The following is a 115,343-nucleotide window of genomic DNA, read 5'->3' as shown; positions in this document are numbered from 1 at the left end:
GAAATACGGAGCGGGCGGGAAGGTTGGGCTGTTCCTTAGTGCCGAAAAACTGCGTGTAACCCTCCATGAAACCCTTGAAGTCCATCTTTGCTTCCTTGGATGGATCTCCGACGAGGAAAACCTGCATTTTGACCACGTCGTTCATTTTGAGGTTCATTCCAGCGAGCGTTTTCTCGATGGATTTGAGTGCGGAGACGGTTTGAGTCTTTGTATCTCCGTATGCTTCAATTGAACCCTTAGGTGCTTTTTCATCGGCAACCGAAGCGAGTGCGCCACTGACATAGACCGTCGTCATTCCAGCTGGAACTTCAACGGCCTGCGCGATTGGAAAATCCGAATTCGGGATTTTGTGGCGCACAACCTCTGCTGCGGAGGCTCCGACTGAAGTCGCCATCAATGCTGAGAAGAGAATCGCGCCCGTAACAAGTTTCATAGTCTATGCTCCATTTATTGCAACACTTCTGGCCGGGATTAAGACCAGAAATGTCCGTTTCACTTGTTCTTCCATTCTTATGGCAATCAATGCCGGGATTCCGACACCAATGATATGTCTACCGATCCGGAGATCCAGATGTCCTTAACGGGCATCTTTGACATCTTCTGCCGTCGCTGCATCCTTGTAATCGTTGCCGAAGTTGGTCCGGATATAGTTCACCACGGCGGCGACCTGATCGTCCGACATCATTTCTCCGATCGGCGGCATGCCCTTCTGGCCATGCAGAATGACATAGATCGGATAGCCTGCGGATTCGAGGTTTTCATTCTTGGTGAGCGCTGGATATTTTCCTGCGCCGACGGCTCCCTGACCCTTTGACATGTGGCATGCCTGGCAAACATTTGCATAAAGCTCCTCCCCGGTTTTCTCCGTGAAAGTGTTGCCTTGGCTGAGTGTGGCTCCTGCGGAATCGGCAAGTGCCGTAGAGGTAGAAAAGCCGGCAAATGAAAGAGCGAAGGCTGCCGCGAGACTCCAAGTGTGTTTTTTATGACTGGACATAACAAAATCCCTCACTGGATTTTTGAGGTTCAATGGATCCGATGCTCTTCATCCCTGTATCACGCGCTTGTGCAGGCGCTCGATGGCATCGATCGACGACAGGATCGCGCCTTCCTGCCACGCAGGAATATAGGAGGCGTGTTCGCCAGCAAGCACGATGCGTCCATCGATCTGGCAAAGATTGTCGTAATGTTCCTTACGTGCCTCGTCCGTCCAGTCACCAGCGCAGCCAAGCGTGAACGGCGACCGATGCCACGCCCAGGAAATCCCATTTTCAAATTCGTCTTTGTATTGCGGATGGATGAGTGCTCCTTGTTCGACAGCCTTCTTGACCCGGTCTTGCGGTTCCATTGCCGTGAACTCGTAGGAAGCAGGGCCGTTCCACGTATAACAACCCAGCAGAACACCTTTCCCACCCCTGTTAAAGTCCGTGCTCGGATAAGAAATGTTGGTGATCGGAAGGTCTGTATAACTGACGCCGCCAAATATCAGCTCGTCTTCCTCCCCGAGGATGCGTACGGCACGGCACCGATGGCCGCCTTCATCCTGTCAGAGACCTGGATGTCAATCTGACTGAGGATGGTGAGCGGTATCGTACATACACACCAATCGGCTGCTTCCGTGTGTGTTTCTCCCGATTTGCCGGTATCTTCATATGTTACCGTAACACCCTTGTCGCCCTGTTCGATCTTGACCACCTTGGCATTGAAAGTGATGAGATCCTTGACCTCCTTGGCAAAGGCGTCACCGATCCGACCCATTCCGCCAACCGGCTGGAACATAGTTGTTTGAAACTCATAGAGCGAGAAATTGGCCAGCGCTCCCCAAAGTCCGGAGCTCAGAAGGTCCTTGAAAGCAAGTGGCTCGCCAGGAACAGGCGCTGCTCCCAAACCGCCACCGGGGTCTTTCGCATATCCACGAAATTCGGCCGAAATGGCGCCCTTGACATATTGATAGCCCTTGTCGAGGGCACCCCAGGATCGAAGTGCTTGCAGGAGCATTTCTTGATCTTCCTTGCCGATGCCTTCTTCGAGCTTCCCCTTTTGAGTAGCCTTGGCCAAAAGCTCCGAAACGTGCCCCTGGAAATCGATCTTCACATCACGAATGCGCTGCGGTTTTCCGCCGAAGCCCTTCGTTGAGTGAAGCATTGCGTTGTGATTGATCTGTTGGAACGGCTCCAGTTGCACACCAAGTCGCCGGCAATAAGCCAGCAAACCGTTGTGGTGGTAAGGAATGCGCCACGGTCCGGGATTGATATAGAGCCCTTCGTCGAATTCGCATTTCTGCGTAAAGCCGCCAAGTTCCGTAACCGTGTCGCCGCCGCGTATTGTCCAGTTTCGGCCACCGGCGCGGTTGTTAAATTCCAGAACCTTGACCTTGTAGCCAGCCTGACGCATTTCCAGCGCCGCCAGCATCCCCGCTAGTCCCGCTCCGAGGATCAAAATTGTGGCGCCCTTTGGGTCGCCCTCCAGGTTCACGGGCCCCTTATAACCAGACTCTGCCGCGAGCCCCAGGGTGGTCATCGCCTGGTACATTGCGGCGGTCCCGGCTGTAAGACCAATCATTTGCAATAGCTTGCGCCGGCTCATGCCGACATATGGCTGCTCACTCATCATCTCCCACCTCCTTAAGATGCGGTCAGGTCTCTGGATTGTCTGCTTAGTTCTTGGAAAAAGTTTTCAGATAAGCGATGACGTTAGCGATATCGTCATCCGACTTCAGACCGGCGAATGCCATCTTGGTCTTGGGAACCACGTCTTTGGGCTTGCGCAAATATTTGCTTAATGTGTCATCGTTCCAGACAAGGCCACCGGCTCCTGCCTCTTTCATTGCGTTGGAGTAACTATAGCCGGCATACGTGCCTGCGGTCCGTCCGATAACGCCTTTTAGCGAAGGACCAACCCGATTGGTGTCCTGGTCGGCAACATGGCAAGCCTGGCACTTGTGGAATATCTGTGCACCTTTGTCCGCGTCTTGAGCCCTCGCTCCAAGGACATTAAAGGAAATACAGCTTACTGAAATGAAAGCAGCGATTATCTGCGTTCTTAACATTTACTCCCCCCTCACGTGCCGCCAAATGAAAGTAATTCCAGCATTTGTTAGTGATAACTTACCTTCCCAAGTTTATGGAACAGAAAATTGTTCACAAAATTTGTATATCTTGACATTTTCTCTCATTAAATATTTGAGGGGTTGCAATCCCCCACTGCATTTTGAACTCAACGGATTGTGGAATCTTTGCGATCTCTTCACGTCCAGGTCCGCTTGCGACGCTTTTAAGTGGTGGTGTGCACTGATCAACAAAGCTCTGCTGCCATCTTGGAAGCTAACAATTGGCAATCCATCTGCGGCCACATTTGGCAAAACGCCATCGAGGCACGATCATAGTCGGCGTCTCAATCCTACCGCGACGCACGTATGGCATTCAGGATCATGGCGATGTCGATCACTTCCAGGGGGAACGCGCCTGCTACCGGTGGCAGAAGCCCAAAGGCTGCGATAATCATCGCAACTATCGATAGCCCGAGACCGACCAGGGCTTTGGCAATGACGTGACCCGATGCTTGATCGAGGAACGCAGCGAGGCGAAGCACGTCTTGTGCTTCTCAGCCGTTCGTCACCCTCATGTCGATCACACGCGCTAGGCCGAACGTCAGCGTGCCGGTCTTGTCCAGAACGGCTGTCGTAACCTTGGCCAACGCTTCCATTGCGCCGCCACTCTTGATCAATACGCCGAGATTAGCAGAGCGAGACATACCGGAAATTATGGCAACCGGTAGTGCAAGTATGAGCGGGCAGGGTGTAGCAACGACGAGGACTGCAAGTGCTCGGATGCGATCGCCAGACAGCCACCAGGCGAGCCCGGCGATCAATAGGGTGAGTAGCAGGAACCACACTGCAAAGCGATCTGCAATGCGTACGCTGGGTGCTTTGCTTTCCTGCGCCTGATGGACGAGCCGCACGATATTGGCATAAGTACTCTCAGCAGCCGGTCTGGTCGCGACGAGATCAAAGGCATCGCCTAGATTGGTTGAGCTGCTTAGCGGTGGCACGGTGTTTCCGTGATCAAAGGAAAAAGAAAGCGGCCCGGTAAAGGTTTAAACGTACGACGTCGGACACCTGTGAAATTGGAATGCTCGAGAGCGCTTGACTTCAACGCGCCGAAAAATAGAGAAGTTCCATAATAGAACTTACGCGATTTTTTCTAACATATTGTTTTTATTATCTAATATTATCCTGCGAGCCAACCTTGTGGATCCTACTCAGAATGATGATGCACGTCTGGCTCGCGCGACTTTACCTGTTTCCGCCGGACAGCGATTGCAACAATCAGCTTCTCACGACCGTTGAAAAAGCGCTGGCGGCGATCAGTGAAACGATGACCATGTAGCCAGCCAGAAAAATGGCGAGATCACGCGCTGGGAAAGATGTGCCTATTGGTTTTCGCCAGAGTTCGAACCGTATTTTCTGTTTTAAAACAGCAAGGAAAGCTGCATCGCCCCGATTAAACATAAATTCCGGTCAGGGTCCAGAAACTGCCGACCAGTGAGGCGCTGAAATGGCTGTCGGCCTTGTGTTGCCGGTTGGAAAACGATCCTGCCAGATAGTGCTGAAACTGTGATTTTCCACCGGCAGCGCTCCCCCGACTCATGACACTTGCATTACCGTATCGACTGGTGGAGCAGGGAAATATTTCTGCCATGCCCTTTGGCGGTGTAAAGCGCCTCATCAGCCTGCGCTATCAGTTGCAAGAATGTTTCCTCGCTTGTCACAATATCGGCTGAAGCTCCAACGCTGACCGTTACGGCCATACCATCTCTACCGGCCAAAGGATGACGTATCGACAATGCCTCGACCGCCTGCCGAATTTCCTCTGCAAATGTTCGGATAGATGCGGCGGGAGCCACTCCCGGCCGCAGAATTAAAAATTCCTCTCCTCCAAACCGGCAGGCCAAATCATCATCCGATACGAGCTTTTTCAAAGCATCGGCGACTAGTTTGAGACATTCGTCGCCCGCCAGATGACCGAAACGGTCATTGTATTCCTTGAAATGATCTATATCGAGAAGCAAAACCGTCACCGGAACCCCGGTGCTGTTCGAGGCCGCAGTCAAGCGATGTATTTCGGCATCCAGGCTACGACGGTTGGTCAAACCTGTCAGGGGATCCGACTGTGATACCAGTTCGAGTTCACCATGCTGCTTGAGCAATTGCCCATGCAGGCGGTCCAGATCCTTGTTCTGCAGATAGAGCCGGACCGCTTCAGTAGAGAATCTATAATTTGCGATTAACGTCAGAACGACTGTCGGTACCCCCACAGCCAGATGGAAAAGCACGTAGTCGGTCGTCGCATCTGGCAGAAACCATATAGTTGTATAGACACTCGCCGTTACGACTGCAGACGCTGCCACGCCATATTCCAGGGGTGGTGTCAGAACAATCGTGACCACCATCTGGAAAACGAGTGCTGCATAAAAATAGTTCAGCACGACCGGACTTGCCGTTCCGCCAATTGCCACACACCAGACAACCGTGGCAATACATACTACCAAAACACTGGCGCCTTCTTTCAGACGAATCGAAACAGGTTGCCGATAAAATCGCAGAAGCAATATCGTCAAAGGACCGATAATCGAGAAGCGAAGGATGAACGTCCGCCACGCGATATCCGGCAGAAACCAGGCGTCCACTGCCGTGTAGGAGAAGTAAAACAGCGCAAGAAGCAGCGTGATTGTACGCAGGACTGGCAGACGCGCATCGTGTCTCTCCCTGTCATACTCCGCGCGAATGGTTGCGGGCAGCCGCCTCCGCGATATTTCCTGTATATACTTCATGCCCCAAGACCACCATTAGCGTGATTGCCATGGCCCGATTTCGCGCTCAGTTTACGTGAGCTTTTTTGACAACGATATAGGTTCGCTGATCGTCAAGCACTACTCAGCAGCCACGAGCGCATGACAGTACATCATTGAAATGGGCGATTGAAAGACCGTTTAAAAAAAGCCCGTCTCGGAAAACCGGACGGGCAATGTGGCGTCACGACACGAAAGTGATGAATCTGTCCGACTTTTGAGAACATATGGTGATCATGCAGCAAGGATGGATGTTTCGCGCCGTAACGGCCTGAGATCGAGGCCGTCCGTCGGGGTCCAGATGTAATCGCCGGTGAGACTGACGTGCTGCCACCCGAGCGGGGTGATGTGCTTAATCACGTCGGGCGGCGTGGCGATGCCTACCCGGTTGAGTTCGGCGAAGGCCGGTTCGAGATAGAGCGTGTTCCAGTAGACGATGGCATTAATCAGAAGGTTCAGCCCGGACGCCCGATAGAACTGGCTCTCGAAGGTCCTGTCCCGCAATTCTCCGAGACGATTGAAGAACAGCGCACGGGCCAGGGTGTTCTGGGATTCGCTCTTGTTGAGTCCGGCAGTCGCGTTCCTGCGCATCTCGGGGTTCTGCCACCATTGGGACAGGAAGATGGACCGATTGATACGCCCGAGATCTCGTAGAGCGAGGGCCAGCCCGTTCTGACGCGGGAATGCGGACAGCTTCGCCAGCAGGGTCGACGGGCGAACCTGGCCCGAGCGGATCGTCGTGACGAGGCGCAGGATGTCATTCCAGTTTGCCTTGATTCGCTCGACGTTGATTGATTCGCCAACGAGCGGTGCAAGGTTTTCGGGAGGCGTGTCGCCCGGAAAGAGATAAAGCCTGCGATCCTTGAGACCTCGCAGCCGGGGTACGAGCTGGAAGCCGACCAGATGGCAGAGGGCGAAGCTCATATCGCTGACCCCGCCGGTATCGACATAGTGCGTTTCGATAGCGAGATCACTCCCATGATAAAGCAAGCCGTCGAGGACATAGATGGCCTCGCTTGCATTGGCGTTCATGGCGATAATGTAGAAAGCACCGTACTGATCGGAGGTGAACCTATAGAACTTGGCGCCAGGATTGGGACCATAGCGGGCATTGAGATCGCCGATCGCCTCGGCGTGCCCTCCTGCCGGAAAATACTGGCCGTCAGAGGAAGAGGTTGTTCCGTCGCCCCACAAACTTGCGAGAGGCAATTGCCTCTGGGCGTTGACGAGAATGGCGTGCGCGGCGGTGTAACCTTCCTCCCGGATATGCCAGTCATGCGCCCAGGCAAGCTGGCGCATCGTTATTTCAGGGGAAACATCCGCCATTCTGGTGAGTCCGAGATTGATGCCGTCCGCCAGGATGGCGGTGAGCAGCGCAAGCTTGTTGTCGGCCGTCCGACCGCTGCGCAGATGAGTGAAGGCGTTGGAAAACCCCGTGCGAGCGTCCACCTCCAGCAACAGGTCGGTGATGCGGATCGCAGGCAGGCGCCTTTCCACTTGTCGCTTCATCGATTTGGCGATGTCCGGAAACATGGCCTTGTGCGGCGTGACGCTGAAACCCGCCCCGGTCAATTCGACATCGTCGAGTTCGCCGGCGACCGCCAGACGGGAGAGGTCAGCCAATCCATCGTTCAGAATCTGCCGTTGCTGGCTGAGGTAAGTTTCCACATCGGTATCGACCGCGACCGGAAGCGGGCCTTCCTCATGCATCAGTTCGAATGTCGGCGTGGGAATGAGGAAGCTCTCAAAGGACTGGAAGCGTTTGGCTCCCTCCACCCAGACATCACCTGCATCAAGCCGACGCTTCAATTCGCTGAACAGGCATAGTTCGTAGGCCCTTCGATCGATTTTCCCATCCTGCAGAATGAGCGGCAGCCAGCCTTTCGGCGCGAAGGAGATCGGAGCCGTGTCTGGTATTGCCCTTTTGCCGGTACGATAGAGATCGGCGACCACGGCAAGCGCCCGCAAGAGGTTTGCCGCCACGGCATGACCGCGGAACACGAGCGTCGAAAGGAATTGCGGCGCGAGTTTCCGGATTGTCGGATAGCGCTGAAGCATTTCGACCTTGCCGTCGATGACATCCGGGGCGATCAGCGTGTCGATCGCGGCCACACTGATCGTGAAGGCCGGCCACTGTATGGCGCGTTCTATAGCTTTGGCGATGTCCTCGCCTTTCTCTCTGGCCTCGATGATCGCGTGGCAGACTTTCGAAACATCCTTCAGCGGTTTCTGCACGTCCCGGATTGACCGGGTAACGCGGGCGGCTGCCTGATTGTCGGCCCGCCGCGTCAGGATGCCCATCAGTTTCTTGAACATGTCGATAGTGCAGTCGGTCAGGTGGCGGGAGAGATGTAACGCCGTCGCGGCCAACACGGCGTGTCGGCGTTCGGGGTTGAGATCGCGCAGATGCTGCGCGCTCATCCGCATGCCCTCCGCGGCGAATTCATCAAAGACCTTGGCCGGAATGCGCTCCATCAACATCGTCGGCAGATTCAACGACCGCACAAAGCGAATGCGCTCGGCAATTCTGTCGAGGTTGACGGCGGCTGGTGACAAGGCCGGTGTTCTTGCCCAGGCAAGGACCGTCACGCTCGTCCCATCACGCGGGTCGAGGAGTTCATCCAGTTCGAGCTTCTGTCTCTCCGACAACCCGTCAGCCAAAGCGCGGTGCGCGATACGAACGCCGCGCCGGATCGCCACATGGATGATGGCTTCGAGCGCCGGGCGCGCTGGCAGGAGAATTCGCCGACGTCTCAACTCCTCCACCACCATGTTCGCCAATTTGTCGGCCTGGCGCAACGTTTGGGCGGCAGGTGTCAGCCAGCCGGTTAGTGCCCGCACGTCCGAAGGCGCAAACGGACGCATCTTCATTCGATCGAAAAGCAGAGCGAGGTGCTCGCGTCGTGTCTGCGGACGCTCGAAGTAACCATCGATCTCGCGGTGATCGACGCCGATCTGCCGCGCGAGAAACCGCAGGACGCCAGACGGTAGGACTTCGCCATCCGCAAGCGGTCGGCCCGGATATCTCAATAAGGCCAGAACACAGGTAAGGCCGAGCCGGTTCGGAGCCTTGTTCTGCCGCATGATCAGGTCGAGATCCGCTCGGTCCAGTGTGTAGTGCTTGGCGATCTCCCTTTCATCATCCGGGATGGTTGTCGCCTGTTGCCACCATGCGCTACTTAAAAGAGTTCGTCGTGCCATTGCCAATCCGGACTGTTTTCCTTGCAATCGTCTGCAGGAGCCCGGAATCGGCTATCCGGCCCGTCGGCAGCTCTATGATCTGGCTACCGAAAAGCTCCATCCGATTTCTTGAACCTGGTGAACCTCAGGATCATGGAACCTTGCAGCAACAGTGCTCTATCGAGGCCTCGCAATATGGGTGTGCTTTTCCGCATCCACTACGCATCAGGCAGCGGTTTCAGGGGCTATAGATTCGAAGGTTAAGGCAAGCCTTACGATCAACGGCCAGCAGCCGCGATAATTGACACTTCGAAAGTCGCGCCTCCCGGTAACGAGCTCACCCCGATGGCAGCCCTGCTTGATACGCCGCCTTTGGCATGTTCTTCCAGGAACATTGAAGCAAAATCAGCAACCCGGCTGTGAAGCGTATAGCCTGCGGGTGCGTTGACGTAGACAGTCAGGCTGAGTACAGCGAGTATCTGTTCTCCGCTGACCAGTTGGGTTTTCGCCGCCGTCAGAGCATTTTCCGCCGCGAGTTCGACCGCTATCCGGTATGTTTCAACCGGCGTTTCCGGCACCACTTGCCCCACATGAAGAAGTTTTCCGTTTTCTCTCGGAGTCATTCCCGAGACAAAAATCAGATCACCATGCCGTTTTGCGGGAACGTAGTGTCCCTGTGGTTGAGGCGCACTTCGGTCAGTCATCTGTCCTAACTCCGATAACGGTTCGCCATCTCAACGATGCGCATTCCAGCCTCGACAGTAGCCGAATGATCCTGGGAGAAGTTCAGGCGGACGCTATTGGGGTGAGGCCCGAATTCGGTTCCGGGCGTGACAATGACACTGGCTTGATGCCGAAGTAGCCGGACGAAATCCTGAAGGCTGACCGAGAGCGCGGGGAGTGTCGGAAACAAATAGCTTCCGGCTTGCGGCGTCCGGGTCTCAAGACCACCACTACGGAATACTTTGAGCAGGTCGTCCCTGATCACCTGATGCAGCCGGACGCGCTCATCCATCCATCCCTCCGGCTCATTGAACCAGGTCCTGAATACCGCCTGGTTGTAGCCTGCCGCACGCAGCGAAACGATGGCCTGCAGCTTCTCCATTCTCCCGATGATCGTCGGAGAGCCAAATGCCGCTCCGAGACGATAGCCGCTGAGCGACTCCGTTTTCGACGGCCCCATAATGGTCAGCACTTGTTCCGCCGGTAGATCACGAGCCCGTATGTGAGTGTACGATTCCCCGTCATACCGCAGCCGGGAATAGAGCTGGTCGGCAATGACGATGACGCCGAATTCCCCAGCCAGTTCGACGATCTGGTCGATCTCGGCTTCGGAGTAGACGGCTCCGGTCGGGTTGTTCGGGTTAGAAAACAGGAAAGTCTTGGCCCCAGCCTCGAATGCGGCACGCAGCTGAGAAAGATCCAGGCCAGCCTCAGCCGTCGCGTTCATATAATTCATCGTAACCGGCATCACCTGCCCGCCGAAGAACTGGACCAGTTTGCGATTTGCAAAATAGTCCGGCTGCACGATCGCGACTTTGTCGCCGTCGGCGACAGTTGAGGCAACCGCTAGAAACAAAGCGCCTTGCGTCCCCGGGGTGAGGATAATGCCCTCGTCAGCAGAAACCGGTGCACCGGTGAAAGCTTCGAGCCGCTGCGCCAGTTCGGCGCGGATGTCGGACGAACCGCGATATTCGGTATAGGCCTGACGACCGCCGGCCTCGACCGCCTCCGAAAACTGCCCGAACGAGCCTGGCGTCGGAGTGAAGGCATCGACGTCCCCGTGCGAAAAATCGACCAAGCGGTCAGACATTTTCTCGCCGCGCATCAGGTCGCGAATATTGCCTGTGCTTTGCCTAACTTCCTGCCCCGGCGCATTGTCGGTGGCGAGGGTGGCGAATTTTTCAATGATGGAAACCATTTTAACCTCGTAGATAAAGATTTATCGCGAAAGCGACGATGTATGGTCGGCGTCGAGAGCTTGTTTGAAAACCGCCGGTTCGACGTTGCCGCCTGAAACAATCACGATGACGTTCTTGCCGCGAAGGGACGGCGGATCGTTCAACAGCGCTGCCAGCGCAATGACGCCGCCCGGCTCGGTGACCAACCGCAGTTCCTCGAAAGCATACCGGATCGCGAGCAAGACCTCATGGTCGGACGCGACCAGCACCTTCGACAGGCCTTGGCGGTTGATCGAAAACGGGAGTTCCGCAGGTGTCGGCGCCAGAAGCGCATCGCAGATGGAGCCATTAAGGGCCGGATTCACTTCACGGTTTCTGCTCAACAACGAGCGTCTTGTATCGTCGAAATTCTTCGGTTCGACGGCCCAGATCTCCGCATGAGATTTTGACGCTCTTGCGGCCAGACACGTTCCCGCCGAAAGACCGCCGCCGCCGCAGGGAACCATGATGGCGTCGATCTCGACGTTTCCGGCCTGTTCGAGGGCTTCCGAAGCGACAGTTCCTTGACCCGCGATGATAAATGGGTTGTCGCCAGGCGGTATGATTGCGACTGGTGACTTCTCGGCAATTTCAGCGGCTATCTGCTCGCGCGATTGGGTCTGGCGGTCATAGAGCACGACCGCCGCGCCATTCTCGCGCGCCTTGCTGATTTTGATCGCGGGGGCATCGCTCGGCATCACGATGGTTGCAGCTATGCCGAGCATCCGGCCAACCGTTGCGATCGCCTGGCCATGATTGCCGGTGGAATAGGCAACAACGCCACCCGGATGGGCCGTGCGATCCAGACGGGAAAGGCAGTTATATGCCCCCCTGAACTTGAAAGCACCGGTGCGCTGAAGGTTTTCGCATTTGATGAAGATCCTGGCGCCGGTCACCTTATCGAGCTTTTCGGATCGCAGCAGCGGCGTCCGGACTGCGACTCCATCAAGCGTCCGGCGCGCCTCGAGAATGTCGTCGACTGTGGGAGGAATCAAACCGTTCATATCAGTGTGCCAGAATACGAGAGAGGAAAAGGCGAGCGCGCTCAGAACTCGGAGCGGCAAAGAAGCGTTCGGTTTCTGCTTCCTCGATAATCGACCCTTTATCCATGAAGACCATTCGGTCCGCGGCAGCTTTTGCAAAGCCCATCTCATGGGTGACGACGATCATGGTCATGCCTTCCTGCGCAAGTTCGGTCATGACGGCGAGCACTTCGCCAATCATCTCGGGGTCGAGAGCAGACGTCGGTTCATCGAAGAGCATAGCGATGGGATCCATAGCCAGGGCTCTCACAATGGCGATACGCTGTTGTTGCCCACCGGAAAGCTGGGCGGGATAGGACTGTTGTTTGTCGAGCAATCCGACGCGCTGGAGAAGACCCTGAGCCTTGCTCACTGCTTCGTCGCGGCTTCGTTTGAGAACATGGACCTGCGCGAGGCAAATATTGTCGAGGACCGACAGGTGCGGGTAGAGTTCAAAATGCTGGAAAACCATTCCGACGAGCGCGCGAAGCTTGGCCGCCTCTCTGCCCTTCGTGGCAAGAGCTTGGCCGTCGATCGTCACCCTCCCGGACTGAACGGGCTCGATCCCGTTGATGCATTTCACGAAGGTGCTCTTGCCAGACCCGGACGGCCCGCAGACGACGACAACCTCTCCGCGCTGGACGGTCAGGCTGCAGTCGTTCAAGACCTGCAAATGGCCGTAGCTTTTGGACAGATGTTCAACCCTGATCATTTCACGCGAAGACATTTAGATATCCAGTCGTAGGTGAGAGATCCGCCAAGCCTGCCAATATCTCAGACGGAAGTGCGGTTTGGTTTCAACCGCTCGGCAAGCCCACTGCCAAGCGTACACAGAATGAAGTAGACGATCGCTGCAAACACATACATCTCGACCATGCGGTTCTGCGTATTCGCAACAATGCTTGCTGAGGTCATGAAATCGTGCAGGGAAACGACGTAAACCAGTGACGTATCCTGAAAGAGGATGACGCCTTGGGTTACCATCAGCGGTGCCATCTTTCTCAAGGCCTGGGGCAACACGACCAGTCTGACGGTTTGCAAATAGCTCAAGCCGCTCGCCTTTGCCGCCTGCCATTGCCCGGGGCGGATGCTCTGCATGCCGGCCCTGAGAATTTCCGAATAGTAGGCTCCCTCGAACATGATGAAGGCGATGATGACCGAATGGAGAGCACCGACCGGGCGCCCGACCACAAGCGGAACCAGGAAATAGAACCAGAAGATCACCAGGATCAGCGGGACCGCGCGGAAGCCGTTGACATAAAGTGCGGCAATCGTGCTGACAAAGCGTAGATTCGACAGTCTCAAAATGGCGAGGATGAGACCGAGGATGAGACCACCCGCCATGGCTATTCCCGTCAACATGAAGCTCATAGCCAAGCCACTGGCGAGAGAAGGCAGGGAGTTGACTATGACAGAGAAATCGAATCCCGACATGGTTCAGTTCCTTCAAATGGTTCCAGGTATGGCCGTACGGCGCTCGACCTGGCGCATCAACATCGTGACGATGAGCGCTATCGATATGTATATGACCGTGGCCGCGGTGAAGGTTTCAAATCCTTGATAAGTGAAGCTTTCGATTTGCTGGGTCTGCGCCGTCAGTTCAAACACACCAATGGTCATGGCGATCGACGAGTTCTTAAAGATCGTCAGGAATTCAGACGTCAGAGGCGGCACAATGAGGCGGAAAGCCTGGGGAAGCAGCACGAAGCGATAGGCTTGCGCCGTTGAGAAGCCGGCCGCTTTTGACGCCATGCGTTGACCGGGCGGAAGAGCGAGAATGCCTGCACTGACCTGCACGGCGATGCGGGAAGCGGTAAACAGTCCCAAAGCGAGAATGGCTGTAACAACTTCCGAATGCGGCAGGTCACGTTTCAGCCACGTGCCTATCGCATCCGGAAGCAGTTCCGGAACAACGAAGAACCAGAGGAACATCTGCAGCAAGAGCGGAATATTCCGGAAGAGGCTTATGTAGATGCTCGTAAAGAGCCTGATCCTGGAGTTCCCTGTGCTGTGAAGGACACCGACAACGGTTCCGATCGTGAGCGCTATCGCCAATGAGACGAGCGAGATCACGATTGTCATCAAGGCGCCCCAACCCAGCCACTGCAAGTAGGGGTCCGAGATCAGAACTGACCAGTTCCATGAATAATTCATCCTTGCGTCCCTCTCTGCGCTAATGCGAGTTCAGTTCCAGCGCCTTATTCGGGGATGGCAATGACGTGGAAGATGGTCGCAAGATCTGGCGAAAGCGGGATGCCCATCGGGTCGAACCATTTGGCGTAGAGCTTCTCGAGCTCTCCATCGCGCGACAGACGCGCCAGTGTTGCATTCACGAGGGTAAGGAAGACAGTGCTGTTCTTCTGCACCAGAAAGCCATAGCTGTCGTAAGACAACGGCTTGCCCACGACTTCATATTCCGAAGGATTCGCCGCCTTGTTTCGAAGCCCGAACAGGAGAATGTCATCTGTCGAGAATGCGTCCGCACGCCCCGTTTGCAGCGCAAGAAAGCCCTCGGAATTGTCCTTGACCGGGACGATGCGGATATTGAGCTTGTCCCTCTCGATCAGAGCCTTGATCAAGCGTTCGGGCACGGAGTTGATCGAAAGTGCGATCGACTTGCCGTTGAGGTCGCTGAGTTCCGAGATCCCCGAACCCGTTTTCACCAGGAATCGGGTGTGGGAGATGAAAAACGAGCTGGAAAAATCAACCTGCGACTGTCGGCCGACCGTGTTTACAGCCGACTCGCAAGAGATATCGACAGTCCCATTTGCCACGAGCGGGATTCGGTTTTGAAGGTTGACCGGCACCCACTCGATTTTCAGATCGGGAAGGTTCAGCGCTTTCTTTACTGTCTCGGCCACCTGAATGCAGATATCGGTTGAGTAGCCGGTCGGCTGTCCCTTCTCGTCGAGATACGAGAAAGGAATCGAGGCTTCGCGATAACCAATCGAAAGCGACTTCTTTTCCTTGATGCGGTCGATAATCCCATCGGTCGACTGCGCCAGCGCCCAAGGCGATGCAAGCAGCGATATTGCGAGTGTCGCGATGGTTCCTAAAGCTCGAATTTTCATGTCGTTCCCCTTTTCGTTGTTTCAGCTTCATCAGCCGATTGCTTTAAGCAATTCGGCCAAGCTTTCGACAGTAAGATCGGGCCGCGCTTCAGCGGCTCCCTCGCCAGAAAGACCGAGCAACCGTTGCGGACGGTTAATCCATGCACTTTTCAGACCGAGCTTGTTCGCGGGGGTAATGTCCGCCCGCAGACTCTGGCCGACATGAAGGATGCGCTCGCGCGGGATACCCATGCCTTCCAGCTCGGCAATGGCGGCATTGAAATGTTCCCAACTCGGCTTGTAAGCGCCGACGCGTTCGGCGGTGACGACGATATCGAACTCGATATCCATGTTCTTGCAGGACGAGGCGAGTGAGGCGTTGTCGATGTTTGAGAGAGCGCCGATTCTCGCGCGCGCTTGCAGCGCTTTCAGTCCGGCCGAGGTATCGGAATAGGCAGGCCACTGATGCGGCGTCTTGGAAAACGCTTCCCGGCGCGCAGCATCGACAGCTACACCGAACTCGCCGGAAATACGGTCGAAACAGCGGCGAAGCACCTCCGGATAGAGGTGAGCAGGGCGCTCCTTCTGGATTTCTGCCCTGGCGCGGTCAAATGACATGATCAGGTCTTCACCGCTTGCCTTCACGCCGACCTCGCCGGCCCATTCTGACAAAAATGCAACAATGGAAGGTTCCCAGTCGATAAGGGTCCCATACACATCAAAGGTGACGGCGTCGAAATCGGAGAGTCGCAGCATTAGAAAAACCCACATGGCTGTTGTTAACTAAAATTAGCGATAATCGCTAATATGAGAGATGTCAATCATACAGTTTTCCTTCCGCGCGGAAGTGACGCCTGCGGGAAAGATCAAAACAAGCCATTGAATATCCTTGACTTTATAGATGGTTTGTAGGAAGAAAAGGAAAATCGCGCGATAGCCGTAATCGAAAAATTATCGCTAGTTTATGCACAAGGGATCCATCTCGTGAATTATCCTGACACCACAAAGCAAGGAAATCACAGCAGTAGCCGCTCAGCGGCGGCAGTCGTTATCGATGAATTGCGGGCGGCCATACTGCACAATCGCATCAGTGGCGGCGAACGATTGCGCCAGGATGCGATCGCGACCCAGTATGGCGTCAGTCAGATGATTGTTAGGGAAGCATTCAAGCAACTCACCGCCGAAGGGTTCTTGAAAGCCGAACCGAGACGTGGGGTGAGTGTAGCAATCTTGAGCGCCGAGGAAGCGTGGGAGGTATCGCAACTCCGCGCCCTCATGGAGTGTCAGGCATTGCGGTGGGCCATTCCGAATATGTTGCGAGGCGATTTTGTTCAATGCGAGCAAGTATTGGATGAACTTGATGCATCCGGTTCAGTCGACGGGAAGATCTTGCTCAATGCCCGCTTCCACGCACTCCTGTATGCACCAGCTAAGAGGACGCGAACGCTGGAAATAATAGATAATTTAAGGATGAATTTCGAACGGTATCTAAGGTTCACGTGGGAAGAGACCCATCATCTCGAGCAGTCTCAAGCCGAGCATCGAACAATCTTGGAACTGTGCAAAATGCGCGACACTGAACGGGCGTGCGATGCGCTCCGAAAGCACATTCTTGCAACTGGCGATTTGCTTGTTGACAGCCTGAACGACTCGCAACGCGCTTAGTACATGCTGTTTCAATAGATCCAATACGATGTGTTTATAGATATTGGCCAACGGGCCGTCCGGTGCGTGCCGAGCAATTCACGTTTGGTTTTGCCAGTCCGGAAAACGACCGTTTCGTGGCTTTCACAGATTTTGTCCGTAAACCTTGCCAACCGATGGCAAATCGGACATTGTCCGAATTCAACGGGAAAACGGACAAATCACACCTCATGACCTCTATCGGCTACGCGAGAGTCTCCACCGGAGATCAGGATACGGCGCTGCAACTCGACGCCTTGCGCAAGGCCGGCTGCGAGAAGCTGTTCGAAGACAAGGCGTCAGGCGTGAAGACCGATCGTCCGGGGCTAGCCGAAGCTATTCGCTATGTGCGTGACGGCGATACGCTCACGGTCTGGAAACTCGACCGGCTCGGCCGATCGATGAAGCACCTCATTGAGATCATCTCGGAGTTGGAAGCCAAGGGTGTAGGTTTCCGGTCAATCACCGAGAATATCGACACTACGACATCTGGCGGCCGTCTGGTCTTTCACCTTTTCGGGGCGTTGGCACAGTTTGAGCGCGATCTCATCCGCGAAAGAACCCGCGCCGGTCTGCAAGCGGCAGAGGAACGGGGCCGACGCGGTGGTCGTCAAGCGGTGGTGACTCCGGAGAAGCTAGCAAAAGCCCGCCAGCATCTGGCGGCCGGTCTCAATGTTCGCGAAGCTGCCGCACGCGTGAAAGTCGGTAAGACCGCGCTCTACCAGGCACTCAAAGCCGAGGAACCAGCCGCATCAAAGGTCATTCAGACGTAAGTTCCGCATACGTTCTTAAAAGCCGGACAGACTCACAACTTTCGTGTCATGACGCCAATGTGTGGCTGCGTTGCTCCTGATAGCGAACGACGAGCCGCTCGGCTCTGAACGGCTTTACCACGCCCTGAAAGGGGATTGGGCCGACCATCGCGAATGTCGTATCAGCGGCGATTTCCTCTTGGTATATCACGTCAAAGGCAACAGCGTGATTTTCGTGCGCGCTGGCACCCCACACCGAACTGTTTGAGTGATTGAGGCTTCCTCTAGTACTCAAAGCCTCATCGCCTCAAGCCTGCCCCGGCCGTCCCTTTGGCCACCTGTGACAAGAGCGGGACGGCCGGAGGCTAGCTGTTGTTCACTGTGCAGGCGCTGACACGGTAATCGTACACCTCTGATCTTTCTTTGCGTTGACAGCTGCCCGGGAGCACACATCAAGCGCCTGCCGGTTGGCTTGTACAAGTTCACTCGCTTCGACAATGCTACGCCACCCTTCGGGACTTGCCGATTCCATGAGGGCTATCCCGGCTTTCCAACGGTCATTGTTCATGACCACGGAGGCAACGGCCATATCAACCGTTCCAGACAGTAAACGTGGCACAAATAACATTGCCAGGACACCAGTGATGATACCGAACCCCACCGCGCCAAAGACCCACTTGTTTTGATTATCGCGCACGCGCGCGCCCGAGACGCGTGCTGAAAGATTACGACTGACGCGTTCAAGGTCGAAGGCATGTCGTTCGAGCTGCTGCGCGGCGTTCCTTACCAGAGCCTCGCCGCTGCGTTCGAGAACCCCTGCATAGTGCTGCGCGCCCTGTCGAAGAATGGGTGACTGCTCGACGCCGTGCAAACGCTCTGCAATATTGTCGAGCGCCTGTACAAGTTGTGCGAGCTGGGGCTTGTAATCGGCTTGAGGCTCGATCTTCTCGAGCTGGTCGAAAGCAGCTTCGATGCCGCGACGCATCACGGTCATTTCCGCCCCAATTTGTGCACCCTGCGTTTCGATCGTGCGTCGAAGCGCATCGAAGGCTGCCGCCGGATCGCCTGAATCTTCTTCACGCGTCGCGAGCCCAATGCCGTCTCTGTTGTCGTCGAGTTCCGTCATGTTCTCCCTGCCTTACATTTCTATGCCAGAGCCCCGATCAATCTGCTGGCCGCGTGTTACCTGCCTCTGCAGCAGACGGGCAATGCTTTGATCGCGATCAAGCTCCTGCCCGATTCCAAGCTCCTTGCTGCGATGACGCACGATGGATTCCGCCTGAGGATCGCGTTCAAGGTTCTTGGCGAGGCTGCTCATCTGGCTTTCGACCTTGCCCCGCGCCTCGTCGTGCTGCCAGCCGCGAAGCGTCTGGTGCTGACCGTCCAGCTCCTGCCAGCGGTTCACGAACCGCTCGGCCCTGACATTGGGGTCTTGCAGGGCGGCGTTTTCACGCTTCATGCCCTTGATGACATGGGCGACACGCTCCCGACCGGTAAGCTCGGTAATGGCGCGCGCCGTCTGCGGATCATGTTGCAGTGTCGAAACCATCAATTCTTCTGTCCCCGCGCGCACCTGGTCGAGCTGCTGGCCGGCCGCGTGCATCTCCTGCCGCTGCATGTCAAGAACCGGCAGGCCATCACGTTGGTGCTGATCGAGCGACTGATATGCCCGCACATAGCGGTCAACGGCTGCCTCAAGCGGCGACTGACGTCGCGACCGCTCGGCCAATCTGTCAGTATCGGGACGGTCTTGTACTGGCACCGACTGCAAGCTCTTCTCCCTTCCCGGCAGTTCTTCCCGCTGCTTGGACGGCCCAGAACGCGCATTGAGCCTGAGGTCAGAGAACATACCACCGCGCTGTTTCTCGGCTTGCTGCGGCCGTTTCTGCTCGACCGGCGAGCCACTCTCACCGGTGCGATCCTGCTGCAACCGCTCGGCCGCCGCGCCGCGCCCGAGTTTCAGGCCCTCGAACGAATTGCGGCGCTGTTGTCGATCACCGACGTTATCCGCGGCCGTTGATTCCCGCTCCGCACGTAGCCCGGCGCGCTCCGCCGGGATCTCTATCTCGCTTACGATCCCCATTTGCTCTGCGATCCCCCGCCGCTCGGCAAATTGGCGCGCGGCAAAGTCGCGGGTATAGTCGAGTGTCGTTTCCTTCACGCCCTCCCGTGACAGCTGATTTTTAAGCTGCTCATAAGCAAGATCGCCCGCATCTTGAACCTTCCAAGCGTTCCGATGCGTCTCCGTTCCGTCTGGAAGGCGAACCGGCTCCGAACCGACATGTTGCAGACCGATCCTGTCCCCAATCTGCGGTGCCTGTTTCGAAGCCTTCATGGCGCGCTCAAGATCTACGCCCCATAGCGTACGCTGCTCACCTTTATCGTTTTCAAGTGTCACGAAATAGCTCTGACTATTGCCTTCCTTGTGGTTGAACGGTGCGCGCCCTTGGTCGACCAGACGACCCGCAGCCAACGTTTGACTTACCTGTCGGCCAGGTTCCGATTTGCTGAACTCGTCCAGGCTCCCGTAGAGCTGCACTCCGTCGCGATGCCGGGTCATAGCGACGTAGGTTAGATGCCGGTCCATCGTTCTCGACGCCAGCACATAGGCACGATCCACGGTTGCGCCCTGATTTTTGTGAATTGTCGTCGCATAGCCGTGGTCGACCGCCTGATAGTCGTCCATCGGCACGCTGACGCTGCGCCCTTCCGCACCGCTCGGCCCGTCAAGCTGCGCGACGATCCTGGGGCCAACACCCGGTTGGCCGACCTCGACATGCTCGACGGTGCCCAACATCCCGTTTTTCACGCCAATATCCCGATTGTTCTCAAGAAATACGATTCGGTCGCCCGGGGCGAACTCGCGTTTGCCGTCGTTGGTCTGGAAGACCAGCCCCTCCCCGAGGGCGCCACGCGCCAGCTCGCCCTCGGACAGCCCCCGGCTGTCGCCGGGCACGTTGTCCCGGGCCCGTAGCTCAGCTCTGATCGCGTCATTGATGGCGCGAACATCGGCCCGGCGATACGCCATCGCAATCCGGGTGCCGTCCGGACGCACTTGCGCGTCGGCAAGGTAATCACGCACGATCTGACCGCGCGCATCCTCGCCCGTCTCGGCAAAGCTGATATTGCCGCGATCCCGATAGGCGCTCAGACCCTCAGCCGTTCGGTGCGTGGCGAAGGCAACCGACGCGTCCCGCTGCCAGTCAATACGCTGCCTGCGTATCTGGGAAAGCTCGGCATGACCGATTTCCTCGGTGATCGCCCGGAATGGTGCGCCGGCCCCGATTGCCTGTAGCTGCTCATGATCGCCGACAAGGACGATCTTCGCACCGCGCGCCTCGGCCTCGCCAACGAACCAGGCGAGCTGTCGACTTCCCACCATTCCTGCCTCATCGATCACAAACACGTCGCCGCGATTGAGCGTGCTACGGTCGTTCTGCCAACTCATGTCCCACGACGCCAGGGTGCGGCTCTGAATACCAGAACTCTCCTCCAAGCCCTCCGCTGCCTTGCCCGACAAGGCCGCACCGTGAACCCTATAGCCTTCGGCCTCCCATGCCTCACGAGCCGCCGCTAGCATCGTGCTCTTGCCAGCACCCGCATAACCGACAACCGCAGCAATGCGCTCCCGCCCAGTGATATGCTCAATCGCCCGCCGCTGTTCATCGGAAAGACGCGCCGCGTTGATAAGCCGATCGCGCTCTCCGCGATCTAACTCACCCAGCTCGACCTTGTCAGCGGTATCGCTGGAAACGCTTGTTCGGATCGCAGCATCCTGACGCCCGATCGCTTGTTCGACATGCTTGCGATCGACACCATGATGATCGCTCAGCCCGTGGCTGTGCGACGCGTGCATCCGCTGCGCGCATTCGATCATACCGGATTCGATCTCGACCATTCCGCGCGTCGAATAACGCGCTAACTCGAGTTCACCCGTCACCGGATCATGGCTTTCCGCCTGTAGTTCAACAAGGGCCGATGACGCCATCACCTTGGCAAAAGCGCTCTGGAACTCTCCAATGTCATCGTTGATGTAGCGATGCAGCGCTCGCGCAACGTCACGCCGGTCAAAGACGCTTTTCTCTCCCGTGATGATTTCAAGAACCTGTTCCGGCTTCTCGCGGATCAGCTCCGAATTGCGCCGCGCAGTATCTTCATCCAGCCGCGACCGCGACACGACGAGACCACGCCGCTCCATCTGCGTCGCATGAACCCCCATATGCTCCGTCGGCGCAATCTCAAGACCCCGCTCCAGATGCGAACGATGATCAATGCGAATATCATGTCCGGCCCGCGCAAGGCTTTCATTCGCAATCCCCTCCCATCGCATGCGAAGATCACGAAGCTGCATATCCGTGGTTGGCTGATCCGCAGACAGAAGCCATTTGTTTTCACGCTCGAGAAGGTTCTTGTCAGCGAGACCATCCCCTCTCACCTGCCGTGTTGTCATCATTATATGCGCATGGTGGTTTCGAATGTCGCTGTCGTCTTGCGGCGCATGAATGGCGAAGTCGATTGCTGTACCATAACGATCGGCAAGCTCATGGGCGAAGATCCGCGTTGCCTCAAGCCGTTGATCCGCAGTCAGTTCATGCGGCAATGCAATTTCAAACTCGCGTGCGACACGTGCATCCTTGCGCTTTTCGCAAAGCTCGGCTGCATTCCATAAGGCTGAACGATCCCGCGCCCATTCCGCATCGACACCTTCCGGTAAGACGATCTCGGCATGTTCCACGCCGCTTTTGTTGGTGTAATCATGCGTAATTCCATCACGCTCATTCGTCAGCTTTGACGCCGAGCGATAGGCGCTGGCAGCAACAGCACTTCGTCCCCTGGATCGGGAAATCGGCTTCATACTCAGATGATAGATCGCCACACAACTATCCTCAGCCCCAAACAAATAAATCTGTCCATGAAATGAGCTTAAACCGCTCTGAGTTGCGAAGCAACTCGTAAATGCGCCCTTAATTTTTCATTCGCTTTGCTCTCTCAACTCTCGGTGATAACCTGCAGCAGCATCGATGCTTTAAAACTGAAGTTAATCCTGGCTGCAATGACCGAAGTTTTGGATTGGCGATGAAGCAGGGTGAACGTCGCTGCTCAGATCAAAACCTCGCAACAATGAGGGCGGTTTTAAATGACCGAATACACCAATGAGAGATCCACATTCAAACGGCTGAGGGACGTGTATCTGTGAGCTCGGATATCCCAGCTGGATGCACGCAGGCGGTTGACAACGTTATGGCGACAGTTTTCAAAGTAATAATGAGATTCTCAGGATCATCTTTCTGGCGACCAGTACACGGCATGAAATGCCGCCACAGCCGATGATCCACACTTTCTGCCGTAAGTTCGTAGCCATTGCCGCTACATGAAGTTGGCGAAAGCCGTAGTAAGGGAAACTATTCCAAGCTCAATGAGATTCTAAGGGAGTAGAAGTGTGGCACGCAAATCCATCGAAGAACGTCTGGCCCAGCTGGATGCGCAGCGTTCCGCTTTGAAAGCCAGACTATCGAAACAGGAGCGCGCCAACGATACACGCCGAAAGGTGCTGCTTGGCGCGCTAGTGCTGCATCGCGTTGAAAGCGGAAACGATGAGGAACTTTCCCAACGCCTGAAAGAATGGCTGAAGAATGAGCTGCCCGTGTTTCTGACGCGCGAAGCCGACAGGGTACTGTTTGCTGATCTGATCGGGAAAACGTCCAACCGTGCAAGCAACGAAGGAGCGGGTTAATGAATCAGGCGACACTTGCATGCGCAGCGTTCAGGAACATGCTGCGTGCTGCTGCGCGAGATCCGCTGTGGGCATTGGTTTCCCTTCTTTCTGTTCCATTCCGTTTTGGAAGAACGATCTTTCAGGTAGGCATCTTCTATTTCGTTGTCGTTTTTGTGTTCGCTTTCATCCTGGAATATGCGATGCGTTCTCTCAATATCGACCGCGGTGATACGCTCTGGTATGTGGGAAATACTGCCTTTACAGCATTCGTACTTCTCCTCTTGTTCCGCCTCATCACCAATCCGCTAATTAATCATTTCGGGGATCCTGACGGCGAAACCCACGGGTCTGCCCGCTTCGCCACCGATAAGGAAACCGCTGCCCGCACCCGCACCGATTCCGGTCTGCTCATCGGCCGCGACCCGAAGTCCGCAAAACTGCTTCGCTATGAAGGCCCGGCCCATCTGCTCACAATGGCACCGACGCGTACCGGTAAGGGCGTGGGAACAATTATCCCGAACCTGCTCATCACCGATCGATCTGTAATCTGTATCGATCCAAAGGGCGAAAACGCCAAGGTCACCGTCCGCGCCCGACAGCAATTTGGCCCCGTTCATGTCCTCGATCCCTTCGGTGTTACCGGTCAGCCCTCCGCTGCCTTCAATCCACTCGACAATCTCGATCCCACAGGGCTCGATGTCGCAGAAGATGCAACCACGCTAGCCGACGCCATCGTATTCGATGAACCGGGCATGAGTGGGGATGCGCACTGGAATGAGGAAGCGAAAGCACTCATTGCCGGTTTGATCCTTCATATTGTCGCCAGCGAGCCGCGCGACAGGCGAAACCTCGCCACCCTGCGAGACTATCTCACCCTCCCCCCTGAAGCTTTCGTAGCCCTCCTGAAAGAAATGCAGGCCTCAACAGCGTCAGCTGGTTTGATTGCCCGCGCCGCAAACCGCCATTTTGGTAAATCCGATCGGGAAGGTGCTGGCGTACTTTCCGCCGCGCAGCGTCATACCCATTTTCTCGACAGTCCACGCATGGCTACGATCCTCGCCAGATCTGATTTTCGCTTTGCTGATCTCAAGCACCGCAATATCTCGGTGTTTCTCGTCCTTCCCCCCGATCGGCTCGCCACCTACTCTCGCTGGCTGCGCTTGCTCGTCGCGCAAAGCCTGACCGACATGGCCCGGGATCAAGCCAAACCGGTTACCCCGGTTCTCTATCTGTTGGATGAGTTCGCAGCCCTTGGCCACCTGGCACCGGTGGAACGCGCAATGGGGCTTATGGCAGGCTACGGTGTCCAGCTCTGGCCCATCCTGCAGGACATTCACCAGCTTCGCGCCACCTACGGAAAGCGCGCTGGCACCTTTCTATCGAATGCTGGCGTCCTGCAAGTCTTCGGTGTCAACGATCACGACAGCGCCCAATTCGTCTCCGATTTGCTCGGACAGGAAACCGTGGTTTTCCAGACCATGAGCCGGGCACTCGATTCACAACAGTCTGGTATTTCTCACGCCCAACACCATACAGCGCGTGCCTTGCTCACCCCCGATGAGGTCCGCAATCTTCAGCCACATCTCGAACTGCTCTTCCTCGCAGGCCAACGGCCGATCGTCGCCAACAAGATCGCATATTATGCCGATGCTGAATTCAGAGGACTGTATGACGGTCACTGAGCGGTTCACGACCCCTTGGACGAGAGGCGCGCAGCGAGAGTTAAAAGCATGATTATTTTGACTAAATCATTATCGGCAAAAAGGTCGATCCATTTAACGCTGTGATAACAGGAGGAACATATGTTTCGCTATTTAGCACGCAGACATGATCGCAAGCACATTATAAAATCATTACAACGTCAAAAGCTCATCGAACACAGGTCTATAAAGTTTAAGTATGATAGCTCATTGACATTCGCAGTTCACAAGAAAGAAGCAAAAAGCGTCGACAGCATAGAGTTAGAGCTCGATGAAAATTTCAACGCGCAGGCATTTTTCTCTCCTATTTTGCCGCCTGAACCACTAAGCGAAAGCACAGACCAGGTTGTTTTCCAATCTGACATCACGACTGAAGAGGAAGAGAATAATATATTTGAATGCGAGATAACTGACAGCGGAACGAAAGAACACGCTATCGTTGTCTTTCATCATTGGTACGCACGCAATCGTTATTCCGCATTCGCAAAATTTTTCGCAGCCAGGGGTATCACCGTTGTCGAGGCTACCCTTCCGTATCACTTCAGGCGTGGTTCTGACGACTTCTCCGAAGAAAAGCTTTTGAATGCCGATATAAACCTTACCATCCGTTCGATGCGCCAGGCGGTTCTGGATGGCCGCAAACTTGTACGTTGGCTCGGTAAGCAGGGATACTATAAAATCTCCGTGGTAGGGATGTGTATAGGTGGCTTGGTTGCAGGTCTCATCGCTGCGCACGAAGAAAAAGTGCGTAAGGCAGTCCTGATGGTATCGCCAGCTAAACCCGCCGAACTGGTATGGACTGCGGAAACTTTAAGAGGGCTGCGTAGCCGTATCGAGCCAGCAATGTCTTTAGACGAATTGAAAAGCGCTTGGGGTCTAATCGATCTTGAAAATCATCTTTCAAGGCTAACACGACCTCACCTGAATATAATGTTTGTGTTAGGAAAAGACGATACGATCGTATGTCCAAATCTTTCGGATCGGGTAGTTGATGTGTTAGAAAAAGGTGCTCGTAGACCTGAAGTTTTACGTCTGAATTGCGGCCATTCGTCCGTCGGAATCTTTCCTTTTAATTTAATCGCGGCCCATAGGGTACTGCGATTTTTGAAAGATTGGCCAACTTTAGCTGAGTTGTGGGATGTTCGGAACTTCCGCTACGACTTTAGCGAATTGCCTAGCCGTCGTCAGCGCACCAAGATACGAAGATTCATGAACTTCTCGCAATAATATGGACACGGTGTCCAGCCCAATCTGCTTGAAAAATGTAGGCTTCGCTCACGCGGGTCAGCGAACCGCAGAATATCACGATTGTCGGGTGGTTTGGATGGAACTTGCACACGACGGTAAACGTCAGTTTGAACACTGAACCGTCTACACCTGTTTTCGCATTAGAGGCGGAAAAGACGTCGCTCCCGGCCATGAAGATTGATATGAAAAGAAGAATAAATCACTTTTCTGAAATGCTATTATAACGGAGCATCTCTTAGCGATCACCGTGATGGCGCTGAAAACGAGGGAGTTGAAAGTGAAAAGTGAGTCACTAGATTACTCAAACGAGCATTCCTTGGAAAAAACCAATGATCCTGAAATCGATAAGCCAATCTTTAGGCGTCCTGGTTTTAACGGGATAAGTACGTTTGAAGAAATCGATCATCGGCTTGCGAAGTACCTCCGCGAAGCGCGTGAACAGGCGCGCCTCAAACAAGCCGACTTTGCCCCTCTAATAGGGCTTTCGACACCGGTTTATGGCCGATATGAACGGGCATTTTCAAAGCTTCATGTCACTCGCATGATTCATATCTGCGAAGTGCTCGGCGTTATACCCATCGATATGCTTTATGAAGCAGCGCCTCATTTGTGGGGCAATAGTGAGGAGGAAGCCAAAGAACGCGTGGAACTTGCGAAACTCTTGGCAAATCTTCCGCATAGCTTGCTGCGTGATCTGCTCCCCGTGGTTAGAACACTCTCCAACCTGCAGAGCCAGGTCGATGCCAAACTCATAACCTGAATTCAACGCCATCGCAGTCGAGATTGCCCGTTCCATGGAACAACGTAACAGCCGTCACAACTTCATGTATTTTATTCGAACCAACTACCGCTGACGGCAGCATAGCCGCTTACCACTTCAGTTTTCAGAATTGCGGGGGACGGCAACTGCCTAAATCGCTGGGGCGTCTGGCCGGTTTGAATGTCGGATGTTATGGTTCTACGATTAAAGTGACGAACAACTTATCAAAAATATCGGTCAAGCTTGATAACCTCGTCAAGTTTAAGGCTGGGGCGTCGGTCTCGAGATTGAGGTGGACTGCCCTGTCGTAAACAGCGACGCATTCCTTGTTTGTAATGCGAGACATATAAATGATGCCGTCGAATTCGGTTTGGTCGTAGATTTCCTGACTTAATCGTCTACCTGCGGCTTGAGCCTTTGCGCGTACGGTATCGGTCGATATTCCAAGCAGGCTGGCGCCCTCATAGCGCAAGTCGAGCAAAAATAGCGGCTTCGGATTACGGATCACAGCAATTGAATAGCGATTGTCATTAAGCATGGAATAAGGACCCCATTTGAGGGGTTATCGGCATCCAAACGGGGCTCTGACGCAATCTCGATGACATCAGGGCGCTCCGACAATGCGTGCCTCGAGCAGATCGAGCTTTCCGCGACCGTACATTTGCCGTTTGATGAGCTTGAGCTTTGTGATCTGGCCCTCTGTTTGGCCGTTCGACCACTGTGAGGTTATCGCATTCTGGACCGCTGCCTTGTCTCGGATGACGCCGTTGGCGAATGAGGCGACCAAGCTTTTCGCCGCTCGGTCAATCCAGGCTTCCAGATCAACTGAGGACTTTTGACGCAACATTTCGTGGAAGTTCTCGACGACATCCCTGGCCTCGACAAGGTCCGGCAGCCTCTCTTCGATGGCGGCAACCGTCATCGTTTGAGCCTTGGTCAAGTTGTTCCGCTCGAGGGTCATCAGGCGAACGACGGTGCGTGCGGCCGGCGCATGTCCGAGTCCATTCTCGGCCTTTTCGGCACGCCTTCGCCGCGCTGCCCATTCGGTGACAACACGCAGACTGCCGCCAAAGCCAACCACTCGAAGCTGCCGCCACAGTTCAGCGCCGTTTCGCAAACCGGCGTCCCACTGCGTTTCAAGCCACGGCAGATGCGGTTCGAGAGAGGTTTGACGGACCCTGAAGATGTCGGTCCGTTGACCACGAACGACGCTGCGGACCAGCTTTCGGCTATGCCCGGTTCGGCGCACGATTTCCTTGATCGATAGGCCCTCGCTGACGAGACCGCGGATGGCGGCATTTGCCTCTTCGCGCCGCAGATATCCCTCGTATTGCAGCCGCTCGGCGGCAGTCAGCAGCTTTGGATTGACCGTTGCAGTGCCAATTGCCATGCGGACCTGCCGCATCGATTGGCGAACGGCGTCGAGAAAGGCGTGACTGGCGTTTTCCATCAGATGCCAGCGGTCGGCGACCTGTTCGGCATGTGGCAGAGCTTGTGCAGCGGCCTTCGCATACCCGCCGCCGCGGTCTCGCGCGATGATCGCGATCTGGCGCTGCTGGACCAGCCAGGCCACGGCGGTCGCCTGTTCCCTGTCGGGCAACAATGCAATTGCCCTTCGGCGTTCAAGATCGCAAATGATGGTGCCGTATCGATGATTACGTCGCCAGGCCCAGTCATCGATACCGATGACGTTCGGTGGCGTTGGCGGCGGGCGATCATACCGGCGAACGGTTCGCAGCAGCGTATCATTGCTCACCGGGAATCCGAGACGATCTGCAAATCGGGCCGCAGGGCGACCACCCAATGCGAGAGCCAGATGGCGAACCAGACAGTCCAGGCGTGCTGTCCGGCGAGCCATGGGGCGAATTACATCGTCGCCGAAGCGCTCGGCGAAAATCTTTCGACGGCAATGCGCGGCAGTACAGACGAAACGCCGAACGGTCAGGTGCAATTCAATCCGTCGCCCCGAACATGGCAAATCACCAATCGACCGAGGATAGCGACTATGAACGCGACGGGACACCGTGCCGCATTCGGGACATCTGCAATCTGCAGACTGGCCATATACGGCGACCACGATCGCGTCGTGGCCATGATGGACTGCCTCCACGCTCAACTCGGCGGGGACCAGATCAGAAAGCCGAAATCGGGTTCGCATGGCGCTGATTCTCCTTTGAAACCAGGCCAATTGAACCCAAAACATCATCGAGATTGAGTCAGAGCCCTTTTTGGACGCCGATAAGGGGTTCCGTTTAAACGCCGATTGACACTGGGCTCGTATCGGCTGGGCTTTGTACACCAGACGTTGCATCCGCCCCGGTGTCGTTGTTGCGCGATCGCCAGTTCTTCAGCCCCGCGACGAGGCGCTCACTCCATGATTTCATTGTCAATCAACCTCCCCGTTCGCGCCAAAACCGACTTGGTGTTGCCTGCTTCCCGACACGCGACAGCCTTGGCGACGATAAACCGGACACTCCCAAATGACCAGAACACGCGGTTGGTATTGCTTCATGCCAGTTTCAGCCAGGTCGTCGTCGGGCCAATGAACATGCAGGCCTGAATAAAACGGACCTATCTACTGTGGGTGGTCCGCAGATCGGCTCGTCTGAGCAGCGCGAACAAGGCGTCATTTTCTGCGCGCAGTTTCGCAAGCAGTTCGCGCTTGAGAGACGCATTCTCGCTTTCGAGGGACAGTAGTTCGGACGGGCTGTCTGTCTCTGCGACCGGAGGTCTCGCAGTTTTCTCTTTCTTTCGAGCAACCTTCTTCACGCTGCGCCGAACAGAGCGATTTTTCTTTCTGACAACAATTTCTTCGGCAATTTCTGGCTTTTGGACCGCAATGGGCGCTATTGGCTCTTTTTCTGGCTCTACCGCATCAATGACAGAAAGCTCTCGCTCGTCCGCAACGGTTTCAGCAGTAGCCGCGATCAGCGGCAGGAATTCCAGGTCGGCTGTCTCAGCCTTGTCGTGCATTGGTTCGGGGGATTGAGCTCCTGCCTGAACATCTATCGGAGATTGCGACGTATCCGCTTCAACTTCCCGGGCGATCGACTTCAAATCCAGATTTCCCCACAAGGATGCATTCCCCCTGCGGGCACGCTTGTTCTTATATTCGACGATAACATTGCGAACTGGATTCTTCATCCGTGAATGGCTTTCAAATGAAATATGACAGAAGGGGGTGAGAAGAGCGCTTGACTCTACCTATCGATTTCCAGCCTGTTTTTCAATGTTCAGCACTGCATTCAATTGTGACAACAGCCTCTCGGAAAAATCTCTTTCGTAAGTTCACCATGAACTACACGACTTTACTTCCACATTAAGCGTTGATCTGTCTGTCCCCGAAATAAGTAACTGCCCGTCCACCAACACAGGAGAAACTCAACATGGCTGATGAAATAATTACCGATGCAAAACCTGCTGCAACTGCAATCAATGCTGCTGAACCTGTCGGTGACATGCCAAAAACACGCGCTCCCCGGAAAAAGGCTGCGCCAAAACAAGCAAAGACTAGCGCTGTTTCTCCTTCAACGGCGACAAAGGTCGGCACCAAACCTGCCAAAGCACCTAAAGCTGCCGCGAAGGCTAAATCCGTTGTAACACAGCCAACAAAACGCAGGGTCAAGAGATATAGTCCCGAGCAGCGTGCCGCCATTCTCGCTTCTATCGAAAAAGCAACAAAAGGGGGAAAGGTCACTCTGAAAGCTGCATTGCAGCAAGCGGAAGTCAGTGAACAGACTTATTACAATTGGAAGAACGCCGCAGAAAAGGCAGCACCCACAGCGGCAAGGGCGCCTTCAGGTGATGACCTGAAGACTCTGGTGACGCTCGAAGCTGAAAATCTAAAACTGCGCAAGGAACTGGCCAGTAAGCTACGAGCAGAAAACGCCGAACTGCGCAAGCGTCTCGGTAAGGCTTAAGATCGGCCGCAGCACCGGGCGTCTGCGCCAACCCGTCCATTTTTCTGGTCGACAGTTGGCACTCGAAGGCACATACCCCGCAATTCCAGTCCTGCGGGTTGCCCTTCGCTCCCCCAAAAACAAAACACCCGCCGCTGGAGGAGCGACGGGTGTTTATGAGGAAGACCAGACCTTGGGAGGAGGATGTCTGGTCTTAGATCGCCGAGGAATTGGGAGGAACGGCCTCAGCGATAATCAAAATTTGTTAGCGACCTGAAGCCTGACGAGCTAAGAACGGGATTTCCGAAGCCATGATGCCCAGATCATTCAGTTCACGAGCATTCAGGCGGCTCAGTTCGTTTACAGTGTTACGATAACGGCGCCAGTTGCTGTACGAGCGGATCAGGTTCATTTCTCTCTCCTCAAAAATTCTCTCTTTGTTGCAAACAGCATATAGGTCCGCGTGATCTCAGACAGAAGGGCCAGTTTCGCATAGCTGACATGCCAATAAGATGGGGTAACGGCGTAAATCGCGTTATGATCGCAGCTACGCCGAGCGAGAGTTCTCGGTTTGTGTTCACTCCAATTTCTTGCCTAGAGAAGCGTCCGCAAACGAATATTTAACCATAATCCGGCGAATACTTATCGGGTCCAATCAGGCTTACGGTATGTCGCACTTCGCACTTTTATCTAAATTCACGTTGAGGATTGTTGTAATTTCCGGCGTGCTTGTCAGTTCGGGCAACGCAGCGACGCTATTTTTTGAACATGGGATAGTGCGGCAATCTTTCGACCAGCACCGACGCCATTTTATGCCGTCTTCCTCAATTGACCGCTCGATCAATGGACTGCTTTTGCAGGTAAAAGATATCCGACCGCCCGCATTAGTGGGGTCAACTGCACCGATCAAAGCCGAACTGGACCAGATGACCACTGGCAGCATCAATCGCACACAACCAACTCGTCAGGAAACTTCATCGACTTATGTTCCAACCGCCGACGACATGGCACCCGCGATAGAAATGCCAAGAGGCGTTGATTCCAAAGAACAGATTGCAGCCTATCAGATCATGTTGAACAGGGCTGGCGCGTCGCCCGGCGCAATCGATGGGCGTTCCGGCAGCAATGTCGACAAGGCTGCTGCGGCTTTTGGCGAAATCACGGGTAGATTTATCAATCCAGCCGATCCCGCAGCGGTTCAGACCGAACTGGAGAATACCGGCGGACCAGCTTTCAAGGATTACCTCATCACAAATGAAGATGTTGGCAGGCAGTTTGTTGCAGAAATCCCCGCTGACTACGCTTTGAAAGCCCAATTGCCAGCAATGGCTTATACCTCAGTCACGGAAATGCTTGCCGAGCGGTTTCAAATCGATGAGGGTTTCCTCAAAGAGATCAATCCAGGGGTGAATTTCAATCAACCAGGCTCGATCATCAAAGTTCCCAATCTCGGCAAAGCCAAACGCACGCCGATTGCCCATATCATAGCAGATAAAGGTCGCAAACAGGTTCGGGGCTATGGTTCAGATGGAAAGCTGAAGGTAGCCTACCCGTCAACGATCGGCTCTTCGGACACTCCTTCTCCTTCGGGCACGGTTCAGGTCAAACGAATAGCGATCAATCCCAATTATACATACAATCCCAGGATCAACTTCAAACAGGGAGCCAATGAAGGCGTTCTGACCATTCCGCCTGGGCCAAACGGTCCCGTCGGTACGGTATGGATTGCGCTTTCCAAACCCACTTACGGTATTCATGGCACGCCTGACCCTTCACGCATCGGCAAAACATCGAGCCATGGCTGCGTGCGTCTTACAAACTGGGATGCAGAAGAACTCGCAAGAATCGTCAAATCCGGCGTCCTGGTGGTGTTCACGGAATAAACGATCATAAATTGGCCCGCCCGTCTGATTGCTTTTTCGCAATCAGGCAATCGCTTCTAGCCCTTTTTTCTGAACAACCGTCAATAACCGTAGTGCCGGCCCTCCGGGCTTCTTCACTCCACGCTCCCAATCTGACACCAGACCCTTGCTCACATTGAGATAACGAGCAAAGACGGGCTGCGATATATGTTCACGCTCCCGGATGGAGCGGATCTCTTCCGGGGTAAGCGGCTCAATCGCGGTCAGGCAGACATCATCAAATTCTCGCATAGTCTGCTTGTCGATCGCGCCGACTTCAAACAGGCCCTCCATAGTTTCGTGGATGGCCGCCATTGCTTCGCTCTTATATTTCTTCACCATCGTCAACCTCCGAAAAACGTCCTCTCTCGATCAGCAGCTCCATTTGCTCTTTTGATAACGCAAGAAGTTCCTTTGCCATCTTCTTGAATTGAACTTCTTCATCGTCATCAATGTTGGCCTGCTCATTCTTTGCAAAGCCGAACACGAAAAATGCCCGCCGCTCCTACCTATATAGAATGATCGTGCGAAACCCACCCGACTTTCCCTGTCCTGCCCGGGCGACTCGTTGCTTAATGACACCGCCACCAAGATCGGCGTCTATCTGACCGCGCTCGGCACGACGCACCGCTTCTATCAAGGCGACGTCCGTAATCCTCTGCTTTCGAGCAAACCGCTCGAACCAGGCGTTCTTCAGAATCTGCACCGTCATCTACCCTGACTATATATAACACCAAGCGTGACACTTCAAGGATTGTTGTTGTTCAATGACTGTCCTTGTGTGTCGGAATTCATTGCGATCCTGCCGATGCCAGACTTCCATTACCTTTCATCCCAGAAAACAAAAGCTGGCTGATGGAGAAGCCCCCTGCCCTCGCCTTTTGGGCAAGAGATCGCAAATAACCGCCTGGTGAACTGATGGTCGCCAGCTTCTGCAGGATCCAGGCAATGGCCGTCGATGCCGCTTCTACTCCCATGAAGCTTAGTGCTTCGCGATAGGCAGACTTGCTAATGCCAAGGAAGCCGGAAACGATCTGTGAAGCATCTTGAAGCTCTCGCCATGTGCTGATGCCGTGCGCTCCATATTCGCGAATATCCGGACATGTTCGCAGCACTTGATCGAGCGAAATGGAAGGTGAAACCCGAATGCGGTTCTCGTCTTCGAGGCTCTCAGGAACCGTCGTTTCCGAAGAAGACGCCTTCAAATCAATCTTTTTGTTATTTTGAGATTTAAAAAGGGATTCTGGCAGGGATTCATTATGCTGCCGCTCAAATTGAGCGACGCTGCCGCTCATTTCTGGAACAATTGCCATGTTTTTCAAAGCGATAACCAATTCATCGTATATGGCTGTCAGATTGGCTTTGATAATCATCAGCTCATCGAGGGATGCTCGGCGAGGAATAGCGTCTACAACGTCACGGAAGCGAACAAATAGCCCTTCAAGACCCTCAATAAAGTCACCGGACCCATCCGCGTTTTCTGAAAAAGCCGAAGCGATCTCTCTGCGCATGACGGACACTTCATCGCGAAGCCGTTTCAAGGCTTTTTGCTCCGCAAGGATTTTATCTGCGATACCGGCAATCTCAGATGCGCGATCAAGCAAGGGCGCAAAGGAAAAGCCGAAGGCAAGTTCAACGCCCCCTTCCCTGTCCTTATGCGCATAACGCTTGCGGGTTGGGCTATCTTTGCGCGCAATGATCCCGGCCTCAACCAATGAAGCCAGGTGACGGCGTAGCGTTGATTCAGGCATGCCGTGGGCACGCAGCGATAGTTGGCGATTGGATGGAAAAACGACGAGGCCGGTTTTCTCATTCATGTCGTCGTCAGGGAGAAATGACAAAAGCGAACTGAGCACAGCAAGGCAGCGATCATTGAGACCGAGTGCTGACTTGGCCACACAGAGCTGTTTGTAAATCACCCATCTGTTTACCCCCCTGCCCTGCTTATTCTGCAGTTCAGGATTTTGGGCGAAACTATTCCTTCGCCCGCGAAACACGGACGTGACAGTTCCCAGAATTTGCATTCCCTCTCACCTTTCAAAAGGCAAAAGAAATCCACCCGCCAAAATGACGCTTATGACTCTTGACACCGATTCGGGGAAATGCGATTCTCAGTCTGCTAAAACATCGAGAAGGGCTTCCACGACGGCAACGTTTGGGGGCCTTTTTCTTTTGCGGCTCAATCTCCATTCTTGGTTTCTGATTGCTTGAATTCCTCAAAGAGGATTTCAAGTCGCTCGGATAACCAATCGCCGAACGGTCTAGCTTTCTCGCTTTTGAAAGAGAAATCGACCTGTTTCGGCTTTTGACTCATCGTAATGGCAAATTCGCTAGATCCCCACGACTTTGCCGTTGGTGTGGTTCGTTCCTTTTTGACCGGCTTGCCTTTGGCATTCGCCGCAGTGAAGACCCGATTGAAACGCTCGTCGCTATCTATTGAACCAAAATCGTCTGAAGTTACGATTTCGGAAATTGCAGCGGCCTTACGTTCGACTAGAAGGCTTAGTTCAAGCCAGCGTTCGCGCCCTACCCCGGGAGCTGATCCTATAATGTTGACGAGTTGCGGCGAAATACGGGACGTTACGGAAATCATCTTGGAAACCGCTGCCGCATTAGCTGCTAGTGCGGAGGAGATTGTTTCACGGTCATATCCGAGTGTCTCAAGATTTTTTGCGAAAAGAGCTTTCTCAATGAAACTGAGATTTGCTCGAGCCGAATTCTCTTGTCCTTGCGCGATAATATGTGTTTTGTCGTCAAGTGCCTTTACAACTGCTCGAACATTGCGTCCGAGCTCGCGGGCTACCTTTACACGACGATGACCAAAGACGATCATAAAACGACCATCTATGCTTGGATGAGGACGAACGAGTATAGGGCTGTCCTGTCCCCGTTCCTGGATAGCTTGAAGAAGCTGCTGATATTCTTCACCATCAGTACCAAGACGATCAGATACAAAAGAACTGTCTATAACATTTGGATCGAGGTCGACGACTTGCTCGCCTTCAAGGAAAGCGTCAGCTTGACGTGCAAGCTCATTAACAGAACGGATCATGGATTTGGATGCGCCACCGATCCGATAATTGGACGTCACTGGCTCTTCGGTTGACTCCGTAAGTCCCGCCAGAAGATTTTTCCTAGCCATTTCAATCTCCGTAATCGCTTATCTCACTGAATTTGCAATCATAAATGCTGAATTTGTCAGCAGACAAACTCATCTGCCCCAAGATTCGTGGATAAGGCCTTCAATTTCGCCATTGACGGCATCTAATGATTCAATTGCACGTTCATAGGTGGAACGTGTCATCGTGCTTTTTTCGACCTCATAGAGCGTTTGCTTTGTGATCCCTGCATCTGAGACAGCGGTTGATTTGACCATCTGGTTCTTGAGGATAAACTCGCCAAACAATGTCTGCAAAAAAGCCACCATCTGAGCCTGTGGCTGATCTGTTGGCTCGTATCTTGTTACAAGGTAGCGATACCATTCCAGATTTACCTCTGCGCCGGCAGCGCGGATAGGCTCGAGAATATTGCCAAGCATCAGGAGGAACTGGCCCATCGACATCACATCCAGCATCTGGGGATGTATCGTGATAAGAACTGCCGTGGCTGACGTGAGCGCCGTTATAGTCAGGTAGCCAAGCTGTGGAGGGCAATCAATGACGACGATGTCGTATTGATCGTCAACTTCTTCGAGGGCTTTCGAGATGCGGGTAAAGAATGATTTACCAGCATTCGAATTGCGGTCACTCATTGCGAGGGGGGTATCATATTCGAATTCCTGCAATTCCAAATTTGCAGGAACGATGTCCAGTCCAGGAAAGTTGGTGTTCTGAATAATTTCAGAGAGCGGCTTTTGCTCCTCATCATATCGGATCGCGTCATAGATTGAAGGGACCTGATCCAACTCCGGTTGAAACCCGTGCAGTGACGAAAGCGAGGCTTGAGGATCGAGGTCGATTGCCAAGACGCGATGACCAGTAAGAGCCAGATGTTGGGCCAGATGGGCGGTAGTTGTAGTTTTCCCAGAGCCGCCTTTGAAGTTAACGACCGCTATGACCTGAAGATGTTCGCCTGGCTTTCTGTGCGGGACGTAATTACGTGTTTCCGATCGACCGTTTTGATCAAGATACTGGCGAATGTCATGCATCTGCTCAGCGGTGTACGATCGCCGACCCGACGGCGAAGTTTCAGGAGCGGGGCCTTTGCCTTCCAAATGAAGTTTCTTAAGGTGACTCTGGCTTACACCTATATATTGTGATGCTTCTGCAAGAGAGAATGAACGAAGTGTCTTTTTTCCAGAATCTGGGAAGTTCTGAACGCTGAGCAAATGCAACTTCTTCGAAATTTGATCCCCTTGATCGAGGATGTGTTTTTCGAATTTAAGCGTGGCTTTCGGCTTTTTGAGCGAGATCTCGTTCATTACCCATTGATTTCCATAAAAACGATTTTTGGACAGAATGGCCAAACGAACCGTTATTATGTCCGATTCTTAGGGATCTGCAACAAATTTAAAGTTAATAATAAGTTAACGCCTTCGCGGGGTCTATAGCTCACGCTCCGGTCCGTTATCATATTGATTTAAAGTAATATTTTCCTACTTTTGTCGGCGGACAAAAATTACTGAGATTGGTTTTGTCTGGGAGCGAAACGTCACAAAGTTAAATGCAGACGAATAGTCAAGAACAGCAACAGCTAACGCCATGGATCATGATCCGTCGTTTTTTAAGGTGCGCTTCGGCAAAGCAAGCAACGTCACGGATCTCGGCGCGATGCCATCGCGCAATGTGCATCGGATCTGGAAAGCCTTGACATCCGCTCAGCGAAAAAAAGCTCAAGAACTCGGCCACAACGCGCTTGCAAATAGCGTGCTGCTTGATAGCGACACTGCGAGCTTCAATGTAATGCAGACTAAGCAAGCGATTTTGCTTGAAATAAACTACGTGAGTGGCGCACATTGCATGCAACTTCGGGGGGGATATGACGGTCGATCGAATTCAACTTTTGCGCAATGTCGGGCAGTTTGACAATGTCGCCACGGGAACGCAGCTGCCGTTCGGCAAGCTGACGCTCATATACGCGGAGAATGGCCGAGGCAAGACGACGCTGGCAACCATCCTTCGGTCGCTCAGCTCGGGTGATGCGGATCTAGTCAGCGAGCGACAGCGCCTCGGAGCGCAACATCCGCCACATATCATCGTGGCCCGGCAGGGCATGGCACCTCACATGTTTCAAAACGGTGCCTGGAGCCAGCCGCTTCCGCATATTGCGGTCTTCGACGATGCCTTTGTGGCGCAAAATGTCTGCTCCGGCATCGAGATCGAAACGGCCCATCGCCAGAACCTGCATGAACTAATCCTCGGCGGGCAGGGGGTACAGCTCAATGCGACGGTGCTTCAGCATATCGCCGCGATAGAACAGCATAACCGGACGCTGAAGCAACGGACCGACGCCATTCCTGCAGCCATGCGCGGGGCGCTGACGGCCGATGCGTTCTGTGCACTCCAGGCCGATGCGCGGGTGGACGGCAAGATTGAGGAGGCGGAACGTCAATTGGCTGCTGCGCGGGCTGCCGACGCGGTCCAGCGCCAGGACGCGTTCCAGCTCGTGAGCCTGCCGGCATTCGACGCGGTTGCGATCAACAGCCTGCTCGCGCGGAATCTGCCCGCTCTGGAAGCCGCTGCCGCCGCCCAGGTTCAGGCGCATTTCGGCGTGCTCGGCCAGGGCGGCGAAGCTTGGGTCAACCAGGGGATGAGCCGCATCGGACCGGCTTCGGCCGGTGAAGATCACGAGGTCTGTCCGTTTTGTGCCCAAGATCTAAGAGGTTCGCCGCTCATTGCACATTACCAGGCGTATTTCAGCGCCGAATATCAGACGCTAAAGACGGACATCGCTACCGCGATATCGGGCGTCAACACCGCCCATGCCGGCGACATCCCGGCCGCATTCGAGCGCGGTATCCGCACCGCCGCGCAGACCAGCGAGTTCTGGACGCGCTTTACACAGGACGTCCCTGCGATCGGGGTTGATACAGCGGCAATTGCCCGCGTCTGGAACGCGGCGCGCACCGCTGTTGTGGCTGCGCTGCGGAGCAAGCAGGCTTCCCCGCTTGAGCCGTCGGCGCTTTCGGCTGAGGCGCAGGCTGCGATCGATGCCTATGAAGCCGCGCGTCGCGATATCGAGGCGCTCTCCGGAGGCCTGCAGGCCGCCAACGCAAATATCGCCATCGTCAAGGAGCGTGCGGCGGGCGCCAACCTTGCAGCCCTCACGGCCGACTTGCAGCGGCTTGTTCTAGTGCGAACACGCCATACACAACCTGCGACGGATCTCTGCACGGCCTATCTGGCCGAAAAGCAGGCTAAAACCGCAACAGAGACGCTGCGCGACAATGCCCGTGATGCGCTCGACCAGTATCGCCAGAGAGTCTTTCCGGCCTACCAGACGGCCATCAACGTCTACCTCCAACGATTCAATGCGGGGTTCCGCATCGGCGCTGTTGCTTCGGTCAACAGCCGTAGTGGTTCGTCGGCCAATTATAACGTTGTGATAAACAACGCCTCGGTCGCACTGACGGGAACCGGCCCGTCTTTCCGCAACACCCTGAGTGCCGGCGATCGTAACACGCTGGCGCTCGCGTTCTTCTTTGCTTCGCTCGATCGCGACCCGTCGCTCGCCGACAAGATCGTCGTGATCGACGACCCCATGACGAGCCTCGATGAGCACCGCTCCTTGACCACCGTCCACGAAATGCGGGCGCTCCACGATCGCGTCAGCCAGATGATCGTGCTTTCGCACTCCAAGCCGTTCCTTCTTGGTGTCTGGAATGGCGCCGACCGGGCTGCAAGCCGTACTGCCATCCGGATCGCCCGGCAGGGTGCCGGATCAACCCTGTCCGCCTGGGACGTGACGCAGGACGCGGTCACCGAACATGACCGTAGGCATGCCCTCGTCAGCGACTATATTGCAAACGGCAGCCCGCAGACCGAACGCGAGGCGGCGCAAGCACTACGCCCGATCCTGGAGGCTTTCATGCGTGTCGCCTTCCCAGCGCACTATCCCCCGGAGACTTTGCTCGGTCCCTTCCTGGGACTTTGCCGGCAGCGCGTTGGAACTGCAGATGAGATTTTATCACAGGCCGACATCACAGAACTGGAAGCGCTTAAAGACTACGGTAATCGTTTCCACCACGATAGCAACGCGGCTTGGCAAACAGCCGTCATCAACGATCAGGAGCTTACTGGCTTTTGCAGACGCACCCTGGCGTTTGCACGCCGGTAACACGGACCCCCCAAGGGGAGGGGACCACAGGTTGCGGCAAAAGCCCATGCCTCGAGATAGGCCAGGTCCGAAGTCAGGGCACGCAGGGTGTTTTTCCCCTGCCTTCATTGACCAGATGGCGAAGCGTCTCGACATCTTGGTCGGTCAGAACGTCTGCGAGCCTATGGCAGCAAAACGTCGCACAGGATATCGGTCCCTTGGCTATCTGCTTGAATAGATCAGGGTCGTTACCTTTCGACCTGGAATGTGGAGCGGCCCTGCGCTTCCACGCATTACGATTTTCACGGATTGTGTGCGGATTCAGAGACTATGCAAGAAGTTGCGTGGTTTACATGGCGCTTGAAATCGCACCACGATGGTATTACCTTATCAAAATCTGGTATTACATAGGTGCGGCAATGACAACGACAGTGACATCGAAGGGCCAGGTCACGATCCCAAAAGCAGTTCGTGAATTGCTTGGGATCAGGCCTGGGACCAGAGTGGATTTTCATCGAACTTCTGATGGAAACGTATTTCTTGTTAAGGCTGATGCGCCAAAAACATTAAATCGCTTCCAGAAGCTGCGTGGTCACGCTGGCAAGGGGCTCGATACAGATGCAATTATGGCGCTGACACGCGGTGAAAAGTGACGCTCGTTGACACAAATGTTCTTCTGGATCTTGTGACAGATGATCCACAGTGGGCGGAATGGTCGATTGGACAACTCGAAACCGCAAGTTTGACGGGGCCATTGCTTATTAATGATGTGATCTACGCAGAACTTTCAGTTCGTTACGAGCGAATAGAGGAACTGGACCAATTTATTGAAACGGCCGGTCTTCAAATTACATCTTTTCCCAGAGAGGCACTTTTTCTGGCAGGCAAAGTCTTTACCCGATATCGAAGGGCAGGCGGCTCGCGAACTGGTGTGCTGCCCGATTTTTTCATTGGTGCACATGCTGCAGTACAAAAAATTCCACTTTTGACACGAGATGTCGGACGTTACCGGACATACTTTCCAACCGTCGTGCTGGTTACTCCCAACCTGCCGTGAATGGTGCAAGGATCGATGACTTTTATTCTACGACCGCAAGGGAAGGTCAAAGGTGGCTCTGGATCATGGGCAACGAGATCCTCTGACAGGTTGGCGCTAAGGCCAAACGAAATAAATATGCATGAAATCATCTGCCCGCATTGCAACAAGGCATTCAAGATTGATGAAGCAGGTTATGCAGATATCCTGAAACAGGTTCGCGATAGTGATTTCGACAAGCAACTGCATGAGCGTCTGGAGTTGGCTGAACAGAACAAGCGGAACGCGGTCGAGCTTGCACAGGCCAAGGTTAGCAGTGAACTGCAGAAAGCTGCTGCAGCCAGGGATACTGAAATTCAGAAACTGAAGGCGAGGCTCGAATCTAGCGAAGTCGCACAAACTCGCGGTAGCCGAGGCCTTAAGTGTCGTGGAAAAAGAACGTGATACCCTTCTGCACGACCTGGAAACTGCCAGACGAGAGCAGGAGGCTGCGTCAAAACTCGCCGAGGCGAAGCTTAATGCCGAACTACATAAAGCAGCTTCTATTAAGGACGCTGAGATTGAGCGTCTTAAGGCCAGGCTAGATGCGGGTGAGCTTTCACAGAAGATCGCCGTGACCGAAGGAGTCCTCGTAGTTGAGAAAGAGCGAGACGAGTTGAGAACGGTCTTGATCGTGTCGCACTTGAAAAGCAACTTGCTGAAACTGCCCTCAAGGACAAGTACGAAACGCAGCTTAAGGATCGCGACGAGGCTATTGAGCGTCTGAGTGATATGAAGGCGAAGCTATCGACAAAAATGATCGGTGAGACGCTGGAACAGCATTGCGCAACTGAGTTCGACCGCATTCGCGCCACTGCATTTCCCCGCGCTTATTTTGAGAAGAATAACGACGCGCGCAACGGCAGTAAGGGCGATTTATCTTCCGTGACGTGGACGATGCAGGTTCTGAAATTGTTTTGATCATGTTCGAGATGAAGAACGAGAACGAGGACACGGTCACAAAGAAGAGGAATGAAGACTTTTTCAAAGAGCTAGACAAGGATCGTAGCGCTAAGGGCTGTGAGTATGCGGTGTTGGTTTCACTGCTGGAGCCTGAGAGCAAACTTTATAATACAGGGATTGTAGACGTATCCCATCGTTTTCCGAAAATGTATGTTGTCAGACCACAACTCTTTATCCCAATAATTACGCTGCTGCGTGATGCGGCGATAAATTCGCTTAAATACAAGACAGAGCTGGCGCTGGTGAGAGCGCAAACGTAGACATCACCAACTTTGAAGCCCAACTTGAAGATTTTAAAACAGCATTTGGGAGAAACTGGCGTCTGGCTTCGGACGGTTTTGAGGAAGCAGTCAGACGCATCGATGAAGCGATCAAGGATCTGGAAAAAACGAAAGAAGCGCTTCACAAATCAGCCAACAATTTGCGGCTTGCAAATAATAAAGCCGAGGACCTGTCGGTCAATTCTTCACGTCGCTTGACACGCGGGAATCCGACAATGGCTGCAAAATTCTCTGAATTGAAGCAGAATATGTCTGATCCTGAATGATATGGGCAAACTTAATTGATGTGTGGGTTCCAATGCCCTTGGTCGGCACATGCCTCACAGCAGCCGTGACGCTCGTCCACTGCGCCGTTTGGCATTGTTGTAATAGTCTGATGCCTGTTGCACGGAGCGATGACGGGATTGCTCCATGGCTTCGGGGAGGGGAATGCCACGATTGGCGGCTTCGGTGAGATAGCCGGAGCGCAGACCATGGGCAGAAAATTCCGCAGGGTCGAGACCCGCCATTTGCGCGCGCCGCTTGACGATGGCGTTGACGGCACTGGGTTCCAGTGCCCGCGTGGAAACATTGCCCCATCGATCGACTTTTCGAAACACGTTGCCTTTGTCGATCCTGGCTGCCTTCAGCCATCGGGTGAGGGCATCGACGGGACGTCCGGTCAGATAAACAATTTCATCCTGTTCGACGCCACTGGTTTTGGTACGGCCAAGATGGATGCCAAGCGAGGGGAGGGGAGAGCCTTCTTCATCGGTGACAGGTGCCTGTTTGACGAGTTGCTCTGTGCGCAGGCCTGCTATTTCGCTGCGTCGGCGGCCACCGGAGGCAAAGGCCACCATCAGGATGGCCCGATCACGCAAGGCGGTGAGATCCTCGCCGGAACAGGTTGCCAGCAGCTTGCCCAGAATATCGCCGGTAATCGCATTGGCACTCTTGCGGCTGCGCGGCCGGTTCAGGGCGCGCACCGCAAGCCGGATTGCCGATTTGACGGAAGGCGATGAAAACGCACCCTCCAGGCCGCGCCAGCGGGTCAGCGTCGACCAGTTGGCAAGACGGCGGCGCACGGTTGCCGGTGCATGCGGTCCCGACACGCGCAGAAAGCCTTGTCGGCGCAATTCCTCTTCCACGTCGGCTGGCATGCCGTGATCGGGTTCAATCTCGCGTTGCTGCGGCCGCCAGAGATGATGGGCAACGAATTTCAGGAGCAGGGCTTCCGGCGCCGGAAAGGGGAGGGGGCTGCCGGTTGCGGCCATTGACCATGCTTCGAGATAGGCCAGATCCGAGGTCAGCGCACGCAGCGTGTTTTCGCCCATGCCTTCATTGACTAGATGGCGCAGCGTCTCGACATCCTCATTCGTCAAAATCTCCGCGAGCATGTCGCGCCGGTTCATCGGCAAAACGGCGGCAATCGTATCGAGTGTTTCGGCACGCCGTTCGACGGCGGTGACGGACGTTGATGGCAAGGTCAAGACTCCCTGATGGGCCGGAAAGCGGGCTTTCTGTGGCGCGGCCTTGCCCCAATATTTATTGATTTGCGGCTTCAAATCAATCACATCCGATAACGTATACTTATCGGAGGTTATAAGCCCGTATGGTTAACGTCACGGTAACGAAAGCTAAACGTCATTTGAGTTGGTAAATCGATGTTAAGTCATTGTTTTTACGCGCTCTAAATTTCGCGATAAACGAGAATCTACTCATCAATTCGAAGGTAAGCGGGGCAAATTCGGTGGCAGTGTCGAACGCGTAGGCAATCTCGGCAGACCCGATGCGCGCTGCTGTACTGATCTTGCGAGCGGTCAGCGTTCCTGGTTCGAAAGGGGAGGTGTCGAGTTTCACCTGAGTTTGAACTAGTTTTCCATTTCGCCCTGACCCAATTGCAGGACAGAAAATAACGATTTCCCAAATACTTGAATTCGCCTGAGCTGATCACCGTCTAATGCAAAACTGGGTTAATTCGTGACGCAAATCAACATCTCTACGGGTCATCCCTTATTTGGCAACGGTTAGTCATCTCGATTGACAGACAACCCACTGTATGCAACAAATATTGCAAAATACAATAATAAGAAATTTTTGCTGTATTGCATGTTGGGATGTCGTCGCCAATTGGGAGGAGAGCGTGAAGAAGACAGGTATATTGCAGCCCCAGCCCCCCCTTCTGGAAGCAAGGGGCGTTTCCAAGTATTTCGGGGCGATTACTGCGTTGCGAGACGTAAATTTTCACGTTGATCCAGGCGAAGTACTGGGTGTTGTCGGCGATAACGGGGCTGGCAAGTCTACCTTGATGAAGATCCTGTCTGGTCTTTATGCGCCCAGCGAAGGAGAGCTCATTTTCCAAGGCGTTCCGGTGCGTTTTTCGGGTCCGAAGGACGCCCGTCTGCACGGTATCGAAATGGTCTATCAGGACTTCGCGCTGGCCGGAAATATGCCGATCTACGAGAATATCTATCTTGGCCGAGAACCGGGCCGTAAATTCGGGCCGTTACGGATTGTCGATCACGCCAAAGCCCGTCTCATGGCGCAGGTGCACCTGGAAAAACTGAAGATCAGCGTCAAATCCATCGATCAGAATACGGAGAATTTGAGTGGCGGTCAGCGTCAGGCCGTTGCTATTGCACGTGCTACCGCCTTTGATGCCAAACTAGTTATCATGGATGAGCCGACGGCTGCACTGGCAATCAAGGAAGTGGGAAAGGTGCTCGATCTGATACGCTCACTCAAGGAACATGGAGTCGCGGTTATCATCATTTCGCATCGCATGGACGACATTTTCTACTGCTGCGATCGTGTGATCGCCCTCTTTCATGGGACCAACTTCGCCGAGGCCAAGCTTTCAGAGACGAACCGTAACGAAGTTATCGGTTGGATCATGGGCGCAAAGGACCATGCCGATGAATTGGCTCACGATCGGGTGAAATAAAGTGCTGCACAATCCAAAATTTTCAAAATTTCTCGAAACTTACGGCATTGTCGTGGTCGTCATCGTCATGATGACGGCTCTGGCTATCATCAAGCCCGGTGTCTTCCTGTCTGCGGAAAACCTCTCCAATATCCTCAAGCAGAACGCCTCGCTAGCATTGCTCGCGCTCGGCATGCTGCTGGTGATCATAACCGGTGGTATTGATCTTTCCGTAGGTTCGACCATGGCACTGGCGATGGTCTGCATTGCCATGGCTGCCCAGGCGGGCGTGCCATGGCCGATCTGTTTGCTGGTCGGACCTGTAGTGGGACTGGCGGTCGGCTATATTAACGGCGCCGGACTGACGAAGCTAAGACTTCCGCATCCTTTCATCATGACCTTGGGCACGCTCAATATCGCACGCGGACTGACGTATCTGCTGACCGGCGGAGCACCTGTTTCCGGGCTTCAACCGGAAGTTCGTTATCTCGGTATCGCCTATTGGGACCTGGGACTGTTCGCGCCGCCAGCCGGGTTGCCGGTCAGTCTCGTCGTCGTGCTCGTCAGCGCCGTACTTGTCTGGTTGTTCCTCAACTACACTTCAACCGGACGTCATATCTACGCGATCGGCGGCAATCCGCAGGCTGCGCGCGTATCGGGCGTCAATGTCGATAGAATTCTGGTTCTGGTCTACATGATCTGCGGCTTCTTCGCAGGACTTGCCGGCCTTTTGCTCGTTGGTCGAAGCGGCAGCGGCTTTCCCAATGCCGGTATCGGCATCGAGTTGGATGCTATCGCGGCGGTTATCATCGGCGGCGCTTCCTTCTTCGGCGGACGGGGAACCGTTCTCGGAGTGTTGGCCGGGGTGCTTATCATGGGCCTGCTTCGCAATGGTCTCAATATCAACAATGTCAGCGCCTTCTGGCAGATGATCCTGATTGGTTTTGTCATCATCATTGCTGTCTACATCGACGTTTTGCGCAAGCACGCCTCTGTCCGGCGCTGAACGCCCAAGATCCCGGATGCTTTTGTCTCGGCACGCCCGGTGAAAAAACTCCAGCGAGACGTTCAAATTATGGGAGGAAACCGAAATGAATAGAATTCTTCTTTCCGGCGTCGCTTTCGCCGCCATGATCGTAACGGCCCAGGCCGCCGACACATATGTGGTCACCATGAAAGGGCCAGCCGCTGGCAATCCATACTGGGCCGCTTTTGAGGAAGGGGCTAAAGCGAAGGGCAAGGAACTAGGTGTCGATGTGGTTGTGGTATCTCCGCCAAGCGAAACGGATGTTCAGGCGCAGATCGGCCAGGTCGAAGACCTGATTGCACAAAAGGTGGCGGGCATCGCCATCGCGCCGACCGATCCTGCCGCTCTTGCGCCAGTCGTAGACCAAGCGAAAGAAGCCGGCGTCAAGGTAGTTTTCGTTGATGGAGCCGGTACGAACAAGGATGTGCCGTTCATCGGGACCAACAATCTGGAGGGCGGCAAGCTCGGCGGCGAATTCATGTGCAAGCAACTGCAACCTGGTTCCGAGGTTGCCATCCTGCAGGGTGTCATGACCACGACGAACGGTGCCGATCGTTATAACGGAGCCAAAGAAGCGCTCGAAGGTTGCGGTATGAAGATCGTCGCCGCACAACCAGCTGACTGGGATCGTGCCAAGGCGCAGTCGGTAACCGAAACCATCCTGACCGGCAATCCAAACATTAAGGGTGTTTTCGGTTCAAACGATAATATGGCACTCGGTGCCGTGGAGGCTTTGAAGGCCGCCGCTAAGCTGAAAGACGTTCTGGTCGTGGGCTACGACGCCAACCCGGACGCGGCGAAGTCTATTCTTGCAGGTGAGCTTACCGCATCCGTCGCGCAGGCGCCGCAGAAAATGGCAGGCCTCGGCATCCAGGCGCTCGTGGACATGAAGGCCGGCAAGGATGTGCCGATGGTGACCGATCCTGGCACCGTTCTGGTCACCAAGGAAAATGCCGAGCAATACAAGTGACGGTGGCACGGTCCCGCCACCGAGCGGGACCACATTTCTCCAGATGAGAAGAATTTGTCCGATGGCTGTAAACGCATCCTTTTCAGGTTTTCCACCACCTTCACGCCTGCTCAGGCTCGGCTTCGTCGGCGGCGGCGAAGGTGCATTAATAGGCAACGTTCATGCCAACGGCGCGCGATTGTCCAATCGGTGGCACATAGTCGCGGGTGCCCTTTCCTCCGACCCGGAACGCGCACGCCGGTCCGGTCGCGCATGGATGCTCGATGATGATCGCATCTACAGCGATTTTGGGCAGATGGCGCAGGGCGAAGCCGAACGCTCCGACGGCATCGACGCCGTGGTAATCGCTACTCCGAACCATTTACATCACGCTGTTGCGTCGGCATTTCTGGACGCCGGGATCGACGTCATTTCTGACAAGCCGTTGACGACCAACCTCGATGACGCGCTCGAGCTCGTACGTCGCCAGCAGACCACCGGGCTTGTTTTCGGCGTCACCTACGCCTATGCCGCCCATGCCATGGTGCGGCAGGCACGCGAGATGATCCGCGACGGCATGCTGGGGGATGTTCGCCAGATACATGTCGAATATTTTCAGGAATGGGCAGTCAACCTGACGGACCAGGATGGCGAGTGTCCCTGGCGTCTCGACCCAGCGAAGGTAGGTGCGGCGTTCACAGTAGGCGACATCGGTACGCATGCCATGCATCTCGCGTGCTTCGCCACCAGCAAGGAGCTCGAACAGGTGCGGGCGTTTTTCCATGTCGCCGGCGCGCCGAAATCGCTTGAGGACACCGCCTTCATGCACTTGCGTTTCGAAGGCGGGTTGCCCGGCACATTGATGGTGTCGCAGGCGGCAGCAGGAACGCAATGCGGCTTGCGGCTCAGGGTGTTCGGTAGCCTGGCTGGACTCGAGTGGAACCAGGAGAATCCAGAACACCTTCTGTTTACGCCGCTGGATTCCCCGACGCAGATCATCAGTCGAGGTTATAGCGCGGGCATGTATCCCGCCGCCGCACGCTTCGTGCGCATGCCGCGCGGTCATCCCGAGGCGTTGACCGACGCCTGGGCCAATCTCTATACGGAGTTTGCGGTCGCGATCGATGCGCGTCGCTCTGGCAGGACGCTTCCCGAAGAGCTGCTTGCCTATCCCGATGTTATCGACGGTGCAAAGGGAGTCAGGTTCGTTCAGTCTGCGGTCCAGTCCAATGCGACCGGCGAATGGGTGGATTGCAGATTATGACCGCCACAAATTCCGGTAAACCCGTCATCCTGATCGCGGATCCCGAGCCGCGCACACTCGACATGATCTTCGAGCCGGACGTTATGGCGAGGTTTGCGCAGTTGGGAACCGTTCGAGTGCATGCGGATGGGCGTCGCCTTTCGAAACCGGACCTCGACGCCGCCCTGGTGGAAGCGACGATCTGCATCGGGCAGATCGATCTGCCGGCGGAACGCCTGGCGCAGATGACCAGCCTGCGGGCCATATTCAACGTCGAAGGCAATTTCCTTCCCAATATCGACTATACTTGGTGTTTGGACCACGGCGTCCATGTGCTCAACACCAGCCCGGTCTATGCAACATCGGTCGCGGAGACGGCGCTCGGCATGGCCCTGGATTTGTGTCGCGAGATCACGGCAACGCACCAAGCGTTTCGAACACGATCGGAAAAATGGGGGGTGGCGAGCAATGTCGACAGCTTCCTTTTAACTGACGCGCGGGTGGGTATTGTGGGCTTGGGCGATCTTGGCCGGCGCCTGCGCGAAATGCTGGTGCCCTTTCGCTGCCAAGTGCGGGTTTTCGATCCGTGGCTTGCCGAACGACGGATCATTGAACAGGACTGTATTCCATCCTCGCTCGATGATCTGTTCCGGCAATCGCAGGTCGTGTTTCTCTTTGCGAGTGCCACCAGCGAGAACCAGGGTTTTATCGGTGAGCGTGAGTTGTCGTTGATGCCGCGTGGTTCGGTGGTTCTGGTCATGAGCCGGGCCGGGATCATCGATTTCGACGCGCTGGAGTGTGCGGTCCGAAGCAGACATGTACGGGCGGGAATAGATGTTTATCCCGTCGAGCCACTACCGGGGGACGCACCTCTTCGACAACTCGACGGTGTGGTCCTGTCCAGTCATCGCAGTGGCGGTACGCGAGAGAGCTTTCTGGAGATCGGCAGGCTCGTCCTCGCCGATACGGAACTTATCCTGCGCGGGCTACCACCCCAAATCTGTCGACGCGCCGAGCGGGAAACGGTGACACGTATGCGCAGCCGTCCCGTGGCGAAATCCTAGAAGGATTTTATGGTCGAGCGAAACCGCTCGTGTCACATAAGTGCCCGCGTAGCTGGAGATGGCCCATTCGCGCCCATCGGCCAGCCCCAAGGAGACATTTCAGTTCCTGATTTGCGATGGCTGGGGTTTATCAGCTGGATATCGCATCGAGAACAGATATTGCAAGAAATAATTTCTGCAATTTTTGTTGAAATATTATTTTACCGTGGCTATGATGCTATCGGGAGCAGGAGGTTGCCCGTTGTCGGTAGAAATGGCGGATATTCAAACCGCCATGATGGGTAAGGCTTTCTCATTCGCTTTCGAATGATGACGACTGAACGTTCCGACCGCACGAACGAAGCGGCCGGACGATGGCGCCGCATTGCCTCCAGATAGGCGGTGGCGTCGAAAGATCAGGGAAGCGTCCCCGATAGACGCTGAGGAGGAGCGAACAGCATGATTAGGAAGATTACGTTTGCGGCCGCGTTTTGCGCGGTACTAGCAGGGCAGGCTCATGCCGAAAAGATCGGTGTTGCGATGTCGTTATTCGACGACAATTTTTTGACCGTCCTGCGCCACAACATTCAGCGCCACGCCGGCGAAGTCGGCGTCGAAGTGCAGATGGAGGATGCGCAGGGCGATATAGCGCGCCAGCAGTCCCAGATCGAAAACTTCGCGGCATCAGGTGTCGACGGCATTATTACGATGCTCGTTGATGCGGATTCGGGCCGGGCAATGTCGAAGATTGCCGAAAGAGCAGGGGTACCTCTCGTATTCGTGAACATGCTGCCTGCAAATATGGATGAATTCCCTGAAAAACAGGCATGGGTTGGTTCCGATGAGGAGCAGGCGGGACGGCTCGAAACCACGGAAATATGCCGTTTACTCGGTGGAAAAGGCGATGCCGTCATTCTTATGGGCCAACTCGGCACTACTGGACAGCGAGGCCGCACGAAAGCAACAGAGGAAGTTCTCAAATCCGATGCATGCAAGGACATAAAGGTGCTCGATTCACAATCGGCGAACTGGATGCGAACGCCTGCTATCGATCTCATGACCAACTGGATAACGTCCGGTATGAAGCCCGCCGCCGTGATCTCGAACAACGACGAAATGGCGCTCGGTGCCATCCAGGCGATGAAGTCTGCTGGCGTTGACATGAAAGGCGTCATCGTCGGTGGTGTCGATGCTACGCAGGACGCTTTGGGCGCAATGGAAGCCGGTGATCTCGACGTTACAGTTTATCAATCGGCCAAAGGGCAGGGTGAAGGTGCGCTGGACACGGTCCTGAAAATCGCGCGCGGGCAGCAGTTCGAGCAAAAGGTGGTCGTTCCGTTCGAACTCGTGACGCCAGAGAATCTCGCGCAGTACAAATCCAAAAACTGAAAACGAGCGGCGCCGGAATGCCCGGCGCCAATCCCATGGGGCAAAACAAACGATTTGCTCGGCAGTGCATTGGGGATTGAGCAAATGATTTCCACGACGACGATGCAGGCAGTTGAACAATTCAAGGCGCAACAAGGCGACTATCTTCTTGAAGTTGAGGGAATACGCAAGGAGTTTCCGGGCGTCGTCGCCCTTGACAATGTGCAGTTCCGCTTGCGCCCGGGAACGGTTCACGCGCTGATGGGCGAGAACGGCGCGGGCAAATCGACCCTTATGAAGATCATTGCAGGCGTTTACACGCCGGACGAAGGTCAAATACGCCTTCGCGGTGAGTATATCAGCCTGAAAAGTCCCCGAGATGCTTTGGAACGTGGCATCGCCATGATCCATCAGGAGCTCGCTCTCATGAATTTCATGACCGTCGCCGAGAATATCTGGATCAGGCGCGAGCCAACGAATTCAATCGGGCTTATCGATCACGCTGAAATGGCGGACCGAACGAGGACACTATTCAAACAGTTAAAAATCGACATCGATCCTCTGGCAGATGTTCACACGTTGACGATCGCCCAACGACAAATGGTCGAAATCGCCAAGGCCGTCAGCTACGAATCCGGCGTCCTGATCATGGATGAACCGACTTCCGCATTGACCGAAACCGAGGTGGAACATTTGTTCGACATCATCCGTGATCTGCGCTCCCGGGGGATCGGGATTGTTTACATCACCCATAAGATGAACGAGCTTTTTGAGATCGCGGACGAATTTTCGGTGTTCCGTGACGGTTCCTATGTAGGCACTCATGCCAGTTCCGATGTAACGCGCGACGACATCATCCGTATGATGGTGGGGCGCGAAATAACCAACATGTTTCCCAAAGAGAAGGCCGAGATCGGCGACGTTATATTGTCGGTAAACGGTCTTACCCTTCGTGGTGTGTTTCACGATATCAGTTTCGATTTGCGGCGCGGTGAGATTCTCGGTGTCGCCGGGCTTGTCGGTTCTGGCCGTTCGAACGTAGCCGAAGCCCTGTTCGGCGTAACACCCGCGACCTCGGGTAGTATTCGCATCAACGGAAGAGAAACTGATATTCGGGCACCCTCGGATGCGATGCGGGAAGGCATGGCATTATTGACGGAGGACCGAAAGGAAACCGGCTGTTTCCTGCCTCTTTCTATTCTTGAGAATATGCAGATTGCCGCATTGCAGGAAAACTATGCCCACGCCGGGTTTGTCGATGAGCGGGGGCTGACACTTCAATGTGAGGAAATGCGCAAGACGCTGCGGGTGAAAACACCCAACCTCGACGAGCGGATCGAAAATCTTTCGGGCGGTAATCAACAGAAGGTTCTGATCGCACGCTGGCTAATGACCCAGCCTGAAATTCTCATCCTTGACGAACCCACGCGCGGCATCGATGTGGGCGCCAAGGCGGAAATCCACCGGCTGATATCGCAACTGGCGCAACGAGGTGTCGCTGTCATCATGATTTCGTCCGAACTGCCCGAAGTGCTGGGCATGTCGGACCGGATACTGGTCATGCACGAGGGCCATATGACCGGCATTCTTGATCGTGCCGACGCCGATCAGGTGAAGATAATGGAACTGGCAGCTCGGTGAAGAGGAAACAATGGATAGTATGAAAATCGAGCCGGTTGGGGAGCAAAAGCGCAAACTGCCGCAGGAAGTGAACATTCTAAGCGTTCTGATCGGCGTGGCGTTGGTCTTTGAGATTCTTGGCTGGATTTTTCAGGGGCAAAGCTTCCTGATGAATCCACAACGTTTGACAATTATGATATTGCAGGTCTCGGTCGTCGGTATCATCGCTGTTGGGGTGACACAGGTCATCATTACGGGCGGCATTGACCTCAGTTCGGGTTCCGTGGTCGCCATGACCGCCATGATTGCAATGAGTTTCGCTCAGGCAGGCAGCTATTCCCGCGCAATATATCCAGCCTTGACGGACCTGCCGGTCATCGTACCGCTGGCGATCGGCCTTGGCCTTGGTCTACTTGCGGGAATCATCAATGGTTTCCTGATCGCACGCACCGGGATTCCTCCATTTATCGCCACGCTTGGCATGATGGTCACCGCCAGGGGCATTGCGAAATGGTATACGAAGGGTCAGCCGATTTCGTTTCCGACGGATAGCTTTGCAGCCATCGGCAGCGGCGCGTGGCCCGTCGCCATATTTCTCGTGGTGGCGATTATCTTCCATATTGCGTTGCGCTACACCCGCTATGGCAAGTTCACTTATGCGATCGGAGCAAATGCGCAGGCCGCCCGTGTGTCCGGCATCAACGTTCAGACCCATATCATCAAGGTCTATGCTATAGCGGGGCTTCTTTCCGGATTGGCGGGTATCGTTACCGCTGCCCGGGCCGAGACAGCACAGGCAGGGATGGGTATGATGTACGAACTTGACGCCATCGCAGCCGCAGTTATCGGTGGAACTTCCCTTTCAGGCGGACGTGGGCGGATTTTTGGAACTGTGATCGGAACCGTCATCCTGGGACTGATGCTTTCGGGCTTCACATTTCTTCGCGTTGATGCCTATTATCAGGAAATCATCAAGGGCCTTATAATCGTCACTGCGGTTATTGTGGATGTCTATCGGCAAAAGGCCCGTAGCGCGAAGAATTGATGCCACCCATTCGTATTCAATGAACAGCCCTGCGGTCCTGATACCGCAGGGCTTTCGTGTTCCCCGACGTCATTTTTATACATCCCCGGGACCATAACGGCCTAGATACCCTGTTGCGGGGCTCTCGGCATAGATACCGAGCGTCAAAATTGTCGGACTAGTCGCAAAGGCCAGCCCAGGAATAGAAACATTTATTGACATATTATTTACTCTGCAATTAGTATTGCATTCTTGTTGGGAGGGACTGCAATGCATGAAGTGAGGCTACCTACAAAGCCACGGATATGCGGCCTCTGGCGCGCTAGTCATAGCGTGTCGTTTTCTGCCACGCGTTTGTGCTGACAATGGCTCTCCTCTCATTCGAGAAGGTTGCCAAGACGTTTGCTGGCATCCCGGTGCTTCAGAGCATCGACCTTGATGTGGACAAAGGGCAGGTGGTGGCACTCGTCGGCGAGAACGGCGCGGGAAAATCCACGCTGATGCGCATCGCGGCAGGTCTGATGGCGCCTAGCACGGGAAGTATAACGTTCGACGGTGCGCCGGCACCCGCCACATTGGTTGCGGCCGAACAGGCCGGCATCGTCATGGTTCATCAGGAATTCTGCCTGGCTCCCCATCTCAGCGTGGCGGAAAATGTCTTTCTCGGGCGTGAGATCGTCCGTGGTCCTTTCATCGACCGCCGTGCGAGCGAGGCGGGGGCCGCGCGGATGCTCGCGGAACTCGGTTCATCGGCTTCGCCGAAGGCGCGTCTTCGCGACCTTCCCGTTTCCGACTGGCAGATGATCGAACTGGCCAAGGCTTTCGCCCGCCGTCCGAAAATCATTCTTATGGATGAACCGACAGCTGTTCTTTCGGCAATGGAAGCTGCAAGGCTTTTCGAGCGTATTCGTGCTTTCACGGAAGGAGGCGGAGCGGTGATCTTTACGTCACATCGTCTCGACGAGGTCGAGGAGATCGCCGACCGTGTCGCTGTGCTGCGCGACGGACGGATCGTGCGCGTGGAAGACGTCACCCAGATTTCGCAGAAAGATATGGCCGAAGCCATGGTGGGCCGGCCGCTTTCGGAAATATATCCGGCACGACGCTCGGCCCGTGATGGAGACGTGCTGATGGAGGTCTGCAACCTCACTTCTCCAGGTGCGGTGAGCAATGTATCACTCGCGATAAGGCGCGGCGAAATTCTCGGACTATCCGGTCTCGTCGGGTCGGGCAGGACCGAGCTTTTCGAGGCGGTGTTCGGCCTGCGACCTGCCTCGTGCCAACATTTCCGGTTACGTGGCCGGGATCGGGCCCTGCCGAATGCACGTGACGCCTGGCGGTTGGGGCTCGCCTATCTGACCGAAGACCGAAAGGGCAAAGGCCTGCTGCTCACCCGGTCCATTGCGCAGAATGTGGCACTTGTGAAGGGCGCACTTGCCGGGCCGGGCTGGATCGATGCGGCAGCCGAACGGCGCGGCTTTCAGGAAGCGGTGCGCGCTTACAATATCCGCGGTACCCGTCTCGACGGGATGGTCGGCGCCTTGAGTGGTGGCAACCAGCAAAAGGTCCTGATCGCGAAGACGCTGGCGATCGAGCCCGAGATTGTGGTTTTCGATGAACCTACGCGCGGCGTCGATATAGGGGCCAAACAGCAGATCTATGAAGTCATTGCTCGTCTCGCGGAGGCAGGAAAAGGCGTCGTCGTCATTTCCTCCGAGATGCAGGAGATAGTGGGGCTCGCGGATCGGGTTCTCGTCATGCGTCAAGGCCGTATCACCGGCGAACTGCGAAACGGCGAAATTAGTGAGCAGGCGATCATACGCTTTGCGATGGGCTTGCAGGAGGAAATGCAGCATGTCTGATCGAACCGCTGAAACGACCGGTGCAGTTGCGGAGAACCGCGCGGTTCTGTCGAGGATACTCACTTCTACGGGACCGTTGCTGGCACTTGTACTGTTGATGCTGATCGGCCTTCTGATGAGCGATAGTTTCCTGACCTACGAAAACTTGACCAATGTCTTTACCCGCAGCGCGATCATCGGCATTATCGCCATCGGTGCGACCTTTGTGATAACTGCAGGAGGCCTCGATCTTTCGGTCGGTTCGCTTTCGGCACTGATCTCTGGGCTCACCATCATGGCGATGAACGCCCTGGCGGACTGGTCCGACACTGGATGGCTTCTGGTTGTTGCCGGGATCGTGGTTTCCCTCCTTCTCGGTGCTTCGGCGGGCTTCCTTAATGGAGCCATGGTCGTCAAGGGTCGTGTCGAGGCTTTCATTGTCACGCTTGGTACAATGGGCATCTTTCGCGCGCTCGTGACCTGGCTTTCCGATGGCGGCGCGATCTCACTGAATTTTTCGCTGCGCGACGCCCTGCGGCCGATTTACTACAATGCCGTACTGGGAATCCCTATCCCCGTGATCGTGCTAATCGTGATCGCGATCGCTGCCGAACTCGTTTTGTGGAAAACGCGTTTCGGTCGCCACACCGCGGCCATCGGCTCCAATCGCAATGTCGCGCGGTTTTCAGCCATTCCGGTCGATAGGGTGCGCATCGCCACTTATGTGATCCAGGGGATTTGCGTCGCCATTGCAACCGTTATCTACGTGCCGCGTCTTGGATCGGCCACACCGTCGACGGGTCTGATGTGGGAGCTTGAGGCCATCGCTTCGGTCATCATCGGCGGCACGGCGCTTGCGGGCGGTTATGGGCGCATCTGGGGCACAATTGTCGGTGTGCTGATCCTGGGTTTTATTGCCAATATCCTCAATCTGACGGGCGTTGTTAGTCCATATCTCAACGGAGCCTTTCAAGGCGTCATCATCATCATCGCCGTGCTTTTGCAAGGGGACAGAGCGCCCGATTGAGTTGGGACATCGGCAGTGCCGCATCAATGAACTATCGATCACAGGAGGAGACGAAACATGCGAGGAAGAATAAGGACATATCTTGCCGCAGTCGGTATCGCGATCGCAGGCTGGGCCATGCCCGTACACGCTGCGGACACGCTGATCGGCGTATCGATCCCGGCCGCCACGCATGGCTGGACCGGGGGATTGAACTACCATACAAAACGCACGATTGATGCGATGAAGAAGGCGTTTCCGAATGTCGACTTCGTACTGACGACATCATCGAGTGCCACGCAGCAGGTCAACGATATAGAGGACATGATGGCGCGCGGGATCAAGGCGCTCGTCGTTCTGCCCATGGAATCGGATCCTCTTACCGAGCCTGTCAAGACCGTTAAGCAGAAAGGCGTTTTCGTTACCGTCGTCGATCGCGGGCTTTCAGAACCGGGTATAGAGAACCTCTACGTGGGTGGCGACAATCCCGAATATGGCAAGGTAGCCGCCGAATACTTCAAGGGAAAATTCCCTGACGGCGCAAAAATCGTGGTTTTGCGCGGTATTCCGACGACCATCGACAATATTCGCATCGAAGCGTTCAACGACGTTCTGAAAGGAACGAAAATTGAGGTTCTTGATATGCAGTATGGGAACTGGAACCCGGACAAGAGTTTCGAAGTGATGCAGGACATGCTGCAGCGCTTCCCTCAGATCGACGGTGTCTGGGCGGGAGATGACGATGCAGCTTTGGGTGCAATGGAGGCGATCAAGCAATCTGGCAGGAAGAATGTCGCAGTGCTTGGCGGCTCTGGCATGAACAAGGTCGTGAAGATGGTGATGGATGGCTCCGACCATGTGGACGCAGACATTTTCTATCCACCGACCCTGATCATCCCGGCAATTGAATTGACGACCATGAAGTACGCCACGCAGGCACCAATTACCGGTCGCTATGTACTTGGCAGCCCGCTCATCACGAAGGAGAATGCTGCGGAGTTCTACTTCCCGGATTCCCCGTACTGATGACGGTCAACCTCACAGTTTTACGTCCGGTGCCACGTGCACCGGACGTTTTCGTTTCCGAATTCATTTTCGTGCGTCAACACCTGTTACGGTAGGAATTCGAGGGGCCGAATGATCATGCTGTACCCGCGCCGCCACGGCAACGACCAGAGCTTGCGCCAGACACATGGGAGCAGCGAGCGAGCGAGAAAATGTGTAGTCATGTTCGGGAACAGCAAAGAGCACCCGGGCGGATTTTGCCAGCGGCGAAAGCGTGCTGTCTGTGATCGCAACGATCTCTATTCCCTTGGCACCCGCTTCCTCGACGATGTTCACGACTTCATTGGCGTAAGAGCGGAACGACACTGCCACCAGCACATCGTTGTTGCGCATCGTCCTAGCCATATGCGTGGCGAGCCCACCGGAGGAACTGAGCAGAACGCAGCGCTTGCCAAGCATTGTCAGGACATAGCGCAAAAGCTCAACGACAGGCTCGGAGCGTAGCTGTCCGAGTAGATAGATTGTATCCGCCTTAAACAGGGCGTCGGCGGCATAGGTCAGATCTTCCTGTGAAATATCCTCCAGCAATTCCTGCAGGGAGGCGATATCGCGCACAACCAGTTCACGGAGCAGGCTTACTTCCGAATGGTCGCTGCTCTGTCGCAATTCAGTTTCCAGTGCCCTGACGCGGGCTTCGAATCCCGGTGCTGCTGTGGCCAACCTTTGCTGGAATAGAACCTGCAGTTCCTTGAAGCCCTTGTAACCGAGTGACTGGGCAAAACGCACAAAGCTGGACGCATGAATCCCGCATCGTTCCGCGATGGCGTTGACCGACTGGACAGCGACGTCGTTCGGATTTTGCGTCAGGAATACGGAGATGCGCTGATAGGTCTTGCTCATCTGATCATGCTGCTCGTGAATGAGCTTGATCAGTTCTTCATAATTGCTCGGAATGTTCGCTGAACCCATACAATTCTCCGTTGCGTCATTGTGCAATAAATATTGCAGCAAGCCAAGTGTGGCATAACCGCAAGGAACAAAAAGGCGCCCGGCTCTACTATCCGGGCGCCAGGAAGGCGATCGTTGCGCCTTGGGAAGCAATCAGCGTGGTAACTTCATCCATCGCCCCGCCTTCGAAGATTGCTGGATTGTCTCCACTAGCGTCTGGATGCGCAGGCCAGCGGTGAAGCCGAATGGCTCGGGAATTTCGCCCGCAATGGCGCGTAAAAAGCCTTCGATCTCGATGGCCTTGAGATCATTGAAGCCGAGCTGGTGGCCGGGCGCGACGCAGAAACGGCCGTAAGGCGCATGATCCGGTGCCGCCTCGATCCGTCGAAAACCCCGGCGGCCGGCGACATCTTGTGTCGAATAGAAATGTAGTTCGTTGAAGCGTTCCTGGGTGAAGGCGAGCGCGCCTTTTTCGCCATAAATCTCGAAAACGTGCTGCATTTTGCGGCCGGTAGCGATCCAGTTGCCCTCAATCGAGCCCTGCGCGCCGCTGGCGAAGCGCAGGAACGCGCGGCCCACGTCGTCCACCTCGACTTTGCGCACCCCGCCTTTCCCGTCGGGGCGTTCCGCGATCATGGTGATGCAGTCGCCCATGACGTCACTGATCGGGCCGATCAGAAATTCGGCTGTCGCCAGCGCATGGCTGCCGATATCCGCAAGCGCGCCACCGCCGGCGGGATCGTGCCTGAAGGTGAAGGTACCCGTTGCGTTTGCCATATAATCCTCGGCGTGCAGGCCGCGATAGCCGCGAATTTCCCCCAATTCGCCGGCGGCAATCATATCACGCGCTAGACGCATCATGGGATTGCAGAGATAGTTGAACCCGACTTGGGTCTTAATTCCTTTGGCTGTCGCAGCCTCGGCCATTTCCCGCGCATCCGCTGCCAGTGGCGCGAGCGGTTTTTCGCAATAGACGTGCTTGCCCGCAGCGATGGCGGTCAGCGCCATTTCCTTGTGCAGTGCATTGGGCGCGGTGATGTCGATCAGATCGATTTCGGGGTTGGCGACCAGGTCACGCCAGTCGGCGGTCGAGTGATCGAAGCCGAAATCCGTTGCCGCGCGTTCGGCTGCCTCAGGGGTGATATCGGCGACTGTATGCAATTCGATCCGATAGGGAAGGTCAAAAACCTTCTGGGCGGACGCGAAGCCGAACACATGGGCCTTGCCCATAAAACCGGTGCCGATCAGGCCAACGCGCAGTTTCCGCTTGTCACGCATGGGCGAACTCCTGATTGACGATCAGATGCGGCTCGATGGTTCCCGCCAGAAAATTGATCGCATTTTCGATGGATGCAATCGCCATTCGCTCCCCGCACTCGGCGGTGAGGCCAGCGATATGGGGAGAGAGAAGGACTGCGTCATGGAAGAACAGTGGCGATCCGTCAACGGGCGGCTCCTCTTCGAACACGTCGACGCCCGCAGCCCCGACTTGTCCGGATGCGAGCGCGTCCGCGAGCGCCTTTTCGCACACCACACCTCCGCGCGCTGTATTGGCGAGGATGACGCCGGGTTTCATTTTCGCGAGTTCCGCGGCGCCGATAGCCGGCGTGTCACTTCTGGGGATGTGGACCGAAATGCAGTCTGCCCAGCCCAGTCCCTCATCGAGCGAAACCGGCGTTACCGCGCCTTCCGGCCAACCAGCCTTTTCGAGCAGGGGATCGCAGGCGCGAACTTGCATTCCGAAGCCAGAAGCCATGCGGGCCAGATGCCGCCCGATGCGGCCATAGCCGAGGATAAGCAGGTTCTTGCCGGATATTTCCCGCTGTTGCAGCTTGTTGCGCCAGTCCCACTGGCCTGGCTCGCGCACGGCGCGGTCAGCGCGGAGCGCCCGTTTGGCCCCGGCCAGAAGCTGCATCATTGCGTGTTCGGCGACCGACACCGAATTGACGTCGCCGACGATGGTGAGTGCGATGCCGCGCGCATTCAGCGCCCCAAGATCGACGGCGTCATAGCCAACGCCGTGGCGCGACACCACCTTGAGATGCTCGGCCCGCGCGATGGTCGCAGCGGAAAGCGGCTGCGTGCGCAGCACCATCGCATCCGCCCTGGCGATCAGTGGCGCATAGGAGGCTTCCGACACTTCCTCGACGTAATCGACGGTGAAATCCCGGCTTTTCAACTGCTCTAGCAGCGCCTCGCCGGACGGGTGAAGTTTTCCCGCCACCAGAAGATGCGGCATCAATAGGCTCCTTCCGTCGCCTTTGTGAGGGTCGCGCCGGTTAGTTCGCGCCATCTAGCGACGGAGGCGGCAGCGGCGGCGGCGAGCAGGCGCGTGTCGCCGGAGACGGTGGTGAGATCGAAACCCCATTCTACTGCGCGGGCGGCATATTCGGCCGTTCCGCAATGCAGGCAGGCGCGGATATCATTCTTTCTGCAGACGGCGACAATATACTGGATTAGTTCAATCATTTCCGGCTCCTCCCGATCGAAACCGGGCGGCAGACGACCTTCCTGCGTGCCGAGTGTCAGATCGGCGGGGCCTACGTAGATGCCATCGAGGCCCGGCGTCGCGGCGATCTCCTCTAGATTGTCTACGCCCTCGCGGGTTTCGATCATGGCGAGCGCCACGACCTCGTCATTGGCAGCCACGCCATAGCTTCCATAGGCGAAGGCGGCACGGGTGGGGCCGAAACTGCGCTGGCCCTTCGGCGGATAGCGCATATAGCTGACGAATTCCGCAGCTTCCGCTGCCGAATTGATCATCGGGCAGATGATCCCCTGCGCCCCGGCGTCGAGCGCCTTCATAATGACGCCGGGCTCGCGCCATGGCGCGCGCGCCATGACCGTGACGCCCGAAGCGCGCATGGCCTGCAGCATCGGCAACGCCGAATTATAATCGAGCGCACCATGCTGCATGTCGATGGTGATGGAATCATAGCCCTGCGCCGCCATGATTTCGGCGGTGAAAGGATTGCCGATGGAAAGCCAGCCATTCATGGCTGGCTGGCCCTCGGACCAGAGTTTTTTGAGCCTGTTGGTGAACATGCGGCCTCCTCAGAACACGATCTGCGCTAGTTTGGTATCGAGATAGTCCTGTATCCCCTCCAATCCCCCTTCGCGCCCCATGCCGGAATGATTGGTCCCCCCGAAGGGCGCTTCAGAAGCGGCGAGCGCGAAGCTGTTGATCCCGACCATGCCCGCCTTGAGCGCGGCAACGGTGCGCCGGGCGCGATCCGGCGAGCGGGTGAAGGCGTAGGCCGATAAGCCCATATACGACGCGTTGGCACGGGCCAACGCCTCTTCTTCGCTCTTGAAGCGGGTGATTGCGGCGATGGGGCCGAAATTTTCCTCCGCGAATACTTTCATGTCATCGGTCACGTCGGTGAGAACCGTCGGTTCGAAAAAATATCCGGCGTTGAACTGGGCCGGGCGCTTGCCACCATGGGCGAGCGTCGCCCCGGCGGCGATAGCGCTCGCGACGATGGAGTCGATTTCCGCGAGCCGGTTGGCGTTGATTAGCGGCCCCATGCCGGTTTCGGGATCGAGTCCGTCGCCGAGCCGGATCTTCTTTGTCCGTTCGACGAAGCCTTCGACGAAGGTGTCATGCAGGCTCTCATGAATGAAGAAGCGGTCCGGCGTGACGCATACCTGCCCGCAGTTGGCGAATTTGGTCGGCACGGCGAGATCGAGCGCCGTTTCCAGATCGGCGTCGTCATAGACGATCAGTGGCGCGTTGCCGCCGAGCTCCATCGAGACTTTTTTGACCGTATCCGCGGCGTCACGGATCATCTGCTGGCCGATGCGGGTCGAGCCCGTCAGCGACACTTTACGTACGCGGTTGTCCGCCATGATCGGCGCATAGGTCGAGCCCGTATCGCCGACCACCAGATTAAAAGCGCCGTCAGGCAGGCCCGCCGTACGCAGGCAATCCACCATGACCATGGCGACGCCCGGCGTCTGCGACGAGGGGCGCAGCACGACGGAACACCCGGCGGCGAGCGCTGGCGCGAGCTTTCGCGCCGGCAGCGCCGCCGGAAAGTTCCAGGCGGTGAAGGCGCCGACGACGCCGAGCGGTTCATGCGTGACCTCGAAGCGACCGCCCGCCACGCGGCTGTCGACGATACGGCCATAGATGCGCCGTGCCTCCTCCGCATACCAGCGGAACTGGTCGCAGGCGAGGCCCCATTCGCGTCCCGCCTGCGCCGCTGGTTTACCGGTTTCGGCGGTTATCATTCGCACGGCTTCGTCCGTGCGGCGGATCATTTCGTCGGCGGCCTTGTGCAGCGCGTCGGCTCGCGCGAAGCCGCCCATGGCGCGCAACGGCTGCAAACCCGCGGTGGCGGCGTCGAGCGCTCTGCGGGTATCTTCGAGCGTCGCCAGCGGCACGGAGCCGAGCGGCTTTTCGGTGACTGGCGAAACGACCTCTCCCAAGGCCGAACCTTTCGACCAATGGCCGCCAATGAAGAGTCCAAAATTCGTATACATGATCTATCCAATATCGCGGGTGGGAATGGTGCGTCCTTCGGTCAGAGAGCGGATCGCCGCTTCGGCCAGAATGAGTGCCTGCCTGCCGTCCTCGAAGCTGACTTCCGGTTGACTGCCCTGTTCGACGGCGTCGACAAAGGCGCTGATCTCGGCGGCGAAGGCTTCGGCGTAGCGGTCGATGAAGAAGTTCATCAGTGCCGGCTTGCGGTCGGTGAAATCCGCACCGTATAGGCTGAGTTTGGTGAGGGTGCGGTTTTCCGAAATCGCCATGCCGCCGCTGCCGAACGCCTCGACGCGCTGGTCGTATCCGTAAACGGCTTGGCGAGAATTATTGATAATGCACTGCCTGCCGGATGCGGTTTTCAGCAACACCGTGACCGTATCGTAATCATTGCAATTTTCCATCAAAGTTGGATCAACCAGCCTCGAACCGGTAGCGAAGACCTCCTCGATTTCCTCGCGCAGAATAAAGCGCGCCATATCGAAATCGTGGATAGTCATGTCGCGGAAGATGCCGCCCGACACCTCGATATAGGCCGCGGGAGCCATGCCGGGATCGCGCGAGGTGATGAAGACCTGATGTACGTCGCCGATCTGGCCATTTTCGATGGCCTGGCGCACTGCGCGGTGGCCGCTGTCGAACCGGCGCACGAAACCGAGCATGATCGGCAGTTTGCTGCCCGAGATCGCTTTCGCACAGGCGTTGACGCGGGTGAGCGACAGGTCGATCGGCTTTTCGCACAGGACAGGCTTGCCAGCGGCGACGGCCTGCTCGATAAGGTCCGCGTGGGTGGCCGTGGACGTGGCGATCAGCACGGCGTCGACGGCGTCGGAGGCGAAGATCGCCTCAGCCGAATCGAACAACGGAACGCCGAATTTCTGAGCTATTTCCTGCGCAGCCGGGACATGCAGGTCAAAAACGCCTGCCAATCCGGCGCGCGGATGCGCTGCGATATTTTCGGCGTGCATCCGTCCAATGCGGCCGACGCCGAGCACTGCAATATTGAGCATGAAGTCTCCTCCCGGAATTTTGTGCAATAATCATTGCAAGATTGTTGCATTGTCAATATGTATTCCGTAATCTTCAGAAATACCCATCCGCAGGAGGAGGCGAGATGACCAGAAACACAGTGCGTCTGACCATGGCTCAGGCTCTTGTCCGTTACCTTTGCAACCAGTTCACCGAGATTGACGGTGTGCACGTGCCGCTGTTTGCTGGCGTATTCGGTATTTTCGGCCATGGCAACGTGACGTGTCTTTCGGAAGCGCTGGAGCCGGTTCAGGACCAACTGCCGACATGGCGCGGCCAGAACGAGCAATCTATGGCCCTGGCCGCCATCGGCTTCGCTAAGGCGAAGCGCCGCCGACAGATCATGATCGCGGCGACCTCCATCGGGCCGGGCGCGGCCAATATGGTGACGGCAGCGGGCGTGGCCATGGCCAACCGCCTGCCGGTGCTGCTTCTGGCCGGCGATACTTTCGCCAACCGCCTGCCGGACCCGGTCCTGCAGCAGGTCGAGCACTTCGGCGACCCGACGATCACCGTCAACGACGCTTTCAAGCCCGTCGTGCGCTATTGGGACCGCATCACCTTACCGGAGCAGATCATCCACTCGTTGCCCCAGGCGATTGCGACCATGCTTGATCCCGCCGATTGCGGGCCGGCCTTTATCGGTCTGGCGCAGGACACGCAGGAAATCGCCTTTGATTATCCCGAAATCTTCTTCAAGCCGAAAGTCTGGAAAATCCCGCGCCCGCGCCCCGATCGTGACGCGGTCACAGCGGCCGTGGAACTGCTCAAATCGGCCAAACGCCCGCTGATCATTTCGGGCGGTGGCGTGCGCTATTCGCTGGCCGAAAACGAAGTGGCCGACTTCGCGCTGAAGCGGGGGATCCCAGTCGTCGAAACCATCGCCGGCAAGGGCGCGATGACGCACGAGCATCCCGCGCATGCGGGGCCGCTCGGCATCGTCGGTTCGACCTCGGCCAACGCGCTCGCCAAAGAGGCGGACGTCATTCTAGCCATCGGCACGCGCTTGCAGGATTTCACCACCGGCTCATGGACCGCCTTCGCCGAGGCCGCGCAATTTATTTCGGTCAACGCGGCGCGCTTCGATGCGGTCAAGCACCGGGCATTGTCCGTAGTCGGCGATGCGCTGGAGACAGTGCGGGAACTGGACGCGGGACTTGGCGATTACAAGGCTGACGCCGGCCTGATGAAGCAGGCCAAGACGCTGTTCGCCGACTGGAACAAGGTGCTCGACGAGCACCAGATGCGCACTAACGCGCCAGTGCCGTCATATGCGCAAGTGGTGGGTGTGCTCAACGCGGTGGCGAAGCCGGAAGATACCCTGATCGCGGCGGCGGGCGGCACACCCGGCGAGGTGGTCAAGGGCTGGAGGGTCAAGAATCCAAACACGTTCGATTGCGAATTCGGCTTTTCCTGCATGGGGTATGAGATTTCGGCGGGCTGGGGCTGTGCCATGGCGCAAGAGGGCCCAGGAGCAACCGGCGGCACGCCGATCGTCATGCTGGGCGACGGCACCTATATGATGATGAATTCCGATATCTATTCGGCAGCGCTCACCGGCCACAAGATGATCGTGGTGGTGTGCGACAATGGTGGCTATGCGGTGATCAATCGATTGCAGCAGGCTAAGGGCGTGCCGGGCTTCAACAATCTCCTGACCGATTGCCGCGTACACAATCGCCAGAATCCGCTTCATGTCGATTTCGTCAAGCACGCTGAGGCCATGGGCGCTCAGGCTCGCAAGGCCGACAGTCTCGCCGACCTGGAGGAGGCGATGAAATGGGCGCAGGGCAATGACGGAGTGACCGTCATTTCCATCGTGTCCGACGCATGGAAATGGGTGCCGGGCGACGCCGACTGGGACGTAGGCGTGCCCGCTGTCTCAACATTCGAGAAGGTTCGCGCCGCCCGCAAGGCACAGGAAAAAATTCGTGAAGCGCAGCGGACAGGTGTTTGATATGAAAGCCAAACTGGGGATAGCCCCGATAGCCTGGTGGAACGACGATCTGGCGGAACTCTCGGATGATGTGAGTTTGGAAGAATGCCTGCGTCAGGCCTCCATTGCCGGTTTCACCGGCATGGAGACGGGACGCCGCTTTCCGATGGATATTTGGGAACTCGGGCCGGTTCTGAATAAATACGGAATTTCCGTCTGCGGCGGCTGGTTTTCAGGCCAGTTGCTCGACGGCGATATTGAGGCGGAGAAAGACCGTATCTCCCAGCAAATGGCGTTCTTCATCGCCGCGCGCGCGCCCTGTATCGTCTATGGTGAGACGGCGCGGTCAATTCAGGGCGTGCGCTCTGCGCCGCTTGCAACCAAACCAAAGCTGGACGAGGCCGAAATGGCGGCTTATGGGCGCAAGATGTCGGATTTTGCCGACTGGTGCGCCAGGCAGGGCATGCCGATTTCCTATCACCACCATATGGCGGCAGCAGTCGAGACGGAAGCCGAACTTGACCTGTTAATGAAGCACTCATCAGTGCCGCTGTTGTTCGACGCTGGGCATATGGCTTTCGCCGGCGGCGACGTCATGCGCGTGATCGACAATCATCACGAGCGCATTAGCCATGTCCACACCAAGGACATACGCTGCGCGGTGGTGGACGGGCTCGACCGAACCCGGGAAAGCTTTCTCGACGCCGTCATCAAGGGCGCGTTCACGGTTCCAGGCGATGGTGATTTGGACTTCGAAGCCATCGTTGGGGCATTGATGGGCAAGAATTATGAGGGATGGTTCGTAGTCGAAGCGGAACAGAATCCGGTTGCCAATCCGCCATTGGAGATGGCGCGTAAGGGTCACATGGAGTTGCAGCGCGTTATGGCGGCGGCGGGATATGAGGTTGTAATATGAACAGGATCGAAGGAAAGGTCGTCGTTGTCACCGGTGGCACGCAGGGACTTGGCGCGGCTGTTGCCCGGCTCTTCTCGCAGGCCGGCGCGGCGGGTATCGCCATTATCGGGCGCGGCGTCGAAAAGGGACAGGCGGTCGCAAAAGAGATCGCCGAAGGCACTGGTGTTCCTGTCGAGATGATTGCAGCCGATCTGGCTGATATCAACGATGTGCGCGGCATCGTTCCCGCCGTTGACGAGCGGTTTCATCGGGTAGACATTCTGGTCAACGCCGCTGGCCTGACCGATCGCGGCAATCTGCTCAACACCACACCCGAACTTTTCGACCGCATGTTCGCGGTTAATACGCGCGCGCCATTCTTTTTGATGCAGGATGCCGCCAAGGTCATGATCCGCGAAGGGATCGAGGGCCGCATTGTGAATATTGGTTCGATGTCTGGATTGGTTGGACAGCCATTTCTTGCTCCCTACGCCGGTTCCAAGGGCGCGCTGGCCACGCTGACGCGCCATGCCGGCTTCGCCCTGATGCGCCACCGCATCCATGTCAACCAGTTAGATATCGGCTGGATGAACTCGGACCATGAGCGTGCGCTGGTGCTGGCGGAAACTGGCGACCCGGATTTCATCGACCGTGCGGCCACGCAAAAGCCGTTCGGTCGCATTCTCGATCCTGCCGAGGTCGCCCGCGCTGTCCTTTGGATGGCGTCGGACGATAGTGGCATGATGACCGGCGCAGTGGTTCCCTTCGACCAATCGGTCCATGGCGGTTACGACGACGCGCCGGTTCCCGCCAGCAAGCTGGAGGCATGATGATGCGCACCATTAAGGGCCCCGGCGTCTATCTAGCGCAGTTCGCGGCGGACGACGCTCCCTACAATACGCTTCCTGGACTGGCGAGATGGGCCGCGGACAAGGGTTTTAAAGGCGTGCAGATTCCCACATGGGACACGCGCCTGATCGATATGAAAAAGGCGGCGGAAAGCGACGCCTATTGCGACGAGATCAAGGGCATGCTTGCCGATTTTGACTTGCAGATCACCGAATTGGCATCGCATATCACCGGGCAGCTTGTCGCTGTGCATCCGGCGCACGACACGATCATGGACAGTTTTGCACCTGAGCATGTTCGGGGCGCTCCGGCGGCACGGCGCGCGTGGGCGGAAGAACAATTGCGCTTTGCCGCCCGGGCCTCGAAGCGGCTCGGCATTGACCGGCACGTCACCTTTTCCGGCGCGCTGCTCTGGCCTTATCTCTATCCCTATCCGCAATGGCCCGAAGGGCTGATCGAGGAAGGTTTCGATGAACTGGCGAAACGCTGGACGCCGATCCTGAATGACTTCGACGCACATGGCGTCGACGTCTGCTACGAGATTCATCCGAGCGAGGACCTGCATGACGGCCATAGCTGGGAGTTGTTCCTCGACAAGGTTAAGGAGCATCCCCGCGCCAATTTGATGTATGATCCGTCGCACCTCGTTTTGCAGGCGCTGGATTATCTGGCATTCATCGATCATTACCACGACCGGATCAAGACGTTTCACGTCAAGGACGCGGAGTTCCGCCCCGATGGAAAGTCGGGCGCTTACGGCGGTTATCAGCCTTGGTCGAAGCGGGCGGGCCGGTTCCGTAGTCCTGGCGACGGTCAGGTCGATTTCGGCGCGATCTTCACGAAGCTGACGACCTACGGTTTCGACGGCTGGGCTGTACTGGAATGGGAATGCTTCGTCAAAAACCCCGAGGACGGCGCCGCTGAAGGCGCGAAATTCATCGCCGATCACATCATCCGCGTCTCCGACCGCGCCTTCGACGATTTCGTCAAATCAGGTGCCAATCGCGGCGCGAACCGGGCTATGCTCGGATTGGGGGAAAAATGAGTAATCATCGAGTTTTGCGTCTTGGCATGATCGGTGGAGGGCAGGGGGCCTATATCGGCAACATTCACCGACTGGCATCGCGGCTGGACGGCCAGTGGCAACTGACTGCCGGAGCCTTCGACGTTGATCCCAGCCGGGGACGTGAATTCGCAATCGCCGAAGGGCTTGATCCGGCGCGCAGCTATGGAACCTATCAGGAACTAATCTCCGGCGAGACGACGAGGGACGGCCGGGTGGACGCAGTTGCCATCTGCACGCCGAATTTCACGCATTACCCGATTGCCAAAGCGCTGATTGAAGCGGGCTTCGACGTCATCTGCGAAAAGCCGTTGACGGCGACGTTGGACGACGCCATTTCACTGGAAAAGCTCGCGCGCGAAAGTGGGCGCTTTGTCGGTGTGACCTACACCTATTCCGGCTATCCGATGGTGCACGAGGCTCGCGTGCGGGTGGCACGCGGCGAGATCGGCGACATCCGCACGGTGCAGGTGGAATATCCGCTGGAATGGATGGCGACGGCCATTGAAAAACAAGGAAACGCGCAGGCCGCATGGCGTACAGACCCTAAGAAGAATGGCCGCGGTGGCTCAATCGGTGACATTGGTACCCATGCCTATCATCTCGCAGGCTTCGTAACCGGGTTAAAGCTACAATCGCTGACGGCGGATCTCGCAACCTTCGTCGAGGGCCGCGCGCTGGACGACAACGCCCATGTGATGATGCGTTATGAAGGCGGTGCGCGCGGACTCCTATGGTCGTCGCAGGTTGCGCTCGGCAATTCGAACGGCGTACGTCTGCGCGTGTTCGGATCGAAGGGATCCTTTGCCTGGTTTCAGGAGCAGCCCAACGAACTCGTCTATTCGCCGCTAGACGGTCGCGTTCAAGTTATCAAACGCGGCGCTGACGATTTGTCTGAAGACGCTAAATTGCGCAGTCGTACACCTCCTGGTCATCCGGAGGGGTATCTGGAAGCCTTCGCCAATCTGTATGCAGGCTTCGCCGAAGCAATCCTGGCGAGGAGGGAAGGCCGAGAGCCCTCCCTGCTTGGTCAAAATCTGCCGCTTGCTTATGATGGGCTGAAGGGTGTCGCCTTCGTAGAGGCCGTGGTCGATAGCAGTGAAGCCAAGGATTGTCACTGGATCACGCCAGTTGCGATTTAAGAGGATGGACTGATGGGTATCAAGCGATGTTCGATCTGAACGATGCACGTTTCAAGCCGCTCTGGTTGCGGGTAGTGTTGGTTGCCATTTGCTTTGGCTGGGCTGCATTTGAATTGGTTAGCAGCAGCCCGGGATGGGCCGCCATCTTTGCTGTGATAGGTGCATGGGCCGTTTGGGGTTTCTTCATTAATTTCCATCCGGATGGGAAGAATGCGCCGGAATAACGAGATCGTATCAAGGCAGCAAACACACGATAGAATGCGCCAATACGGGTATATTTGAGTTATTATCTGCAACCTCCGCTGCGTGAATGACTGCAATCTTGAGGTGATTGTTTTCCGAAGGTCGGGTGTCGATTTGTGCGACTTAACGACAGGGAGCGGATCAGTGAATAAGGTATCCACCTGAGCTCTATCGATGGACTTGCTAAGCACCGAGCCGCAAAGGATCGGTGCCCAGCCGTTCGGGCATGCTTTAATATCTCACTCAAAATCGATCGGCAGCACATCCGCCGGGATATTCTGATAGCTGACGGGGCGCAGGAAGCGGCGGATGGACATGGTTCCGACGCTGGTCGCACCGAAATTGGTGCTGGCCGGGTAGGGGCCGCCATGAACCATCGAATCGACCACTTCCACGCCGGTCGGGAAACCGTTGGCCAGAACGCGTCCGGCCTTGCGCTCCAGAACTGGCAGAAGCTTGCGGGCGTCTGCGGCATCGTCCTTGTCCATATGCAAGGTCGCCGTTAGCTGGCCTTCAAAGCCCTTGGCCAGATGCACCATGTCATCGACCAACTTGACGCGAACGACAACGCCGAGCGGGCCGAACACTTCTTCACCAATGGTATGATCGCCGAGGAAGGCTTCGCCGGTTGTCTCGTAGAGATTGGGCGAGGCTTCGCGGCCCTTGCTTTCTGTGGTCAACACCGGCTTGACGGAATTGCGGCTGTCGAAATGCGCCTTGCCGTCCTGATAGGCCTTGGCAATGCCATCGGTCAGCATGACCTGCGGCGCAACCTTTTCCAGAGCGCTGCGGGTCGACTGCACAAAGCTGTCGGCTTCCGAACCGTCGATAACCACGGCAATGCCGGGATTGGTGCAGAACTGACCGGCACCCATCGTCAATGATCCAGCCCAGCCTTCGCCGAGCGACGAGGCGCGTGCCTTCATGGCTTCCGGCAGCAGGAACATCGGATTGACCGAGCCAAGCTCGCCGAAGAAAGGAATCGGCTCCGGGCGCTGTGCGCACAGGTTGAAAAGGGCGCGGCCACCGCCAAGCGAACCGGTAAAACCGACTGCCTTGATGAGCGGATGCGTGACGAGTGCTTCGCCGACCTTGCGGTCACCGCCCTGAATGAGACTGAATACGCCCTTCGGCATGCCGGTCTTGGCGATGGCGGCCTGAATGGCGTCAGCGACGATTTCTCCGGTGCCGGGATGGGCGGAGTGACCCTTCACAACCACCGGGCAGCCCGCGGCAAGGGCGGCTGCTGTGTCGCCACCAGCAGTCGAGAAAGCGAGCGGAAAGTTGGAAGCGCCGAAAACGGCAACCGGGCCGATAGGACGCTGCATCAGGCGGATTTCCGGACGCGCTGCAGGCTTGCGGTCGGGCTGGGCCTCATCGACGCGACGGTCGAGATAATCGGCCTTGCGAATATGGTTGGCAAAAAGGCGCAGCTGGCCGGTGGTGCGTCCGCGTTCGCCTTCAAGACGGCCGGTCGGCAGGCCGGTTTCCTGCGTGCCGATTTCTGTGATGGCAGCAGCACGGGCTTCAATTTCGTCGGCAATGGCTTCAAGGAAGAGGGCGCGTTCTTCGCGGCTTGTATAACCATAGGTCCAGAAAGCGTCTTCCGCTGCTTCGCAGGCGCGCGCTACCAGAGCGGGCGTACCAACCGCGAATTCATGCGATGGACCTGTTGCCGGTGTTGAAGCGAACGTCGTCTCCCCCGCAACCCACTCGCCAGCTATCAGGTGTTGTCCATGGGGTTCAAAACTCATTTCGATTCCTTTCCGTAGCAATCACCGCATTGCGATCTGTATTTTCACATCCGCCTGATGAGCCGCATCCGCACGCTTGAATGCGTCAACGCTATCCTTGAATTCATATGTCTCAGAGATCAATGACATCCATCGCGATCGCCAAGCGTCAAATCGATATCAATATCGCGCAAAGCCAGTTCGCGCGCCTTTTCCAGAACAAGTGCGAGAGCCATGTTAGTCCTAGATACTTGTATAGCCAGCGTCTGCAGTGACAATCGAGCCAGTCATCAGGCTTGAAGCGTCTGAGGCAAGGAACTGGACGATAGAGGCGATCTCCTCCGGCTTGCCCATGCGACCAGTGGGCGTCAGGTCGAGCCAGCGCTCAACCAGCCCCGGCTGATTTTCAAGTCCATGCAGCAATGGCGTTTCGATATAGGTTGGCGCAACCGCATTCACCCTGACACCTCTTTTGGCCCATTCGACTGCGAGTGAGCGTGTGAGGTGGTGTACTCCGGCTTTCGAGGCGTTGTAGTGGCATTGTGGCTGCGGTACATTAACGATATGTGCCGACATCGAACCGATATTGATGATTGAACCCTTGCCGTTCTCCAACATTCGACGACCGAAGGCTCGACAGGTGCGGAATACGCCGCTGAGATTGACCTCAATGACACGATCCCATTGATCGTCCGTCATGTCTTCAGCGGCGACATTGTTGACGATACCTGCATTGCAGACGAGCACGTCAAGTGGCTGTATGTCATTCGCCAGCGCGTTCAACTGAACGCTGTCAGTAACATCGAGCTGCCGGGCGCTTGCAGACCCACCGATTTCTCTTGCGGTGGTCTCGGCGCGTGACAGATCAATATCGGTGCAGACCACCATCGCCCCGGTTTGCGCCAAGGCTTGCGCACATGCTGCACCTATTCCCTGACCGGCCCCTGTTACCAGTGCCAGCCGACCGCTCAAATCCATTCTTGCACGATAGGACATTTTTGTTCTGCCGTTCCTAAATCAAACCGCGTTTGGCCATGTCTCGCATCAGCGAGCGCATACCGTAAGCCCATGGACGCGCCTTGTCCGACGTCGTGACGACATTTCGCAAGGTTCCAAGTGTTGGCGTCGAAATCTCGACGACGTCACCTTCTTTGTGGGTGAAGCCGCTGCCTTTTTCCGCACGATCCTGCGTGGGAGCAAACATGGTTCCCAAAAATAGCAGGAATCCATCAGGATATTGATGGCTGGCATTGATGGTCTGTGCGACCAGATCGGCAGGTCTCCGGCTGATCTCGGCCATATTGGAGCGCCCTGACATTTCAAAGCCGTCTTCTCCTTTGACGGACATTTCAAGTGTTGCATTCTCAATGTCACCGAGCGTAAATCCAGCGTCAAACAGGCGGATGAACGGGCCGATGGCGCAGGAAGCATTATTATCCTTGGCCTTGCCGAGGAGGAGCGCTGATCGACCTTCAACGTCGCGCAGATTGACGTCATTTCCAAGTGTAGCGCCACGTATATTGCCGTTTTTGTCTACCGCGAGCACGATTTCGGGTTCGGGGTTGTTCCACTTCGAAATCCGGTTGACGCCGACTTGCGCGCCATGGCCAACGGCAGACATGGGCTGCGATTTGGTGAAGACCTCAGCGTCAGGTCCAATACCCACTTCAAGATATTGCGACCAAAGCCCTTCTTTCTCCAAGGCAGTCTTTACCTCAACGGCCTGCTCAGAGCCAGCGCGTATGTTGGACAGGCTTCCGCCGATCAGTTCACCGATGCGCTTGCGGATCGCGTCGGCTTTTGCCGGGTCGCCTGACGTCCGCTCATCGATGACGCGCTCGATCATGCTTTGCGCAAAAGTGACCCCACATGCCTTGAGCGCTTGGAAATCACAAGGTGCAAGCCATGAATGGCGAGGCGATTCATAACCTGTTTCGTGTGGAGAAAGAACGAAATCGTCGGGATTGCCGAGCTTTTCGCCCTGTAGACCATCAAAGCGATCTGCGGGATCATTGTCGAGGAAGTCGCTAACTGAAATCACCGAGTTTGTGACATCAATCACCTCACCATCGCGAATGATGACAACACTGGGCGCTGACAGATCGGCGCGCCATACACGCCCGACCAGGCGGGCCTTTTCATGAGAATCGGGAAGCATGCTTCTCCTCCTTATATGTAGTAAAACTATTAAGTTTGTTACTGTTTCGTCAAGGTGTAATCAGCCTTTGCCGCGGACATCCTTGCCGACTTCGACCGAATCCACAGCGAATATCGTTGGAAAATCACTATACTCAACTGTTTTTGTCACCTAAAATGATTTCCTGTCGCCGGTCTCTTTTTTCGGATTGGCAAACCAGACGCAACGCGATATGTAGTTATGCTATATCAACGATCCTTGTGAACGTTGACGGCTCGGAATTGGGTGGAGAAAATCATGACCGATGCGATCCTATCGCGGCTTGATGGCAAGCTGTTCATCGACGGAAAATTCATAGAAGGACGCGGCGCGCGTATCGACGTCGAGAATCCGGCGCGTGGCGAAGTAATCGGGCAGATTGCGGCAACGACACCCGAAGAAATGGAGCAGGCAGTCGCAAGCGCGCGGGTCGCATTTCGTTCATGGTCCAAGGTTCCGGCCAGGGAGCGGTCACAAGCTCTCCACAGGCTCGGCGACCTGATATCCGCCGATGCTCCGCGCATGGCCCAGATCATGACGCTCGAACAGGGCAAGCCGCTCAATGAGGCCAAAGGCGAAATCCTCAAACTGGCAGAGGCCTGCCACTTTTATGGAGAGGAGGCTGTGCGCGTCCTGGGCGAAATCGTACCCAACGATCAGAACGGTTATCAAAGCCAGGTCATCCGCGAACCGATCGGCGTGGTCGGTGCAATTACACCCTGGAATTATCCTGCTGAGCTTGTTGGGTGGAAACTTTGCGCAAGCCTTGCTGCTGGTTGCACGATCATCATCAAGCCGGCAGAAATCACACCCTTTACCGCCCTGGCCATTGCTGAAAAGGTGACGGAGGCCAAGATTCCAGCGGGCGTCGTCAATGTCTTAACCGGCAAGGGCTCGCTCGTTGGCCAGGCACTCGTCGAGCATCCAGACGTTGACAAGATCGCCTTTACCGGCTCAAGCGCGGTTGGCCTTCATATCCAGAAGTCCTGTCCAACCGTAAAGCGCCTTTCATTGGAGCTTGGTGGCAATTGTCCGCTCATCATAACCGCCAGCGCCGACATTGATGCGGCAGTGAAGGGGGCCGTGCGCCGTTCCTTCCGCAATATGGGGCAGATTTGCATTGCAATTAATCGTATCTATGTGGCGCGCCCGCTCTACGAGACTTTTCTCGAAAAATTCGCGGTTGCCGCCAACGCATTGACCATAGGCGACGGTCTGCTCGAACCGGCTGCCGATATTGGGTCCATGGCTTCGCTTGCGCCCCTTGAAAAAACGCGCGAGCACCTGGCTGATGCATTGCAAAAAGGTGCAAGGCTCCTCGCCGGCGGCAAGGCGCCGGAAGGTGAAAAATTTGCCAGGGGGTTCTTCTTTTGCCCAACCATTGTCGCCGACTGTACTCATGAAATGAAGGTCATGAGTGAGGAAACCTTTGGTCCGCTTGTCGGTGTGGCGCCTTTCGACGGGCTGGAAGAGGCTGCGGCCCTAGCAAATGATACGCCTTATGGGCTTGCATCTTATGTCTATGCGCGCGACTTGCAGGAGATCTATCAGCTATCAAGCGACCTTGATTACGGTAATGTCGCCATCAACAATGTCGACGCGGGTATCATGAACGCGCCTTATGGAGGTCGTAAGCAAAGCGGCATCGGCTATGAGCATGGCCGGGAAGGCTTGCTGGAATATTTCAATTTCAAGCATATCCGCCTGCATCACGGCGTCGGAGCCTGACTTCATGACGTCCGCACTTCTAGGTATCGACATCGGAACTTCGGGCTGCAAAGCGCTGCTAGTGTCCGTCGAAGGCGATATTCTGGCCTCCAGCACCGCCACCTACGCGCTGTCGCAGCCTCGTGCCGGTTGGACCGAACAAGATCCCGCCCTTTGGATCGAGGGTGCGCGCAAGGCAGTGGCAAGCGTGATGGCGCAATACCCGGAGATTGAACTTCTCTGTGTCGGCCTTTCAGGGCAGATGCATGGCCTTACACCGCTCGACCAAAATAGAAAAATTCTGCGTCCGGCAATCTTGTGGAACGATCAACGCAACGCCGCTGAAGTGGAGGAAATCACAACAAAGGCTGGCGGGCTGGATGCTCTGATCGGCCAGACAAGCAATCGCATGCTGGTCGGTTATACCGGGGGCAAAATCGTCTGGATGAAAAATCATGAGCCGGATTTGTTTGCAAAACTGCATCATGTGCTCAACCCCAAAGATTATCTGCGACTGGTTTTGACGGGAGAACTTGCAACGGAAGTATCGGATGCGTCTGGCACCGGGCTTTTCGATGTGCGACAGCGCAAATGGGCATCGGGGCTGATCGAGACGCTCGATATTGACCCTTCTTTCTTACCCGACTGCCATGAATCTCATGAGATTTCCGGTCGCATCAACGCTTCTGGCGCAGCACTCTTCGGGCTTCCGGTAGGGGTACCTGTAGCGGGCGGCGGCGGCGACAGTGTCATTCAGACCATTGGTTCAGGCGTGATCGAACCCGGTCAGTTGCAAACAACAATCGGTACTGCTGGTATTCTGGCAGCGGCCCTGGATAAGCCCGTTCCAAGCGCGGACGGTCGCATCCAGATGTTCTGCAATGTCGCCCCTGCAAAATGGCATGCCATGGGCGTATCACTGAATGCGGGCGGAGCAATGGGTTGGTTCCGGTCAATCCTTGCCGATACCGGGCATGGTGACGATCTTACCTTCGATGCGGTAGCAAAAGCTGCTGCCTCCAGCACTCCAGGTGCGCGCGGACTATTATTCCTGCCTTATCTCAACGGTGAACGTTGTCCGCATCCAGATCCCGCAGCACGCGGTGCCCTCATCGGTCTCACAGCACGCCACACACTTGGCGATGTCTCGCGTAGTGTCATGGAAGGCGTTGTTCACGCCTTTTATGACATGCATGCGCTGATGAAATCTATGGGGATCGAGGGCCGGGTGATCAAGGCATCTGGCGGCGGCGCCCGATCACTATTGTGGCGACAAATTCAGGCCGACATGTTCGGTTGTGATGTGGTGACGACAGAAGGTGCTGCGGAAGGCGGGGCTTTTGGCGCGGCACTGGTGGCGGGAGTGGGAGTGGGCGTATGGAAGGACACGACTGAGGCAGCTGGCATCTTGCGCGAATTGACGTGTCAGAAGGCTGATCGTGCTGATAGTGCCGTCTATCACAAGGCACATGAAATCTATCGAGGTCTTTATCCTGCACTCTCCCGGAGCTTCCACGCTCTCGGCGATCCCGTTTTTGCTGGCTGACCGTCGAACAGGTCCAACCAAAGGATTTTTCGAGTTATGAAACAATATTCAGCTTTGATCTTCGATCTGGATGGAACGCTGATCGATAGTGCGCCGGACATCACCGCAGCGGTGAATGTCTATATGGTGTCCAAGGGCTGGCCAGCACTATCCGTCGAATATGTCGAAACCTTTATCGGCAATGGTCCACGCCGCTTGTTGAAGGACATATTCATTGATCAGGGCCTGCCCTTTGACGATGCAACCGTGGATGCTGCGGTTCAAAGCTATATTGAAAACTATCATCGCAACCCGGCCGAGAAGACACGTTTCTTCAGCCACGTTCGCGGAGATCTGCAAAGCCTGCATGCTGCCGGTTTCAGGCTGGGCATCTGCACCAACAAGCCCCACGCCTTGACTCAGGAAATTTTGAAAATCCTCGAGCTCGATCGCCTCATCGAGGTGGCGCTTGGTGCAGACGCGGTGCCAGCCTGCAAGCCCGATCCTGGCCATCTGCGCGCCGTTGTCGAGCGCATGAATCTTAACGGTGCCAACTGGGCCTATGTGGGTGACACCAATGTCGACAAGGCGACGGCGGAGGGCGCGGGGGCCACTTTTTTCGTCGTGCCGTGGGGCGGTGGAGCGGATGTAAATGTCGAGCCGCATCAACGGCTTGCGCGTATCGCCGATCTCATGGAGTATCGTTCACATTAAATAGTAGGACGACGAAGGAACCAATTTCATGACGGTTAGCCTGTTACAGCGCATATTCCATGAAACAGACGGAATGGGGGCCGCCGAACGGCGTATCGCCGAATTTGTGAGCACGTCTCCTGGCGAGGTCATTCATATGAGCATGGCCAAATTGTCCGAGCGCTGTTCGGTCAGTGATCCGACCATCATGCGCTTTTGCCGCCGATTCGGTTTCGATGGCTATCAGGATTTCAAGCTGCACCTGGCACAAAGCCTCGTTCCTTCTGCACCCTTCGCTTATGAACAGATCATCCCCAATGACGGCATAGAGAATATTGTCCGCAAGACCTGTCGCAATTCCCTCAACGCCATTCAGCGTGCTCTGGAGGATCTCATTCCCCAGCAGGTTGAACAGGCTGCCCTGCTTTTGCGCGATGCCGCATGGACCGGTATCTACGCCAGCGGTATTTCTGAAGTCACAGCGATTGATGCCGAACACAAGTTCCAGCGCCTCGGGATGCGGTGTGCGGCGGTCATGGGGCGCAAGAAGCAGTGGATGCATGTCGAAGGTTCGCGACCGCACGAAGTCGCGCTGATCTTTTCGCAGTCTGGTCACACCAAGCAGATGGTGGAGCTGGCCATTGCAGCAAGAGCAGGGGGCGCGCGTGTCGTGTCGATCACCGCAGCCGAAAGTCCGCTCGCCCGTGTCACGGACGCGCTGATTGCCGTTCGTCCCTACGATCAGACCGAGTTGATGACACCGCTCGCATCGCGCCTCAATCATCATCTCGTCGTCAATATGCTCGTCACGGCAATTGCAGTGTCAAGCGGCAGCGAATTTCCCGATCAACTGCCAGCCCTCGATTCCTGGCTGACAGACAAGATACGGGACTAATGATCTAAACAACCGCCGCAGTCGTCCAACACGGCTCCGGCCAATCGGCAGGAAAGACAAATGTCCGCAGAGCAGAATGAAGCCAAGAAAGTCGCAGGCCGCCGGGTCATTGAAGAATTTGTGCGAGACGGCATGAAGCTTGGCCTTGGATCGGGAACCACCTCGCATTTCTTCGTGCGTGAGTTGGGGAAATATGTGGCCGATGGCATGAAGCTGACCTGCACCACAACGTCACGTTCGACAATCGATGTCGCGCGGGAAGTGGGAATCGCCATTACGGATCCAAACGAAATTGGCGAGATCGATCTCACCATCGATGGGCCTGACGAGATCGACCGCCAATTCAACATGATCAAGGGCGGTGGCGCGTGCCTCTTGTGGGAAAAAATCATCGCCCATGCATCAAAGCAGATGATTACAGTTTGCGATGAAACAAAAATCGTCGACACGCTCGGGGCCTTTCCTCTCCCCGTGGAGGTTGTGCAGTTTGCGTGGAAACAGACTGAACGGATGGTGAATCGCATTTTGCACGAGCATGGGATTACTGCCCAGATCGCCCGCCGTATGCGTGACGGTCAGCCTGTGGTAACCGATAGCGGCAATTTCATCCTTGATTGCAAATGTGGCGCGATCACCAAACCGGCTCCCCTCGAAACTGAACTCAACCGCATACCCGGCGTCGTCGAGAATGGCCTGTTTACCAGAGAATCCGCCGGTATGGTGGTCGGTTGTTTCGACGGTACCTCCTACGTCAAGTTGCGATAATCTAGTAAAACTTCAAATGGACTGATGTGGCTGGATCCTATCTGGGCTCCAGATAATACTAATCTGCGCCGAAAATTGGCATAAGATGGCGATTCTTCGGTCTGGGAGGCGCCGTTTAACCTGAATTTTTCTGAATCAGCTTGACAAGCTTACTGCACATGTAGTGAAACTATATCAACGCACTTTGGGAGGTGAATATGGGTATCGATCTTAAAATCAACCGGCGCCATGTTCTGGCAGGGGGGCTCGCACTTGGAGCGGCGGCATTTGCCGGTCGCGAGGCATTTGCGCAAGACCGCGTCTTTCTGCCGTTCAGCAACAAAAGTCTTGACTACTATTTTTTCGTTATCGAGGAAGAGGCGGTAAAGCGTGCTGTCGAAAGCCGCAAATGGTCGTTCCAGGCAACCAATGCCAATTTCGACAATACAAAGCAGCTCGAACAATGGCAGAGCCTGATGCTGTCCCAGCCTGTCGGTCTGGTTGCCGATCCGATTGATAGCCAGGCGATCGTCAGCGCGATCCGCCGCTACAATCAGAAAAAGATACCCGTCGCCATCATCGATACGCCTGCAGATGGCGGGGATGTCGCCATCACCGTCAGCTTCGACAACTATCAGGGCGGTGTCATGGCCGCACGCGAGATCATCGACCGGTTGACCAAAAAGCACGGTAGCCCGCGCGGCAAGGTCCTCAATTGCTATGGAGCACTTGCGAGCGTCGCCTGGCGTCAACGCAAGGAAGGAATGGACGCCGAATTCGCCAAGTATCCTGACATAACCTATATCAGCCGACCGACCGAAGGTCAGCTCGATCAAATGCTTTCCGTAACGTTGTCGACGCTTTCCGAACATCCCGATCTTGATGCCGTTCATGCTCCCAGCGACTCGCCGGCACGCGGCATCACAACTGCCCTGCAGCAAAAGAATCGCTGGAAAAAGGTCGGCGAGGAAGGCCACGTGATTTTCGTCACCATCGATGGCGAGCCGGTTGCAGTCAGAGGCATTCAGGACGGTTATATGGACGCCTGCGTGTCACAAGACCCTATTGCCTATGGTGAGATTGCCGTGGAACTCTTGGAAAAGCACGCAATGAAGGGCGAGGAAGTGCCGCTTGGCGCGTATGAAAATATGAAATATTTTTGGGAGAAGGGCGAGATCGTCAAGGGTGATACCGGTCCAACCCTCATCATTCCACCTTTCGTCATCAATGGCGACAATGCTGCCGACAAGCGCCACTGGGGCTACGTCGCAGAAAAGGAATGGGGCGTTCCTTATACCTGATCGTGATATACGACGCCCGCGCAACAAGGGTGGGCGTCGTTTCGCATGTGATTGGCGTGCGGTCGCAGGCGGCGGAGGAGTATCATGACAAATATCCAGACAAATGGGCGCGAAAAGGATGCTGGCAAAAGCAACATTGCCTTGCGTGTCGACAACGTTACCAAACGATATGGAACCTTTACGGCGTTGCGCTCCGTTAGCCTCGATATTAATCGCGGCAGTATCCACGGACTGCTCGGCGAAAACGGCGCCGGCAAAAGCACGCTAGTTGGTATCATCTCCGGGCAGCGCGCACCTAGCAGCGGAACGATCTATCTCAATGATAAACCGGTGCAGGGCGCAGACGTCAAGGCCATGGAAGAAGCCGGCGTGTTCCTGGTCACGCAGGAGCCTATGATCATCGATCACATCTCTGCCGCCGAGAATCTGATGCTAGGCATTTGGCCTTCCCGAGGCGGCTTTGTGCGTTGGAAAAAGCTGAAGACAGATGCCGCACGAATGTTGAAAGATTCGGGAATTGATCCAGCCGTCAATGCCGGCAGGCTCAACGCCGTTGCAAGACGCAAGCTCAATATCCTGCGCGCCATGTTCTCAGGCGGTAAAGTCATCATCCTCGATGAACCGACTGCCGCCCTGACCGTTCCCGACCGCCGTCAACTGTTCGATTTCATGCGTCAGTTGAAGAGCGAAGGCGTCACCTTCATTTTCATCTCGCATTATAATGACGAGATTCTCGAAATCTGCGATGCGGTTTCCGTCCTGCGCGACGGCTTTCTTGCCGGTGGCAGTCAGGACGTGCAGGCGATGACGTCCGAGCAACTGTCTGAACTGGTGCTCGGGCGTGGCCTCGACCTGTTTCAGCGCGAGCGCATAACCTTCGGTTCTCAAACGTCGGCAATAAGTCTGCGCGGTGTTATTGCCCATCATGTCGATCTCGATGAACTTGATATCCGGCCAGGCGAGATCGTCGGCTTTACCGGCTTGCCAGGTGCCGGCGCAAAAGAACTTGCGCGGGCGATATTCGGCCTCAACCGTGCGACGGCTGGAACGATCAGCTTTGACGGTGGACCACAGGAAAGTCTCCCGCAGCATCCAAAGGCAGCTTTCAGTAAGGGTGTCGCCTATCTGTCCGACGATCGGCGCAAGGACGGCGTTGTCGGCCATTTATCGATCGCTGAAAACATCGCACTTTCCTCACTTGATCGGCGTGCGTTCGTGGGTTTTGTCAAACGCGACCAGGAAGCGCGTCTTTACGGCAAGTATTTCTCCAGTATGGGTATCAAGGCGCAAAGCGCTGCCGCAGCAGTCGATACGTTGAGCGGCGGTAACCAGCAGAAAGTATGTCTCGGACGGGTTCTTGCGACACAACCAAGGCTTCTTATCCTCGACGAGCCGACTCGTGGTATCGATGTCGGCGTCAAGCAGGACGTTTTGCGCATCATCGATGAACTCAGCAACAAGGGCGTCAGCGTTATCATTGTCTCGACCGATACGGACGAGTTGGTGCGCGCAGTCGACCGTGTCTGCGTATTCCGCCAAGGCTCCATCGAGGAGATCGTGACCGGCGACGACATCACCACCGACAATCTGCGCCGCCTTTCACAGGCGTGAGCGCAACATCGGTAAAGGAATAAGAGAAATGAGCACTGTCATGACAGCCACTGCGGCCAAAGAGGTCAAACCTAACGAAAAAGCGACACATAAAATCGTCGGCTGGGTTCTGCACAATGTGGTGTGGATCTGGCTGGTGGCGCTAGTCCTCGGTTTCGGGCTGTTCAATGAGTTCTTTCTGACCGTGATGAACATGCAAAACATCACGGTGCAGGCGACGGTTCTCGGAATGCTGGGACTGGCCGTAGCCCTCCCGCTGCTCGTGGCGGAGATTGACCTGTCGATCCCGGCTAATCTCGGATTTTCGTCTGCAATTGGAGCACTGGCCTATTCCAATCTCGGAATGCCCTGGTTTCCCGCTATGCTGGTTGGTGTCGCGGTTGCAACGCTCATTGGCTTCTTCAATGGCCTTTGTATCACCAAGCTGCGAATGGTCTCGCTCATCCAGACGCTATCGATGATGATCATCCTGCAAGGCGCGCTCCTGGCGCTGACGCAAGGCAAGACCCTGACAAATCTGTCCGACGGATATGTCTGGATCGGTCAGGCATCGGTTGCCGGATGGCCCGTTATGCCGTTGATTTTCGTTGTCGCTCTGATCGCGATCGGCGTCCTGCTACGCATGACCATTCTTGGACGCTCCATCTACGCAGTTGGCGGTAACCCGCAGGCATCCAATTCCGCAGGTATTCGCGTGGACCGTATCAAGATTATTGCCTATACCATCTCCGGCTTCCTAGCAGGTGTGGCTGGATTCCTACTTGCCTCGTGGCAGATGGCGATCACTTCGAACCAGGGCTCCAGCTATCTTCTTTATGCAATCGCAGCACCGATCATCGGTGGCGTCAGCGTTTTCGGCGGACGGGGAAACGTGGTTGGGATTCTTGGAGGCGTTCTGCTTCTTACCGTCATTCAGGTCGGACTGGCGATCATCAATATACCCTCCTTTTATGTCGGCATGATTGGCGGCTTCATGATCTTTATCGCTGTTGCCATCGATGCAATCAGGGTGCGCTACTTCGCTTGACCGGCCTCGATACTGCCTGCAGGAACTAAACAAACATGCCTGATCTCGTCGCAAAACTCCGCCATATCGTCGGTCGTCGCCATGTCTTGATCGGCGATACGCAAACCCGGCGCTTTCGCCAGGGATATCGGTATGGTGGAGGCAAGGCTCTTGCAGTCGTGCGTCCGGGCACGCTTCTGGAGATGTGGCATGTGCTTGAAGCATGCCACAAGGCGGGAACGATTATCATTTGTCAGGCCGCAAATACCGGACTGACCGGCGGTTCCACGCCGGTACCGGAAGGCTACGATCGGCAAGTTGTCATCATCAATACGATGCGCCTGCGCCGCCTTGATCTTATCGCCGAGGGCGCGCAAGTCATTTCGCAACCCGGCGTCACTCTTGATCAGCTTGAAAAGTCACTACGTCCCATCGGAAGAGAGCCGCATTCGGTGATCGGCTCTAGTTGTATTGGTGCTTCAGTTACTGGTGGAATATGCAATAATTCCGGCGGATCACTGATAAGACGTGGACCAGCCTATACACAGCTTGCCCTGTTCGCTCGAATTGATACCAATGGCGATTTAAAACTCGTCAATCATCTTGGTATCGATCTGGGGAAGACAGCTGAGGAAATACTGAGCAGACTGGATAAAGGTGAGATTCCCGCTGCCAACGTAGACCAGTCTTCGAATCTTTGTGCCTCGGATCACGAATATTGCAATCATGTGCGCGATATTTCGGCCACCACGCCGGCACGTTACAATGCCGATCCACGTAGGCTCTATGAGGCCTCGGGATCGGCGGGCAAGCTTGCAGTATTTGCATTGCGCATCGACACATTCCAAGCCGACGACAAGACACAGGTTTTCTACATCGGTTCCAACGATCCAAGAGAATTGGAAAGCATTCGTCGCGATATGCTTTCAACCTTTGAAAATCTCCCCGTCGCGGGCGAATATATGCATCGCTCAGCTTATGATCTGTCACGACGCTACGGCAAGGACCTCTTCCTATTCCTTCAAGCTTTTGGCACAGACAAGATCCCCTTGGCTTTCGGCATCAAAAGTCGTTTTGACGGCATAACAGAAAAGCTTCGTCTCGGCAGCGCAATCAGCGATCGCCTCTTGCAATTCGTAACCGGTCTGTTACCCGATCATCTGCCAACCAGGCTCAACAGTTTCCGAGATGGTTACGAACATCATCTGCTTTTGAAAATGGGAAACGAGGGTATCGATGAAGCGCGCCGCTATCTGGCCGAACGCTTTCCAACCTCACATGGAAATTATTTTGAGTGCACCGACGAAGAAGGCAAGGCGGCTTTCCTCAATCGGTTTGCTGTCGGCGGGTCGGTAGTTCGGTATCGCGCTGTTCATGCAAAGACAGTGGAAGATATCGTAGCCCTCGATATTGCCTTGCCGCGCAACGCGCTCGACTGGTTCGAACGTCTGCCTGCCGAAATCGAAAAGAAAATCGATGTCACCATGTACTGCGGCCACTTCTTCTGCCACGTTCTGCATCAAGAATATCTGGTCAAGAAGGGGCAGGATTGCGAGGCTTTGAAAAAGGACATTCTTGCCCTGCTGGAGCAACGCGGAGCGAAGTACCCCGCTGAACATAATGTGGGGCATGTGTACGAGGCTGAGGAATGCCTCAAGCAGTTTTATCGGGACCTGGACCCCACCAACGCCTTCAATCCGGGGATAGGCCAAACAAGCCGTCTCTTAAATTGGCAGGAAGCCGGACATCATTCGCACTGTTAGTTAGTTTGTTGAATGAAACGGTAAATCCGTGCCAATTGGTCGAATGCTTTCCTTTAAGAAAAGCAAATTCCTGATGCGGCTATTTTCGGCCTCACAACACCTGTCTTTAAGCGAAGAATGCAATGCGACGTCTCATGCTGTCTAGACGATCGGCGGTCGCTGGAGAATAGTAGCATTTTTGCAGTCGAAGTATGACTGCGTGCCCATCACAGTTAAACGAACAGGAGAATTCGTTACGATTCTTGACTGGCAATCAACGGATTGCAAAAATTGTTTGGAGGGTGGCGTCGCCTTAACGGAAATGTGCGGAGTTGGATGATAGGCACGGTGCATGACCGAAGAACACCCGCTTCACTATCGCCGCCACCGTTCTCCAGCTGAAATCATCGCGCATGCCGTCTGGCTCTATTATCGGTTTCCACTCAGTTTTCGCGACGTTGAAGACCTACTTGCCGAGCGCGGTATTGAGGTCTCGTTTCAGACCGTCTCGGAATGGGTTGCAAAGTTCGGTCTTAAATTTTCTTATCAACTGCGCCGCCGCTCGCGAGGCCAATTTGCCGACAAATGGCAGCTTGATGAGATGGTGGTCTCCATCAAGGGTAAGAAATATTGGCTCTGGCGCGCTGTCGATATCAATGGCTACATTCTTGATGCGCTGCTGCAAAGCCGAAGAAACAAGCATGCAGCTCTACGGCTGATGAGAAAGCTGCTGAAAGTCCAAGGAACACCCTTGCGCGTCATGATCACTGACAAACTGCGTTCCTACCCGGCGGCAATGGCTGAATTGATGCCGGGTGTCGAGCATCGTTCGCACAAGGGGCTGAATAATCGGGCAGAGAATTCGCACTTTCCCGTGCGAAGGCGAGAGCGGCGTATGATGCGTTTCAAGTCAGCGCGACAATGCCAGCGTTTCGTTTCAACCCACGGCCAGATCGCCAATCTCTTTCTTCTCCATTGCAAACATCTTACTGCCGCCGACCGCCATCAACTCCGTTCCCAAGCCGTCGCGGTATGGCGTGATATCGCATTGGCCGGCACCGTCTGAATATTCCGCCTAAACGCACTCAATGTGTCGAAGATCCGTTAAGGCGACGCCACCGTTTTTACTGATTGAGCCGAAGTGGTTGCCGCAGCCACGCAAGTGACTGCAACTGCAAGAATGATTTTTACTATGAGACTAGCTTTGTTCCGAATGCTCGTTTCAATTCTTATGGAAGTACCTCCCAATATCGATAGTGATAAGTCGTCTAACCCAGCCCTCGAATTGAAGGCCGGGTAATGGTTGATCCGGTTCTCTGACTTCAGGGAGCGATATCCTCCAGTTGTCTGCCGCCGGTTTCGATCATCTGTGTCGCAGCCACGGCGCCGATTGCGGCGACAACGGCAAACATTAGAAACACCCCCTGCACGCCCTGCGCACCGACCATGAAGCCAACAATGGTCGGACCGACGGCGGAGGCGATCCTCAGCCAAGATGTGGCAAGACCGGTGCCTACCGCCCGCATCCGTGTCGGGTAGATTTCCGGAGTGTAGAGATAGAGTACCGCGTTGATCGAGCCGACGACCCCGTAGGCGAGCGTTGCAAGTACGACGAGCGACCATACGGAACCCGCACCACCGGCGTAAAGGCCGAGGAAGAGCACGGCTCCGATTAGGAATGAGGCAACCGCCCATGCGCGCCTTCCGATGCGGTCGATGCAAAATGCGCAGACCAATAGGATGGCAACCTGTGCAACATTGGTCATCGACGCCGCCCGAAGCGCAGTGTGTAGATCCAGCTCGTATATCGTATGGTAGAGCGTGGGCATCCAGTTGTTGAGACTGTTGGCGACGAAGAAAGCGCTCGCCCAGAGCGACCAGGCGATGAGCGTGCGGCCGCGAAACACCGATCCGATCACTTCGAGCCAAGGGTTTGGCTCGTTGGCCGATGGGGCGGAGCCCTGACGAGGTTCGGGCTGCGCCGCAACTGGCTCCGAAACAGGCACGGGCTGAAACCCCTTGTGGGCCGCACTGGTCTCAGCGTCAGCAATGATCTTCTCGGCTTCGTCGTAACGCCCCTTGGATATCAGCCAGCGCGGCGATTCCGGCAGGCGATAGAGAAGATAGGCAACAACGAGACCTGGAATGCCGCCGAGCAGGAAGAGCGATTTCCAGCCGAGCAAAGGTACGAGAATGGTGCCGACCTGCCCGGTCATCATCAGGCCGATTGGGAAGATCATCTCGTAGAGCATGAAATTCCGGCCGCGGCCCTTGGCGCGCAGAAGCTCACTGATATAGGTTGCAGCCACCGGCATTTCCCCGCCGACGCCGACGCCCTGTATCAGGCGGCATGTGAAGAGCATCCAGAAATTTCCAGTGAGCGCGCAGGCAAGGCTCATGACTGACATCAGCACGGTTGCCGTCGCTGCCATGTGAACGCGACCGAAGGTCTCAGCCAACCGGCTGAAAGCAAGCGCGCCGACGAGCTGACCGACATAGCTGGCGGCAATCAGCATACCGACCTGAGCGGGCGTCATTCCCCAAAGCCTGATAAGAATAGGAAGCACGAAGGCCAGGGACAGGGCGTCGAAAGCGTCGAGGAAGGTCGCACTTCCCATGACGATCCTCGCCCGGCGATGCCATGGCGAAAACGGAATAGCCTCGAAACGGGACGTGAGTGCGGCCGCTCGCCCGGACAATGCTGGGGTGTGCCTGAACCCTGCATCATCCTTCGATGCGAGAGCTGGAGCCGAAATGGCGTCGGTATCGTGCATGCTTTTCCTCCCAGATCGAGCACGTTACGATGCCACAGCCGACGCCTCCACGCCGGCAATGGCAGTTCAATTCTTCAGTCTTGCGGCGAGCCCCCTGATTTCGGACGCGATTGGGCCGGGGCATTCGATCGGCGTGAGATGGCGGGCATTGGCAAGGATGGTCAAGGTGGAATCTTCGACCAGGCCGTGAAGCGCCTTTGCCATCGCTAATGGTGCGGCATAATCCTCCTCGCCGACTATAACGGCCGTCGGCACCTTAATTGTTGACGAAGCCACGCGCAGATCGAGCGTACCCATCATCTTGCACGTCGATGCATAGGCATCGATATCGTTGCCGGAGAAAGTCGTCATGTAACGCTGGACGATATCGGGATGCCTGTCGCGATAGGCATCCCCGAACCATCGCGTCGTCTGGAACTGCGCCATCGATGCGAAGCCGTCTGCCCGCGCCTTTTTGGCTCGTTCGTCCCAGTCCTGGAGTGCCGTCGGCCCATACCAGGCGGTCGTATCAATCAGCGCAAGTGCCGCTGTACGCTTGGGGTGGTTCGCAGCGAATGCCTGAGCGACGCATCCACCCATAGAGCAGCCCGCGACGATAACCTCCTCCCAGCCCAAAAGGGCGAGAATGTCTGCAGCGTCTTCGGCGAGCAGATCGACGGTATAGGGCCCCGGCGGTTTGCCGCTCGCGCCATGGCCCCGGCAGTCAATGCGGATGACCTCCGCATCGTCATCGAGTTCGTCCGCAACTCCGTCCCAGACCGTTCCGTCGAGCGCGAGGGAGTGGAGCAATAGGACTTTTTGCTTGCCCGACCTTCCGGATCGACGATAGGCAATACTGGTGCCGTCCGAAGCAGTTGCGAAGCTGAGTTCGTTTGAGGTGGCCTTTTGAGCTATAGCATTCTTCTGCATTGCATTGACCTCAACCTGCCATGGCTAAGTCGTGCTCGCCAACCAGTGGAACATTCCACGCGTCGTAACCATAGAGCCATGATGTGTCTTCATTGCCGCCGGACATCCATGTGTTGGCGCTGGAGATTGCTTGAATCTTCGATGTTCGCGGCTTGCGATTTGCTTCGTAACGCTTGAATGCACTCTCTATACCGTCGACATCAACTTCCGAAAGACAACGGGCGAGAATCGCTGCGTCTTCAATCGAAGTTGCGGCGCCCTGGGCCATGTAAGGTGTCATCGGATGGCAGGCGTCGCCGAGAAGCGCGATGCGACCTTCACTCCAAGTAGGCAGCGGCTCACGCTCAAGGATAGCCCATTTATGGCAGTCCGGGCACGCATTGAGAACCATTTGCACTTCTGGATGAAAACCGTCGTAAGCCGCGCGCAACTCCTTAACGTCCCCTTTGGCCGACCAGGATTCTTCGGTGATCCAGTCACCCGGTTCTGGGACGCTGGTGACAAAATAGAGGGAGCTCCTATCAGCTGCCGTGTAGTAGATAACGATATGCCGGTCGAGACCCCACCATTTGGTACGCGAAGCGGCAATCTTCCCACCATTCATCAAACTTGAATCGAATACCGCGCGATAGGCGATGCGACCTTTATGGATTGGTTTATCAGGCCCCACAATCAACGAGCGGACCAATGAGTGAACGCCGTCGGCCGCAATTACCGCATCGGCCGTCGCCATCGTGTTATCGGCAAATGAAAGGGTTACGCCATCGGCGTTCTGGTCGAGCCCGGTCAGCTTCTTTCCGGTGTGGACGATCTCAGGCGGCAGGGTCGAGTAGAGAGCTTCATGCAGGTCAGCACGGTGCATGCATAGGAACGGCGCTCCGTAGAGGCTTTCCGGCATTGGAAGCTCACGCTTGATCTCGCCCGTGTCCCAAACCCGATTGAGGTGGGAATAGGGCTCGAAGGCGATCTTTTTCAGATCGTCCAGAACGCCGATACCCCTCAGTACATGGCAGGAATTCGGCAACATTTGGATGCCTGCACCGACGCGGGCGAATTTGTCGGCCTGCTCATATACCTGCACCTCGATACCGACCTTCCTCAGAGTGGCGGCAGCTGCAAGGCCGCCCATTCCGGCGCCGATGATTGCTATTCTCGGGTTTCTCGTGGGCATCTTATCCTCCTCAGAATCTCTGCAAAGAACCTATTGCCAAGGACTTGAGTATGTAAAATATTTATATTATTCATCTCATGTATAAAATTTATTCAAGAGCCCCGACATGGAACTTCGTCATCTGCGTTATTTCGTTGCTGTTGCGGAGGAGGGCAGTTTCAACCGGGCGGCCGAACGCCTGCACATCCAGCAACCGCCGCTGGGTCAGCAGATCCGTGACCTGGAATATGAACTCGGCGTCGCGCTGTTCGATAGGAGCCCACGGCGCGTAACGCTCAACGAAGCTGGTCAACTGTTCCTGACTGACGCGCGGGATATCCTCGATCGCGCCGGCAGGGCGGTAACTAATGTACAACGGTTCGACAAGGGTGAGACGGGAAAGCTGTCGGTGGGGTTCACCAGCTCCGCCTCCTTTCATTTCATGGCACCGGAGGTTTTGCGGCGGTTCCGTGCCGATTATCCAGCAGCGGAAATCGAGGTTGCGGAAAGCGAAACATATGAGCTCATCCTCGGTCTCGATCAGGGAAGGCTGGATGTTGCTTTCCTCCATATAGGCGCGGAGGGATTTCCAGCACTTTGCAGCGAGGTGCTCTCTCAAGAAGACATGCTCGTCGCAATACCAAGGGATCACCCGTTGGCCGCCGAACCTTCCGTGCCGCTTGCACTCAAAATGCTCAATGGCGTCGATTTCGTAGTCTATCGCCGTCCCGACGGACCCGGGATCTTCGACGGTGTGATGGATGTTCTGAAGCGCAACAGCATCTCACCGAACACTGTCGATACGGTTTCGCGTATTATCGCCGCCATTAATCTCGTGGCCGGAGGGCGGGGCGTGACTATGGTGCCGGCATCGATGAACGTTTTGCACAAGGAAGCTGTCGTGTATCGCAGAGTAGTGCAGGGAGACCTGAAACCATTGCCGCTCTATGCAATTTCGAGAAAGGACAACCGGCTGGCGATCGTCCGAAATTTCCTCTCTATAATTCGAAGGTTCAAGTCCGCCGAACTGGAACTGATCAATCCGGGTTTGCCGGATGGTGCACCGCGAAGCGATCGTTCTGTCTGAACCAATCAGAAAAATCCCAGTACAAACACCAAGGCATCTTCGCCTCAACGAAAGCGCTTTCCCTTAAACAACAATTCACAGCGCTTGCAGCATAGTTGCGTCCAGAGTTAAGGTGCGCGCTTAAGAAGTTTTTGCAACAGATCCCACATAATTCCCTGCAATTACGAGATTATCGTTGGAACTACGCTGGCTTACCATTTGATAGATAGCCTCGCACCTTCAACGCTATAATTCTGTGTTCGGATGACCATAAAACTTGGCGTTGCCAAGGCAGTACATATCATCATGAGCAATTTGATACCAAACGCGTAGACCTGATATTAGACGATACCTTCATCCATCAGGCATGAGACTTCAGTGCTGGTTGTACCCAGCCATTCGTTGAGAACCTCCGCAGTGTGTTGGCCAAGTGTCGGAGGAGGGCGGCGGATCGTCAGAGGCGTGTCGGAGAGTTTCATGGTCAAGCCGGCCGTATTGATTTTTCCAACGGTCGGATGGTCGATTTCAACGATCTGTTGGCGATGAAGCAATTGCGGATTGGTCACGACTTCATCGATCGTTGCAACTTTGGTGCAAGGAATGCCCGCTGCCTGAATTGCGGAAAGGGCCTCTTCCGTTGTGCGTGCACCGATCCATTCCTGTACGATGGCTTCGATTGTAGTAGCGTTTTGCAGGCGTTTGTCTACGCTAATAAAGCGCAGGTCCTGAACCAGCTCGGGCTTTCCCATCAGTTCCGCGAGACGGCGAAACAGCGGGTTGGTCCCCGACAGAAGAAGGATGTAATCGTCGGAGTCGGTGCGAAACACGTTTCCCGGAGAAGAGTAGCGGTCGCGATTTCCCGTCCGCTCAAGCGTAACTCCCTTGTTCATCTGACTGGGAATTGCCGTCGTCAAAAGCGAAACCGCACTGTCGAGCAATGCCACATCGATCATCTGCCCTTTGCTGGTCAGATGGCGGGCATTGAGTGCGCCAAGTGTTGCAGTCACGCCATACATGGCGCTCATATAGTCGATATAAAAAGTGCCTGCGAGATAAGGCGGGCTATCCGGCGCGCCTGTCAGCCCCATCAATCCGCTCATGGCTTGTGCGATGCCGTCGAAACCTGGACGCTGGCTATAAGGCCCATCCTGTCCGAAGCCTGAAAGGCGCGTCATGATCAGCCGGGGATTTATTCCGCTCAATACATCCCAGCCACAGCCCATCTGTTCCATTGTTCCCGGGCGAAAATTTTCCAGCAGGATATCGGCCTCGGCGACCATTTCGCGCAGAATTTCCTGAGCGCGGGGTTCGCGGAAATTCAGTGTGATTGAACGCTTGTTGCGGTTAAGCGCCAGATAATAAAGGCTTTCACCATTATGGAATAAGGGGAAATGCCGACTATCGTCGCCCGAGCCCTTTTTTTCAATCTTGACGACATCGGCACCCATGTCGCCAAGGATCATTCCGCAATGCGGGCCTGCGATAAAACGGGTGAGATCGAGCACCTTGATGCCCTGAAGAGGAGCGGTCATCTTGTTCAATTCCTTGTAGAAAACAGCGTGCCATGCGGATCGATCACTTCCCGAATGAGACGGATGTCGTTCTCGCTGGGGATCGCAGTTTCATCGAGCGTTCCTTCGATAATGGGCTCGAAGCTCATCGAATCCAGTATTTCGTCAAGAGACAGGCCCGGATGGATGGAACGCAGGCGCATCTTCTTCGTTACGGGATGGAAATCGAAAATGGCTTTGTCCGTAACGCAGAGACTGGGTCCGGGACCGGGAAGGCCAAGCGCTTCGCGGCTTTCGCCGCCGCCGAGAAAGCCGAGACTGGTGATAAAGTCCACCTTGGGCACAAAAGCCCGTTTCGTAAGGTCAGTGACGATGATCGGCCGTTTGATGAAGGCTAGATGTTCTGTCTGGGCAAGGCAGCCGACCAGCCGGGTTTTGGGTGGCTGAGTGCCACCGATTTCGGTGATGTTAAGATTTCCGTACTGGTCGACCTGAGGCGCGGATTCAAAAGACACATCGAACCGGCCGCGTGTAACCATATCGATCTTGTAACCGACATCGGCAGGCGAGGCTGCGGCCGGCCAGCGCGTATAGGCATCCTGCAACAATGCTTCCGGGATGGAGTCCAGTGTCGGTGTCAGCAAATTACCCCAATAGATGGAAAAGCCCGGCGCGTGCTTGAGTTGTGCAAGCCGCGCTGCCGCAATCGGAATGCCAACCGCGAGCGTAAAGGCCCGTGCCGCCGTGCCAAGACCGACAAAACCGAGTTCATCGTCCTTAAGTTCGGCAGCAATTGCCGCAATCATCAGTTCTTCGGTCGTGTAATCGTAAGCCGCCACGGGTCAGCCCTCCCTTGCAACATCAAAAGTGGAAAGCGGACGGAATTTACTGAGATAGCCGGTCCGGTCCCGTGTCTGGAGAACATGGTCACGAACGTAGCCTGCCGTGCCTTCCGGTCTGCGTGCCGCCTCCAGATAGGCTTTAAGAGAGGCTTCATCCTCGTCGTAAAAACCATCGGTGGCGGTGGGGTGTGCCCCGTAAGGAACCTCGATAACGGCTTCGACCAGACTGTGCGGAATATAGGTAAGTGCGGGACGTTTGCGGACTTCCTCATGCGGGATGATTTTTTCAACCGTGACGATAAGGCGTTTCGAGGCCGATGCCATCATCTGGTCAATGTCGTCGCTATCGCGAACCACCGGCCATTGCACATTGCCATATTCATCGGACGTGTAGCCGTGCAAAATTGTGAAATCCGTTTCGGCGGCTTTCAACGCCAGATATTTTTCGCCGGTAAAAGGGCAGGCGATAGGCTTGATCTCGTCGGGGCTCTTGCCGGGCATTCCTGTACCGAGAAGGGCTTTGGACGGCAAGAAACTCAGCCCCATGCTGGCTGCGCGAAAGCGGGCGACAAAGGCAGATTCAGAATAGTCATGCGTCTCGATCTTCCCCGTCTCCACGGCGCGGCGAAAATTGGGCGCCAGACCGTGACGAAAGAAACCGGCATAGATTCCTTCCCATCGGCGGATTGCACCGGCGGCGGCCAGCATGTCCGTTGCAAGTGTGGTCGCCCAGGTAAGAAGCGTCAGATCGGTGATGCCCTGCCGGATCATCTCATGGACAATCGCCATAGGTTGCCGGCGAAGCAGGGAGCCGCCGACCGCAACGGTTGCGCCGGATGGTATTTTCGACACTGCTTGCGCGAGCGTCGTCAGTTTCGACTTCATGGCTTTACATCCATTACTGTTGGGAAAGCTTCGCTGGCATGCGCCCGCCGACAATCATCGATACGAGCTCATCATGCTCGACCTCTTCGCGGCGGACGACGCCCACCATGCGCCCGGTTTTAAGCACCGCGATGCGGTCGGCGATCTGAAAGACATGCTCAAGATTGTGGCTGATGATGAAAACCGCATATCCCTTTTCACGAAGGTGTTCGATCAATTTAAGGACTAGACGGGATTCCTCGACACCGAGGGCGGCCATCGGTTCGTCCATGATGATCAGCTTTACGCTGCGATCGAGCAGCAACCGGGCGATACCGATCGCCTGACGCTGGCCACCGGAGAGCGCGCGAACCATTTTGTTGAGATCAGGCGTCTTGAGGCCAAGTTCTTCAAAGAGTGCAACCGTCTGCCGACGCATTTCTGCGTGGTTGAGGGAAGGGACGCCGACAATCCGACGCCGAAGTTCCCGCCCCATGAAGATGTTTTCCTGTGGTGTGAAGACATCGACCAGCGACAGGTTCTGGTGCAGGGTCTCGATACCGGCGGCACGCGCCATGGCCGGGCTCGTCATGTGGATCGGCGTGCCCGACACGCTGATTGTGCCGGAGGTTGGTTGCACGACGCCTGAAATCATCTTGATGAAGGTCGATTTTCCGGCTCCATTGTCGCCAACGAGCGCCATAACTTCATGCGGATAAATATCAAGATCGATGTTGTTATTGGCGACATGGCCACCATACTGCTTGGTAAATCCCCGGATCGACACCAGAGGCATAGTGGTTGTGTCTTGCGGTGAAGTGCCCATGCGGGTTGCTTGCTGAACGGTCATGCCGCCCTCCTCTTGACGGGGTCGCTGATTGAAACGATCAGAGGCCGAGCGCTTTCATGTCGACGGGCGGCACGATGCGCTCTTTCTTCGTGGCATCATAGAATTGCGACAGGTTCTCCTTGGTCACCATGGGGGAGGAGAAGACGATCTCTTTCTTGACGTCCTTCTTTTCCAGAATGGCTGCGGTCACTTCCACGGCTTCGGCGCCGAAGGTTGGATATACGAAAGACCCGCGAAGCCGACCCGCCTCGATCATCTGGAATGTTTCGACAGTGGCACCGTCAAAGCCGGTCAACCACATTTCCTTGGCGCGTCCGGCTTCTTCGACGGCTTGCAGCGCGCCCTTGGCCATATTGTCGTTATGACAGTAGACGGCGTCGATATGCATGTTTGCTTGCAGGAAATCCTGCATCAGGGTGAGGGCTTCCGTGCGGCTATAATTGGCGGTTCCCCGGGAAACAACCTTGATGCCGGGTACCTTATCGATAACCTGATGCCAGCCCTCGCCACGCTGCTGGTTGACAATTGAACCAGCTTTGCCCTCGATCTGGGCGACCATGCCGCTGCCGTTCAGGGCTTTGACATAATATTCGCCTGCCTGACGTGCGGTGCCAAGTGTATCGGCGGCGAGATGGGCGGCATATTGGCTGCCACCGCCAAGCGCCGAGCTCATGACGATGATGGGAATTCCGGCATCGTTTAGAGCCTGAACGCCTGCCTGAACCGCCGTCGCGAAATATGTGATCATGATCACAGCATCGACACCGCGAACCGCCAGATCTTCGAGATTGCGAATTTCCTGTTCGGGGCTGTTACGTGCGTCGAGAGCAATGACTTCAAAGCCATGCTTTTTCGCCGAGGTCATGATGTCTTCGCGCTGGATTTTCAGCCATTCGTCAGTGGCATAGCTTTGCGAAAAGCCGATTTTCTTGCCGGCCAATGGCTGTTCTGCTCGGGCACTCGTGATCACATAGGGCGCCCCAATCGCGTTCAGGGTGACGGCGCCCAATCCCGCTTTAAGCAGATTTCGACGATTTAAAGCCGAAACATTCCCCAATGTCTTGAACTTGCTCATTCAGGTCTCTCCTCCTCAATTTGACCTTTAAAAATTTAATTAGCGAAGACGGTTGCGCTGATCGCTGATTACGACTGCGGCTACGATGATCACTCCCTTCGCGAGCATCTGTACGAAGGCGGATACGCCCAGGAGATTCAACAGGTTGGTAATGATTGCGAGGATCAGGACGCCGAGAATGGTGCCGGTTACTCCGCCCACACCTCCGTCGAAGGATGTGCCGCCGATCAGGGCTGCTGCAATGGCGTCGAGTTCAAAGAGATTGCCGCCATTCGGATCGGCAACGCTGACGCGGCTGACCAGTATTAGCCCAGCGATGCCAGCCAGCAGGCCGGAAAGGGCATAGACCTGAATTTTGATGCGATCGACCGGGATGCCGTAAACGCGGGCTGCTTCTTCGTTGGCGCCGACGGCGTAGACGTGCCGGCCCCAACGGGTGTGTTTCATGACATAGGCGAGGATCAGCCAAAGCATGAGGAACAACACGACGGGAACCGGAATGCCCGCAACATAGCCGGAGCCCAACCACCGGAAAGCAGCATCGGCACCTTCTGCAATGGTGTCGCCTCCGTCCGAGTAAAGATAAATGCCGCCGCGGGCAAAAATCATCATCGACAATGTCGCGATGAAGGGTTGCAGCTTGAGTTTGGTTATGATGACACCGTTGAACACCCCAAGCAGGGTTGTAAACGCCAAAGCGCCGATCCATGCGATAGGCGAACCTTGACCTGCCAGAACGGCCGCCGTGATTGCGCCAACCCCAACCAGCGATCCCGCCGACAGATCGATCCCGCGACAAAGGATCACCACGGTCATGCCGATGGCAACCACACCGACCATGCTCGCGCCGCGTATGACATTAAGAATATTGATGGGATTGAGAAAATGCGGTGAAGCCAAACTCGCTGCGATCACAAGTACAAGAAAGGTAATCACATGGCTGTAATTCAACAGGATAATCCCCAGCCGCTTGCTCCTGAAAGCAGGTGACTTTAACTGTGGCGCAGTATTGGCGCTAAAATCTGTATTGGACATGATGCCAATTCTCCTCCTCGATAATGCTGCGCCTTGCCGGATAAGACGTGGATGATCGCCATTGCGCACCGCATGAAACGCATATCTGGATCATTTTTCCGGTTGGCTCACCCTAATTCGTCAATCCATGCGGCGGCTTTCAAAGAGCCAGCCTGCAAGATGCCCAGCCAACCACCGTCATCCGGTTGTCGGAGGCGCGCCGGGTCCAGACTTCCAGTTCGACCTTGGTTTTTCCGTCAGATTCTCGTGTGATTGTGGTGACCTTGCCAGTCAGTGAAATCGGATCGAAGACCTGCAACGGAGCAATGAATTTCAGCTGAAACCAGCCATCCGTGAACCAGCTTGCGCCGAAAACGCGCACCATCAACTCCCCAAAGACACCGGCCTGCTGTTGCCCCTGTACGATCGGTACCGGCAATTTTCCCTCGCGGGCGATCTGAATGTCACTGTGGGTGTTCTTCACATATTCGCCGATACGGGAGAATACCGCCGTCTGTTCTGCCGTGATGACCTTTTCCAGCGGTGAAAGCACGTCGCCAACCTTGGTGTTTTGGTCGACATGGTCGATGTAACGTGGGTTTTCCGGAGTTTCACCGGTTACAGGACGCGCGGGCTTGTCGCTGGCGCGACCGCCAATGGCACCGGGAACCGTATGCAATATCTCGACGCCACGATGGCGAACGATACTGCGGCCGTCTTCGCCGACGGCTTGCGCTTCCATGACGACATAGCCTTGACCGCGCCGAACGTAAGATTGGATATAGGCACCTTTCATCGTGACCTTTTCGCCGAGCCTGACGGGGCTGTCGAACCACATCTGTTCCTCGGTGTGAAACCCGACAGTCTTGCTGCCTCGGTATTTCAAAGTGAAAAGCTGCACCAGGTCGTTTCCAAGCAGGCATGGTTGGCCGATACGGGTGCCGCCATCGGGGCCAGCCTGAAGATACCATGGGTTATAATCATCCTGAGTAAACGAAAAGCGTTTGATCTTATGGTCGTCGATGACAATCGACACGGGGCCGAACTGTTCAGGGATTTCAAGATTTTCAAAAAGCGGGTCCTTGAGGCCAGCCTCCAGATCGTCGATATCCACTGCCCGCCGCGGATCGGTCAGGTCGCGCCATAATTTAGATTTATCTACATTCACGTTCATGGGCTTATCCTCAAAAATCATGGCGTTATGCTCATATGGCTGTGCTGTTGTCCGCGAGCCGACGCGAAAGAAGCGCAAATGCCAGCATGCCGGGATCATCGATGCCGATGGTCTTGTCACCGAACATGCGTGCGCGACCGATGCGGTTTGGCTTGCTGCGGAAATCGTCAAGAGCATGCTGTGCACCGTCTGCCGCAGCATGGAGTGTCGGTTCACGGATCAGGCTCTTTATGACAGCATCAAGTGAATCGAGGATCGTCTTGTCACCGGGCGCTGCTTTGCCACGCGCCATCATCGCTTCCATCGCGCTTGCAAGGAGTGCGGGCATATCGGAGCCGTCGAGATCTGTGCGGCCTTTGCTTTCCTTGCCGATTGTCAGCAGCGCCGTTGCAACCAGCGTGCCGAGGCTCGATCCTGTGGAGACAGCAGCAGCTTTCGCAAGCGCGGAAAAGGCCGCGCCCATATCTTCCGCCTGTGACAGATCTGTCTGTGCCAGCCCGGCAAAAAGGCGGGCAAGCATGCTGCCGGTATCGCCGTCACCGAGTTTGGCGTCGGCGGCATTCAACTCCTGTTCCAGTTCACCCATCGCCTGATAGGCGGCTTTTGCACAGGCTGAGAGGTTGGCTTTTGTCACCGTCATGAGCGTACCGTCCAGAACGGGCAGGAGGCAGGGGCGGCAAGCAGTTGTTCGATTTCTGCATCGGCAAAGCACAGGCTGACGGATACGCCTGCCATTTCCATCGACGTAGCGAAATGGCCGACCAGTGGCTGCACGATCTGGATACCTGCTTCACTCAATTTCTGCACGGCACGGCGATACAGGATGAACAGTTCCTCAAGCGGTGTTGCGCCAAGACTGTTGAGCAGGATGGACAGTTTCGATCCGGCACCTTGCGGTCTGTCGGCGAGCAACCGTTCGATCATCTCGTCGATGATGGCATTGGCGGGCTTTAGCCTGTCGCGCCATATGCCGGGTTCGCCGTGAATGCCCATGCCCATTTCGATTTCATCTTCACCAAGAATAAAGGAAGGGCGGTGGGCACCCGGCACCTGACACGGCGAGAGGGCTACGCCGATGGTGCGGGTCATGTCGACGGTGCGCTGGGCAACTGTGCTAACCGTTTCAAGGTCGCCGCCTGCTTCGGCGGCAGCACCCGCTGCTTTGTAGGCATAGATGATACCGGCAACCCCACGACGTTTGCCGCGTTCCTCAGCACCTGCGCTGGCAATGTCGTCGGTACCGAGAACGGTGGTTGTGCGAATTTCATCTTCGAGCAGTTCGCCCGCCATATCGAAATTCATGCGGTCGCCGCCGTAATTGCCGTAAAGACGCAAGACGCCCTGACCGCGATTGGCAAACTTGATAGCGTCCATGCAGGAGCCGACCGTCGGCCCCTCGAAGACGTTGCCGATTGAACAGCTATCCAGAAGGCCGTTGCCGACATAGCCGGTAAAAAGCGGCAGGTGGCCCGAACCGCCACCGGAGACAATACCGACCTTGGTTTTTACGGAAGCCGCAGCGGATTGTGCCCGGCGAATGACACGACCGTTTTCACCGTCGCGTTCAAGGGAGGGATGGGCGGCGACAAGACCGTCGAGCATTTCATCGACGAAATCCTGCGGCCTGTTCATAAGCTTTTTCATCTGCCGTCTCCGCTCAGTAGCTCAACGATGGATTGTCGTTGAACATGGTGATCGGCGGATAGGCGAGTTGGTCGGTCACCACGTCGAGAACTGTGGTCTTACCGGAGGCAAGTGCCGCCTTCAGGGCCGGGAGAAAGTCGTCGGCCTTGTCAATGCGGATGCCGTCGCAACCGGCGGCACGGGCAATTGCAGCATGGTCGACGGCGGTGAAGTCGCAGGCATCCGAGTAATCACCGAAAATAACTTTCTCGGCATGTTTTTCGTAACCGAGAATTTCGTTGTTAAGCACGGCAACGACAACCGGCAGGTTCATGCGGCGGGCTGTTTCCAGTTCCGACCACACATGCGCGAAACCGCCGTCTCCCACCAGCGCGAAAACCGGCGCCTTCGGATTGGCAGCCTTGGCGCCGATAGCAAAGGGCAGGCCCCAGCCAAGACCGGCAAGGCCACGCGGTGTGATGAAGCGTTGTCCCGCTTTGCGGCTGGTCAGAAAATTCGCAATCCATATCGAGGAATAGCTGGCATCCGAAACGACGATCATCTCTGGTGTCAGCACACTGTCGAGATCGCTCATCAGCCGTTCAGGGCGAAGTGGGCTTTGGCTGGAGAGGGAAACGGTTTCCGCGTCTTTTTTGCCCTGTGCCAGACCTTGGGAAATTGTCTGCTCCAGTTTGGAGCGGCTTGCGCGCCGTTTTGCAAGGTCGGTATCTTTGAGTGCCTTGGTAAGGGCGTTGAGACCAAGCTTTGCATCGCCGACAAGGCGGACGGCTTCATAATTGCGCCCCACCTCGCTGGAATCCACATCGAGATGGATATAGGTGGCGTTTTCCGGGTAGAGCTGCCAGCTATCGGTGCCGTTCTGGTTTGTGCGGTTGCCGACCAGAAGAATAACATCTGCATCGGTGACAAGGTGGCGCAAATGTCTGCTGCGGCTGCGCTCGGCCATGAAATAGCCAACGACGCCTACGCTCAGAGGGTGGGTTTCATCGACCGCGCCTTTGCCCATGACAGTTGTTGCAACCGGGATGCCCGAGGCTTCCTGCAAGGCTGCCAGCTCCTGACAGGCATCGGAAATATGCACGCCACCCCCCGCGATGATCAACGGGCGTTCGGCCTTCGCCAAAAGTTCTGCCGCCTTGGTGACCTGCTGCGGATCGGGACCACAGCGATCGAGCGGAAAATGACCGAGCGAGGCATTTCTCGGAGCGCTCTGAACTGCTGGCTTGTCCATGAAGATGTCGATTGGTGCGATCAGCACTGCCGGACCGGGGCGACCGGAGGCAGCCGCAGTAAAAGCCGCATCGACGTAATCATCGATGCGGTCCACATCCGCCACACGCTTGATCCATTTTGCGACCCCCTTGAAGAGGTCAAGATGATCGAGTTCCTGAAAGGCGTTCTTGTCCGCGAAGGGGCGTGCGACGTCCTGAACGATGGCGACCACCGGCACGGATGCCTTCATCGCTTCTGCAAGACCGGCGACGAGCAGCGTGGCCGCCGGGCCGTTCTGGGCCGTGACGACCGGCACCTTGTGGGACATGCGGGCATAGGCGTCGGCCATGACCGACCCGGCGTTTTCGGTGCGATAACCGATCTGGCGAATGCCGTAATGCGGGGTTACCAGAAAAAGTGCGGCCGGGATGGCCTGACCGAAGATGACTTCGACGCCATGGCGTTTGAGTGCGGCGGCGAAGATATGGGCGCCGGTCGCATTCGATCCGGCAGAAGGCTGGGCTTTGATGGCGGTGGTTATATTGTTCATCATGAACTCCGTTTGTCTTGTGGCGGGTGGCCGCCATATAGGGTTTTCGCGCCCGGTCAGAGCGGCGCAAAGAGGATTTGTCTTGGGTCTATTTCGTGTCTGATGATACGAAGCTCATCGTCGCTCGGCGGGGGCGTGATCGGGGTTTTATCGAGGTTGCCAAGGTCGAAACCTGTCGCTTCACGCAGCTCATCGTGGCTGATGCCTTCATGGATCGATTTGACCCGGATGCGTCCGATGTCGCGGTCGAAATCGAAAACGCATTTCGGTGTGATGACAAGCGCGGGGCCACCCCAGTCGAGGCCAAGTTCTTTGCGGCCTTTTTCTCCGCCCGGAAAACCGACACCTGAAATGAAATCGACTGTTTCGACGAAGTTGCGTCGTTCATGATGAGGCATCATGATGTATTCGCGCCGGAACAGCGTCATGTGCTCGGGCTGAAGAATGGGACCCACAAGACGAACCTTGGGTTTTTCGTAATGGCCTACACAGACGCTGTTGATATTGCCGACAACGTCAACCTGCACGGCGCTTGAAAAGCCAAAGCTGATATCGCCGCGTTTCAGCGCCCATTGTCCGGGATAATCATATGTCTGCGCTTCGGCGGACAAGTCGCGAAGCAGGGCGTCGTGTTCGCAATCCGGCATGCGGTCGAGCTGGCTGAAATCGGGATTATGATAACAACCGGCCAGAAGCAGGGTCAAATCCGGGGTGCGGGTGCGGCGGGCCAGCTCCATGGCGACGATGGGGATCGCTGTGCCGAACATGGCCGCAGCTTTTCCAGTCAAAAGCCCTGTAAAGCCAACCTCGCCATTGATGAAGTCCTTTGCCAGAACGGCTGCGAGCGTTTCAAAAAGTGTCGGCTTCATCATAGCAGGCTGTCCATATCCTTGAGACGGGCAAGCTGGGCTGCGCCGATGGTTTCCAGATAGGCATCGTTGCCGCCGGTAAGGTGCACGTAGTTTTTGAGATAGGCGGCGGTGCCTTCATCACTTTCCGAAGCCGCGACATATTCCTCATAGTGTTTTTCATCCGCGAGATAGGCGCCGAGCGTCGGCGTTGGATGGGCACCATAAGGCAGTTCAACGACGGCGCTCACCTTGTAGGAAGGCAGTTCGACGAGCCGCGCATGTTTGCGGATGAAGGCGTTGGAGACGATCTTCTCCACCGTGACCACGACTTTGCTAGCCGACCGCCCCATGAGAACATCGTTACTCTGGGGCAGAAGACGGCGGGCCGGAAAAACCACATTTCCCCGTTCATCTGCTGCCAGGGCGTGGATGACGACGACATCGACATCCGCAGCCGGAACCGCATGCATGGAACGCCCGGTGATCGGACAGGCGAAGGGTTTGATCGCGGGGTTGTATTTGACTATGTCATTGCCACCCAGAAAAGGGACGGGCCAGAAGGCAAGCCCTTCCTGACTGGCGCGAAAACGGTCCCAGCTCACCATTTCAGGATAGTCTACGACCTTGATGTCGCCGTTTTCCACTGCCCTGCGATAATGGCGGGCAAGGCCGTATTTCTCGAGGCCGACATAGGATGTTTCGACACAGTTGAGGCATCCCGCTGCAGCCAGCAGATCGACGTCATAGGACTGTGCAGAACCCACGACTGTCAGGTTTTTCCGGCCCTGGCGGACAAGTTCCCGGATAAATCCCATGGGCTTCTGGTAAACCGCGAAGCCTCCGAAGGCGACCCGCGCTCCATCCGGTACGAGCCCGGCGGCCTCTTCGAGTGGTTTCAGTCTGGATGTGGGAGAAAGCATTTTATCAATCCTGCTTATGCTTGACGCTTGCGGAGCATGCTCCACCACACGGCCAGAATAATCACGAAGCCCTGTGCGATGAGAAAGACGACCGGATCGAGCCCGTTGAGCACCATGCCGTTGCGCAATACTGCAACGAAAAGCACGCCGATGACCGTTCCGATGATGCGCCCAACGCCGCCGGAGAGAATGGTGCCGCCGACAATGACGGCTGCAATGACATCGAGTTCCATCAGTTCGCCGACGGTTGGCGTGCCGGAATTCAGTCGCGATACGAGGAGAACACCACTTATTGCGGCAAGTAACTGGATCATCACCATGACGCCGACACGAAGTCTGCCGACCTTGACGCCGTAACGTGCAGCTGTGTCAGGGTTGCCGCCCACCGCATAGACATGCTGGCCGAAGCGGTGCTGTGAGAGAACGAACCAGCCAAGCAAAATGGCGACGATCATGACCCATACGGGGAAGGAAAGACCGAGAAAGGCTGTGTACCAGAGGTTGGCGAAGGATGAGGGAAGGGGGCCGATCGTCAACCCGTCGCTGATATAGAAGGCAATGCCCCGCAGACCGGACAAGAGACCGAGTGTGGTGATGAAGGTCGGGATGCCCCAGATGACCCGGAGTAGCCCGGTAAAGGCACCGACTGCCGCTGCTTCGAGAAGAACGATCAGAAAAGCTATCGGCATCGGTATACCGTAATTGACGACCAGCATCGCAAACAGGGTGCCCGACAAGCCCACTTGCGCTCCGACCGACAGGTCGATCTCGCCGGTGATGATGACGAAAGTCATACCGACCGCGATGATGGCAATGACCGATGTCTGCTGCAATAATGTCGCCCAGTTTTCTCCGGTCAGGAAATTAGGAGCATTGAAGCTGAAGAAGACAATCATCACCGCGAGCGCAACCGCGACGCCGATCTCAGCGCGCCAGCTAGCAAGATTGAACTTGCGCGGGGAATGCGCAGGCATACCGGTGCTTAAACCAGCAGTATTGGACATGGGAACCTCTGTGGATCGAATGGCCGACTGGTCGGCCATATGATTTTGGGACGTCAGTTGGCTGCGAGCGATTTTACGAGTTCAAGGTATTTCCTGATCTCTTCGGGATTGTCCCTGGTATAGATCTTGCTCGCAACTTCGACATTACGGGGTACGGTTTCCCCCTTCAGGTCCTTTGCCGCCGTTTCGATGGCGGAATAGCCCACCTGATAAGGTTGCTGATCGGCGATGGCATAGACCTTGCCGGAAGGATCGAGCATGTCGTTCGCCAGTTCCTGGCTCATATCGACACCGTAAAGACGTGTGTTGGCGTTCTGCCTTTTTGCAGCCTGGGCCGCACCTGCCATCGAGCCCGAGTTGGAGGCCCATATGGCCGATGTCTTGGGATTTCGTTGCAGGATGTTTTCGTAACCGTTGGCACCCAGTTCTGGTGTCGCAGCCGCAACCTCGCTGCCGATGGTGATACCGTCACCCTTGAGGGTAGACAGTAGTCCGGTCTTGCGCGGCATCATGTTGGGATTGGTGGGCGGGAGGGTGATCAGGCCGACGGTGTTCTTGCCGCCATTCAGTGCGGAAAGCTGCTTTACCATTTCGGTTCCGAGCTCCGCAGCCATCTTGAAACTGTCGACGCCAATCGTGTGCTTGGCAATCGACTTGTCCGCAAAGGCTGTGTCGAAATCGACAATGACGATGCCTCGGTCGGCTGCCCGTTTTGCCGCTGCCTGCGATGCATTCACGTCGAGCGGTGGCATGACGATCGCCTTGGCACCGCGCGTTACCAGATCTTCTACGACCTGTGCCTCTGTCGGCAGCTGACGACGGTTTTGACCGATCTGAAGCTTGACGTCGTATTTCTTGGCGGCGTCGTTCATGCCGCGCTCGATCTGCTGCCAGAATTGCGAATCCCTGGCGTAGATGATGGCACCGATAACGGTTTCGTCCGCTGCCTTCGCCGGAAGCGTGGCAATTGCCATGGTCGTCACGGCCATGAGGCCACTTATAAGTTTTTTCACGATCAACTCCTCCCTTTGATCTTTGCAATCTGGCGATCTCGTGTGGTGCCCGGATCGCCTTTCCCAGAACTCTCCTGAATTCCTCCTCCAAGAAAAACGTTTTCCGAAAACGTTTCGATAAACAAACACAGCTACACGAAGCTGTCAATGGCCGCAATGCCATTTCAGACTAATTCTTGTCGGAAGTCCCTTCGCGGCTGGATGGTGCGGCTGTCGTTCCGCGCACGATCAGGCGTGTGGGAAGAATAATCTCCTTGGCGGCCCTCGATGGTTGACGGATGCGTTTCATGAGCAATTCCGCCGCCGCGGCACCCATATCCCGCTTTTGCAGTTGTATCGTCGTGAGGTCGATTGATTTGAGGTTCGCAAGCATGATGTCATCGAGCCCGATGACCGAGATATCCTCGGGTATCCGTAGTCCATTTTCCAGAGCGACCTGCATGAAACCCAGCGCATTCATGTCACTGCTGGCCAGAACGCAGGTCGGCGGGGTTTTCATTGTGGTAAAATAATGGGCCGCTTCAATCCCGCTATCGAACGTATATCGCCCCTCGAAAATCATCGATTTCGACTGAGACAACCTCAGACGAGAACTTTCCTGCCGGAAGGTTTCCAGACGCTCGCGCGCGGAACTGGATTCAAGCGGTCCGGTTACGAAGCCGACGCGGCGGTGGCCGAGCGCATGGGCATGGCGAATGGCTTCGGTAATTCCTTCCCGATTATCGGAGCCGACATAATCGTCCTTCCATTTTTCGGTTCTGCGCTGAACTAATACATAAGGCGTGCCATGATCCAGAAGGGCGCGGATGCGCGGCGATTCGCAATGCTGTGAAATAAGCACCATACCATCGACCTGATGATCGTAGAGGGCCTGCATTTGCTGGATTTGGCGCTCTTCATTCTCGTCGGTATTGCACAGGAGCATGGTGCATTTTTCGCGAAGAGCGACATCTTCCACGCCACGCACGAAATCGGCCGAGGACGGATTGGCAACGTCTGCAATCAATACGCCAATGGTAAAGCTGCGCTGCATGCGCAGGGCTCTTGCGACAGCTGAGGCGCGATAGCCTAGCTTGCGTGCCGTTTCATTCACCAGTTCCCGGGTTTCTTCCTTGACATATTGCTTGCCGGACAAGGCGTTTGAAACCGTCGAGAGCGCCAGCCCCGATACCTTGGCCACGTCCTTGATCGTAACTTTTTTTCGTTCTGCCATTCTGTCCCCGTTTTCACTGCGGCTGATGACTGTATTGACATCGTCTGCTTAAAGGATGTATCAAATTGTAGAAACGTTTTCCAGAAACGATTTTATCTTCCCTAATTCGTCGCCGGAGGCACGCTGTAAAGTGGTGCGGCAATATGGGTATGCCACGAGAATCTGTTCTCGTTAGCGGAGGAGGTTAGCATATGACGAACGAATTTCTGCTGCGGGTCAATAACCTGAGCAAATCTTATGGTGCCGTACAGGCATTGCAGGGGGTGAGTTTCACCATGCGCCCCGGTGAGACCATTGCGCTGGTCGGTGACAATGGTGCGGGCAAGAGTACGCTGGTGAAGCTGCTTTCCGGTGTCATTCGTCCCACCTCCGGAACGATTGAGCTGGACGGTCAGTCCATCGAGCTTTCTTCGCCTGATGTCGCCCGTATCCATGGTATTGAAACGGTCTATCAGGACCTGGGTCTTTGCAACAATCTGACCGTTGCCGAAAATATCTTTCTCGGTCGTGAAGAAGTGATCGGCTGGGGTCCTTTTTCTTTTCTGGCGCGTGGTCGCATGCGCGAAAAGGCGAAACAGGCGCTGGCGGGGCTGTCGATTAACGTTCCGTCACCCGACCAGAACGTTACTGGTCTGAGCGGCGGTCAAAGACAGGCGGTGTCCATTGCCCGAAGCCGGTTGTGGAAAAGCGCGCTCGTCATGCTGGATGAACCGACGGCGGCGCTGGGCGTGCAGGAAACGGCCAAGGCGATGGAGGCCGTGCGACAATTGCAGAGCAATGGCGTAGCGATCATTCTCATCACTCACAGTATGCCGATGGCAAAGGAAATGAGCGACCGCGTCATTGTGTTGCGCAGGGGCAGGAAAGTGGGCGATGTTCGCACGGCTTCGGTTTCCGGTGACGATATCGTTTCGCTGATTACCGGCGCGCGTGAACAATTGATCGAGGCGGCCTGACCCCATGGCGCACTCAAAGCTCGTTTCGCTCGATGAGGCGGTTGCCTCCGTTCATGATGGCATGTCGATTACAGCTGGCGGTTTTGCGCATTCCCATCAACCGATGGCTTTTTTCAGGGCGCTTATGCGCACTGGCGTCAAAGACCTGACGATCATGGGTGTGGCCGAGTGCTGGGTGGCCGAATGGCTGGCAGCGGCTGGCATGTTGCGGCGCGCATATTTCTCGAATTTCATGTTTGAAGGATTTGGGCGCTGTCGTCGTTTTTCCGAAGGCATAGAAAACGGAACGATAGAAGCGGAAGATCACAGTCATTTCGGCATGGTCATGCGTTTCATGGCCGCTGGATTGGGACTGCCTTTCATGCCGATGCGTTCACAGGCCGGTACCGACATCATGAATGTCCGGGGCTTTGAAAATCCGTCCGACAAGGCACGGATGTTTCAGTCTCCGTTCGATGGAGAAATGCTTAGCCTGATTTCACCATTGAAGCCGGATATTGCCGTCATTCATGCGGCGAGGGCCGATGAACTGGGCAATGTGGAACTTTACGGCACCACATCCGTCATCGAAGAGCAGGTCCGCGCGGCAGCCATGGTTATCGTCACCGTGGAGGAAATTGTCTCGACCGATGAAATCCGGCGCAATCCGCAGGCGACATTGATACCGGGCATGATGGTCGACAAACTGGTTCATCTTCCCTATGGCGCATTTCCGCTGGGGGTTTACGGCTATTATGAATATGATAATGCGGCGCTGGCTGAATATTACGAAGCCTCGCGCAGCCCTGAAACCACCCGTCTGTGGCTCGATAAATGGGTGCATGGCATAAAATCCCATTGGGAGTATCTGGATGCGCATGGCGCATCGCGGCTTCTCGCACGGCGCACCGATCCGCACCTCGGTTATAAATACGATATACCGGAAGAGGTGGCGATATGACCGGCATCAGTCGTGACATATTGATGGCGGTTGCCGCCTCGCGGGAAATCAGGGATGGCGAAACGGCCTTCATCGGCACAGGACTGCCGATGGTAGCCGCCTATCTTGCCAAGGCAACGCATGCGCCGACGGTCAGTCTGGTTTTTGAATCCGGCATTATCGATCCCGCACCCATCGAGCTTGCCTCCGGCGTCGGCGATTACAAGCTCGTCTATGGTTCGACCAAGGTGGCAGGCACATTCTATGCGCTGTCGCTATTGCAGCAGGGCAAGGTCGATATAGGTTTTCTCGGAACTGCCGAGATCGATGCCTTTGGCAATCTCAATTCGACAATCATCGGTGACTATCGCAAGCCGAAAGTTCGGCTTCCCGGTTCAGGCGGCGCAAACGACATTGCTTCCATGGCAAAACGTTTTGTTATTATTGCGCGTGCCGACCGCAAGCGTTTCGTTGAAAAATTGAACTATCTGACGACGCCGGGTTTTCTCGATGGGCCCGGTGCCCGCGAAGCGGCTGGGCTGCCGGGTGCGGGGCCGGTGAAGGTGATTACCGATCTCGGTATTCTCGGTTTCGATCCACATACAAAACGCATGCGTCTGGAAGAAACGTTTCCTGGCATAAAAGCCGAAGATGTGCAGGATGTCATTGGGTTCAGGCTTGAAGCTTATAGCCGGGCGAAACCAGCAATACCGCCGACATCTGTTCAGATCGAGCTTCTGACAAGGAAAATCGATCCGATCGGCATGTATATCAAAGCTTTTCAGGCCTGACCTATGAGACAAACCGAAATGAAGCATGCAAGCTTGAAGCAGGCAGCGGCAATGGTGAGCGACGGTGCAATTCTTGCATTGGGCGGGAGTGAAACTGCCCGCCAGCCCATGGCTTTGGTGCGTGAAATTATCCGGCAGGGCAAAAAGGGACTGCATCTTTGCGGTTATAGACAGGGTGCCGATTTCGACATGCTTGCCCGTTCCGGCTGTGTCGCAACACTTGACGCGCCTGTCTCTGCTGATCCTTTGCATGGCAATGGCGTGGTGTCGAAGCCAATCGGCAGGGCTGCGGCCTTTGTCCGGTTCGAGGCTGCCGCAGCAGATTTACCATATGCTCTGGTCAAGCCGGAAGCGATGCAACAAGTGAGCGATGGTATCGTAGCGGTAGAAGACGTTTTCGGCGAGGAAGCATCCTTGGCCGTTCGTCGGCTTGATCCAGATATTGCGATTATTCATGCCCACGCCGCAGATATATACGGCAATGTGCAGATGGATATGAAATTTCATGGCGATTTCGTCTGCGATCTTGTTCTGGCCCGCGCCGCAAAATGCGTGATCGTTAGCGTCGAACAGATAGTCAGTCCTCAGTCGATTGTGGGTGCGCCTTGGAAAACCGTCTTGCCAGCTGAAGCTGTCGCTTGCGTGGTTGAGGCACCCTATGGTGCACTGCCCACTGCCTGCGAAGGTCGCTATCGGGCCGACGAGGACGCCTTGGTAAAATACACGAAGGCGAGCCGACAAGCATCGATGGCGCGAGAATGGTTCGATGCGCATATCTATGCATCCGGCAGTCATGCTCTCTATCTGGATCGGCTGGGAATGAAGCATATTCAATCCCTGACCGTGAATCAGCCCATACGTGCCTGAAAGCTGGATAGGTATAGGGACTGCTAAAGCACTGAAAGAAAGATTGAATCCATGAGGCAGGGCGGTGAGGCGGCTTCTTTCTATGAAGAGCGGGGCATGGGGGCTGAAGAAGCCTATCTTGCACAGCTTCATGCTTTGTGGCGCAAGAACTGGCCAGCGCAGTTGCGGGCCGCCCCGCAAGATCCGATGCCCGGTCTGGACTTGCCACAGCGCGTGGCTGAATGGGCGCGGCTGAAACCGGAACAGACGGCAATTTGGTTTTATGGACGTAGTTTTACTTATGCCGAACTGTTCGATCTGAGCGAGCGTTTCGCGCAAGTGCTTCGCATGAAGGGGATCGTTCCAGGTGATCGCGTCGCGCTGTTTATGCCGAATTGTCCGCAGTTTACCGTGGCGTTTTTGGCAATCTTGCGCCTCGGTGCCGTTCATTGTCCGATGAGCCCATTGGCGAAGCGGGCGGAATTGGAACACCAGTTGAAGGATTGTGGTGCCAGAGCAATCATCGCACTGCAATCATTGATGCCTGTTGTCGAATCCTGCGAGAACACCAGTCTTTCCCTGTTTTTCAGAACGCGCATTTCCGATGCCCTGCCAGATGTTGCGGAGATACCATTGCCGTCCATGGTCCTTGCCGAAGAAGCATCACAAGGCGAAGCAATCGATTTCTTCAAGGCGATTGCCGAGATCACGTCGGCAGGCGAGGGCATGGAGAAACGTATGGTCGATCCTGATGCTATTGCTTCGATCAACTATACGAGCGGCACCATGTCCTATCCGAAAGGATGCCTGCATACGCAGGCGCATATGCTCTATACGGCTGCTGCCAATCACCTTCGGGAAGAGAGTTTTAAAGAGGCGACGCTGAATTTCTTTCCGCAATTCTGGATCGCGGGGCAAAATCATGGCCTCGTTTATCAGATATTCTCAGGAACAACGCTTGTTTTGCTGTCGCGTTGGGATGCGCTGGCCTTCATGATGGCGGTATCCAGTCAGCGTATCGGAGCCACAACGATGCTGGTCGATAATCTTCTCGAAGTCATGAACCACCCAAGGTTCTACGAATTCGATCTGTCGTCCCTGCGGCTCATCCGTTGCGTGTCCTTTGTCAAGAAGCTTGACCTCGATATCCGGCTTCGATGGATGCAACGTTACCCAGAGACCGTGCTTTGCGAATCCGCATGGGGCATGACCGAAACGCACACTGCCAACACAGTAACCATCGGCTTTCAACACGAGGATTTTGATCTTCAATCGCGTCCGACATTCGTAGGCGTGCCATCTCCGGGTACAGAGTTCAAAATCTGCGATTTTGAAACCGGAGAAATATTGCCTCTGGGAAGTGAAGGGGAAATTTGTTGTCGGTCACCCTCCATCTTCAATGGCTATCTCAATGCAGAGGAAGCGACTGCGACTGTTCTTCGGGATGGCTGGTTGCATTCGGGTGACATCGGACAAATCGATGCGGATGGTTTCATTCATTATCTGGGACGAAAGAAAGACCTCATCAAAGTGAACGGCATGAGCGTGGCCCCCGCAGAGATTGAGGCGGTTCTGGCCGCGCATCCTGCTGTATTTGCAGTTGCTGTGGTGCCTCGGATGGATGAGAAAAAAGGTCAGGTTCCAGTGGCCTATGTTCAGTTGAAACGCACTGCAAGTCGCATTGTGGAATGTGAGCTTGTTGATTGGTGCAAAGAACGGATTGCAAGTTATAAAGTGCCTGAAGTTTGCTTTTCGCGTGCCCTTCCAGTCAGTGCAACGGGAAAGATAAGAAAGGATGTTATTAAAGGGTGGGCGGAAGCACATTAATATAGAGCAATTTATTATGATCTATTCTCATTGACTCCTCGTCTGGGGGCAAAAACTCTATTTGAATTTGAGGTGTTGAGCGCCATGCGAGGGACGAATTCAATCAGGCGGGCGAGTTTGTACTCCAAAGATTCCTAGTTCGAATTTACGTATGTCACACTCTTGTCAATGCTGGGCAGCAATTGAGCCGCTAACACGAAAGGCGACGAACTGAATGAACCTTGCATCGCAGCCATTCGCGACAAGCCGATTCTTGACAGGCAATCAATTCGTCAGCTTGGGCCCCCACCTTAACCGCTATTCGTCCACTGGCTCATTTTTTTTATATACCAAGCGCCTCCACGAGAAGCGTAAAAGCTGGCGTCGGTGGTCCACGGCTGGGGTGCTTCGGTCGTCCATAGTTCAGTGAAGGAGAACTGTGAATGCTCAGGTAGATCGATATGCTAAGGGGCGCGACCGCCGTCATCGGCATTCTTCGTCCACTCGTAAAACCCATCAGCCGGGATTTGGTACCGCCTGCCCTCTCGCAATGATATCTCGTCTTCGGCGTGAGTAACGAACAGGACATCATGCGCGGGACAGATACAGCCGTTGAACCTCTGACCAAGGTAGGTACAATGTAAATCGACCGCACATGCCTTACTCCCTCTAAATTAAGCCGTTTCACTCGAACTATTAACTATAGCGCGAACGGCACGGGCTGAAATCTTATATTTCTTGGCAATTTCAGAGATGGAAGTTTTTCTCATAAACGCGCTTTTTATTTCCTTTCGCTCATTGCTTTTCACTTTTCGCGGCCGTCCTATATGCTTTCCTTTCAATCGTGCTGCTTCCATCCCAGCCCTGGTTCGTTCGCTAATAAGAGAACGTTCAAACTCAGCTAACGCGGCCATAATGTGAAATATGAGCCGTCCACCAGAAGATGTCGTATCGATACTCTCCGTCAACGATTGAAATTCGACACCTTGCATTCCAAGATTATTAACAAGTTCAACGAGATTAACGAGAGACCTACCGAGTCGGTCAAGTCGCCAAACCACCAACGTATCTCCATCGGAAAGGTGATCCAGTGCTCCCTGAAGCCCGGGTCGATTGGATACTTTCCCAGAAACGCCTTGATCTGTATATATTTTGCTACATCCTGCTAAGCGAAGCGCATTTAGCTGCAAATCAAGGTGTTGATCGTCTGTAGAAACCCTCGCATAACCAATGCGAGCTATTTCTTTTTTTGGTTTTACTAGATCTTCGTTCTTCTTTTCTGTTCGTGGGCGCATAGTAAATATTCTGAGCTTTGCCATTTATTTTAACGCCATTCTTGTTCTCGCGAACCCCCTTGGCGATTGACATAAAGGGAACCCTTTCCTCCGCTTATATTTGTAAACATTTTTCGCAATGAAAGTTCCCCCCGGAATTGGCCGACAGGCCGTTTTGCTGACGAATCTGTGTTTTAATCCAATGCGAATGAGTTTTGACATGGACTTACCATAAGGGTTCCCTTTCGTTCCGAGCATCTCTGTCCGCTATCGAACCAAACTGAGGTGAGTCATTTGATGGATCACCTCGATGCCGCAGATCCCGCATTATTTTCTGCAATAACGGACGCAATTCTAGAGAACCGAATTGAAATCGCGGTTCAGGGAATACATTGCGTTACAAATGCTGACCGTTTGCTTTACGGCGAGTGCCTTGCACGACTTCTGAACCGCGACGGTACCATCACCAGTGCTGGCGAGTTCATTCCCATCCTGGATATCTGGGGCAAAACACCGCTCCTTGATCAGCACATGATTAAGCTCGTTCTTGACGAACTGGACACAGATTCACGCGCAGTTCTGGGCTGCAACATTTCAACAGATAGCCTCACGGACGCCGAATGGTCGCTGATATATCGCCAGTTGGTCGAACGTGCTCACTTGGTTCACCGTCTGGTTCTTGAAATCACTGAAACAAGACCGCTCAGCGATATTGTGACTGCTAACAGATGTCTGGCCGCTGCGCGTAAACTCGGTTGTCTTGTCGCTATCGACGACTTCGGAAGCGGTCAGGTCACGCCCTGGCAGTTGCTACGGCTGGAGGTCGATATCGTCAAGATCGATGCCGCATTCGTTCGTGACATCAAGGAATCCCATCCTCGGGGCAACAGCCTTCAATTCATGATCGGACTGGCGAAATGCGCCGCTCCGACTGTCATCGTTGAGGGCGTCGAAACCAATACTCACCTGATCGATGCAGTGATGGCCGGGGCTACCCATGCCCAGGGATACCATCTGTCTCGACCAGTATTCCTGCATTCAAACGAGCCTGTGTTCCGGGCTAATTCTGAGGGTAAGACATGTCATTAATTTCCAGAGATCTGGCGCGTGTGCTGGGGTCAACCGCCATTGCACTGGTTCTAACAGGTACAATCGCAAAGGCTGAGCCCGCAGTCACGATGGATGGAGCTGCATATCGGTATTCTGCGGGAGGCACTGATACGACGAGTGGTAACACTTTTGAAGCTGCCACGAGCGGGCCGACTAAACGGGCATGGGGCATGCTCGTATACAATGGCTCGATTGCAAACGTCTCCGATACAACAGTCATCACGTCCGGATCCCAAGCACACGGAATTCAGGTCGGCGCCAAAGGTGGCAACGCAGACGGTACAGATCATTCAACAATCAATCTCGGCAACGGCGTTAATGTAACGACGAGCGGAAATGATTCTTATGGTCTTCATGCTATTGATGGTGGAATTATCTCCGGAACCGCGACAATCGGCACAACTGGTGCGAGAGCGTATGGTGCGTTTGCGGAATCTTTCTCGACAATCGATCTGACTGGCGGCTCGATCACCACGAGTGGCAGCCTTGCCTATGGCCTGCTAGCGAACAACGATATGAATACTGTCGGCGGCAAAATCACCGCGACGGATGTTGATATCGACACCTCTTCCAGCTGGACATTTGGTGCTTATGCCAAAAACGGCGGCGAAATTACGCTAAATGGCGGCTCGATCACCACCACGGGCGAACGCGCTTATGGAATTCTCGCCAGCAATGGCGGTATAGTTAGTTCTAGCGCCGATATCAAAACCACTTTCGATAAGACTCACGGCATCCAGGCAGGCGAGGATGCAAACAATCCTGGCGGGCGGGTTAATCTGACTGGCGGAAGCGTTACAACTGATGGGGTTTTCTCAGTCGGTCTGCACGCTGTTCAAGGCGGCACAATCCAGGGCAACACGACAATCACGACCAATGGCGTGAATGGTCACGGCGCGTTTGCTGAAAGCGATTCAATCATTGCGCTGAACAACTCAACCTGTTGATTGCCACTGAGAACTGACCCGGCGTTTCCACCGAG

At 55.6% G+C, this 115,343-nt stretch carries 106 protein-coding genes and 4 pseudogenes (1 of these 110 running past the window's edge); 52 read left to right on the top strand and 58 right to left on the bottom strand.

The window, feature by feature from the left end; translation table 11 throughout:
* From CES86_RS21325 to CES86_RS21305, 6 genes and pseudogenes are all read right to left on the bottom strand, one after another.
* Positions 1-433 carry the 5' portion of a RidA family protein gene (locus CES86_RS21325; RefSeq protein ID WP_024899733.1) on the bottom strand. It extends 65 nt beyond the left edge of the window, so 433 of the gene's 498 nt are visible here — the first part of the coding sequence; its start codon is at positions 431-433; the stop codon falls past the left edge of the window.
* A 144-nt stretch (positions 434-577) separates the two neighbouring features.
* Positions 578-1,027, bottom strand: a complete 450-nt coding sequence (locus tag CES86_RS21320; protein ID WP_235819979.1) for a c-type cytochrome — start codon at positions 1,025-1,027, stop codon at positions 578-580.
* Positions 1,028-1,042: 15 nt separating this feature from the next.
* Positions 1,043-1,441: a flavin monoamine oxidase family protein gene (locus CES86_RS28220; protein WP_328589826.1), complete on the bottom strand. Its 399-nt coding sequence runs from the start codon at positions 1,439-1,441 to the stop codon at positions 1,043-1,045.
* A 41-nt stretch (positions 1,442-1,482) separates the two neighbouring features.
* The gene (locus CES86_RS21315) at positions 1,483-2,610 is read right to left on the bottom strand and encodes a flavin monoamine oxidase family protein (protein WP_328589821.1); all 1,128 of its coding nucleotides are present in this window, start codon (positions 2,608-2,610) and stop codon (positions 1,483-1,485) included.
* Positions 2,611-2,653: 43 nt separating this feature from the next.
* Positions 2,654-3,046 (bottom strand): c-type cytochrome, encoded by a 393-nt coding sequence (locus tag CES86_RS21310; protein WP_094515361.1) that lies wholly within the window; start codon positions 3,044-3,046, stop codon positions 2,654-2,656.
* A 479-nt stretch (positions 3,047-3,525) separates the two neighbouring features.
* Positions 3,526-4,038: pseudogene (locus tag CES86_RS21305) on the bottom strand (P-type ATPase); the annotation flags it as partial.
* Between the two features lie 224 nt (positions 4,039-4,262).
* Here CES86_RS21305 and CES86_RS28140 point away from each other — a divergent pair.
* Complete coding sequence (locus CES86_RS28140) at positions 4,263-4,385, top strand: hypothetical protein (protein WP_255483247.1); 123 nt, start codon at positions 4,263-4,265, stop codon at positions 4,383-4,385.
* Between the two features lie 114 nt (positions 4,386-4,499).
* Here CES86_RS28140 and CES86_RS27610 read toward each other — a convergent pair whose 3' ends face one another.
* The 11 genes from CES86_RS27610 to CES86_RS21255 form a co-directional block, all read right to left on the bottom strand.
* Positions 4,500-4,646, bottom strand: a complete 147-nt coding sequence (locus tag CES86_RS27610; protein WP_167387139.1) for a hypothetical protein — start codon at positions 4,644-4,646, stop codon at positions 4,500-4,502.
* Between the two features lie 10 nt (positions 4,647-4,656).
* The gene (locus CES86_RS21300) at positions 4,657-5,685 is read right to left on the bottom strand and encodes a GGDEF domain-containing protein (RefSeq protein ID WP_167387138.1); all 1,029 of its coding nucleotides are present in this window, start codon (positions 5,683-5,685) and stop codon (positions 4,657-4,659) included.
* A 396-nt stretch (positions 5,686-6,081) separates the two neighbouring features.
* Positions 6,082-9,048, bottom strand: coding sequence for a Tn3 family transposase (locus CES86_RS21295; RefSeq protein WP_094515359.1), 2,967 nt, complete (start codon positions 9,046-9,048; stop codon positions 6,082-6,084).
* A 257-nt stretch (positions 9,049-9,305) separates the two neighbouring features.
* Positions 9,306-9,731: a RidA family protein gene (locus tag CES86_RS21290; protein WP_094515358.1), complete on the bottom strand. Its 426-nt coding sequence runs from the start codon at positions 9,729-9,731 to the stop codon at positions 9,306-9,308.
* A gap of 5 nt (positions 9,732-9,736) precedes the next feature.
* Positions 9,737-10,948 carry a pyridoxal phosphate-dependent aminotransferase gene (locus tag CES86_RS21285; RefSeq protein ID WP_094515357.1) on the bottom strand — a complete coding sequence of 404 codons (1,212 nt, stop codon included), beginning with the start codon at positions 10,946-10,948 and terminating at the stop codon, positions 9,737-9,739.
* Between the two features lie 21 nt (positions 10,949-10,969).
* Entirely contained in the window at positions 10,970-11,971 is a 1,002-nt protein-coding gene (locus tag CES86_RS21280; RefSeq protein WP_208617831.1) for a threonine ammonia-lyase, read from the bottom strand.
* Position 11,972: 1 nt separating this feature from the next.
* Positions 11,973-12,701, bottom strand: a complete 729-nt coding sequence (locus CES86_RS21275; RefSeq protein ID WP_143851103.1) for an amino acid ABC transporter ATP-binding protein — start codon at positions 12,699-12,701, stop codon at positions 11,973-11,975.
* Positions 12,702-12,763: 62 nt separating this feature from the next.
* Positions 12,764-13,423 carry an amino acid ABC transporter permease gene (locus CES86_RS21270; protein WP_094515355.1) on the bottom strand — a complete coding sequence of 220 codons (660 nt, stop codon included), beginning with the start codon at positions 13,421-13,423 and terminating at the stop codon, positions 12,764-12,766.
* A 12-nt stretch (positions 13,424-13,435) separates the two neighbouring features.
* A complete protein-coding gene (locus CES86_RS21265) occupies positions 13,436-14,143 on the bottom strand; it encodes an amino acid ABC transporter permease (protein ID WP_094515354.1) in 708 nt (235 codons plus the stop codon).
* Positions 14,144-14,187: 44 nt separating this feature from the next.
* Positions 14,188-15,060, bottom strand: a complete 873-nt coding sequence (locus tag CES86_RS21260; protein ID WP_094515353.1) for an amino acid ABC transporter substrate-binding protein — start codon at positions 15,058-15,060, stop codon at positions 14,188-14,190.
* A 30-nt stretch (positions 15,061-15,090) separates the two neighbouring features.
* On the bottom strand, positions 15,091-15,795 hold the full coding sequence (locus CES86_RS21255) for an HAD-IA family hydrolase (protein ID WP_094515352.1): 705 nt from the start codon (positions 15,793-15,795) through the stop codon (positions 15,091-15,093).
* 228 nt (positions 15,796-16,023) lie between these two features.
* On the opposite strand from CES86_RS21255, the gene CES86_RS21250 reads away from it, so the two are divergent.
* From CES86_RS21250 to CES86_RS21240, 3 genes are all read left to right on the top strand, one after another.
* The gene (locus CES86_RS21250; RefSeq protein ID WP_094515351.1) at positions 16,024-16,704 is read left to right on the top strand and encodes a GntR family transcriptional regulator; all 681 of its coding nucleotides are present in this window, start codon (positions 16,024-16,026) and stop codon (positions 16,702-16,704) included.
* A gap of 209 nt (positions 16,705-16,913) precedes the next feature.
* Positions 16,914-17,495: a recombinase family protein gene (locus CES86_RS21245; protein ID WP_094515350.1), complete on the top strand. Its 582-nt coding sequence runs from the start codon at positions 16,914-16,916 to the stop codon at positions 17,493-17,495.
* A gap of 61 nt (positions 17,496-17,556) precedes the next feature.
* Positions 17,557-17,742 carry a type II toxin-antitoxin system mRNA interferase toxin, RelE/StbE family gene (locus tag CES86_RS21240; RefSeq protein WP_235819978.1) on the top strand — a complete coding sequence of 62 codons (186 nt, stop codon included), beginning with the start codon at positions 17,557-17,559 and terminating at the stop codon, positions 17,740-17,742.
* A 108-nt stretch (positions 17,743-17,850) separates the two neighbouring features.
* On the opposite strand, the gene CES86_RS21235 is transcribed toward CES86_RS21240, so the two are convergent.
* On the bottom strand, positions 17,851-18,600 hold the full coding sequence (locus tag CES86_RS21235) for a DUF6118 family protein (RefSeq protein WP_094515349.1): 750 nt from the start codon (positions 18,598-18,600) through the stop codon (positions 17,851-17,853).
* Positions 18,601-18,612: 12 nt separating this feature from the next.
* Positions 18,613-22,350 (bottom strand): Ti-type conjugative transfer relaxase TraA, encoded by a 3,738-nt coding sequence (traA, locus tag CES86_RS21230; RefSeq protein ID WP_094515348.1) that lies wholly within the window; start codon positions 22,348-22,350, stop codon positions 18,613-18,615.
* A 564-nt stretch (positions 22,351-22,914) separates the two neighbouring features.
* Here traA and CES86_RS21225 point away from each other — a divergent pair.
* The 4 genes from CES86_RS21225 (at position 22,915) to CES86_RS21210 (ending at position 26,898) form a co-directional block, all read left to right on the top strand.
* A complete protein-coding gene (locus CES86_RS21225; RefSeq protein WP_094515347.1) occupies positions 22,915-23,208 on the top strand; it encodes a mobilization protein in 294 nt (97 codons plus the stop codon).
* The gene (locus CES86_RS21220) at positions 23,208-24,872 is read left to right on the top strand and encodes a type IV secretory system conjugative DNA transfer family protein (protein ID WP_094515346.1); all 1,665 of its coding nucleotides are present in this window, start codon (positions 23,208-23,210) and stop codon (positions 24,870-24,872) included. The genes CES86_RS21225 and CES86_RS21220 overlap by 1 nt, the downstream gene beginning before the upstream one ends.
* A 120-nt stretch (positions 24,873-24,992) precedes the next feature.
* Complete coding sequence (locus CES86_RS21215; RefSeq protein WP_094515345.1) at positions 24,993-26,117, top strand: alpha/beta hydrolase family protein; 1,125 nt, start codon at positions 24,993-24,995, stop codon at positions 26,115-26,117.
* A 271-nt stretch (positions 26,118-26,388) separates the two neighbouring features.
* The gene (locus tag CES86_RS21210; protein WP_094515344.1) at positions 26,389-26,898 is read left to right on the top strand and encodes a helix-turn-helix domain-containing protein; all 510 of its coding nucleotides are present in this window, start codon (positions 26,389-26,391) and stop codon (positions 26,896-26,898) included.
* Positions 26,899-27,088: 190 nt separating this feature from the next.
* On the opposite strand, the gene CES86_RS21205 is transcribed toward CES86_RS21210, so the two are convergent.
* From CES86_RS21205 to CES86_RS21195, 3 genes are all read right to left on the bottom strand, one after another.
* Positions 27,089-27,436, bottom strand: coding sequence for an RES domain-containing protein (locus CES86_RS21205; RefSeq protein WP_143851099.1), 348 nt, complete (start codon positions 27,434-27,436; stop codon positions 27,089-27,091).
* A gap of 66 nt (positions 27,437-27,502) precedes the next feature.
* On the bottom strand, positions 27,503-29,056 hold the full coding sequence (locus tag CES86_RS21200; protein ID WP_094515343.1) for an ISL3 family transposase: 1,554 nt from the start codon (positions 29,054-29,056) through the stop codon (positions 27,503-27,505).
* Positions 29,057-29,469: 413 nt separating this feature from the next.
* The gene (locus CES86_RS21195; RefSeq protein ID WP_094515342.1) at positions 29,470-30,042 is read right to left on the bottom strand and encodes a hypothetical protein; all 573 of its coding nucleotides are present in this window, start codon (positions 30,040-30,042) and stop codon (positions 29,470-29,472) included.
* A gap of 242 nt (positions 30,043-30,284) precedes the next feature.
* Here CES86_RS21195 and CES86_RS21190 point away from each other — a divergent pair, with 242 nt between their 5' ends.
* Positions 30,285-30,818, top strand: a complete 534-nt coding sequence (locus CES86_RS21190; RefSeq protein WP_094515341.1) for a transposase — start codon at positions 30,285-30,287, stop codon at positions 30,816-30,818.
* 244 nt (positions 30,819-31,062) lie between these two features.
* Here CES86_RS21190 and CES86_RS21185 read toward each other — a convergent pair whose 3' ends face one another.
* Positions 31,063-31,209 (bottom strand): DUF1127 domain-containing protein, encoded by a 147-nt coding sequence (locus CES86_RS21185; RefSeq protein WP_094515340.1) that lies wholly within the window; start codon positions 31,207-31,209, stop codon positions 31,063-31,065.
* Positions 31,210-31,465: 256 nt separating this feature from the next.
* Here CES86_RS21185 and CES86_RS21180 point away from each other — a divergent pair, with 256 nt between their 5' ends.
* Positions 31,466-32,680, top strand: coding sequence for a L,D-transpeptidase (locus CES86_RS21180; protein ID WP_235819977.1), 1,215 nt, complete (start codon positions 31,466-31,468; stop codon positions 32,678-32,680).
* Between the two features lie 42 nt (positions 32,681-32,722).
* On the opposite strand, the gene CES86_RS21175 is transcribed toward CES86_RS21180, so the two are convergent.
* From CES86_RS21175 to repA, 5 genes and pseudogenes are all read right to left on the bottom strand, one after another.
* Positions 32,723-33,040: a helix-turn-helix domain-containing protein gene (locus CES86_RS21175; RefSeq protein ID WP_094515339.1), complete on the bottom strand. Its 318-nt coding sequence runs from the start codon at positions 33,038-33,040 to the stop codon at positions 32,723-32,725.
* Positions 33,024-33,410 (bottom strand): annotated as a pseudogene (locus tag CES86_RS21170) (type II toxin-antitoxin system RelE/ParE family toxin). Before CES86_RS21170 ends, CES86_RS21175 begins: the two are co-directional and overlap by 17 nt.
* Positions 33,411-33,489: 79 nt before the next feature.
* Complete coding sequence (repC, locus tag CES86_RS21165) at positions 33,490-34,722, bottom strand: plasmid replication protein RepC (protein ID WP_094515338.1); 1,233 nt, start codon at positions 34,720-34,722, stop codon at positions 33,490-33,492.
* A gap of 155 nt (positions 34,723-34,877) precedes the next feature.
* On the bottom strand, positions 34,878-35,840 hold the full coding sequence (gene repB, locus CES86_RS21160; RefSeq protein ID WP_094515337.1) for a plasmid partitioning protein RepB: 963 nt from the start codon (positions 35,838-35,840) through the stop codon (positions 34,878-34,880).
* A 69-nt stretch (positions 35,841-35,909) separates the two neighbouring features.
* Positions 35,910-37,118, bottom strand: coding sequence for a plasmid partitioning protein RepA (gene repA / locus CES86_RS21155; protein ID WP_094515336.1), 1,209 nt, complete (start codon positions 37,116-37,118; stop codon positions 35,910-35,912).
* A gap of 280 nt (positions 37,119-37,398) precedes the next feature.
* Here repA and CES86_RS27285 point away from each other — a divergent pair, with 280 nt between their 5' ends.
* Positions 37,399-37,722 carry a hypothetical protein gene (locus CES86_RS27285; RefSeq protein ID WP_094544332.1) on the top strand — a complete coding sequence of 108 codons (324 nt, stop codon included), beginning with the start codon at positions 37,399-37,401 and terminating at the stop codon, positions 37,720-37,722.
* Positions 37,676-39,973, top strand: coding sequence for an AAA family ATPase (locus CES86_RS21150; RefSeq protein ID WP_094515335.1), 2,298 nt, complete (start codon positions 37,676-37,678; stop codon positions 39,971-39,973). The genes CES86_RS27285 and CES86_RS21150 overlap by 47 nt, the downstream gene beginning before the upstream one ends.
* A gap of 2 nt (positions 39,974-39,975) precedes the next feature.
* Here CES86_RS21150 and CES86_RS27970 read toward each other — a convergent pair.
* Positions 39,976-40,136: pseudogene (locus CES86_RS27970) on the bottom strand (integrase); the annotation flags it as partial.
* Between the two features lie 235 nt (positions 40,137-40,371).
* Here CES86_RS27970 and CES86_RS21140 point away from each other — a divergent pair.
* The 5 genes and pseudogenes from CES86_RS21140 (at position 40,372) to CES86_RS28315 (ending at position 42,537) form a co-directional block, all read left to right on the top strand.
* Positions 40,372-40,605 (top strand): AbrB/MazE/SpoVT family DNA-binding domain-containing protein, encoded by a 234-nt coding sequence (locus CES86_RS21140; RefSeq protein ID WP_094515408.1) that lies wholly within the window; start codon positions 40,372-40,374, stop codon positions 40,603-40,605.
* The gene (locus tag CES86_RS21135) at positions 40,602-41,009 is read left to right on the top strand and encodes a type II toxin-antitoxin system VapC family toxin (protein ID WP_094515334.1); all 408 of its coding nucleotides are present in this window, start codon (positions 40,602-40,604) and stop codon (positions 41,007-41,009) included. Before CES86_RS21140 ends, CES86_RS21135 begins: the two co-directional genes overlap by 4 nt.
* Before the next feature lie 117 nt (positions 41,010-41,126).
* On the top strand, positions 41,127-41,432 hold the full coding sequence (locus CES86_RS28215) for a hypothetical protein (RefSeq protein ID WP_235819122.1): 306 nt from the start codon (positions 41,127-41,129) through the stop codon (positions 41,430-41,432).
* Positions 41,416-41,754 (top strand): hypothetical protein, encoded by a 339-nt coding sequence (locus CES86_RS28210; RefSeq protein ID WP_235819123.1) that lies wholly within the window; start codon positions 41,416-41,418, stop codon positions 41,752-41,754. The genes CES86_RS28215 and CES86_RS28210 overlap by 17 nt, the downstream gene beginning before the upstream one ends.
* A pseudogene (locus tag CES86_RS28315) lies at positions 41,742-42,537 on the top strand (DUF2130 domain-containing protein). Before CES86_RS28210 ends, CES86_RS28315 begins: the two are co-directional and overlap by 13 nt.
* Before the next feature lie 54 nt (positions 42,538-42,591).
* Here CES86_RS28315 and CES86_RS21125 read toward each other — a convergent pair.
* Positions 42,592-43,662 carry a site-specific integrase gene (locus tag CES86_RS21125; protein ID WP_094574561.1) on the bottom strand — a complete coding sequence of 357 codons (1,071 nt, stop codon included), beginning with the start codon at positions 43,660-43,662 and terminating at the stop codon, positions 42,592-42,594.
* Between the two features lie 731 nt (positions 43,663-44,393).
* On the opposite strand from CES86_RS21125, the gene CES86_RS21115 reads away from it, so the two are divergent.
* The 11 genes from CES86_RS21115 to CES86_RS21065 all read left to right on the top strand — a co-directional run bounded on the left by CES86_RS21115 (position 44,394) and on the right by CES86_RS21065 (position 57,320).
* Positions 44,394-45,194 (top strand): ATP-binding cassette domain-containing protein, encoded by an 801-nt coding sequence (locus CES86_RS21115; RefSeq protein WP_235819976.1) that lies wholly within the window; start codon positions 44,394-44,396, stop codon positions 45,192-45,194.
* A 1-nt stretch (position 45,195) separates the two neighbouring features.
* Positions 45,196-46,179 (top strand): ABC transporter permease, encoded by a 984-nt coding sequence (locus CES86_RS21110; RefSeq protein WP_094515331.1) that lies wholly within the window; start codon positions 45,196-45,198, stop codon positions 46,177-46,179.
* Between the two features lie 85 nt (positions 46,180-46,264).
* Positions 46,265-47,170 carry a sugar ABC transporter substrate-binding protein gene (locus tag CES86_RS21105; protein ID WP_094515330.1) on the top strand — a complete coding sequence of 302 codons (906 nt, stop codon included), beginning with the start codon at positions 46,265-46,267 and terminating at the stop codon, positions 47,168-47,170.
* A 61-nt stretch (positions 47,171-47,231) separates the two neighbouring features.
* Positions 47,232-48,413: a Gfo/Idh/MocA family protein gene (locus CES86_RS21100; RefSeq protein WP_094515329.1), complete on the top strand. Its 1,182-nt coding sequence runs from the start codon at positions 47,232-47,234 to the stop codon at positions 48,411-48,413.
* Entirely contained in the window at positions 48,410-49,456 is a 1,047-nt protein-coding gene (locus CES86_RS21095) for a hydroxyacid dehydrogenase (RefSeq protein WP_094515328.1), read from the top strand. The genes CES86_RS21100 and CES86_RS21095 overlap by 4 nt, the downstream gene beginning before the upstream one ends.
* A gap of 441 nt (positions 49,457-49,897) precedes the next feature.
* Positions 49,898-50,824, top strand: a complete 927-nt coding sequence (locus tag CES86_RS21090; RefSeq protein WP_371831541.1) for a substrate-binding domain-containing protein — start codon at positions 49,898-49,900, stop codon at positions 50,822-50,824.
* Between the two features lie 84 nt (positions 50,825-50,908).
* Positions 50,909-52,444: a sugar ABC transporter ATP-binding protein gene (locus CES86_RS21085; protein WP_094515326.1), complete on the top strand. Its 1,536-nt coding sequence runs from the start codon at positions 50,909-50,911 to the stop codon at positions 52,442-52,444.
* Positions 52,445-52,463: 19 nt separating this feature from the next.
* Positions 52,464-53,468 (top strand): ABC transporter permease, encoded by a 1,005-nt coding sequence (locus tag CES86_RS21080; protein ID WP_407922998.1) that lies wholly within the window; start codon positions 52,464-52,466, stop codon positions 53,466-53,468.
* Between the two features lie 344 nt (positions 53,469-53,812).
* Positions 53,813-55,309, top strand: a complete 1,497-nt coding sequence (locus CES86_RS21075; RefSeq protein ID WP_094515324.1) for a sugar ABC transporter ATP-binding protein — start codon at positions 53,813-53,815, stop codon at positions 55,307-55,309.
* On the top strand, positions 55,302-56,315 hold the full coding sequence (locus tag CES86_RS21070) for an ABC transporter permease (RefSeq protein WP_094515323.1): 1,014 nt from the start codon (positions 55,302-55,304) through the stop codon (positions 56,313-56,315). The genes CES86_RS21075 and CES86_RS21070 overlap by 8 nt, the downstream gene beginning before the upstream one ends.
* A 57-nt stretch (positions 56,316-56,372) precedes the next feature.
* Positions 56,373-57,320, top strand: a complete 948-nt coding sequence (locus tag CES86_RS21065; protein WP_094515322.1) for a substrate-binding domain-containing protein — start codon at positions 56,373-56,375, stop codon at positions 57,318-57,320.
* 63 nt (positions 57,321-57,383) lie between these two features.
* Here CES86_RS21065 and CES86_RS21060 read toward each other — a convergent pair whose 3' ends face one another.
* The 6 genes from CES86_RS21060 to iolG all read right to left on the bottom strand — a co-directional run bounded on the left by CES86_RS21060 (position 57,384) and on the right by iolG (position 63,743).
* On the bottom strand, positions 57,384-58,268 hold the full coding sequence (locus CES86_RS21060) for a MurR/RpiR family transcriptional regulator (protein WP_094515321.1): 885 nt from the start codon (positions 58,266-58,268) through the stop codon (positions 57,384-57,386).
* A gap of 132 nt (positions 58,269-58,400) precedes the next feature.
* Positions 58,401-59,525 carry a Gfo/Idh/MocA family protein gene (locus CES86_RS21055; protein ID WP_094515320.1) on the bottom strand — a complete coding sequence of 375 codons (1,125 nt, stop codon included), beginning with the start codon at positions 59,523-59,525 and terminating at the stop codon, positions 58,401-58,403.
* Positions 59,518-60,486: a hydroxyacid dehydrogenase gene (locus CES86_RS21050; RefSeq protein WP_094515319.1), complete on the bottom strand. Its 969-nt coding sequence runs from the start codon at positions 60,484-60,486 to the stop codon at positions 59,518-59,520. The genes CES86_RS21055 and CES86_RS21050 overlap by 8 nt, the downstream gene beginning before the upstream one ends.
* The gene (locus CES86_RS21045) at positions 60,486-61,292 is read right to left on the bottom strand and encodes an HpcH/HpaI aldolase family protein (RefSeq protein ID WP_094515318.1); all 807 of its coding nucleotides are present in this window, start codon (positions 61,290-61,292) and stop codon (positions 60,486-60,488) included. The genes CES86_RS21050 and CES86_RS21045 overlap by 1 nt, the downstream gene beginning before the upstream one ends.
* A 9-nt stretch (positions 61,293-61,301) precedes the next feature.
* A complete protein-coding gene (locus CES86_RS21040; RefSeq protein WP_094515317.1) occupies positions 61,302-62,732 on the bottom strand; it encodes an NAD-dependent succinate-semialdehyde dehydrogenase in 1,431 nt (476 codons plus the stop codon).
* Between the two features lie 3 nt (positions 62,733-62,735).
* On the bottom strand, positions 62,736-63,743 hold the full coding sequence (gene iolG, locus CES86_RS21035; protein ID WP_094515316.1) for an inositol 2-dehydrogenase: 1,008 nt from the start codon (positions 63,741-63,743) through the stop codon (positions 62,736-62,738).
* A 104-nt stretch (positions 63,744-63,847) separates the two neighbouring features.
* Between iolG and iolD the strand changes: the two genes are divergently transcribed.
* From iolD to CES86_RS21005, 6 genes are read left to right on the top strand one after another with little or no spacing between them, the layout of a single operon-like run.
* Positions 63,848-65,719 carry a 3D-(3,5/4)-trihydroxycyclohexane-1,2-dione acylhydrolase (decyclizing) gene (iolD, locus tag CES86_RS21030; protein ID WP_094515315.1) on the top strand — a complete coding sequence of 624 codons (1,872 nt, stop codon included), beginning with the start codon at positions 63,848-63,850 and terminating at the stop codon, positions 65,717-65,719.
* Between the two features lies 1 nt (position 65,720).
* A complete protein-coding gene (gene iolE, locus CES86_RS21025) occupies positions 65,721-66,614 on the top strand; it encodes a myo-inosose-2 dehydratase (protein WP_094515406.1) in 894 nt (297 codons plus the stop codon).
* Positions 66,611-67,423, top strand: coding sequence for an SDR family oxidoreductase (locus tag CES86_RS21020; protein ID WP_094515314.1), 813 nt, complete (start codon positions 66,611-66,613; stop codon positions 67,421-67,423). The genes iolE and CES86_RS21020 overlap by 4 nt, the downstream gene beginning before the upstream one ends.
* A gap of 2 nt (positions 67,424-67,425) precedes the next feature.
* Complete coding sequence (locus tag CES86_RS21015; RefSeq protein WP_094515405.1) at positions 67,426-68,487, top strand: sugar phosphate isomerase/epimerase family protein; 1,062 nt, start codon at positions 67,426-67,428, stop codon at positions 68,485-68,487.
* The gene (locus tag CES86_RS21010; RefSeq protein WP_235819975.1) at positions 68,484-69,647 is read left to right on the top strand and encodes a Gfo/Idh/MocA family protein; all 1,164 of its coding nucleotides are present in this window, start codon (positions 68,484-68,486) and stop codon (positions 69,645-69,647) included. The genes CES86_RS21015 and CES86_RS21010 overlap by 4 nt, the downstream gene beginning before the upstream one ends.
* 26 nt (positions 69,648-69,673) lie before the next feature.
* Positions 69,674-69,871, top strand: coding sequence for a hypothetical protein (locus CES86_RS21005; RefSeq protein ID WP_094515312.1), 198 nt, complete (start codon positions 69,674-69,676; stop codon positions 69,869-69,871).
* 258 nt (positions 69,872-70,129) lie between these two features.
* Here the strand turns inward: CES86_RS21005 and CES86_RS21000 are convergent, their stop codons facing one another.
* The 3 genes from CES86_RS21000 to CES86_RS20990 all read right to left on the bottom strand — a co-directional run bounded on the left by CES86_RS21000 (position 70,130) and on the right by CES86_RS20990 (position 73,781).
* On the bottom strand, positions 70,130-71,644 hold the full coding sequence (locus CES86_RS21000) for an aldehyde dehydrogenase (NADP(+)) (protein ID WP_094515311.1): 1,515 nt from the start codon (positions 71,642-71,644) through the stop codon (positions 70,130-70,132).
* Between the two features lie 222 nt (positions 71,645-71,866).
* Positions 71,867-72,619, bottom strand: coding sequence for an SDR family NAD(P)-dependent oxidoreductase (locus CES86_RS20995; protein WP_094515310.1), 753 nt, complete (start codon positions 72,617-72,619; stop codon positions 71,867-71,869).
* A 16-nt stretch (positions 72,620-72,635) separates the two neighbouring features.
* On the bottom strand, positions 72,636-73,781 hold the full coding sequence (locus tag CES86_RS20990) for a fumarylacetoacetate hydrolase family protein (protein ID WP_094515309.1): 1,146 nt from the start codon (positions 73,779-73,781) through the stop codon (positions 72,636-72,638).
* Between the two features lie 276 nt (positions 73,782-74,057).
* On the opposite strand from CES86_RS20990, the gene CES86_RS20985 reads away from it, so the two are divergent.
* From CES86_RS20985 to CES86_RS20940, 10 genes are all read left to right on the top strand, one after another.
* Positions 74,058-75,527, top strand: a complete 1,470-nt coding sequence (locus CES86_RS20985; protein ID WP_094515308.1) for an aldehyde dehydrogenase family protein — start codon at positions 74,058-74,060, stop codon at positions 75,525-75,527.
* A gap of 4 nt (positions 75,528-75,531) precedes the next feature.
* Positions 75,532-77,052: a xylulokinase gene (gene xylB / locus CES86_RS20980; protein WP_094515307.1), complete on the top strand. Its 1,521-nt coding sequence runs from the start codon at positions 75,532-75,534 to the stop codon at positions 77,050-77,052.
* Between the two features lie 36 nt (positions 77,053-77,088).
* Positions 77,089-77,745, top strand: a complete 657-nt coding sequence (locus CES86_RS20975) for an HAD-IA family hydrolase (protein WP_094515306.1) — start codon at positions 77,089-77,091, stop codon at positions 77,743-77,745.
* A 28-nt stretch (positions 77,746-77,773) separates the two neighbouring features.
* Positions 77,774-78,619 (top strand): MurR/RpiR family transcriptional regulator, encoded by an 846-nt coding sequence (locus CES86_RS20970; RefSeq protein WP_078341184.1) that lies wholly within the window; start codon positions 77,774-77,776, stop codon positions 78,617-78,619.
* A gap of 60 nt (positions 78,620-78,679) precedes the next feature.
* Positions 78,680-79,384, top strand: a complete 705-nt coding sequence (rpiA, locus tag CES86_RS20965; RefSeq protein WP_094515305.1) for a ribose 5-phosphate isomerase A — start codon at positions 78,680-78,682, stop codon at positions 79,382-79,384.
* A 197-nt stretch (positions 79,385-79,581) separates the two neighbouring features.
* A complete protein-coding gene (locus CES86_RS20960) occupies positions 79,582-80,664 on the top strand; it encodes a sugar ABC transporter substrate-binding protein (RefSeq protein ID WP_094515304.1) in 1,083 nt (360 codons plus the stop codon).
* An 84-nt stretch (positions 80,665-80,748) separates the two neighbouring features.
* On the top strand, positions 80,749-82,275 hold the full coding sequence (locus CES86_RS20955) for a sugar ABC transporter ATP-binding protein (protein WP_094515303.1): 1,527 nt from the start codon (positions 80,749-80,751) through the stop codon (positions 82,273-82,275).
* A 28-nt stretch (positions 82,276-82,303) separates the two neighbouring features.
* A complete protein-coding gene (locus CES86_RS20950) occupies positions 82,304-83,302 on the top strand; it encodes an ABC transporter permease (protein WP_078341188.1) in 999 nt (332 codons plus the stop codon).
* Positions 83,303-83,337: 35 nt separating this feature from the next.
* The gene (gene dld, locus CES86_RS20945) at positions 83,338-85,044 is read left to right on the top strand and encodes a D-lactate dehydrogenase (protein ID WP_094515302.1); all 1,707 of its coding nucleotides are present in this window, start codon (positions 83,338-83,340) and stop codon (positions 85,042-85,044) included.
* A gap of 331 nt (positions 85,045-85,375) precedes the next feature.
* Positions 85,376-86,089, top strand: coding sequence for an IS6 family transposase (locus CES86_RS20940; RefSeq protein ID WP_094515301.1), 714 nt, complete (start codon positions 85,376-85,378; stop codon positions 86,087-86,089).
* A 256-nt stretch (positions 86,090-86,345) separates the two neighbouring features.
* Here CES86_RS20940 and CES86_RS20935 read toward each other — a convergent pair whose 3' ends face one another.
* From CES86_RS20935 to CES86_RS20925, 3 genes are all read right to left on the bottom strand, one after another.
* The gene (locus CES86_RS20935; RefSeq protein ID WP_094515300.1) at positions 86,346-87,797 is read right to left on the bottom strand and encodes an MFS transporter; all 1,452 of its coding nucleotides are present in this window, start codon (positions 87,795-87,797) and stop codon (positions 86,346-86,348) included.
* A gap of 66 nt (positions 87,798-87,863) precedes the next feature.
* Positions 87,864-88,706, bottom strand: coding sequence for an alpha/beta fold hydrolase (locus CES86_RS20930; protein WP_094515299.1), 843 nt, complete (start codon positions 88,704-88,706; stop codon positions 87,864-87,866).
* A gap of 10 nt (positions 88,707-88,716) precedes the next feature.
* The gene (locus tag CES86_RS20925) at positions 88,717-89,877 is read right to left on the bottom strand and encodes an FAD-dependent monooxygenase (protein WP_094515298.1); all 1,161 of its coding nucleotides are present in this window, start codon (positions 89,875-89,877) and stop codon (positions 88,717-88,719) included.
* A gap of 106 nt (positions 89,878-89,983) precedes the next feature.
* Here CES86_RS20925 and CES86_RS20920 point away from each other — a divergent pair, with 106 nt between their 5' ends.
* Positions 89,984-90,943, top strand: coding sequence for a LysR family transcriptional regulator (locus CES86_RS20920; RefSeq protein ID WP_094515297.1), 960 nt, complete (start codon positions 89,984-89,986; stop codon positions 90,941-90,943).
* 320 nt (positions 90,944-91,263) lie between these two features.
* Here the strand turns inward: CES86_RS20920 and CES86_RS20915 are convergent, their stop codons facing one another.
* The 15 genes from CES86_RS20915 to CES86_RS20845 all read right to left on the bottom strand — a co-directional run bounded on the left by CES86_RS20915 (position 91,264) and on the right by CES86_RS20845 (position 106,659).
* Positions 91,264-92,454: a CaiB/BaiF CoA transferase family protein gene (locus CES86_RS20915; RefSeq protein ID WP_094515296.1), complete on the bottom strand. Its 1,191-nt coding sequence runs from the start codon at positions 92,452-92,454 to the stop codon at positions 91,264-91,266.
* A gap of 5 nt (positions 92,455-92,459) precedes the next feature.
* Positions 92,460-93,272 carry a CoA-transferase gene (locus tag CES86_RS20910; protein WP_094515295.1) on the bottom strand — a complete coding sequence of 271 codons (813 nt, stop codon included), beginning with the start codon at positions 93,270-93,272 and terminating at the stop codon, positions 92,460-92,462.
* Between the two features lie 3 nt (positions 93,273-93,275).
* Positions 93,276-94,160, bottom strand: a complete 885-nt coding sequence (locus CES86_RS20905; RefSeq protein ID WP_094515294.1) for a CoA transferase subunit A — start codon at positions 94,158-94,160, stop codon at positions 93,276-93,278.
* Positions 94,161-94,173: 13 nt separating this feature from the next.
* The gene (locus CES86_RS20900) at positions 94,174-94,989 is read right to left on the bottom strand and encodes an ATP-binding cassette domain-containing protein (RefSeq protein ID WP_094515293.1); all 816 of its coding nucleotides are present in this window, start codon (positions 94,987-94,989) and stop codon (positions 94,174-94,176) included.
* 37 nt (positions 94,990-95,026) lie between these two features.
* Positions 95,027-96,064: a substrate-binding domain-containing protein gene (locus CES86_RS20895; RefSeq protein ID WP_094515292.1), complete on the bottom strand. Its 1,038-nt coding sequence runs from the start codon at positions 96,062-96,064 to the stop codon at positions 95,027-95,029.
* Positions 96,065-96,103: 39 nt separating this feature from the next.
* Positions 96,104-97,099, bottom strand: coding sequence for an ABC transporter permease (locus CES86_RS20890; protein WP_094515291.1), 996 nt, complete (start codon positions 97,097-97,099; stop codon positions 96,104-96,106).
* A 139-nt stretch (positions 97,100-97,238) separates the two neighbouring features.
* A complete protein-coding gene (locus CES86_RS20885; RefSeq protein WP_094515404.1) occupies positions 97,239-98,252 on the bottom strand; it encodes a MaoC family dehydratase in 1,014 nt (337 codons plus the stop codon).
* Positions 98,253-98,283: 31 nt separating this feature from the next.
* The gene (locus tag CES86_RS20880; protein ID WP_094515290.1) at positions 98,284-98,892 is read right to left on the bottom strand and encodes a dihydroxyacetone kinase subunit L; all 609 of its coding nucleotides are present in this window, start codon (positions 98,890-98,892) and stop codon (positions 98,284-98,286) included.
* Positions 98,889-99,896 carry a dihydroxyacetone kinase subunit DhaK gene (locus tag CES86_RS20875; RefSeq protein ID WP_094515289.1) on the bottom strand — a complete coding sequence of 336 codons (1,008 nt, stop codon included), beginning with the start codon at positions 99,894-99,896 and terminating at the stop codon, positions 98,889-98,891. Before CES86_RS20875 ends, CES86_RS20880 begins: the two co-directional genes overlap by 4 nt.
* A gap of 13 nt (positions 99,897-99,909) precedes the next feature.
* Positions 99,910-101,658: an acetolactate synthase catalytic subunit gene (locus CES86_RS20870; protein ID WP_374828193.1), complete on the bottom strand. Its 1,749-nt coding sequence runs from the start codon at positions 101,656-101,658 to the stop codon at positions 99,910-99,912.
* A 56-nt stretch (positions 101,659-101,714) separates the two neighbouring features.
* Positions 101,715-102,530, bottom strand: a complete 816-nt coding sequence (locus CES86_RS20865) for a hypothetical protein (protein WP_094515287.1) — start codon at positions 102,528-102,530, stop codon at positions 101,715-101,717.
* Positions 102,527-103,429: a CoA transferase subunit A gene (locus CES86_RS20860; protein ID WP_094515286.1), complete on the bottom strand. Its 903-nt coding sequence runs from the start codon at positions 103,427-103,429 to the stop codon at positions 102,527-102,529. The genes CES86_RS20865 and CES86_RS20860 overlap by 4 nt, the downstream gene beginning before the upstream one ends.
* 14 nt (positions 103,430-103,443) lie before the next feature.
* A complete protein-coding gene (locus tag CES86_RS20855; protein ID WP_167387137.1) occupies positions 103,444-104,433 on the bottom strand; it encodes an ABC transporter permease in 990 nt (329 codons plus the stop codon).
* A gap of 53 nt (positions 104,434-104,486) precedes the next feature.
* Positions 104,487-105,446 carry a sugar ABC transporter substrate-binding protein gene (locus tag CES86_RS20850; RefSeq protein ID WP_143851098.1) on the bottom strand — a complete coding sequence of 320 codons (960 nt, stop codon included), beginning with the start codon at positions 105,444-105,446 and terminating at the stop codon, positions 104,487-104,489.
* 169 nt (positions 105,447-105,615) lie between these two features.
* Positions 105,616-106,659, bottom strand: coding sequence for a LacI family DNA-binding transcriptional regulator (locus CES86_RS20845; protein ID WP_094515283.1), 1,044 nt, complete (start codon positions 106,657-106,659; stop codon positions 105,616-105,618).
* A 191-nt stretch (positions 106,660-106,850) separates the two neighbouring features.
* Between CES86_RS20845 and CES86_RS20840 the strand changes: the two genes are divergently transcribed.
* The 5 genes from CES86_RS20840 (at position 106,851) to CES86_RS20820 (ending at position 111,998) form a co-directional block, all read left to right on the top strand.
* On the top strand, positions 106,851-107,615 hold the full coding sequence (locus CES86_RS20840; RefSeq protein ID WP_094515282.1) for an ATP-binding cassette domain-containing protein: 765 nt from the start codon (positions 106,851-106,853) through the stop codon (positions 107,613-107,615).
* A 4-nt stretch (positions 107,616-107,619) separates the two neighbouring features.
* Entirely contained in the window at positions 107,620-108,555 is a 936-nt protein-coding gene (locus CES86_RS20835; RefSeq protein WP_094515281.1) for a CoA transferase subunit A, read from the top strand.
* Positions 108,552-109,325, top strand: coding sequence for a CoA-transferase subunit beta (locus CES86_RS20830; protein WP_094515280.1), 774 nt, complete (start codon positions 108,552-108,554; stop codon positions 109,323-109,325). The genes CES86_RS20835 and CES86_RS20830 overlap by 4 nt, the downstream gene beginning before the upstream one ends.
* Positions 109,326-109,343: 18 nt before the next feature.
* Positions 109,344-110,192, top strand: coding sequence for a CoA transferase subunit A (locus CES86_RS20825; protein ID WP_167387136.1), 849 nt, complete (start codon positions 109,344-109,346; stop codon positions 110,190-110,192).
* A 213-nt stretch (positions 110,193-110,405) separates the two neighbouring features.
* Positions 110,406-111,998: an AMP-binding protein gene (locus tag CES86_RS20820; protein ID WP_328589819.1), complete on the top strand. Its 1,593-nt coding sequence runs from the start codon at positions 110,406-110,408 to the stop codon at positions 111,996-111,998.
* Positions 111,999-112,651: 653 nt separating this feature from the next.
* Here the strand turns inward: CES86_RS20820 and CES86_RS20815 are convergent.
* Positions 112,652-113,296: a recombinase family protein gene (locus CES86_RS20815; RefSeq protein WP_328589818.1), complete on the bottom strand. Its 645-nt coding sequence runs from the start codon at positions 113,294-113,296 to the stop codon at positions 112,652-112,654.
* Between the two features lie 252 nt (positions 113,297-113,548).
* On the opposite strand from CES86_RS20815, the gene CES86_RS20810 reads away from it, so the two are divergent.
* On the top strand, positions 113,549-114,340 hold the full coding sequence (locus CES86_RS20810) for an EAL domain-containing protein (protein ID WP_094515278.1): 792 nt from the start codon (positions 113,549-113,551) through the stop codon (positions 114,338-114,340).
* Positions 114,331-115,308 carry a hypothetical protein gene (locus CES86_RS20805; protein WP_143851097.1) on the top strand — a complete coding sequence of 326 codons (978 nt, stop codon included), beginning with the start codon at positions 114,331-114,333 and terminating at the stop codon, positions 115,306-115,308. Before CES86_RS20810 ends, CES86_RS20805 begins: the two co-directional genes overlap by 10 nt.
* The last annotated feature ends 35 nt before the right edge of the window (positions 115,309-115,343 follow it).

The sequence above is a fragment of the Brucella lupini genome (genome assembly GCF_002252535.1).
Classification (GTDB): Bacteria; Pseudomonadota; Alphaproteobacteria; order Rhizobiales; family Rhizobiaceae; genus Brucella; species Brucella anthropi.
Note: the sequence above shows the minus strand (reverse complement) of the source record. Positions and strands in the feature narration are given on the sequence as shown.

Bases quoted from the DNA above. Each gene is read 5' to 3' on its own strand.
- rpiA (WP_094515305.1), top strand. From the start codon at position 78,680: ATGTCCGCAGAGCAGAATGAAGCCAAGAAAGTCGCAGGCCGCCGGGTC.
- CES86_RS20825 (WP_167387136.1), top strand. From the start codon at position 109,344: ATGAAGCATGCAAGCTTGAAGCAGGCAGCGGCAATGGTGAGCGACGGT.
- CES86_RS20905 (WP_094515294.1), bottom strand. From the start codon at position 94,160: ATGAAGTCGAAACTGACGACGCTCGCGCAAGCAGTGTCGAAAATACCA.
- iolG (WP_094515316.1), bottom strand. From the start codon at position 63,743: ATGCTCAATATTGCAGTGCTCGGCGTCGGCCGCATTGGACGGATGCAC.
- CES86_RS21190 (WP_094515341.1), top strand. From the start codon at position 30,285: ATGGCTGATGAAATAATTACCGATGCAAAACCTGCTGCAACTGCAATC.
- CES86_RS20950 (WP_078341188.1), top strand. From the start codon at position 82,304: ATGAGCACTGTCATGACAGCCACTGCGGCCAAAGAGGTCAAACCTAAC.
- CES86_RS21085 (WP_094515326.1), top strand. From the start codon at position 50,909: ATGATTTCCACGACGACGATGCAGGCAGTTGAACAATTCAAGGCGCAA.
- CES86_RS21200 (WP_094515343.1), bottom strand. From the start codon at position 29,056: ATGCGAACCCGATTTCGGCTTTCTGATCTGGTCCCCGCCGAGTTGAGC.
- CES86_RS21265 (WP_094515354.1), bottom strand. From the start codon at position 14,143: ATGAATTATTCATGGAACTGGTCAGTTCTGATCTCGGACCCCTACTTG.
- CES86_RS28140 (WP_255483247.1), top strand. From the start codon at position 4,263: ATGATGATGCACGTCTGGCTCGCGCGACTTTACCTGTTTCCGCCGGAC.
- CES86_RS21045 (WP_094515318.1), bottom strand. From the start codon at position 61,292: ATGTTCACCAACAGGCTCAAAAAACTCTGGTCCGAGGGCCAGCCAGCC.
- CES86_RS21210 (WP_094515344.1), top strand. From the start codon at position 26,389: ATGGCGCTGAAAACGAGGGAGTTGAAAGTGAAAAGTGAGTCACTAGAT.
- CES86_RS21055 (WP_094515320.1), bottom strand. From the start codon at position 59,525: ATGCGTGACAAGCGGAAACTGCGCGTTGGCCTGATCGGCACCGGTTTT.
- CES86_RS21220 (WP_094515346.1), top strand. From the start codon at position 23,208: ATGAATCAGGCGACACTTGCATGCGCAGCGTTCAGGAACATGCTGCGT.
- CES86_RS21040 (WP_094515317.1), bottom strand. From the start codon at position 62,732: ATGTATACGAATTTTGGACTCTTCATTGGCGGCCATTGGTCGAAAGGT.
- CES86_RS20960 (WP_094515304.1), top strand. From the start codon at position 79,582: ATGGGTATCGATCTTAAAATCAACCGGCGCCATGTTCTGGCAGGGGGG.
- CES86_RS21080 (WP_407922998.1), top strand. From the start codon at position 52,464: ATGAAAATCGAGCCGGTTGGGGAGCAAAAGCGCAAACTGCCGCAGGAA.
- CES86_RS20815 (WP_328589818.1), bottom strand. From the start codon at position 113,296: ATGGCAAAGCTCAGAATATTTACTATGCGCCCACGAACAGAAAAGAAG.
- CES86_RS20890 (WP_094515291.1), bottom strand. From the start codon at position 97,099: ATGTCCAATACAGATTTTAGCGCCAATACTGCGCCACAGTTAAAGTCA.
- CES86_RS20915 (WP_094515296.1), bottom strand. From the start codon at position 92,454: ATGACCGCTCCTCTTCAGGGCATCAAGGTGCTCGATCTCACCCGTTTT.
- CES86_RS20975 (WP_094515306.1), top strand. From the start codon at position 77,089: ATGAAACAATATTCAGCTTTGATCTTCGATCTGGATGGAACGCTGATC.
- CES86_RS21095 (WP_094515328.1), top strand. From the start codon at position 48,410: ATGACCGCCACAAATTCCGGTAAACCCGTCATCCTGATCGCGGATCCC.
- CES86_RS20920 (WP_094515297.1), top strand. From the start codon at position 89,984: ATGGAACTTCGTCATCTGCGTTATTTCGTTGCTGTTGCGGAGGAGGGC.
- CES86_RS21255 (WP_094515352.1), bottom strand. From the start codon at position 15,795: ATGCTGCGACTCTCCGATTTCGACGCCGTCACCTTTGATGTGTATGGG.
- CES86_RS21185 (WP_094515340.1), bottom strand. From the start codon at position 31,209: ATGAACCTGATCCGCTCGTACAGCAACTGGCGCCGTTATCGTAACACT.
- CES86_RS21270 (WP_094515355.1), bottom strand. From the start codon at position 13,423: ATGTCGGGATTCGATTTCTCTGTCATAGTCAACTCCCTGCCTTCTCTC.
- CES86_RS21245 (WP_094515350.1), top strand. From the start codon at position 16,914: ATGACCTCTATCGGCTACGCGAGAGTCTCCACCGGAGATCAGGATACG.
- CES86_RS20870 (WP_374828193.1), bottom strand. From the start codon at position 101,658: ATGAACAATATAACCACCGCCATCAAAGCCCAGCCTTCTGCCGGATCG.
- CES86_RS21180 (WP_235819977.1), top strand. From the start codon at position 31,466: ATGTCGCACTTCGCACTTTTATCTAAATTCACGTTGAGGATTGTTGTA.
- repC (WP_094515338.1), bottom strand. From the start codon at position 34,722: ATGCAAATTCTGGGAACTGTCACGTCCGTGTTTCGCGGGCGAAGGAAT.
- CES86_RS21195 (WP_094515342.1), bottom strand. From the start codon at position 30,042: ATGAAGAATCCAGTTCGCAATGTTATCGTCGAATATAAGAACAAGCGT.
- CES86_RS20860 (WP_094515286.1), bottom strand. From the start codon at position 103,429: ATGCTTTCTCCCACATCCAGACTGAAACCACTCGAAGAGGCCGCCGGG.
- CES86_RS21015 (WP_094515405.1), top strand. From the start codon at position 67,426: ATGCGCACCATTAAGGGCCCCGGCGTCTATCTAGCGCAGTTCGCGGCG.
- CES86_RS21100 (WP_094515329.1), top strand. From the start codon at position 47,232: ATGGCTGTAAACGCATCCTTTTCAGGTTTTCCACCACCTTCACGCCTG.
- CES86_RS20985 (WP_094515308.1), top strand. From the start codon at position 74,058: ATGACCGATGCGATCCTATCGCGGCTTGATGGCAAGCTGTTCATCGAC.
- CES86_RS21285 (WP_094515357.1), bottom strand. From the start codon at position 10,948: ATGGTTTCCATCATTGAAAAATTCGCCACCCTCGCCACCGACAATGCG.
- CES86_RS20880 (WP_094515290.1), bottom strand. From the start codon at position 98,892: ATGACGGTGACAAAAGCCAACCTCTCAGCCTGTGCAAAAGCCGCCTAT.
- CES86_RS20955 (WP_094515303.1), top strand. From the start codon at position 80,749: ATGACAAATATCCAGACAAATGGGCGCGAAAAGGATGCTGGCAAAAGC.
- iolD (WP_094515315.1), top strand. From the start codon at position 63,848: ATGACCAGAAACACAGTGCGTCTGACCATGGCTCAGGCTCTTGTCCGT.
- CES86_RS21150 (WP_094515335.1), top strand. From the start codon at position 37,676: ATGACGGTCGATCGAATTCAACTTTTGCGCAATGTCGGGCAGTTTGAC.
- repA (WP_094515336.1), bottom strand. From the start codon at position 37,118: ATGAACGAGATCTCGCTCAAAAAGCCGAAAGCCACGCTTAAATTCGAA.
- CES86_RS21175 (WP_094515339.1), bottom strand. From the start codon at position 33,040: ATGGTGAAGAAATATAAGAGCGAAGCAATGGCGGCCATCCACGAAACT.
- CES86_RS21105 (WP_094515330.1), top strand. From the start codon at position 46,265: ATGAATAGAATTCTTCTTTCCGGCGTCGCTTTCGCCGCCATGATCGTA.
- xylB (WP_094515307.1), top strand. From the start codon at position 75,532: ATGACGTCCGCACTTCTAGGTATCGACATCGGAACTTCGGGCTGCAAA.
- CES86_RS20840 (WP_094515282.1), top strand. From the start codon at position 106,851: ATGACGAACGAATTTCTGCTGCGGGTCAATAACCTGAGCAAATCTTAT.
- CES86_RS21060 (WP_094515321.1), bottom strand. From the start codon at position 58,268: ATGGGTTCAGCGAACATTCCGAGCAATTATGAAGAACTGATCAAGCTC.
- CES86_RS20885 (WP_094515404.1), bottom strand. From the start codon at position 98,252: ATGAACGTGAATGTAGATAAATCTAAATTATGGCGCGACCTGACCGAT.
- CES86_RS20810 (WP_094515278.1), top strand. From the start codon at position 113,549: ATGGATCACCTCGATGCCGCAGATCCCGCATTATTTTCTGCAATAACG.
- CES86_RS21010 (WP_235819975.1), top strand. From the start codon at position 68,484: ATGAGTAATCATCGAGTTTTGCGTCTTGGCATGATCGGTGGAGGGCAG.
- CES86_RS21065 (WP_094515322.1), top strand. From the start codon at position 56,373: ATGCGAGGAAGAATAAGGACATATCTTGCCGCAGTCGGTATCGCGATC.
- CES86_RS21315 (WP_328589821.1), bottom strand. From the start codon at position 2,610: ATGATGAGTGAGCAGCCATATGTCGGCATGAGCCGGCGCAAGCTATTG.
- CES86_RS20895 (WP_094515292.1), bottom strand. From the start codon at position 96,064: ATGAGCAAGTTCAAGACATTGGGGAATGTTTCGGCTTTAAATCGTCGA.
- CES86_RS20935 (WP_094515300.1), bottom strand. From the start codon at position 87,797: ATGCACGATACCGACGCCATTTCGGCTCCAGCTCTCGCATCGAAGGAT.
- CES86_RS20990 (WP_094515309.1), bottom strand. From the start codon at position 73,781: ATGCTTCCCGATTCTCATGAAAAGGCCCGCCTGGTCGGGCGTGTATGG.
- repB (WP_094515337.1), bottom strand. From the start codon at position 35,840: ATGGCTAGGAAAAATCTTCTGGCGGGACTTACGGAGTCAACCGAAGAG.
- dld (WP_094515302.1), top strand. From the start codon at position 83,338: ATGCCTGATCTCGTCGCAAAACTCCGCCATATCGTCGGTCGTCGCCAT.
- CES86_RS21205 (WP_143851099.1), bottom strand. From the start codon at position 27,436: ATGCTTAATGACAATCGCTATTCAATTGCTGTGATCCGTAATCCGAAG.
- CES86_RS21260 (WP_094515353.1), bottom strand. From the start codon at position 15,060: ATGAAAATTCGAGCTTTAGGAACCATCGCGACACTCGCAATATCGCTG.
- CES86_RS21290 (WP_094515358.1), bottom strand. From the start codon at position 9,731: ATGACTGACCGAAGTGCGCCTCAACCACAGGGACACTACGTTCCCGCA.
- CES86_RS21005 (WP_094515312.1), top strand. From the start codon at position 69,674: ATGTTCGATCTGAACGATGCACGTTTCAAGCCGCTCTGGTTGCGGGTA.
- CES86_RS21280 (WP_208617831.1), bottom strand. From the start codon at position 11,971: ATGAACGGTTTGATTCCTCCCACAGTCGACGACATTCTCGAGGCGCGC.
- CES86_RS20900 (WP_094515293.1), bottom strand. From the start codon at position 94,989: ATGACCGTTCAGCAAGCAACCCGCATGGGCACTTCACCGCAAGACACA.
- iolE (WP_094515406.1), top strand. From the start codon at position 65,721: ATGAAAGCCAAACTGGGGATAGCCCCGATAGCCTGGTGGAACGACGAT.
- CES86_RS21215 (WP_094515345.1), top strand. From the start codon at position 24,993: ATGTTTCGCTATTTAGCACGCAGACATGATCGCAAGCACATTATAAAA.
- CES86_RS21310 (WP_094515361.1), bottom strand. From the start codon at position 3,046: ATGTTAAGAACGCAGATAATCGCTGCTTTCATTTCAGTAAGCTGTATT.
- CES86_RS21235 (WP_094515349.1), bottom strand. From the start codon at position 18,600: ATGACGGAACTCGACGACAACAGAGACGGCATTGGGCTCGCGACGCGT.
- CES86_RS21050 (WP_094515319.1), bottom strand. From the start codon at position 60,486: ATGCCGCATCTTCTGGTGGCGGGAAAACTTCACCCGTCCGGCGAGGCG.
- CES86_RS21125 (WP_094574561.1), bottom strand. From the start codon at position 43,662: ATGAACCGGCGCGACATGCTCGCGGAGATTTTGACGAATGAGGATGTC.
- CES86_RS27285 (WP_094544332.1), top strand. From the start codon at position 37,399: ATGGATCATGATCCGTCGTTTTTTAAGGTGCGCTTCGGCAAAGCAAGC.
- CES86_RS20805 (WP_143851097.1), top strand. From the start codon at position 114,331: ATGTCATTAATTTCCAGAGATCTGGCGCGTGTGCTGGGGTCAACCGCC.
- CES86_RS21020 (WP_094515314.1), top strand. From the start codon at position 66,611: ATGAACAGGATCGAAGGAAAGGTCGTCGTTGTCACCGGTGGCACGCAG.
- CES86_RS21070 (WP_094515323.1), top strand. From the start codon at position 55,302: ATGTCTGATCGAACCGCTGAAACGACCGGTGCAGTTGCGGAGAACCGC.
- CES86_RS20845 (WP_094515283.1), bottom strand. From the start codon at position 106,659: ATGGCAGAACGAAAAAAAGTTACGATCAAGGACGTGGCCAAGGTATCG.
- CES86_RS21275 (WP_143851103.1), bottom strand. From the start codon at position 12,701: ATGATCAGGGTTGAACATCTGTCCAAAAGCTACGGCCATTTGCAGGTC.
- CES86_RS20830 (WP_094515280.1), top strand. From the start codon at position 108,552: ATGACCGGCATCAGTCGTGACATATTGATGGCGGTTGCCGCCTCGCGG.
- CES86_RS20835 (WP_094515281.1), top strand. From the start codon at position 107,620: ATGGCGCACTCAAAGCTCGTTTCGCTCGATGAGGCGGTTGCCTCCGTT.
- CES86_RS20930 (WP_094515299.1), bottom strand. From the start codon at position 88,706: ATGCAGAAGAATGCTATAGCTCAAAAGGCCACCTCAAACGAACTCAGC.
- CES86_RS21075 (WP_094515324.1), top strand. From the start codon at position 53,813: ATGGCTCTCCTCTCATTCGAGAAGGTTGCCAAGACGTTTGCTGGCATC.
- CES86_RS27610 (WP_167387139.1), bottom strand. From the start codon at position 4,646: ATGAGTCGGGGGAGCGCTGCCGGTGGAAAATCACAGTTTCAGCACTAT.
- CES86_RS20970 (WP_078341184.1), top strand. From the start codon at position 77,774: ATGACGGTTAGCCTGTTACAGCGCATATTCCATGAAACAGACGGAATG.
- CES86_RS21140 (WP_094515408.1), top strand. From the start codon at position 40,372: ATGACAACGACAGTGACATCGAAGGGCCAGGTCACGATCCCAAAAGCA.
- CES86_RS20855 (WP_167387137.1), bottom strand. From the start codon at position 104,433: ATGTCCAATACTGCTGGTTTAAGCACCGGTATGCCTGCGCATTCCCCG.
- CES86_RS21295 (WP_094515359.1), bottom strand. From the start codon at position 9,048: ATGGCACGACGAACTCTTTTAAGTAGCGCATGGTGGCAACAGGCGACA.
- CES86_RS21000 (WP_094515311.1), bottom strand. From the start codon at position 71,644: ATGAGTTTTGAACCCCATGGACAACACCTGATAGCTGGCGAGTGGGTT.
- CES86_RS20995 (WP_094515310.1), bottom strand. From the start codon at position 72,619: ATGTCCTATCGTGCAAGAATGGATTTGAGCGGTCGGCTGGCACTGGTA.
- CES86_RS20925 (WP_094515298.1), bottom strand. From the start codon at position 89,877: ATGCCCACGAGAAACCCGAGAATAGCAATCATCGGCGCCGGAATGGGC.
- CES86_RS28215 (WP_235819122.1), top strand. From the start codon at position 41,127: ATGCATGAAATCATCTGCCCGCATTGCAACAAGGCATTCAAGATTGAT.
- CES86_RS20875 (WP_094515289.1), bottom strand. From the start codon at position 99,896: ATGAAAAAGCTTATGAACAGGCCGCAGGATTTCGTCGATGAAATGCTC.
- CES86_RS20940 (WP_094515301.1), top strand. From the start codon at position 85,376: ATGACCGAAGAACACCCGCTTCACTATCGCCGCCACCGTTCTCCAGCT.
- CES86_RS20865 (WP_094515287.1), bottom strand. From the start codon at position 102,530: ATGATGAAGCCGACACTTTTTGAAACGCTCGCAGCCGTTCTGGCAAAG.